Origin of the sequence: Pseudomonas sp. BE134 (assembly GCF_031456105.1) — a bacterium.
Taxonomy (GTDB): Bacteria; Pseudomonadota; Gammaproteobacteria; order Pseudomonadales; family Pseudomonadaceae; genus Aquipseudomonas.
The window spans coordinates 1-105,113 of the sequence record NZ_JAVDUA010000026.1; the positions used below are offsets into that span (position 1 = coordinate 1).

The following is a 105,113-nucleotide window of genomic DNA, read 5'->3' on the forward strand; positions in this document are numbered from 1 at the left end:
ACCCTCATGCAGTTGCGCTTCGCTTCATTCGCTGTGGCCAGCTCAAGAGAGGACTTTCACCTCTAGGATGGCGCCCATGCTGGGCGCACAAGTGACCCGCTGTAAGAGCGGAACCATAAGTGGCATAACCGCAGAAACGGATATGTATCCGATCAAAGACCAGGCAACTTTTGCGCAAAAGCGATACGGAGTGCGATAACCGCCCAATAAAAAATGCCCCAATCTCTCGATCGGGGCATTCGTTTTAACGCGACTTATATATAAGCCTTAGTGCGAAACCGCCCCACTCGCCCCCAAACCAGTCTGCGAACGAACAAACTGAGGGAAGAACAGCGCGCGCTCGTTGGCGCCAGCGGTCGACTTGTCAGTGATCGAGAAGAACCAGATACCGACAAAGGCAATCGCCATCGAGAACAGCGCCGGGTATTCATACGGGAAGATCGCCTTCTCGTGATGCAGGATCTGCACCCAAATGGTTGGACCAAGAATCATCAAGCCAACAGCACTGATCAGCCCCAACCAGCCGCCGATCATCGCACCGCGGGTGGTCAGCTTCTTCCAGTACATGGAAAGCAGCAGCACCGGGAAGTTGCAACTTGCCGCGATGGAGAACGCCAGGCCTACCATGAACGCGATGTTCTGGCTTTCGAACAGAATGCCCAGGCCGATCGCCAGCACCGCCAAAGCGATGGTGGTGATTTTCGAGACGCGAATCTCGTCTTTCTCGTTAGCCTTGCCCTTCTTGATTACGCTGGCATACAGGTCATGAGACACCGCCGATGCACCGGCCAGGGTCAGACCGGCAACCACTGCCAGAATGGTCGCGAACGCTACCGCCGAGATGAAGCCGAGGAAAATACTGCCACCCACCGCGTTGGCCAGGTGCACCGCCGCCATGTTGTTACCGCCCAACAGCGCGCCAGCCGCATCTTTGAAAACCGGGTTGGTGCTGACCAGCAGGATCGCGCCGAAGCCGATAATAAAAGTCAGGATGTAGAAATAACCAATGAAGCCGGTTGCATACAGCACGCTCTTGCGAGCTTCTTTCGCGTCACTCACGGTGAAGAAGCGCATCAGGATATGCGGCAGGCCAGCGGTACCGAACATCAGTGCCAGGCCCAGAGAGAACGCAGAGATCGGATCTTTCACCAGACCGCCAGGGCTCATGATCGCCTCGGCTTTAGGGTGAACCTTGATCGCCTCGGAAAACAGCATGTTGAAGTCGAAGTTGACGTGTTTCATCACCATCAGCGCCATGAACGAAGCACCGGACAGCAACAGCACAGCCTTGATGATCTGCACCCAGGTGGTCGCCAGCATGCCGCCGAACAACACGTACATGCACATCAGGATACCGACCAGGATGACCGCGACGTGGTAGTCGAGGCCGAACAACAGCTGGATCAGCTTGCCGGCACCGACCATCTGCGCGATCAGGTAGAACGCCACCACCACCAGCGAGCCGCAAGCGGACAGCGAGCGGATCTGGGTTTGCCCGAGGCGGTAGGACGCCACGTCGGCAAAAGTGTATTTACCCAGGTTACGCAGGCGCTCGGCGATCAGGAACAGAATGATCGGCCAGCCCACCAGGAAGCCGATCGAGTAGATCAGGCCGTCGTAGCCGGACGTGAACACCAGGGCGGAAATCCCCAGGAAGGACGCCGCGGACATGTAGTCACCGGCAATTGCCAGTCCATTCTGGAAACCGGTGATGTTGCCGCCCGCCGCATAGTAGTCGGCGGCCGAGTTGTTTTTCTTGGAGGCCCAGTAAGTGATATACAAAGTCGCGCCGACGAACGCCACGAACATCAGGATCGCGGGAACGTTCAGCGGTTGTTTGGTCACGGCACCGGTCAAGGCGTCAGCCGCCCAGGCCCCCGGTGCGAATGCTGCAACGCTCAATAGAGCCATTAGACGCCGGATCATTGCTGAGCCTCCTTGAGAATCGCATTGTTCAGGTCGTCGAATTCGCCATTGGCGCGTCGTACGTAGATTGCCGTCAGGATAAAGGCCGAGAGAATCAGCCCGACACCAATCGGAATTCCCCAGGTAATCGAAGACTCAGGGCTGATTTTCGCCCCCAGCAATTTTGGCCCGTAAGCAATCAACAGGATGAATCCGGAGTAAAGCCCTAGCATGATCGCTGACAGTATCCAGGCGAATCGCTCCCTCTTACTGACCAGCTCCTTGAAGCGCGGGCTGTTTTGAATCGAGAGGTAAATGCTGTCGTTCATTGTTTTTATCCTCGCAGCACAGATTATTGTTGGAACGGTATCCACTCTATGCGGCTGGGAAACAGGTTCCAGACGACCTTAGTCTTAGAACGCCATGACAGAATCGCCATTTTCCAGCAGGCTCGCTCCCACCGAAAAAAGCAAAAGGCCCCTTGGCATTACTGCCAAGGGGCCTTTAGAGGTTCAGATTAGACGCTTCAGCTCAAATCATTTGGTCCAGTCGGCAACGCGCTCCGGGTGTTTGGCCACCCAATCTTTCGCTGCAGCTTCAGGCTTGGCGCCATCCTGAATCGCCAACATGACCTCGCCAATTTCGTCTTTCGACGCCCACTGGAAGTTTTTCAGGAACTTGGCCACTTCCGGCGCTTTGGTGGCGAGTTCTTTGCTGCCGATGTTATTGACCGTTTCAGCGGCGCCATAAACGCCTTTCGGATCGTCCAGGAAGCGCAGTTTCCACTTGGCAAACATCCAGTGCGGCACCCAACCGGTCACCGCGATGGATTCGTTTTTCTTCTCGGCACGGGTCAGCTCGGCAATCATGCCGGCGCCGGAACTGGCCTTGAGTTGATACCCGGTCAGGTCGTAATCCTTGATGGCCTGTTCGGACTTGATCATCACGCCTGAACCGGCGTCGATACCGACGATGCGGTTTTTGAAGCTGTCATCGGTTTTCAGATCGCCGATGGTTTTGGCCTTGACGTACTCCGGCACGATCAAACCGATTTTTGCATCTTTGAAGTTCGGACCGTAATCAACGACCTGGTCCTTGTTCTTGGTCCAGTAATCACCGTGTGTCACCGGCAGCCACGCCGATAACATGGCGTCGAGTTTGCCGGTGGCCACACCCTGCCACATGATCCCGGTGGCGACGGCTTGCAGCTTCACGTCATAACCCAGTTTCTGTTTGATCACTTCTGCCGCTACGTGAGTCGTCGCGACGCTGTCGGACCAACCGTCAACGTAACCGATGCTCAAGGTCTTGCTCTCGGCACTGGCCATGGTGGAGCCGATCGCAAGCACCAGAGCGGCACCTGCGCCTAAAAGTCGTCGCATCTTCATCGTTACTTCCCCGAAAGTGCTGCGCTCGACGGATGCCGAGTCGCGTCAACGTATAGTTATGGTGCACAGCGCCCCCATCACGCCCACCGCAAACCCTTTCGAACATCAGCGTGATTTATTCATGGGAGCACTGATGCGTCGATCATCAACCTCACGGCAACCGCGACCTGCTCTACCAGCGACCTCAAAGCACCGAGAAACGACATCAGAAAGCCATAGTTCGTGAGTAACGCAAACACCCCGACCGATCCGCTCGAACTTTGCATGTCAACGTTATGCAGGGCACCTGATCCGCGGCAAATGCAGGTAACATGCGCGGCTTTGCTCCCAGACGCCCCGACCATGCCCGCGACATCACGCTTTCCTTTTTTTGCTTATTTATTCGCCTGCCTGCTGGGGCTATTTGCCTTCGGTGGCTTTTGGTACGGCCTCGGTCAACCGGTGATTCTGCCGGACGTGGCCAGCGCAACGCACAAACTGCAATGCGCCTCCTACACCCCGTTCGACAAGGACCAATCACCGTTCGATCAGCCGTTCAAATTGCGCCCGGAGCGCATGGACGCCGACCTTGCACTGCTGGCCAAGAGCTTCGAATGCATCCGCACCTATTCCATGACCGGCCTGGAAGCCCTGCCTGATCTGGCACGCAAGCATGGTCTGAAACTGATGATTGGTGCCTGGGTCAACAGCAATCCGGTCGACACCGAGAAAGAGGTCGACCTGCTAATCGCCTCGGCGAACGCCAACGCCGACGTGGTGACCGCGGTCATCGTCGGCAACGAAACCCTGCTGCGCAAAGAGATCACCGGCGCACAACTGGCCCGGCTGATTAACAAGGTCAAAAGCCAGGTTAAACAACCTGTCACTTATGCCGACGTCTGGGAGTTCTGGCTCAAGCACCCGGAAATCGCCCCGGCAGTCGACTTCCTGACCATCCACTTGCTGCCGTACTGGGAAGATGATCCCTCGAACATCGATGCGGCCCTGCAACATGTGGCCGAAGTGCGTCAGGTGTTCGGCAACAAATTCGCCCCCAAGGACGTGATGATCGGGGAAACCGGCTGGCCCAGCGAAGGTCGTCAACGTGAGACCGCCCTGCCGAGCCGGGTCAATGAAGCCAAATTCATTCGCGGTTTTGTCGCCATGGCTGAACAGCAAGGCTGGCATTACAACCTGATTGAAGCTTTCGACCAGCCGTGGAAACGTGCCAGTGAAGGCGCGGTCGGCGGTTACTGGGGACTGTTCGACGCGGATCGTCAGGACAAGGGCGTACTGGCAGGCCCAGTGACCAATGTGCCGTACTGGTCGCAATGGCTCGCGGTGGGTGGCTTGATTTTCCTCGGCACACTGATCCTCGGTGGCCGCGTTCGCAGCACTCGCGCAGCGCTGGTACTGCCACTGCTCGGCGCGCTGGCGGCTTGCTCGATTGGCGCGTGGGGTGATCTGGCTCGCGTTACCACGCGGTTTGCGAGCGAATGGGTGTGGGTGGCGCTGCTGACGGCTTTGAATCTGTTGGTACTGGCTCATGCCGCACTGACATTGAGCGCTCGCACCGGTTGGCGTGAGCGGACATTCAACGCGCTGGAACGCCGGGCTGGCTGGCTGCTTGCGACGGCGGGGTTTGCTGCAGCGGTGATGATGCTGGAGCTGGTGTTCGATCCGCGTTATCGCAGTTTCCCGAGTGTGGCATTTATTCTGCCGGCACTGGTTTACCTGTGCCGCCCGGTCAGCGTGCCACGTCGGGAAATTGCATTGCTGAGCTTCATTATTGGCGCAGGCATTGCGCCGCAGCTGTACCGTGAAGGCTTGCAGAACCAGCAGGCCTGGGGTTGGGCGCTGGTGAGTGTGCTGATGGTATTGGCGTTGTGGCGCAGTTTGCGGGTTCGCAAAGCTTAATCTTGAGCGAAGCTTTTGGCCTCATCGCGGGCAAGCCCGCTCCCACAGGGATCGCCTGAATCCTGTGGGAGCGGGCTTGCCCGCGATGGCGATTTATCAGGCGCTACGAGACGCCCGGACCAGACGCAGTCCCGCAATCACCACCGCAAAAACAGCCAGCGTCGTGTTGTACAACGCCAACGCCGGAAACCCGAACACCAGCGCCAGCACCGCCAGCCACCAGCCTGTCTGGCCCGGCAGCACGAAGCCGAGCACCGCTGCCGCGATCGCTGCCCAACCCAACATATTGAAGTGAATCATCAAGCCCAGGTTCGAACGAACCGCACATTCCCAACGGCTCGCCTCGTCCACGCAAAGGCCCACCCACTGCGCATCCTCCATAAAGCCATAACGCGCGCCGTAACTGGCAGCCAGCCATAAAGGCAACAAAACGAGTAGTAAAACCACCGACAGACGACGGGACATGAAACACTCCAATAGGCGAAAACGGCGGCCAGCTTAATCCCCCGACTGCGGTATGCAAACGTAAGCAACAAAAACTGGTCACGAAATCGCTTCAAAGTGTATCGTCCAGCTACTATTACCGGAAACAAGCCTCTTTGGTGCCGATGCGTGGCACTTTGGCGCAGCCTCGATGGTCATAGCCTGCGAACTTCATTCGGCACCTTATTCTAAGGGATCTAGTCATGCTCCGTTCCTTGCGCTTCGCCGCCCTTTTTGGCGGCCTTATATTGAGTGCGTCCGCACTGGCGGTCGATGTAGACGCCGCCGGTTATGGCTACCCCTTGACCAACCCGTTCGAGGCGACCATCGCCACGACACCTCCTGACCTGCGTCCGGAATTGCCGCGCAACGAAGACATCGATCAGGAGGATCGCACCATCTCGCTGCGCCCGGAACGCGAGTTCGAACTGCCCGACAACTTCTGGGCTGTAAAGAAGCTCACCTACCGCATCGCGACGCAGGATAAAGCCGCACCGCTGATCTTTCTGATTGCCGGCACCGGCGCACGCTATGACAGCAGCCACAACGAATACCTGAAAAAGCTCTACTACCAGGCCGGCTACCATGTGGTGCAGCTGTCGTCGCCGACCAGCTTCGACTTCATGAGCGCCGCCTCGCGCTTCGCCACTCCGGGCGTCAGCAAGGAGGACGCCGAAGACCTGTATCGGGTGATGCAGGCCGTGCGGGCACAACATCCAAAACTGCCCATCACCGATTACTACTTGACCGGTTACAGCCTGGGCGCCCTGGACGCGGCGTTTGTCGCACACCTGGACGAGACACGCCGCAGCTTCAACTTCAAGAAAGTCTTGCTCCTCAACCCGCCGGTCAACCTGTACACCTCGATAACCAACCTGGACAAGCTGGTCCAGACCGAGGTCAAGGGCATTAATTCCAGCACTACGTTTTACGAAGTAGTGCTGAACAAACTGACCCGCTACTTCCAGGAGAAAGGCTACATCGACCTCAACGATGCCCTGCTCTATGACATCCAGCAGTCCAAGGAGCACCTGACCAACGAACAGATGGCCATGCTGATCGGCACGTCTTTCCGCTTTTCGTCGGCCGACATTGCCTTCACCTCGGATCTGATCAACCGTCGCGGCCTGATCACACCACCGAAATTCCCGATCACAGAAGGCACCAGCCTCACGCCGTTCCTCAGGCGTGCACTGCAGTGCGACTTCGACTGCTACATCACCGAACAGGTCATCCCCATGTGGCGTGCCCGCACCGACGGCGGCAGCCTGCTGCAACTGATCGACCAAGTGAGCCTCTACGCCCTCAAGGATTACCTGCACAACAGCCCGAAAATCTCGGTGATGCACAACGCCGACGACGTGATCCTTGGCCCTGGCGACCTCGGTTTCCTGCGCAAGACTTTCGGCAATCGCTTGACCGTTTATCCATACGGCGGCCATTGCGGCAACCTTAACTACCGCGTCAACAGCGACGCCATGCTGGAGTTCTTCCGTGGCTAAATACCTCCTGCTAATCGCCGCGTTACTCTGTGCAGGCGTCGCCAATGCCGACAACAGCAAAGCCAACGCGCCTGTTGTGGTCGACAGTGACGGCTTCAAGGAGCCGCTGAGCAAGCTCAAATTCAACCCAGGGCTGGATCAGCGCGAGTTCGAACGCTCAACGCTCAACGCACTTAACGTCTACGACCCACTGGAAGAGTGGAACCGTCGGGTTTATCACTTCAACTACCGCTTCGATCAATGGGTGTTCCTGCCCGTAGTCGACGGCTATCGCTATATCACGCCAAGCTTTTTGCGCACCGGCGTCAGCAACTTCTTCAACAACCTCGGTGATGTGCCGAACCTTGTGAACAGCCTGTTGCAGTTCAAAGGCAAGCGCTCGATGGAAACCACTGGGCGCCTGCTGCTCAACACCACCATCGGCATCGCCGGCCTGTGGGACCCGGCCACCGCCATGGGCCTAAAGCGTCAAAACGAAGACTTCGGTCAGACGCTCGGGTTCTACGGTGTACCGGGCGGCGCCTACTTCGTCCTGCCCATTATCGGGCCGTCCAACATCCGCGACACCGGCGGCCTGGCGGTGGACTTCACCGTAGAGTCGGCGATCAACTTCCTGAACGTGGCTGAAGTCAGCTCCAACCACCCTGAAGTCTGGATCCTGCGCGGTATCGACAAACGCAACCAGACCAACTTCCGTTATGGCCAGTTGAACTCCCCGTTCGAGTACGAGAAAGTGCGATTCGTGTACACCGAGGCACGCAAGTTGCAGATCGCCGAGTAAATCCGACGGCAACAAAAAAGGCCATTCGATGTGAGTCGAATGGCCTTTTTACATTCCCGCCACACCACATCCCCTGCGGGATAGTGTCAGGTTCTAGCCTTTCAGCGCTTTCCAGATTTTGCTGGCGACCAGCACACCCGCCAGCACCACTGCCCCCGCGACAATCCCCGCCACCCCGTTCAGCAACGTCGGCACAATAAACCCGGCACCGCTCGCCGCGGCACTGACGCTTTCGATCCAGTGATGAACCGCCGGCACGCCGTGAGTCAGGATCCCGCCACCGACCAGGAACATCGCTGCCGTACCAATCACCGACAGGCTTTTCATCAAGTACGGTGCCGCTCGCAAAATCATACCGCCGATGCTTTTGGCCAACGGGCGCGACTTTTGGCTCAACCACAAACCAAGGTCGTCGAGTTTGACGATGCCCGCCACCAGGCCATACACGCCGATGGTCATGATAATGGCAATGCCAGAGAGCACGATCACTTGCTGGGTCAGCGACGCATCCGCCACGATGCCGAGGGTGATGGCGATGATTTCTGCCGAGAGGATGAAGTCGGTCCGCACTGCGCCCTTGATCTTGTCCTGTTCGAAGGCCACCAGATCGACCGCTGGATCGGCCACCGCCTCAACCAGTTCCGCATGTTCGGCCTGGTCTTCAGCCTTGCTGTGCAGGAATTTGTGCGCGAGTTTTTCGAATCCTTCAAAGCACAGGTAAGCGCCGCCAACCATCAACAACGGCGTGACCAGCCATGGTATGAACGCGCTGATGGCCAATGCCGATGGCACCAGGATCAGTTTGTTGCGAAACGAGCCTTTGGCGACCGCCCAAACCACCGGGATTTCCCGATCGGCACGCACACCGCTGACCTGCTGGGCGTTGAGTGCCAGATCGTCGCCAAGCACACCGGCGGTCTTTTGGGCGGCCATTTTGGTCATCAAGGCGACATCGTCGAGTACCGCGGCGATGTCGTCGAGCAGCACCAGCAAACTGCTTCCTGCCATGAATCAGGTTTCCTTCTTGGATGAATGCCATGCAGCATAGCGCGACGGCACGCCACACGGGGCATTCTTGAGCGCCGCGCGAGCCCGGTGATACCATGCGCAACCGCCAGAACAGGCAAGGAACCCCTTGGTTTATGAGCACTATCCGCGAGCGCAACAAAGAACTGATCCTGCGTGCCGCCAGTGAGGAATTTGCCGACAAGGGCTTCGCTGCGACCAAAACCAGTGACATCGCGGCCAAGGCGGGGTTGCCCAAACCCAACGTCTACTACTACTTCAAATCCAAGGAAAACCTCTACCGCGAGGTCCTGGAAAGTATCATCGAGCCGATTCTGCAGGCCTCGACCCCGTTCAACGCAGACGGCGAGCCCAGCGAAGTGCTGAGCGGCTACATTCGCTCGAAAATCCGTATCTCCCGCGACTTGCCGTTCGCCTCGAAAGTGTTCGCCAGCGAAATCATGCACGGAGCTCCGCACTTGAGCCCTGACCTGGTCGAACAGCTCAACGGTCAGGCCAGACACAACATCGACTGCATCCAGACCTGGATCGACCGCGGCCAGATCGCCGCCATCGACCCCAACCACCTGATGTTCAGCATCTGGGCCGCGACCCAGACCTATGCCGACTTTGACTGGCAGATCACCGCTATTACCGGAAAAGCCAAGCTGGATGAGGCTGATTACGAGGCGGCGGCACAGACGATAATTCGGTTGGTGCTCAAGGGGTGTGAGCCGGACTGATACACCGCGGTGTATTTATCGCTAGCAGGCTAGCTCCCACAGGGATTGTGTACACCGCAGATCCATGTGGGAGCTAGCCTGCTAGCGATGAAGAGAACTCGATTTCAGCTCAAACCCAGATAGCATCCCACAGCGGATAGTCGCCTAGCTTTTCAACCAGGCCAGACCGCAATGGGTTGGCCACGACATATCGCGCCACCTTCACCAGATCTTCCTCTCGCCGCAGTGCCCGGTCATGAAAGCCTTTCTGCCAAAGTGTGACCTTGCGGCCGGTAAATTGATTTACCGTTTTGGTGCTCATTGATTTGGTTTTCTGCATGAGGTCAGCCAATGATCCCTGCTGCAGTTCAACCAACCAATGAAAATGATCGGGCATGACAACCCAGGCCAATGATTTGGCCGTACCTTGATTTTGAGCGCAGCGAAATTGATAAACCACCGCCCTACCCAAGGTGAAGTCTTTGAATATTGGTTTTCGGTCGTGTGTATTGGTGGTTAGCAGGTAAATCCGATTGGATTCGGTATAACGGCCGATGCGCAAGCGATTTGAGGCGGGTAGATCAGGCATTCCTTTGCCCTTGCATGATTAATTAATGAAGAAGGCTAGACCTGATTTCACCCAAGGGCGGGGCAGACATTTAGCTGGATGTGTCTGGTAGTCCGCCATCGCTAGCAGGCTAGCTCCCACACTGAATCTGTGGCGTACACAAATCCCCTGTGGGAGCCAGCCTGCTGGCGATGACGTTAGATCAATCCATACAAATTCAAGCAGCAACCCCAGCATCCGCCGTCAACCCCAGCGCCTCGATCGCATTGATCGCACATTGCTCATCCACATCCGATAGATCACCGCTAATCCCCACCGCCCCCAGCACGTTACCGCCCTGATCCCGAATCAGCACACCACCCGGTGCCGGCACTACGCTGCCCTGCCCCAGACTATTAAGGGCCGCAATAAAGGCCGGGCGTTGTTGCGCATCCAGCGCCAACAAGCGTGAGCCTTTGCCCAGCGCGATTGCGCCCCAGGCTTTGCCGATGGCGACCTGCGGGCGTAGCAGGCTGGCGCCGTCTTCGCGTTGCAGAGTGATCAGGTGCCCGCCGGCATCCAGTACCGCAATGGTCAATGGAGCCGCCGAGATTGCACGCCCTGCGCAAATGGCCTGATTGATCAGGTTGACTGCGACTTTCAAGGTTAAAGCGCTCATGGTGCCGTCCTCATTTTGTTTTTCGGAAAGCCGTTGGACTGCGCCGTTGTGCCGCAGACCGATGCAACAAATAGAACACAATGAGCTATTTTTTTGTATACAATAATTCTCGAAAAGCGCCACATGCGACGAAAAGCCACAGAAGATTGGGCTTCAGACGAATGAAACAAGCGCTTGAGAAAATGGATTGACCTGCGCCGTCCGCCGTGAATACACTCTGCGCAAAGCCACTTGTATACAATTACAAAACGTAAGAGGCACAAAACCATGAGCAAAATGAGAGCAATCGAAGCCGCCGTTCTGGTGATGCGCCGTGAAGGGGTTGATACCGCTTTTGGCATCCCAGGCGCCGCGATCAACCCGCTGTACTCCGCCTTGCAGAAGGTCGGTGGCATCGATCACGTCCTCGCTCGCCACGTTGAAGGCGCCTCGCACATGGCCGAGGGTTACACCCGCACCAAGGCCGGCAACATTGGCGTGTGCATCGGCACTTCCGGCCCTGCCGGTACGGACATGGTCACCGGGCTTTACAGCGCCTCGGCCGACTCGATCCCGATCCTCTGCATCACCGGCCAGGCACCGCGGGCCCGTATGCACAAGGAAGATTTCCAGGCCGTCGACATCACCGCCATCGTCAAGCCAGTGACCAAGTGGGCAACCACGGTCATGGAACCGGGCCAGGTGCCTTACGCGTTCCAGAAAGCCTTCTACGAAATGCGCTCCGGCCGTCCAGGCCCGGTGCTGATCGACCTGCCGTTCGACGTGCAGATGGCGGAAATCGAATTCGACATCGACGCTTACCAACCCCTGCCGCTGGCCAAGCCGACTGCGAACCGCGTGCAAATCGAGAAGGCCCTGGCCATGCTCGATCAGGCTGAGCGCCCATTGCTGGTGGCCGGTGGCGGCATCATCAACGCCGACGCCAGCGACCTGCTGGTCGAGTTCGCCGAGCTCACCGGCATTCCAGTCATTCCGACCCTGATGGGCTGGGGCACCATCCCGGACGATCACCCGTTGATGGTCGGCATGGTCGGTCTGCAAACCTCGCACCGCTACGGCAACGCGACGATGCTCAAATCCGACCTGGTGCTGGGCGTCGGTAACCGTTGGGCCAACCGCCACACCGGCTCGATCGATGTGTACACCGAAGGCCGCAAGTTCATTCACGTCGACATCGAACCGACCCAGATCGGCCGCGTGTTCAACCCGGACCTGGGCATCGTCTCCGACGCTGCCGCCGCATTGACCGTGTTCATCGAAGTCGCTCGCGAATGGCAAGCCGCCGGCAAGCTGAAAAACCGCAGCGCGTGGCTGCAAGACTGCCAGCAGCGCAAAGCCAGCCTGCACCGCAAGACACACTTCGACAACGTGCCGGTCAAGCCGCAGCGCGTCTATGAAGAGATGAACCAGGTGTTCGGCAAAGACACCTGCTACGTCAGCACCATCGGTCTGTCGCAGATTGCCGGCGCGCAGTTCCTGCACGTCTACAAGCCGCGTCACTGGATCAACTGCGGTCAGGCCGGCCCGCTGGGCTGGACCATTCCGGCGGCACTGGGCGTGGTCAAGGCCGATCCGACCCGCAAGGTCGTGGCGCTCTCGGGCGACTATGATTTCCAGTTCATGATCGAAGAATTGGCAGTGGGCGCGCAGTTCAAGCTGCCGTACATCCACGTTGTGGTAAACAATTCGTACCTGGGGCTGATTCGTCAGGCTCAGCGCGGTTTCGACATGGACTACTGCGTTCAACTGTCCTTCGATAACCTGAACGCTCCGGAACTCAACGGTTACGGTGTCGATCACGTCGCGGTGGCCGAAGGCCTCGGCTGCAAGGCACTGCGAGTGTTTGAACCGGCTCAGATCCAGCCTGCCCTGCGCAAGGCTCAAGAACTGATCGAAGAGTTCAAGGTACCGGTGATCGTCGAGATTATTCTGGAGCGCGTGACCAACATTTCCATGGGCACCGAGATCAACGCCATCAACGAATTCGAAGACCTGGCGCTGGTCGGCAACGACGCACCAACGGCGATTTCGATGCTTGATTAAAATGACCTGAAACCTGTAGCAGCTGCCGAGGCACGAGGCTGCGTTGCGTGTCCGCAGGACCGCCGTCGGGGGCCGCTTCGCAGCCCAACGCAGCCTCGTGCCTCGGCAGCTGCTACAGGGCACCTATTTTTACGGGAGACCACCATGCCGCGTTTCGCAGCCAACCTGTCCATGCTGTTCACTGAGCAGGATTTTCTTGCCCGTTTCGAAGCGGCCGCCAAGGCCGGTTTCAGTGGTGTCGAGTACCTGTTCCCCTATGACTTCAGCTCCGCCGAGATCAAGGCCAAGCTCGATGCCAATGGTCTGACTCAAGTGTTGTTCAACCTGCCGGCCGGTGACTGGGCCAAGGGCGAACGTGGTATCGCCTGTCTGCCGGATCGGGTTGAAGAGTTCCGCGCCGGTGTCGATCTGGCGATTGCTTACGCCAAAGTGCTGGGCAACACCCAGGTCAACTGCCTGGCGGGTATTCGTCCTCAGGGTATCGACGATGCCACCGTGGAAAACACCTTCGTCGCCAACCTCAAGTACGCGGCCGACAAGCTGCAAGCGGCGGGCATCAAGCTGGTGATGGAAGCGATCAACACCCGCGACATCCCGGGTTTCTACCTGAACAACACCGCACAAGCACTGTCGATTCGCGAACAGGTCGGCAGCGCCAATCTGTTCCTGCAATACGACATCTACCACATGCAAATCATGGAGGGCGACCTGGCCCGCACCATGGCCGCGCACCTGGGCGAGATCAACCACATCCAGTTGGCCGACAACCCGGGGCGCAACGAACCAGGCACCGGTGAAATCAACTACCGCTTCCTGTTCGAACACCTGGACCGCATCGGTTATCAGGGCTGGGTGGGTTGCGAATACAAGCCGCTGACCACCACTGAAGCAGGCCTGGGTTGGCTGAAAACCCATAACGCGATCTGACACAGATCCCTGTGGGAGCGAGCCTGCTCGCGAATGCGGTGGTTCAGTCAACACGGATATTGAATGTTCTACCGCATTCGCGAGCAGGCTCGCTCCCACATAGAAGCACTCCCCCTATTTGCTAGAAGCAGCAATAAAAACAAGAGGAATTAGTCATGGCTAAAATCGGATTTATCGGCACCGGCATCATGGGCCACCCAATGGCGTTGAACCTGCAGAAAGCCGGTCACAGCCTGTTCCTGTCGGCGCACCACGACGCCGCGCCTGCTGACCTGATTGCCGCTGGCGCCGTCGCCCTGGCGAACCCGAAAGAAGTCGCACAAGAAGCCGAATTCATCATCGTCATGGTGCCGGATACCCCACAGGTCGATGACGTATTGTTCCGCGCCGACGGCGTTGCAGCCGGTGTCGGCAAAGGCAAAATCGTCATCGACATGAGCTCGATCTCGCCCACCGCCACCAAAGCGTTCGCGGCCAAAATCAATGAAAAAGGCGCGCAATACCTCGACGCGCCGGTGTCTGGCGGTGAAGTCGGCGCCAAGGCCGCAAGCCTGAGCATCATGGTCGGCGGCGATGCCGATGCCTTCGAACGCGCTCTGCCGCTGTTCCAGGCCATGGGCAAGAACATCACCCTGGTGGGCGGTAACGGCGACGGTCAAACCGCGAAAGTGGCGAACCAGATCATCGTGGCGCTGAACATCCAGGCAGTGGCCGAAGCCCTGCTGTTCGCCTCGAAAAACGGCGCGGATCCGGCCAAGGTGCGTGAAGCGCTGATGGGTGGTTTCGCTTCCTCGAAGATCCTTGAAGTGCACGGCGAGCGCATGATCAAAGGCACCTTCGACCCAGGCTTCCGCATCAGCCTGCACCAGAAGGACCTGAACCTGGCCCTGCAAGGTGCCAAGGAACTGAACATCAATCTGCCGAATACCGCCAATACCCAGCAAGTGTTCAGCACCTGCGCGGCCATCGGTGGCAGCAACTGGGACCACTCGGCGCTGATCAAGGGCCTGGAGCACATGGCGAATTTCTCGATTCGCGATAAGTAAGCCCTGCACCAATCCACTGTGGGAGCCAGCCTGCTGGCGATGAAATCAACGCGGTGTGTCTGATAGACCTCAGCGCCTGAATCGCCAGCAGGCTGGCTCCCACAAGGACCCGAGTTGCTCCAACCCCAATAACAAGAATTCCGGGAGCCCGCCATGTCGGTCGATCCGCAACAATTCCTGCGCGAGCTGTTTGCCACAGCCATCGACGCTGCCCATCCGCAACAAGTCCTCGAAGCTCATTTGCCCAAAGATCGCAGCGGTCGGGTAATCGTCATCGGTGCCGGCAAAGCGGCCGCCGCCATGGCGCAAGTGGTCGAGCGTTGCTGGGAAGGTGAAGTCAGCGGTCTGGTGGTGACGCGTTACGGTCACGGCGCCCCGTGCGAAAAAATCGAAGTGGTCGAAGCGGCCCATCCGGTGCCGGACGCGGCAGGTCAGGCCGTCGCCAAGCGTGTCTTTGAACTGGTCAGCAACCTGACCGAAGACGACCGCGTGATCTTCCTGCTTTCGGGCGGCGGCTCCGCACTGCTGGCGCTGCCGGCGGCGGGCATCACCCTGGCCGACAAGCAATCGATCAACAAAGCCCTGCTCAAATCCGGCGCGACCATCGGCGAGATGAACTGCGTGCGCAAGCACCTCTCGGCGATCAAGGGCGGTCGCCTCGGCAAGGCCTGCTGGCCGGCCACTGTTTATACCTACGCGATTTCCGATGTGCCGGGTGACCTCGCCACGGTCATCGCTTCCGGCCCGACCGTGGCCGACCCCAGCACTTCGGCTGAAGCACTGGCGATCCTCAAGCGATACGGCATCGAGGTTCCGGTCTCGGTGCGCAACTGGCTGCAAAGCCCGGAATCGGAGACGGTCAAACCCGGCGATCCGAGCCTGGCGCGCAGTCACTTCCAGTTGATCGCCCGTCCACAGCAGTCGCTGGAAGCGGCCGCCGTGAAAGCGCGGCAGGCCGGTTTCAGCCCGCTGATCCTCGGCGATCTGGAAGGCGAATCCCGCGAAGTGGCCAAGGTCCACGCCGGCATCGCCCGGCAGGTCGTGCTGCACGGTCAGCCATTGGCGACGCCCTGCGTGATTCTCTCGGGCGGTGAAACCACCGTGACCGTGCGCGGCAATGGTCGTGGCGGGCGCAACGCCGAATTTCTGCTGAGCCTGACCGACAGCCTCAAAGGCCTGCCGGGCGTCTACGCCCTGGCCGGTGACACCGATGGCATCGACGGTTCCGAAGACAACGCCGGCGCGATCATGACCCCGGACAGCTACGCCCGTGCCGCTGCCCTCGGCTTGAGCGCCAGCGACGAACTCGACAACAACAATGGCTACGGCTATTTCGAGGCGCTGGACGCCCTGATCGTCACCGAACCGACCCGCACCAACGTCAACGACTTCCGCGCCATCCTGATTCTTGAGAGCCCTAAACATGACGCCTGACAAGAAGGTTAAAATCCTCGCCACCCTCGGCCCCGCCACCGAAGGCATCGACGACATCCGCGAACTGGTGAAGGCCGGGGTCAACATTTTCCGCTTGAACTTCAGCCACGGCGATCATGCCGACCATGCTCAGCGCTACCAGTGGATTCGTGAAGTCGAGCGCCAGCTGAATTATCCGTTGGGCATTCTGATGGACCTGCAAGGTCCGAAACTGCGGGTCGGCAAATTCGCTGAAGGCAAGGTGCAACTGCATCGCGGTCAAGCCCTGCGCCTGGACCTGGACCCGACGCCAGGCGATGAACGCCGGGTTAACCTGCCTCACCCTGAAATCATCGCGGCGCTGCAGCCTGGTATGGACCTGCTGCTGGACGACGGCAAGCTGCGGCTTCGCGTGGTGACCAAGTACTCCGACGCGATCGACACCACCGTGCTCAATGGCGGCGAATTGTCGGACCGTAAAGGTGTGAACGTGCCGCAAGCGGTGCTGGAGCTGAGCCCGCTGACCGCCAAGGATCGCCGTGATTTGAGCTTCGGTCTGGAGTTGGGTGTGGACTGGGTGGCGTTGTCGTTTGTGCAACGTCCGGAAGACGTTCGCGAAGCCCGCGAACTGATCGGCGACAAAGCGTTTTTGATGGCCAAGATCGAGAAGCCATCGGCGGTGATTCATCTGCGGGAAATCGCTGAGTTGAGCGACGCGATCATGGTCGCTCGCGGTGATCTGGGCGTAGAAGTGCCGGCCGAAAGCGTGCCGCAGATTCAGAAAAACATCATCGGCATCTGCCGTCAGCTCGGCAAACCGGTGGTGGTGGCCACGCAGATGCTGGAGTCGATGCGCTTCTCCCCGGCCCCGACCCGCGCCGAGGTCACCGACGTGGCCAACGCCGTGGCCGAAGGGGCGGATGCGGTGATGCTGTCGGCAGAAACCGCGTCCGGTGAATATCCGCTGGAAGCGGTGCAGATGATGAGCAAGATCATCCGCCAGGTGGAAAACGGCCCGGACTATCAGACGCAACTGGACGTGAGCCGACCAAAAGCCGAGGCGACGGTTTCCGACGCGATCAGCTGTGCGATTCGTCGTATCAGCAATGTGCTGCCAGTGGCCGTGCTGGTGAACTACAGCGAGTCCGGCACATCAAGTTTGCGTGCGGCGCGGGAGCGGCCGACGGTGCCGATTCTCAACCTGACCCCGAACCAGCAAACCGCTCGTCGTCTGACCGTCGCGTGGGGCGTGCACTCGGTGGTCAATGATCGCCTGCGGCAGGTGGACGAGGTGTGTTCGACGGCGCTGGAGATTGCCCAGGCCCAGGGCATGGCCAAGCGTGGCGACACCTTATTGATCACTGCGGGTGTGCCGTTTGGGCAGCCGGGGTCGACTAACTCCTTGCGCATCGAAACATTGATCTAGAGCGCCCATACCGACCTCATCGCCAGCAGGCTGGCTCCCACATTGGTTTTGTGTCGATCATGAAATCAAGACTGAACAGAGATTCAGTGTGGGAGCCAGCCTGCTGGCGATCAGCCGGGGTCGCGCTCGACCGACTCGCTCCCTTTGACTTCCAGACCTACCATGCCTGCCAATCACTTCAACACCCACTGCCCCGATTGGGCCACTGCCCTGCTCAACGGCTTCAGCCAGATCTTCCTCCAGCGCCATCCGCTGTTTGGTCTGCTGTGCCTGTTGGCCATTCTGTTTACCGCGCCGACGCTGCTCGGCGGGGCGCTGTTGGGTGGCGTCGCCGGATTGCTGACTGCGCAACGTCGCGGCTACGCCAAGGCCGATCGCCAGGCCGGGTTGTTCAGTTACAACGGGGTATTGCTCGGCTTGTTGCTGAGCCTGTATTTCCCGTGGTCCGCCGTGCTGCCGCTGGTGATCATTGCCTGCGGCGGCCTGAGCGCGATGCTCACTCAACAGTGGCTCAAGCGCGACCGGTTTAGCCAATACCTGCCCACCTACACCGCGCCGTTCGTGGGGATGAGCTGGTTGCTGCTGTGTTTCGCCACGCCCTCGACCCAGGCGCACTTGATCGAAATCAACACGCTGAACGTGCTCGCCGCACCACTCAAAGGTCTCGGCCAGGTGATGTTCCTCGGTCATCCGCTGGCCGGGGCGTTGATTGCCGCCGGTTTGCTGATCGCTGATCGTCGCGCCTTCTGCTGGGCGTTGCTGGCGTCTGTTGCAGGCTTGGGTTGGAGCCTGTTGCACCACGACTTCTATACCGGTCTGCTCGGCCTCGGTGGCTATAACGCCGTGCTCGCCGCCCTCGCCTTCAGCTCGCAGCGCCAGCAGTCATGGCTGCCACTGGTCGGCATTGCACTTGCGCTGCTGCTGACGCCGATGTTTGCTGCTATCGGCCTGCCCACCCTGACCGCTCCCTTCATTCTCGCCTGCTGGCTGATCCGTACGGCGGCTCAAGTACTCGGCAAAGCAACGGAGGCCCGTGCGCCTTGCGCTACTGGGGAGAATCAACCTAGGCTGCGTTGATCATTGGTTCAGGCGGCATCCATGGACAGCAGCAAAAACTGGCGTGAAGACCTTTACGTCATGATTTTCCAGAGCGACACCAAGGCGGGGCGGCGCTTCGACGGCACCCTGCTGCTGATCATTCTCGCCAGCATCATCATCGTGATGCTCGACAGCATCGATTCCATTCACCAGAACTACGCCGATGTGCTGGCGTATATCGAATGGGGGTTCACCTTCGTCTTCGCTGTTGAATACATCCTGCGGTTGTATTGCTCACCCAAGCCGTGGCGCTACGCGTTCAGCTTTTACGGGCTGGTGGATTTGCTGGCCATCGTGCCCGGAATCCTCGCGCTGTATTACGCCGATGCGCAGTACCTGCTGATCATCCGGATCATTCGGATGCTGCGGATTTTCCGCGTGCTCAAGCTCAGCCCGTACCTCAAGCAAGCCAACTACTTGATGTCGGCGTTACGCGGCAGCAAACAGAAAATCGTGGTGTTTCTGGTCAGCGTGAGCACGCTGGTCACGGTGTTCGGCACGCTGATGTACGTGATCGAGGGTCCGGAACACGGCTTCACCAGTATTCCCAAAGGCATCTATTGGGCGATTGTCACCCTGACCACCGTGGGTTTCGGCGACATCGTGCCGAAGACGCCGTTGGGTCAGGTTGTTTCGTCGCTGGTGATGATTACCGGTTACTCGATCATCGCCGTGCCCACCGGTATTTTCACCGCCGAACTGGCCAACGCCATGCGCGGCGAACAGTTGCAACATGACTGCCCGGTATGCAAGAAAAACAACCACGAACACGGTGCGGCGTTCTGTTCGCGCTGCGGTAATGCGCTATTTAAGAAAATAGAATAAGCAAAGAGCTTTTTAATCTTTAAAGGCCTATGCGCGCCCGGCTATAGTCGCTGGCAAATTGCCTCACTTTTGAATTAGAACAAGGACTGCGTAGTGAAAAAACTCTTTGGCGCCTCGCTTCTGGCCGCTGGCCTGACATTGACCAGCATGGCTCAGGCTGCACCGACCCTGCTCAACGTTTCCTACGACGTGATGCGCGACTTCTACAAGGACTACAACACGGCCTTCCAGAAACACTGGCAAGCCGAACACAACGAAAACATCACCCTGCAGATGTCCTTCGGCGGTTCGAGCAAGCAGGCGCGCTCGGTGATCGACGGCCTGCCGGCTGACGTCATCACCATGAACATGGCCACCGACATCAACGCCCTGGCGGACAACGGCAAACTGGTCCCGGAGAACTGGGTCACGCGCCTGCCGAACAACAGCGCGCCGTTTACGTCCGCCACTGTATTCATCGTCCGTAAAGGCAACCCGAAAGCCCTGAAAGACTGGCCTGACCTGCTCAAGGACGGCGTTCAGGTGATCGTGCCGAACCCGAAAACCTCGGGCAACGGCCGCTATACCTACCTGTCGGCCTGGGGTTATGTGCTGAAGAACGGCGGTGATGAAAACAAGGCCAAAGACTTTGTCGGCAAACTGTTCAAACAAGCCCCGGTGCTGGATACCGGCGGCCGTGCAGCCACCACCACATTCATGACCAACCAGATCGGCGACGTACTGGTGACCTTCGAAAACGAAGCGGAAATGATTGCCCGCGAGTTTGGTCGCGACCAGTTTGAAGTGATCTACCCAAGCGTTTCCGCCGAAGCCGAGCCGCCAGTGTCTGTGGTCGATAAAGTCGTCGACAAGAAAGGTACTCGCGCGGCAGCCGAGGAATACCTGAAGTACTTGTGGTCGCCGGAAGGTCAGGAGATCGCAGCGGCGAACTATCTGCGTCCACGTGACCCAGCGGTGTTGGCCAAGTACACCGATCGATTCCCGAAAGTGGATTTTCTGTCGGTAGAGAAGACCTTCGGTGACTGGCGCACCGTGCAGAAGACCCACTTCAATGATGGCGGGATCTTTGATCAGATTTACAGCGGTCAGTAATCACTGAGCTGAACGAAAAAGGCGACCTGAGCAGGTCGCCTTTTTTGTGGCCGAATACAAAACTCATATTCGCCGTAGATCCCCCGTGGGAGCGAGCCTGCTCGCGAAAGCGGTGTATCAGTCCCAACAATATTGAATGTGCTGCCGCTTTCGCGAGCAGGCTCGCTCCCACAGGGATTTTGACTTGCCCTCACATCGGCGGCGTCACGCCGTCCTTGCCCGCCGAGATCGATTGCGCGGCCAGCGTCCCGTCGGCACTCTGCGTCACAAACGTCACGATCTTCACCCCCACCTTCAGCAAGCTGCGATCCCCCGGCATCAAGTTCACAATCGGCACATCCTCCGGCACCAGAATCTTCTGCTGCCCGCTCTTGTAGTTAACCGTTAACACGCGGCCATTGCTGACCACCAGATCGCCGACGCTGCCATTGGTCATGGTACTGCCCTTGACCAGATCAAACGGCCGATGCCCGTCGCCGCTGCCGGCCAATTCGGGTGGAAAAACGTGGACTTCCAGCGCCTTGAGGGTGCCATCTTCCTGAGGAACGGCGGCCGTGCCGATGTAGCTGCCAGGTTTGATGTCTTCAATATTGGCCAGTGTGACGGCGCGGATCCTGGTGTCGTTGGTCAGGTTGATGACTACGTTTTCGCCGCTGCTGGCGTGGACGTTCAACACCTCAGGGCTGACCCCGGTGATTTCGCCGCGAACACCTATACGCATGCCCGGCGCATCGGCGGCCTGGGCCAGGCCTGCGGTAAACACGGCGATCAGTGACAGGGTTGAAGCGCCGCGAATCAGGTGACGGAACATCGTATTCATGGCAGTACCTTCCGGTAATGAAACGTGAAGAGAGAACATAAGCACGCTATCGAACTGGATGTAAGTGAATGTATCATCCGGGCTGTACGTCCCGACGCAAGGCATGCGTCACAACCCGCGTCACTCATTCCGCAATGGAATGATTACTATCACTTCAATCCCTCTTCCGCCGTTTGGGCGTGCCGCTTAGCCTTCGCGCATTCCCTTTTGTTCAGCGAGTCCCGTTATGAACCCAGCGAACCAAGTGCCCCACGGCGCCACGACAATGACCAAAGGCATGGTGCTGCTTTTCGCCTTCTGCTGCGGTGCCATCGTGGCCAATATTTACTACGCCCAGCCGATCATCGGCCTGATCGCGCCGGACATCGGCCTGACCAGCACCATGGCCAGCCTGATCGTTTCGCTGACGCAGATTGGCTATGCGCTGGGGCTGTTCTTCCTCGTGCCACTGGGTGATTTACTGGAGAACCGCCGGCTGATGATCATCACCACCGTGGTGGCGATTGCGAGTTTGCTGGGTGCTGCGTTCACCGATCAGCCCAACGTGTTTCTGCTGATCTCGTTGCTGGTGGGCTTCAGCTCGGTGTCGGTGCAGATCCTGATTCCACTGGCCGCGCATCTTGCACCGGAAGAATCTCGTGGTCGCGTGGTCGGCGGGATCATGGGCGGTTTACTGCTGGGCATTTTGTTGGCTCGGCCGGTGTCCAGCGTGGTGGCTGACCACTTTGGCTGGCGCGCGATGTTTGTGATTGCGGCGGTGTTGATGGCCGCGATCAGCATCGTGCTCGCGCAGACCATTCCCAAGCGCCAGCCTGATCACAGTGCATCGTACGGCCAGTTGCTGGGGTCGCTGTGGACGTTGTTGCGCCAACAACCGGTGTTACGTCAGCGTGCGTTTTACCAGGGTTGCATGTTCGCCACATTCAGCCTGTTCTGGACCGCCGTGCCGTTGGAACTCGCACGCAATCATGGCCTGTCGCAAACCCAGATCGCGATCTTCGCCCTGGTCGGTGCCATCGGTGCCATCGCAGCCCCCATCGCCGGGCGACTGGCCGATGCGGGCCACACCCGCGTCGCATCATTGCTGGCCCTACTGTTTGCCAGCCTGAGTTTTTTGCCGGCCTTCATCCATCCGCTCTACAGCGTCATCGGCCTTGCCGTCACCGGCGTGTTGCTCGACTTCTGTGTGCAGATGAACATGGTTCTCGGCCAACGCGCGGTCTACGCCCTCGATGCCAAAAGCCGCAGTCGCCTCAATGCGCTGTACATGACCAGCATCTTCATCGGCGGCGCGTTCGGTTCGTCGGTGGCCAGTGCGGTTTATGAGCACGGTGGCTGGTTGTGGATCGTGATCGTCGGCAGTGCGTTTCCGCTGTTGGCGTTGCTGCGGTTTTTGAGTGTGTCGCAGAAGCCTTCGTTGGCGACGGCTTAAGCAGTCTGAAGTCTTGCGGCAAGCTCTACAGTCGAGCTTGCCCGCAAGGAATGCACCTCATATCACTCAGTGTCGAACCAGTTTTTCCATCGCAGCATCTGCCAGAAAGGAAGAACGGCTTTTCACATTGTGCTCACGCACATATCGATCAATGCGCTGAATCACATAGCCAGGAAGTGTCACGTTGACCTTCTCGGTTTTGCCCATGTACGGCGAAATGTCCAGCTCGAGCATTCCCCAGCCCATATCGGCGTAATCCGGATTCCCACGGTGAGCAGCCGCAGATGTAGGCATGGGAATCGACTCCCCGTCAGCCGCCATCTCCTGAAGCATGATGTGAGCAATCTCGACCGCCGCATTGTAGGCATCTTCAAACGTATCCCCGGCCGTTACGGCGCCTGGAATATCGGGGATCTGAATACCGATGGCGGTGTTCTCGTCGCCCCACTCGATACAGATTGGATATTGCATTATGGATCTCCTGCATAACGGGCTCCCGGGTAATACAGCCCGGCTCGCCTCCTGATACTTTTGACCGTCCCGACCGGTAAATCCTTTTTCGGATGAGGGACGGGAATGGTGTACGGGTTGTAGGGGTGCTTGAAGATGTGATGACTTCCGGTAATCCGATCCAATATCCATCCCGCCTCTTCCAACTCTTTGATCAATAGCCTGCTCTGCACCAATAGCCTCCTTGCTCAGGCCCAAATAAAAGTAACCCTAGAGTTATATTTACTCAAGCACAAAAACCCGAATCGCGACGCTCGGTTGTTTTACAGGGTGTGATTGCGGGCCACGGCATTCCCCCAGGAATGACTACTTTCACTGCGCGTCATTCGTTACGCCGAGGTCAACCCGGATTACACTCAGCGTCCTGAGCCTGAAGCGATGCTGGATGCGATTCGCGGCAAACCGATCAAATGTCGCCTGACCCGCGGCATGTTTTTCAAGGAGTGTGAAATGACACGTCGTACCTTTCTCATCACTGGCGCCAGCAAAGGCATTGGTCGCTCGGTGGCCGAGCACCTGGATCGTGCCGGGCATCGAGTCGTCGGGATTGCCCGAACGCCTGACCTGACGTTCCCCGGCATTTTGTTTCCGCTGGATTTGAGTGACAGAGCGCTGACTCAGGAAGTCTTGGCGGACTTGGCCAGGACGTACGAATTTGATGGATTGGTGAACAACGTCGGTGTGGTACGCCCGCAGGTGCTGGGTGAAATTGATCTGGATACGTTCGACGATGTGATGCGGGTCAATCTCCATTCGGCGTTGCAGGCCACTCAGGCGCTACTGCCAAACATGCGCGCCAAGGGTTGGGGTCGGGTGGTGAACATTTCGAGTCTGACCGTACTCGGGATCACCCAACGCACCGCGTATGCGGCGGCCAAAGCAGCGTTGATCAGCTTTACGCGTTCCTGGGCGCTGGAACTGGCACAAACCGGTGTGACGGTGAACGCGGTTGCGCCGGGGCCGACTGAAACTGAATTGTTCCGCGCCAACAACCCGCCGGGTAGCGAAGGTGAAGCGCGGTATCTGGCGGGCGTGCCGATGGGGCGTCTGGGACAGCCGCAAGAGATCGCGGCGGCGATTGCGTTTCTGTTGTCCGAGCAGAGCGGGTTTATTACCGGGCAGACTTTGTTTGTCGACGGCGGCTCCTCAATAGGGAAAGCCGCGTTCTAACCAACAACATCAATCCTTGTGGGAGCGAGCTTGCTCGCGATGAGGGCGGCACATTCAACATTGATGTGACTGGCTGTCCGCTGTCGCGAGCAAGCTCGCTTCCACAGTAGATCTCCAGTGATTTCAGTACTGCACAAGGACTTCAGATGGACCGTTTGGCCGCAATGGAAACCTTCGTCTACGTCGTGGAAACCGGCTCATTTTCCGCCGCCGCCAAGCGCCTGAATATTGGCCAGCCTGCCGTGTCGAAAGCCATTGCACAGCTGGAAGCACGGCTTGGCGTGCGACTGCTGTTGCGCTCGACCCGAGGCCTGACGCCGACCGAGGCCGGCCTGGCCTTTTTCGAACGCGCCAAGCATGCCATTGAAGAAGCCGACGAGGCCGACAACGCCGCGCGCGGTGCCGCCAGCGGGCTCACCGGCAACCTGCGGATCTGCGCCGCCGTAACCTTCGGCCGACTGCACATCGTGCCGCACCTCGGGCCTTTCCTTGATAAAAACCCGGGCCTCAACATCGACCTGATGCTCGACGACCGCAACATCAATCTGGTCGAAGAAGGCATCGACATCGCCCTGCGCATGGGCGCCTTGAATGACTCCGGTCTCACCGCCCGCAAAATCGCTGGATGCCGACGCGTTGTGCTGGGTACGCCGGCCTACTTCGAAAAACACGGCGAACCCACCTGCCCGGTTGACCTGAGCAAACATCAGGCGGTGGTCTACGCCCTGGGCGGCGGCGCCAACTGGCAATTTCGCAACGAGTCCGAAGAGCAGGCCGTGATCATCAGCGGCCGAATTCGCGTCAGTGCCGCCGAAGGCTTGCGTGAAGCAGTCCTCGCCCACCTGGGGCTGACCATGGCCTCCGAATGGATGTTTGCCCCGGAACTGGCCAGTGGTGCTGTCAGGGAAGTGATGACGGGTTGGACACTGCCGAACCAGGATTTGTGGGCAGTGTTTCCTACCGGAAGAAAGGCCAGCGCGAAGGCTCGGGCGTTTGTGGAGTATGTGCAGGGGTTGCTGACAAACGAGACCTGAAACCCACACGTTTCGTTTATTGCGATTTTCGATTAATTCGAATAGCCTGCCAGCTTCGATTATTCAGAATATTGGAAACCGCCATGTCACCTGTCATCCACCCTGCAATCACCTTGCCTATGGAGCGCGAAGTTAAAGCTGCCATCGAGGGTCAGCGCGCCTTGGCGGCCTATCTGGCAATTCAATTCGAAACCCAGCACATCCAGATTTTTGATGAGCGTAACGAAGCTCACACCGTCGAGCTGCCCACCTCGGCACTCCGGTTGCTGGTCGATATCCTGGCTGAGCTCGCGGCGGGTAATGCCGTCAAAGTGGTTCCGGTTCACGCCGAACTCACCACCCAGGAAGCGGCCGACCTGCTCAACGTCTCACGTCCGCACCTGATCAAACTGCTCGAATCCGGCGACTTGTCCTACCACAAAACCGGCAAGCACCGACGTGTGCGATTTGCCGATTTGATGGACTATAAAAACCGGCGCGACACTGCCAGCGAGCAAGCAATGACGCTTCTCGCGGAGCAGGCACAAGCGTTAAGGACAGGATACGAGTGAGGCATTCCACTTTCACCGCTGTATATGACGCCTGTGTTTTGTACCCCGCTCCCTTGAGAGATTTTCTGATGTGGCTTGCGCTCTCAGGTCATTTCAGAGCGAAGTGGTCTGCAGAGATACACTATGAATGGAAACGCAATCTGCTCAAAAACCGTCCAGACCTGAGCGCTGAACAACTGGATCGCACTTCAGATCTGATGAATCTGGCATTACCCGACGCTAGCGTAACGGGTTACGAGGAACTGATCGAAGGACTGACATTGCCTGATATTGACGATCGACATGTGTTGGCGGCCGCCATTTGTTGCAACGCCAGCGTCATCGTCACGTTCAATCAAAAAGACTTTCCTCGCTGCGCGTTGTTCCCTTTCGGTATTGAGGCGCAGCATCCTGACGAGTTCGTCAGCAACCTTTTCGACCTGGATTCCGCCGCAGTAGTTGGGGCAGCACAGCGACAAAGGAAGCAGCTGAAGATGCCGCCACTGGATGTCGGCACCTATCTGGATCTTCTGTGTCGTCAGGGGCTAATCAAATCAGTCAAGGCGCTGTTGCCCTACAAGGCAATTCTGTGACTCGATTTCAAACAGACCAAACAACAAAACGGCGATCCTGAGATCGCCGTTTCCATTTACTGCCCGAACTGCCGCCCCAAACCACCCGGGACTCCGTGAATATCCGTGTCTTCCCACGGCCCATCCGGGCTGATCGAGCGGCTCCAGCCGTTGTTCCAGCGGTAGTAGGTGCGCTGGCGGTAGAAGGTGTTGGTCTGATCCTCCAGCACATAGACGCCGAGCTTGGCATCCCAATGGCTGTTGCCACCCGGTGGCGGTGCGAAGCTGGCGGAGGTGCGAGGCATCGGTTTGGCGGGCTTGGCCGGGATAGACGGTTTGCCTGGCGCAGGTGTTGGCGACGGTGTAGGTCTTGGCTGCGACGGCGGAATCGGCTGCGGCGACTCGCGCTCCGGCGGCTGGACCGCACATGCGCTTAACCCCAAAACCAGACTGAGCAGGGTGATACGGGCAATAGCGGTCATGGGGCGTTTTCCTGTTATTTATCCGGGCTGTCGATGGTCAGTGTCTGCGGCGCGGTAGTGCTGCTGGCCAGGGGCTGGCTGCGACCGATCCATTCACCGGCAGTCGGTTGGCCGGCACGGGAGATGCGCGCAACCAGTTGGACTTCAGGAAAGTTCGACAGTTTCAACTGCGGCATCATGGCGTCGGCATCACCCAGTTCGACGGTCACCGGCAAGTCAGCCACGGTCAGGCGTTTGGCCGCCAGTGGTGCGGGTGGGCCTGACGTGGCGCGGGCGAAGATAAATACGCTGTCGCCCGGCTGGACCTTGGCTTTGAGCGCTGGCGCCAGGTCTACGGTGACTTTCAGCAACGCTGCGTGTTTGGCGGCGGGCGCCTGGGCAACCTTGCCACCGCCGGCTTCGAGTTTCTCGGTGGCCTTGGCGATACCGCCTTCCAGTGCGCCACGGGAGCTGTCCTCGGGCGGCAGTTGCGCCAGCAGGCGGTTCCAATAGTCAATGGCGTCCTGATAACGCTGGCTTTCAAACGCCGCGATGCCGAGCAGGCCCAGACTGGTGACTTCTTTCGGATCGGCTTTCAAAGCCTCGTCGGTCAATGCCTGAATTTTGTCCGACCATTTTTTGCCATCAGCGAAGTATTGGGCCTGAGCCCACTGGCCGAGCAGTTCCGGTTCACGACCGGCCACGTTCACCGTGCGCTCGAAGATCTTCGCTGCGTCGCCGGGACGGTCCTGAGCCATGTACGTGCGACCGAGGAAATACAGGCCTTCAGCCGAATCCGGCTGGGCGGCGACGGCGCGCTCCAGACGACGAGTCATCTCTTCCATCGACTGTGGCGCCTGGGCGAATTCGCGGGTCAGTTCGACTTTGTCGCTGGCGCCGAAATGCAGGTACAGGCCAAGGCCGAGCACCGGAACCAGTACCGCCGCCAGCAATGGCAACGGCTTGCCCAGGCGAGCCACTCGGGGTGCCGCAACGCCTTCGGTGTCGGCGAGCAGCTCACGGGCCGCTTCGGCACGGCCGGTGTCCATTTGCGCGGCATCGAGCACGCCCTCTTCCTGCTGAGTTTGCAACTCAGCCACGCGCTCCTGATACAACACGACGTTCAGGGCGGTACGATCCTCTTCACGTTGAGCGCGGCGACCACGCAGAACCGGGATCAACAGAAAACTCAGGGCAACCAGAAGTAGCAGACCTGCAGCGAGCCAGAAATCAATCATTCTTGGTTTTTATCCAACAGGTGGTCGAGGCGCTCACGCTCCTCGGCAGAAAGCGCGTCCGGGGTTGCAGCGCGTTGTACGCGACGACGGCGGACGATCACGGCGATGATCACAAAACCGCCCAGCAACAGGCCGGCGGGGCCGAACCAGAGCAGTGCCGTCTTGGCGTTGAGTGCCGGTTTGTAGCGGACGAAATCACCGTAGCGGTCGACCATGAAGTCGATGATCTGCTGATTGTCCTTGCCCTCGCCGAGCATGCGGAAGATTTCTTTGCGCAGGTCGGCGGCGATCGGCGCGTTGGAGTCGGCGATGTCCTGATTCTGGCACTTGGGGCAACGCAGTTCTTTGGTCAGCTCGCGAAAACGCTCGCGATCACCTTCTTTGGCGAACTCGTAGGTATCAATGGCGGCGTGCGCCATGCCGGCCATGCTCAAGCCCAATACCACAGCCGCTATCCAGCGCTTCATGGCTTGGCCTCATCGACCAGCGCCTGATACTTGGCGGCCAGTTTTTCGCGCCAGACCTGCTCGTCGATCACGCCGACAAACTTGTCGCGGATGACACCTTTGGCATCGATGAAGAAGGTTTCCGGCGCGCCGTACACGCCGAGGTTCAGGCCAAGGGAGCCCGCATCGTCACGGATGTCCAGCTGGTACGGGTTGTGAAACTCCTCCAGCCACTTCAAGGCATCAGCGTTGACGTCCTTGTAGTTGATGCCGTAGATCACCACGCCCTGCTGGGCGAGTTTGTTCAGCACCGGGTGCTCGACCCGGCAGGAAATGCACCAGGTGCCCCAGACATTGACCAGCGCTGGTTTACCCACAATATCAGCCTTGGTCAGGGTCTTGTCGCCCTGCACGTTCGGCAGGGAAAACTCGGGGAACGGCTTGTTGATCATCGCCGAAGGCAACTCGGCCGGGTCGAGGTACAGACCGCGATAAAGGAAAACAGCCACTACCAGAAAAATCGCCAGTGGCAACAGCATCAACCAACGTCTCATGCAGCGGCTCCCGTCATGCCCAGTGCTTCACGCACGCGGCTTTTCACCTTGACCCGATAACGTCGATCCAGCGCCGCCAGCAACCCGCCAAAGCCGGTCAGCAGGCCGCCGAACCAGATCCAGCGCACGAACGGTTTGACGTGAACGCGCACGGCCCAGGCGCCATCACCCAGCGGTTCGCCGAGGGCGACGTAGAGATCGCGGGTGAAACCGGCGTCGATCCCGGCTTCGGTCATCACCGAGTTCTGCACGGTGTAGAGGCGTTTTTCCGGGTGCAGTACGCTGACTTCCTTGCCGCCCTTGATCACCCGGACGGTGCCCTTGTCGGAGGTGAAGTTCGGGCCTTCGAAGTGCTTGGCGCCTTCAAAAACAAACTGATAACCGCCCAGATCCATGGACTCGCCTGGAGCCAGGCGCAGGTCTCGCTCGGCACTGTTCTGGCTCGACAGCACGACACCGAGGGCGCACACGGCGATGCCGAGGTGAGCGATCTGCATGCCCCAATAGCTGCGAGTCAGGGTTGGCAAGCCTTTGATCAGGCCCTTGTGGCGAGTCTTGTCGACAATGTCACGCACACCGGCCAACAACACCCAGGCCGCAAGCATGAAGGTCGCGATGACTGCCCAGTTGAAATCGCCATAAGCGACACCGGCAATCACAGCCAATGCAGCGCTGCCCAGCAACACCGGGGTGAGCATGCTCATCAGCCATTTGACCGGGGTGTCCCTCCAGCGCACCAGCATGCCGACCGCCATCACCACCATCAGCAACGCCATCAACGGTATGAACAACGCGTTGAAGTACGGTGGGCCGACCGACAGCTTGGCGCCAGTCATCGCATCCAGAATCAGCGGGTACAAGGTACCCAGCAGGATCATCGAAGCCGCCACCACCAGCACCAGGTTGTTCCCCAGCAGCAGGGTTTCCCGGGACCAGAGGTTGAAACTCACCTGGCTCTTGACCACCGGTGCGCGCAGGGCGAACAGCGTCAGCGAGCCACCGACTACAAACAGCAGGAAGATCAGGATGAACACACCGCGTTCAGGGTCGGACGCAAACGCGTGAACCGAGGTCAGTACGCCGGAACGCACGAGGAACGTACCGAGCAAGCTCAACGAGAACGCGGCAATGGCCAGCAACACTGTCCAGCTCTTGAACACGCCACGTTTTTCCGTGACCGCCAACGAGTGAATCAGCGCAGTGCCCACCAGCCACGGCATGAAGGAAGCGTTTTCGACCGGGTCCCAGAACCACCAGCCACCCCAGCCAAGCTCGTAGTACGCCCACCACGAGCCGAGGGTGATGCCGATACCAAGGAACGCCCAGGCGACGATGGTCCACGGACGCGACCAGCGCGCCCACGCCGCATCAAGGCGACCGCCCATCAGTGCCGCGATGGCGAAGGCGAAGGCTACCGAGAAGCCGACGTAGCCCATGTACAGCATCGGCGGGTGAACGATCAGGCCGATATCTTGCAGCAATGGATTGAGGTCAGCGCCATCGGTGGGCATTTGCGGCAGGATGCGCTTGAACGGGTTGGACGTGAGGATCAGGAACAGCAGGAAACCGGTGCTGATCATGCCCATCACAGCCAGGACCCGCGCCAGCATGACTTGTGGCAACTGTCGGGAGAACACCGATACCGCGAAGGTCCAGCCACCCAGAATCAATGCCCACAACAGCAACGATCCTTCGTGCGCGCCCCACACCGCGCTGAATTTGTAGTACCACGGCAAGGCACTGTTGGAGTTGCTGGCGACGTAGGCGACCGAGAAGTCGTCGGTCATGAACGCGTACGTCAGGCAACCGAAGGCAAACACCAGAAAAGCACACTGCCCCCACGCGGCCGGCTGGGCCAGGCTCATCCACAAGCGGTCACCGCGCCAGGCACCCAGCAGCGGCACCACGGCCTGAACCAGCGCGAAACACAGCGCCAGGATCATGGCCAGGTGGCCCAGTTCAGGGATAAAGATTCCAGATGTCATCGGTTAGCCCTCTTTGGCGGGAGTGGGTGCCGACTGGCCGCTGTCTTTCAGGGCCTTGGTCACTTCCGGCGGCATGTACTTTTCATCGTGCTTGGCCAGCACCTCGTCAGCCACTACCACGCCGTCGGCGTTGAGTTTCCCCAGGGCGACAATGCCCTGCCCTTCGCGGAACAGGTCCGGAAGAATGCCGCGATAGGTAATGGTCACGGATTTATTGAAGTCGGTAACGATGAATTTCACGTCCAGCGAGTCGCCGGAACGTTGCAGCGAATCTTTCTCGACCATACCGCCCGCACGGATGCGCGTGTCTAGCGGCGCTTCGCCGTTGGCGATCTGGGTCGGGGTATAAAACAGATTGATGTTCTGCTGCAGGGCGCTCAGGGCCAGGCCGACGGCAGAGCCGACACCGACCAGAATCGCGAGAATGATGATAAGACGCTTTTTGCGCAGCGGATTCACTTGCCGTTCTCCCGGCGCAAACGACGCGCCTCTTGTTGCAGATACCGCTTGCGGGCCAGGAGCGGCGCCGCCACGTTGAGGGCCAGCACCGTCAGGCAGATGCCATAGGCTGACCAGACATACAGGGCGTGATGGCCCATGGCGAGGAAGTCGCCGAATGAAGCAAAACTCATCGAGCGGCCTCCAGACTGTTCTGTACTTCGGCCTTGACCCAGCTGGCGCGCGCTTCGCGCTTGAGCACTTCAAGGCGCATGCGCAGCAACAGGACCGCGCCGAAGAAACAGTAGAAGCCCAGCACCGTCAGCAACAGAGGCAGCCACATCTCGGCCGGCATCGCCGGTTTTTCGGTGAGGGTGAAGGTCGCGCCCTGGTGCAGGGTGTTCCACCACTCCACCGAGTATTTGATGATCGGAATGTTGATTACACCGACAATCGCCAGCACAGCGCAGGCCTTGGCGGCGCTGTCACGATTGCTGATGGCGTTGCCCAGCGCAATAAGACCGAAGTACAGAAACAGCAGAATCAGCATGGACGTTAGTCGCGCATCCCAGACCCACCACGAACCCCAGGTCGGTTTGCCCCAGATCGCGCCGGTGACCAGCGCCACGGCGGTCATCCAGGCACCGATGGGCGCCGCGCATTGCAGGGCGACGTCGGCCAGTTTCATCTTCCAGACCAGCCCGACAATGCCGCACACGGCCAGCATCACATAGCAGGACTGCGCCAGCATCGCGGCGGGAACATGGATATAGATGATGCGAAAGCTGTTGCCTTGCTGGTAGTCGGGCGGCGCGAAGGCCAGGCCCCAAACGACACCCACGCCGATCAGCAGCAACGCCGCGACGCTCAGCCAGGGCAGCAGTTTGCCACTGATACCGTAAAACCATTTGGGCGAGCCGAGCTTGTGAAACCACGTCCAGTTCATACTGTTTCCATCACGGTTGCCCTTCGCTGTGAAGAGCTGGGTCTTTACTGGTTAAATTTTAACCAGACCTCATTATTCGCCGACGCTGATCTTCAGGCCAGCGGCTATTGCAAACGGTGTCAGGGTTATCGCCAGGGCGGTCAGGCTACCAAGCCACAAGAGATAACCAGTCGCCGGCATACCCTGCAAGGCTGCCTGCAAGGCGCCACTGCCGAGAATCAACACCGGGATGTACAGCGGCAGAATCAACAGTGCAAGCAACAGGCCACCGCGTTTCAATCCCACCGTCAGGGCTGCGCCCACCGCACCGAGCAGGCTCAGCACCGGTGTACCCAGCAATAAAGAAAGCAGCAACACCGGCAGACAAGCGGCAGGCAGACCGAGCATCAATGCCAGCAGTGGTGCGAGCAAAACCAGTGCCAGGCCAGAGAAGGCCCAGTGTGCCAGTACCTTGGCCAAAACCAGAAGAGGCAGAGGGTGCGACGAAAGGACCCACTGTTCAAGGGAGCCATCTTCGAAATCACTGCGGAAAAGCCCGTCCAGCGAGAGCAAAACCGATAAAAGTGCCGCGACCCAGACCAGTCCCGGAGACAAGGTTTGCAACAATTGAGCCTCGGGGCCCACCGCCAATGGAAACAGCGCCACCACGATGGCGAAGAATACCAGCGGATTGGCCAGTTCCGCAGGACGGCGGAACAGCAAGCGTGCCTCACGGGCGACCAACAGGCCGAAAACACTCATACGGCCCAATTCCCCAGATCAATGTCGCGATAGCCGGCCGGCATCCGGGTCAGCGTGTGGTGCGTGGTCAACACGACCATGCCGCCCTGCTCGCAGTGGGCGGCCAAGTGTTCTTCGAGCTGTGCCACGCCTTGTTTGTCGAGCGCGGTGAACGGTTCGTCGAGAATCCACAGCGACGGGCTGTCCAGGTACAGCCGCGCCAGCGCCACACGACGATGCTGGCCGGCAGACAGCGTGTGGCAGGGAACATCCTCGAAACCGCGCAACCCCACAGCCGCCAATGCCTGCCAGATGGCTTCATGGGACGCCGGTTGATGCAGGGCGCAGAGCCAGCTGAGGTTTTCCTCGGGGGTCAGCAGTTCCTTGATGCCGGCGGCATGACCAATCCACAGCAGATTGCGCGCCAATTCGTAACGTTGTTCATGCAGTGGCTGGCCGTTGAGCAGCACTTGACCGGCGGTCGGCTGCATCAGGCCACACAACAGGCGCAACAGGCTGGTTTTGCCACTGCCATTGGGGCCGCTGATTTGTACCATTTCGCCACTGGCCAGTCTCAAATCGAGATTTTCGAAGAGCAGCCGAAGGTCTCGCTCACAAGCGAGGGCAACGGTTTGCAGGACAGGGCTGGTCAAGGGATCACGGGCCTTTTGCGGTTCAAGTCGGCGGCGAAGCAGCCGCTAAAGAGATGCAGCATAGATGCATTGGCGGCTTGTTCTAGAGAGCTGCGTCAAACAATTGCAATGTTTTCGCGACTCCCCGAAAGACGGGCGGCATTATACATGCCATGCCCTACTCTAAAGAGTGCAATTTCCTCAGGTTGTGACCGCGTATGACAGGCGAAATGAACATCCTCCCATTGCCGCAAACCACGCTCGCGCCTTCGCGGCCGTTGGTGGTCAATGGCGAGCCGCTGAAGTTGCTGACGCCAATGGAAGGTTTGATCGCTGTCGGGCAGACCGCCAAGGCTGAAGTGCTGTCGCTCAAGCAGATGGATGAGACCTTTCAACTGTTGCTCAAAGTCACCCTCGAGAGCGGTCGCCAGACCACGGTCCAGGCCATCAGCACTCAACCGCTGCCCCAAGGCACCAGCCTGGCGATTACTCAACCGTCGGCGAGCAATCTGTCCATCATCGTGCAACAGGCCATCGCCACAAGCGTCGCCACCCTCACCCGCATCGACACGGCGCAGCTACCGGTAGGCACCTTGCTGCAAGGCAAAGTACTGACCTCGCAGGTGCTGCCACAGATGCCGGGACAGCCGACAGTTTTCCGCTCGATGGTGAGTTTGCTGAATACGGCACTGAGCGGCAGCACGCTGAGCATCGACAGCCCCACACCGCTGCGTATCGGCACCTTGTTGAGCGCAATGGTGCAAGACACCCAGACACTGAAATTCGTCCCGCTCAGCAACCGCCAGGAACAGTTGGCGGTGACGCAACAACTGGTCAGCCAGCAAAGCCGTCAGGGTTCCCTGGATGGTTTGATCCAAGCCCTGCAAAATCTGCCACCACCGCCGTCGTCAGACCTGACCTCCAGCGATCTGCGCGCGGCCGTCGAAAAACTGCTCACTGGCCTGCCGGATGTTCAGCAACTGAGCACGCCAAAGGGCCTGGCTCAAGCACTGGCCAACAGTGGCCTGTTCCTCGAAGCGAAACTGCTGGCCGCACCGAATCCGACACTGGCCCCCGATATGAAGGGCGATTTGCTCAAGCTGATCGCACAGCTGACACCGGGGCTGCCGGCCAACACCAACCTCAATGCACTCATCGCCGCCAACACGCTGATGCAGGCAATGCCGAGTTTCGTGCGCAGCGCCCTCGGCATGCTCGGCCAGGTCAGCGCCAAACCGCTGCCCACCAGTTTCCCGCTGCCCGAGCGCCGCCTGCAAAGCCAGGACGGCGAAGGTGATCTGGAGCACTTGCTGCGTTTGGCTGCGGCGGCGGTTTCGCGCCTGCAAAGCCATCAGCTATCAAGCCTTGAACAGACCGGCGTCACGGACGACGGTCGCCTGCTCAGCACCTGGCAGCTGGAAATCCCGATGCGCAACCTGCAGGACATTGTGCCGTTGCAGGTCAAGTTCCAGCGCGAAGAAGCCCCCGAGAAAGAACAACCGCATGAACGTCGCGACGAACGTGAGCCGAAACAGCCACTGTGGCGCGTCGACCTGGCGTTCGACATGGAACCGCTAGGCCCGATGCAGATTCAGGCGCAACTGATCAAGGGCAGCCTCTCCAGCCAGCTGTGGGCCGAACGCCCGTACACCGCGAGCCTGATTGAAAGTAATCTGGCTGCACTGCGCGAACGGCTGCTGGCATCGGGCCTGAACGTCGGCGATCTGGATTGCCATCTCGGGAAACCGCCACAAGGCCCACAAACCCGTCTCGAACAACGCTGGGTCGACGAAACCGCATGAATAACTCCAACGCCCCACGCCAGGCCATCGCCCTCAAATACGACGGCACCCACGCCCCTACCCTCACGGCCAAAGGTGACGAAGCACTGGCCGAAGCCATTCTGAAGATTGCCCGCGATTATGAAGTGCCCATCTACGAAAACGCCGAGCTGGTGAAGCTGCTGGCGCGGATGGAATTGGGGGAGAGTATTCCCGAGGCGTTGTACCGCACGATTGCCGAGATTATTGCGTTTGCGTGGAATTTGAAGGGCAAGTTTCCGGCGGGGCATGAGTCGGAGGGGGTAATGGCTGAGAAGGACATTACCGAACGCGGGGATGATTACTGAGGTTTCGAGGACGCCATCGCGAGCAGGCTCGCACACAGGGTTCGGTGGCGTTCGCACATCTTGTGTTCGACCACGATACCTGTGGGAGCGAGCCTGCTCGCGATAACAAACCCAGCCAAATCGCAAAAATCAGTTCTTAGGCAATTTGTCCGCCAGCGCCACCGTCGTCTCGCCCTCAGTTTTGAAAAAACGCAAAAGCCTGAGGCTGCGACCGACAATCAAGCCATTGATCAGGCCGGCCCCCAATGCTGACCATGCCACCGCCGACACTGCCTCAGCCATTTCCGGATGCATGGCCGTCTGGTATCCGTTGTAATAACGCCAGACAAAGAAACACCAATACACCATCAATACTTTGATAGTGCCGCCCAAAAGTAGGCGGTCCCCATCGCGTTCTACGCTTTGGTAGGAGTAAAAGCGCAACGCCAGAATCCAGCCTGCCAGTAGTCCCAGCGCATACATCGAGAGCGGGATCGCAGTTCCTTGGGAGAACTTCAGCGAGATCAGGGAAATGGCAACAAATATGGCCGGAGTGATCTGCAACGACCTCTTCGACTCATGACCCTTGAAACACGCACTTACGCCGTAGTAAGTCAGGATAAAAAAGACTGCATAAACCCATAGCGGTGTACCACGCAGTATGTCGAGCATAGGCCTCCTTGGCACTGCAATGTCTGAAACAGGCGTCGTTAATCAGCGGTGTTCACGTTATCGAGGGTGGCTGGTAATCACAAGTCGGCGCAATCCGAAAAAAATACAAGGTAGAGAAGGATTTCTCCGAAAGCGGGGATGATAACCGAGATTTCGAGGACGCCATCGCGAGCAGGCTCGCTCCGACATGGGATCTTTGGCGCACACGAAATGTGTGTTCACTGAAGATCAACTGTGGGAGCGAGCCTGCTCGCGATTAGCTATCTCAGTTCTTGTGAAGCTTACGCATCAACTCAGCCTCAGCCTGCGTCAACCCGCAGGACTGCGTCAGTTCATCAACAGTCGCGCCCATCCCCACCAGTCGCGCCGCCTGGGCGAACGACAGACTCGATGGGTCGCGCTGTTCCAGCTGAGCAAGTTTGTCCGGCAACGGGCTGACCACCGCGCGCAGTTCGTGCAGGTCTTCACCCATGAGCACGTTGCCACTCTGGTAGTTTTCCACGCGTTTGGCCAGGTCTTTGATGCGCTGATCCCGTAGCGCATCGCCCTGAGCCTGTTGTGCGGCGATCAGTCGTTGACCGCGTATGTACGCCAGAAACATCGCCAGCGTGCCTGCCCAGAAGAGGAACAGGACAATGACCGCAACCTCAAGAATCAATCAGATGTTCTCCAGGTCCGACCATTCTTCTTCGCTCATCATCTTGTCCAGCTCGACGAGGATCAGCAGTTCGTTGTTCTTGTTGCACACGCCTTGAATGAACTTGGCGGATTCTTCGTTACCGACGTTTGGCGCGGTTTCGATTTCCGACTGACGCAGGTAAACCACTTCAGCCACGCTGTCGACCATGATCCCGACCACCTGTTTGTCGGCTTCGATGATGACGATACGGGTGTTGTCGCTGATCTCGGCGTTCATCAGGCCAAAGCGCTGACGGGTGTCGATCACGGTGACTACATTACCGCGCAGGTTGATGATGCCCAGGACGTAGCTCGGAGCACCCGGGACCGGGGCGATTTCGGTGTAGCGCAGGACTTCCTGAACGCGCATCACGTTGATGCCGTAGGTTTCGTTATCCAGCTTGAAGGTTACCCATTGCAGGATCGGATCTTCGGAACCCTTTGCAGCCGTCGCCTTATCATTCATACCCTGACCCCTCAAAAAACCGCCCTGGCGGTGTGTGTCCTGTGCGTCGGCAATCACTGCCGTCGCGTGTTTTTATGTTGGTGTGTGAGCCGGCTTTTTAATACTGCTCAGGTGCTTTGCGCCGCCACTGGCAATCAGCTCGGCCAGTGCGGAAACGTCAAGCAACGCACACATGTGTTCAATCACGGTCCCTGCCAGCCATGGCCGCTGACCACGGTGACTGCGCCATTTGATTTCGTTGGGGTCCAGGCGCAATGAGCGGCTGACCTGATGCACCGCCAGCCCCCATTCGTAACCCTGAACCGAAATGACGTATTGCAAGCCCTGGCGGAAGTCATCGCGGTAGCGGTCGGGCATGACCCAACGCGCGGTATCCAGTACCTTCAAATTGCCGGCCTGGCTTGGCAGGATCCCGAGGAACCACTCCGGCTGACCGAACAGCGGCGTCAACTCGTGACCGGCCAAGGAATAAATTGACCCCAGGCACACCAATGGCACCGCCAGTGTCAGCCCGGCGACGTCGAACAACAGGCATTCGAAGGGCTCAGCGGCCCACGAAGGACGACCATCGGGCTGTACCGGAGGCGGTGTATTGCTCGGTGGCAGGTGAACGTCGACGACCGACGGCACCAACGTTTTGAGCAGCGGTGCGATGGCCGATACCGGCGCGAGGACCGGTGCCGGTGCCTCCATGACCGGCGCTGGCACTGTGGCCACGGGGACAATCACAGGGGCTATCACCGGCGCTTTAACCACAGGCGCTGCAACCACCGCCACGGGGCGCGCATCGCGAGCCTGTTCTTCGAGCACCGCCAACTGAAATTCGTCCAGGATACTTTCAGGCTCGCTCACTTCGACCCGAGCTTCGATGAACGGCGCCAGTTCCTCGGTCGCGTCCTGCAACAAGCTGTCCAGGTAAGTCTGCAGCGCCAGTTGCGGGCGAGAGGTGATCTTCACTGGCCGATTCATTCAGGCGCTCCGCAAGCAAGGTTCATCTCAAGCCACCTGCGCAACGGATTGCTGCGCCAGCAAATGCTTGAGCAGCGCGCGGTAAGCGAGAACGCCACGGCTCTTGCCGTCGAACTGCGAGGGCGTAAGCCCGGCCCGGCTTGCGTCACGCAAACGGGTGTCGATCGGGATGTAGCCTTGCCAGATTTCTTCCGGGTACTTGTCGCGCAACACCCGCAAGGTTCCGAGGGAGGCCTGGGTGCGGCGGTCGAACAAGGTCGGGATGATGGTGAACGGCAGCGCCTGCTTGCGTGAGCGGTTGATCATTGCCAGGGTGTTGACCATGCGTTCCAGGCCTTTGACGGCCAGGTGCTCGGTCTGCACCGGGATCACCAACTGCTGGCTCGCCGCCAAGGCATTGACCATCAGTACGCCGAGCAACGGCGGGCTGTCGATCACGGCGTAATCGAAGTCTTGCCACAACTGCGCCAGGCTCTTGGCAATGACGAGGCCCAACCCACTCTGCCCCGGCGACTGGCGCTCAAGCGTGGCCAGCGCAGTGCTGGAGGGCAACAGCGAAATGCTTTCGTGACTGGTGGACAACAACAGCTGCCCGGGCAGACCTTGCGGCACGCCGCCCTTGTGCAGGAACAAATCGTAGCTACTGTGTTCCAGGCTGTCGGGGTCGTAGCCGAAGTAGCTGGTCATGGAGCCGTGCGGATCGAGATCGACCACGACCACGCGCTTGCCCGCCTCGGCCAACAAACCGGCTAAAGCGATAGAGGAAGTGGTTTTACCAACACCACCCTTTTGATTGGCAACTGCCCAGACTCTCATTCGAAGGTTCCGCCCGGTCGAACGTGTCGACCGAGAAATAGCTCAACGTGTTAATGCGGGTGACGGAGAATTGACGGCGCTCTCTCGTCCCGGCGACTTGACCGGGGTTGGTGCAGTTTGTGTGCCAGCACGCTTCAACGCGGCATCCGGTTGCGCATGAGCGGTACCGGTGCCGGTCAGGCTGCGGCGTACATCGAGATTGCGCGAAACCACCAGCACCACACGACGGTTGCGTGCGCGGCCTTCAGCGGTGGCGTTGTTGGCTACCGGCTGGAATTCGCCGTAACCCACGGAGGCCAGACGCCCGGGGTTTACGCCCTGCATCGCCAGCATGCGCACGATGCTCGCCGAACGGGCCGAGGACAGTTCCCAGTTGGTCGGGTACTGCGCGGTGCGGATCGGTTGATCGTCGGTAAAACCTTCGACGTGAATCGGGTTGTCGAACGGTTTCAGAATCCCGGCAACCTTGGCGATGATGTTGAACGCGATGTCACTGGGCATGGCATCGCCACTGCCAAACAACAGGCTGGAATTGAGCTCGATCTCGACCCACAACTCGTTGCCACGCACGGTCATCTGGTTGGAGCTGATCAGGTCACCAAAGGCCGCGCTGATGTCATCGGCGATGCTTTTCAGCGGGTCGCTGGAACCGGCAACACCGGCATCGACCTGCTCACTGTCCTTCACCAAAGGCTTGGCCGGTGTCACCGTCACCGGTCGCTCTTCGCCGATCGGGATCGGCTTCAGGGAGCGATCCGCGTCGGTGAAGACTCCGATCAACGCTTGCGAGATGACTTTGTACTTGCCTTCGTTGATCGACGAGATCGAGTACATGACGACGAAGAACGCGAACAGCAACGTAATGAAGTCGGCATAGGAAACGAGCCAGCGTTCATGGTTCACATGTTCTTCAGGTTGCCTGCGACGAGCCATGGTCCATTTCCCCCATCAATCCATGAAGCCCTGAAGCTTCAACTCAATGGAGCGAGGGTTTTCACCTTCGGCGATCGACAGAATCCCTTCCAGCAACATTTCGCGATAGCGCGACTGGCGCAAGGCGACGGACTTGAGCTTGGCGGCAATCGGCAGCAACACCAGGTTGGCACTGGCCACACCATAGATGGTGGCGACGAAGGCGACGGCAATACCACTACCCAATTGGGTCGGATCGGCCAGGTTGCCCATGACATGGATCAGGCCCATCACCGCGCCGATGATGCCGATGGTCGGCGCGTAGCCGCCCATGCTTTCGAAGACTTTGGCGGCTTCGATGTCGCGGCTTTCCTGAGTGTAGAAATCCACTTCCAGGATGCTGCGAATCGCTTCCGGCTCGGCACCGTCAACCAGCAATTGCAGGCCTTTTCGCGAGTAGCTATCGGGTTCGGCATCGGCCACCCCTTCCAGGCCGAGCAAACCTTCCTTGCGGGCGGTCAGGCTCCAGTTCACCACGCGATCAATGCCACCGGCCAGATCAACGCGAGGCGGAAACAGAATCCAGCCAAGGATTTGCATGGCGCGTTTGAAGGCGCTCATCGGCGATTGCAGCAAGGCTGCGCCGATGGTGCCGCCGAGTACGATCAGGGCTGCCGGGCCGTTGGCCAGCGCGCCGAGATGCCCGCCTTCAAGGTAGTTGCCGCCAATGATGGCGACGAACGCCATGATGATGCCGATAAGGCTTAAAACATCCATCAGATACACGCCTCGACCAAGTGCTTGCCAATATCTTCCAGCCCGTAGATCGCATCCGCGAGCTCGGCTTTGACGATGGCCATCGGCATGCCGTAGATCACGCAGCTGGCTTCATCCTGAGCCCAGATCGCGCTGCCGCTCTGCTTGAGCAGGCGAGCGCCTTCGCGACCGTCGGCGCCCATACCAGTCAGCACCACCGCCAGAACTTTGTCGCCGTAGGACTTGGCGGCCGAGCCGAAGGTGATGTCCACGCTCGGTTTGTAATTCAGACGTTCGTCGCCCGGCAGGATTTTCACCGCGCCACGGCCATCGATCATCATTTGCTTGCCACCCGGGGCCAGCAACGCCAGGCCAGGACGCAGGATGTCGCCATCCTCGGCTTCCTTGACGCTGATGCGGCAGAGCTTGTCCAGGCGTTCGGCGAAGGCTTTGGTGAACGCTGCCGGCATGTGCTGGACCAACACCAGCGGCGCCGGGAAGTTCGCCGGCAACTGGGTCAGAACCCGCTGCAGCGCAACCGGACCGCCGGTGGACGTGCCGATGGCAACCAGTTTGTAGGCTTTGCGTTTCGGAGCCGGCGACGACGGCGCAGGCGCATGCGAACGAGCCGGTATCGGTACCGGCGCTGGACGCGGCGGTGCGCTGCTGGCGTAACTGCTGACGCTTGCAGAAACAGGCACAGGTGCGGGCATCGGCGCTGACACAGCGGCCGGGGCCGGTGCGCTGTAGGTGTTGGCGCGACGGTTACTGCGCGAAATGCTGAGAATCTTCTCGCACAGCAGTTGCTTGACCTTCTCCGGATTGCGGGAGATGTCTTCGAAATTCTTCGGCAGGAAATCGACGGCACCGGCGTCCAGCGCATCGAGGGTGACCCGGGCGCCTTCGTGGGTCAGCGAGGAGAACATCAACACGGGCGTCGGGCAGCGCTGCATGATGTGTCGAACAGCCGTGATGCCATCCATCATGGGCATCTCGTAGTCCATGGTGATCACGTCCGGCTTGAGGGCCAGGGCCTGATCGATCGCCTCTTTTCCGTTGGTCGCCGTACCGACGACCTGAATATTCGAATCCGCTGAAAGAATTTCCGAGACGCGGCGGCGGAAAAACCCCGAATCGTCCACCACCAGGACTTTGACTGCCATAAACACTCCATTAGACGGAGCGAGGCTCAGTCGCCCCGCTCCACCAGAATCAAATACGCCGCGTGGCGTAACGCTTGAGCATGCTCGGTACATCGAGAATCAGCGCGATGCGGCCGTCACCGGTGATGGTGGCGCCTGACATGCCTGGCGTTCCCTGGAGCATTTTGCCCAATGGCTTGATGACCACTTCTTCCTGGCCCACCAACTGATCGACGACAAAGCCGATCCGCTGGGTGCCCACCGAAAGGATCACCACATGGCCTTCGCGCTGCTCTTCGTGAGCGGCGGAGCTGACCAGCCAGCGCTTGAGGTAAAACAGTGGCAGCGCCTTGTCGCGCACGATCACCACTTCCTGGCCGTCCACCACGTTGGTGGTCGACAGGTCGAGGTGGAAGATCTCGTTGACGTTCACCAGCGGGAACGCAAATGCCTGGTTGCCGAGCATGACCATCAGCGTCGGCATGATCGCCAGGGTCAACGGGACCTTGATGACGATCTTCGAGCCCTGGCCCTTGGTCGAGTAGATGTTGATGGAACCATTGAGCTGGGAAATCTTGGTTTTCACCACGTCCATGCCCACGCCACGACCCGACACGTCGGAGATCTCGGTTTTGGTCGAGAACCCTGGCGCGAAGATCAGGTTGTAGCACTCAGTGTCGCTCAAGCGATCCGCTGCATCCTTGTCCATCACTCCACGCTTTACCGCGATGGAACGCAGGACCTGCGGGTCCATGCCTTTGCCGTCATCGGAGATCGACAGCAGGATGTGGTCGCCTTCCTGTTCCGCAGCAAGAATTACCTTGCCGCCACGGGACTTGCCCGAGGCTTCACGTTCTTCCGGCGACTCGATGCCGTGGTCGACAGCATTGCGCACCAAGTGGACCAGAGGGTCGGCCAGGGCCTCGACGAGGTTCTTGTCGAGGTCGGTTTCTTCGCCGACCAGTTCCAGGTTGATTTCTTTCTTGAGCTGACGAGCCAGGTCGCGAACCAGACGCGGGAAGCGCCCGAACACTTTCTTGATCGGTTGCATCCGGGTCTTCATGACCGCGGTTTGCAGGTCAGCCGTCACCACATCAAGGTTCGACACAGCCTTCGACATGGCCTCGTCAGCACTGTTGGCGCCCAGGCGAACCAGGCGGTTACGCACCAGCACCAACTCACCGACCATGTTCATGATTTCGTCCAGACGCGCGGTATCGACCCGCACCGTGGTCTCGGCTTCGCTGGCCGGTTTTTCCGCTGGCGGCGCGGCCGGAGCACGGGCCGGGGCCGGTGCGGCGGCGGCCACCGGTTTCGGTGTTTCGGCTTTGGGCTCAGGCGTCTTGGCAACCGGTGCCGGTGCGACCGCCTTGGCGACTGGCGCCGCGACGAAAGAGGCGGCAGAACCGGTCGCTACTTCGCTGAACTTGCCTTTGCCATGCAATTCGTCGAGCAGCGCTTCGAACTCGTGATCGGAGATCAGATCGCCGCCCGCTGCAGCTGCAGTCGGCGCAGCCGGTACCGATACCGAAGCAATGGCCGACTCCAGCGCATCCACCGCAAAGTTGCCTTTGCCGTGCAACTGGTCGAGCAGTGCTTCAAATTCGTCATCGGTAATGTCGCTACTGTCGCCTGCTGCTTTCGGGGCAACGGGCGCGGCGGGTGCGGCGGTCACGGCATCGACAGCGAACTGGCCTTTACCGTGCAGTTGATCGAGCAGTGACTCGAACTCGGCGTCGGTGATTTCGTCGCTGGCCGCGGCATCGTTGACCGGCGTGGGTGTAGCAACCGGAGCTTCGGCCTGAGCCTTGACAGCGTTCAGCGAGTCCAGCAGTTGTTCGAATTCGTTATCGGTGATGTCGTCCGATTCAGTTTCAGCAGCAGGTGCTTGCGCCGCTTCAGCAACGGGTGCCTGTTCATCGGCCGATTGCGGCTCGGCCAGACGGGCCAGTGCCGCGAGCAATTCAGGTGTTGCAGCCGTGATAGGGCTGCGCTCGCGGACTTCGCTGAACATGCTGTTCACCGCGTCCAGCGCTTCCAGGACCACGTCCATCAGTTCCGAATCCACGCGTCGCTCACCCTTGCGCAGGATGTCGAACACGTTCTCGGCGATGTGGCAGCACTCCACCAGCTCGTTGAGCTGGAGGAAGCCGGCGCCCCCTTTTACAGTGTGAAAACCGCGAAAAATTGCATTGAGCAAGTCCGCATCATCCGGTCGGCTTTCAAGCTCGACCAGCTGTTCGGACAGTTGCTCCAGAATCTCGCCGGCCTCAACCAGAAAATCCTGAAGGATCTCTTCATCGGCGCCGAAGCTCATTAAGGGGGTGCTCCTGAGGTCTAAAAACCTAAAAAACCTAAAATGCTAAAACTCTAAAATCCTAGGCTGGATAACAAATCGTCCACATCGTCCTGACCGGACACAACATCTTCTCTTTTATCGGCATGAATCTGCGGACCTTCACCCTGAGAGAGATGTTTTTGCGGATCTTTTTCAGCCAGCATCGATTCACGGTCATGTTCGATACCCGCAAAGCGATCTACCTGGCTGGCCATGAGTACGAGCTTGAGCAAGTTGCTTTCAACTTCGGTGACCAATTGAGTCACGCGCTTGATGACCTGACCGGTGAGGTCCTGGTAATCCTGAGCGAGCAGGATGTCGTTGAGGTTGCTCGACACCGTGCGGTTGTCTTCGGTGCTGCGAGTCAGGAAACCGTCGACCCGACGGGCCAGCTCACGGAACTCTTGCGCCCCGACTTCGCGACGCATGAACCGGCTCCAGTCCGTGCTCAACGCCTGGGCTTCTGCGCTCAAGCTGTTGACCAGCGGCGTGGCGCTCTCCACCAGATCCATGGTGCGGTTGGCCGCAGCCTCGGTCAGCTTGACCACATACCCCAGGCGCTCAGTGGCGTCCGTGATCTGTGAAACTTCCTCGGCTTGCGGCATGTCAGGGTCAATCTGGAAATTGACGATCGCGCTGTGCAGCTCGCGAGTGAGCTTGCCCACTTCCTGGTACAGGCCGCGGTCACGGGTCTGATTGAGCTCATGGATCAATTGCACAGCGTCGCCGAACCGGCCCTTTTCAAGGCTCTCGACCAGTTCCACTGCGTGTTTTTTCAGGGTCGATTCAAAATCGCCCATTGAAGATTCTTTATGCTCCATAGCTCCCCCGTGGCGCAGTGGATCAACCGATGCGTTCGAAAATCTTCTCGATTTTTTCTTTCAACGCCTGGGCCGTGAAGGGTTTGACGACATAGCCGTTTACACCGGCCTGGGCCGCTTCGATGATCTGCTCGCGCTTGGCTTCAGCAGTCACCATCAGCACCGGCAAGTGCTTGAGCTTTTCATCGGCGCGCACGTGGCGCAGCAAATCGATACCGGTCATGCCAGGCATGTTCCAGTCCGTTACCAGAAAGTCGATGCTTCCGCTGTTGAGAACCGGAATGGCAGTAGTGCCATCGTCGGCTTCGACCGTGTTGGTGAACCCAAGGTCACGCAACAGGTTTTTTATGATCCGCCGCATCGTTGAGAAGTCATCAACGATGAGGATTTTCATGTTCTTGTCCAATTCGACCTCCAAGCAGTCTTAAACGCGCCCAGCACCTGGACACGCCATTTCATTCAAACCGGCAATGCATTCGATGACTGTCTGGAGCACAACAGATCGCGACCAGTGCCGTTCAAAACCGCACCAGACTCGTTCGCAGTGTCCCCCACACTGCCTTCAGCGCGCTCGCCACTCCCCCAAACGCCCCCGCAAACGGGCCGCGCACTGGCTGTGTAACTGGCTGACCCGCGATTCGCTGACCCCCAGGACCTCACCGATTTCCTTGAGATTCAACTCTTCGTCGTAGTACAGCGCCAACACCAGTCGCTCACGCTCCGGCAAATTGGCAATCGCGTCCGCCAGCGCCGCCTGGAAGCGTTCATCTTCCAGATCGCGTGACGGCTCGAGATGAGCACTCGCGCCATCCTCGTGCAGCCCTTCGTGTTCGCCGTCCTGCAACAGATCGTCGAAACTGAATAAGCGGCTACCGAGGGTGTCGTTCAAAATCCCGTAATAATCGTCGAGACTCAATTGGAGTTCGGCCGCAACCTCGTGATCTTTAGCGTCACGACCGGTTTTAGCTTCAATAGAGCGAATTGCGTCACTGACCATGCGGGTATTTCGGTGGACCGAACGCGGAGCCCAGTCCCCCTTGCGCACTTCATCAAGCATGGCGCCGCGGATTCGTATGCCCGCGTACGTCTCGAAACTCGCGCCCTTGCTGGCGTCGTATTTGGTCGACACTTCCAGCAGGCCGATCATCCCGGCCTGGATCAGGTCTTCAACCTGAACACTGGCTGGCAGACGGGCCAGCAAGTGGTAAGCAATGCGTTTGACCAGTGGCGCGTAACGCTCGATCAGCTCGTACTGCGCGTCACGTGCCGAGTTCTTGTAGAGGTTGTAGCCACTGGCTGTCATAGAACGGGACCCGCGGTCTGCTGCACCAGCCGCTCGACGAAAAACTCCAGGTGCCCGCGCGGGTTGGCAGGCAATGGCCAGGTATCGACCTTCTGCGCGATGGCCTTGAAGGCCAGGGCGCACTTGGAACGCGGGAAGGCTTCGTAAACAGCGCGTTGCTTCTGCACGGCCTTGCGCACGCTTTCGTCGTAAGGCACCGCGCCGACGTACTGCAGAGCGACGTCGAGGAAGCGATCAGTGACCTTGGTCAACTTGGCGAACAGGTTACGACCCTCTTGCGGGCTCTGGGCCATGTTGGCCAGGACGCGGAAGCGGTTCATGCCGTAATCGCGGTTAAGCAACTTGATCAGCGCGTAAGCGTCGGTGATGGAGGTCGGCTCGTCGCAGACCACCAGCAAGACTTCTTGCGCTGCACGAACAAAGCTGACGACCGAGTCGCCAATACCCGCAGCCGTGTCGATCACCAGGACGTCGAGGTTGTCACCGATGTCGCTGAAGGCCTGGATCAGGCCGGCGTGTTGAGCCGGGCTCAGGTGAACCATGCTCTGTGTGCCGGAGGCCGCCGGAATGATTCGAACACCGCCCGGCCCCTGCAACAGAACGTCGCGCAGCTCGCAGCGGCCTTCAATCACGTCGGCCAGGGTACGTTTGGGTGTCAGTCCCAGCAGGACGTCGACATTCGCCAGGCCCAGGTCAGCGTCCAACAGCATGACGCGACGGCCGAGCTCGGCCAGGGCCAGTGACAAATTCACTGACACGTTAGTCTTGCCGACGCCACCTTTGCCGCCGGTCACCGCAATCACCTGTACGGGATGCATGCTGCCCATGTTATTTCTTTACCTTGTCTTGCATAGACGGAGGCCACATTACTGGCTGCGCGTTCGCTAAAGGAACAATGCATGGCAGGCCATCGATGTAGGTACAAAAACTGTTCATTACTACCTTAGCCGACCTGCTTGGTCGGGCTGTGGTAAATATCAGCGAACATATCAGCCATGGCTTCTTCGCTGGGTTCTTCCTGCATTTGTACGCTAACGGCGCGGCTGACCAACTGATGACGTCGCGGCAGATGCAAATCATCCGGAATCCGCGGGCCGTCGGTCAGATAAGCCACCGGCAACTCATGACTGATCGCCAGGCTTAACACCTCGCCCAGACTTGCCGTTTCATCCAGTTTAGTCAGGATGCAGCCAGCGAGCCCACAACGCTTGTAGCTATGATAAGCGGCTGTTAGAACCTGTTTCTGGCTAGTGGTTGCCAACACCAGATAATTTTTTGATTTGATGCCACGTCCGGCCAGGCTTTCGAGTTGCATACGCAGTGCCGGATCGCTGGCCTGAAGGCCCGCGGTATCAATCAACACCACGCGTTTGCGCAGCAGCGGTTCCAGCGCCTGTACCAATGACTGCCCCGGATCGACATGGGTCACCGACACATTGAGAATCCGCCCGAGCGTCCTGAGCTGCTCCTGGGCGCCAATGCGAAAGCTGTCCATGCTCACCAGCGCGATATTCTGTGCACCGTACTTGAGTACGTAACGGGCGGCGAGCTTGGCCAGGGTGGTGGTCTTGCCCATACCGGCAGGACCGACCATGGCAATCACACCGCCCTCTTCCAGTGGCTCGACTTCCGGTGTGGCGATCATCCGCGCCAAATGCGCCAGCAACATGCGCCACGCCTGACGGGGTTCATCAATGTCAGGAATCATAGCCAACAAATCGCGGGACAACGGGCCGGACAGGCCGATGCGTTGCAGGCGACGCCAAAGGTTAGCCTGGGCCGGACGGCTGCCTTGCAGCTGATTCCAGGCCAGCGAGCCGAGTTGCACTTCCATCAGTTCGCGCAGGCTGTTGAGCTCAAAACGCATCGAGTCGAACGCACGTGGGTCAACACCGCCGGCGGCAGGTGCCGGGGCGGGTGCCGCGCGACGCGGTTCGGCGTAGGTCGGTTCGATCAGCGGCTCGGCGGCCGTCAATGGCAGGCCGGCGAACAACTGGCGATTGGTGGTCTTGTCGCCTTCGGTTTCGCCGTCGCCACGCAGGCTCAATTCGGCCTGGGCCGTGACGATGCGCGACTGGGTCTTGCGCAGCTCATCCTCGAGTTCCATGTTCGGAACACGCGGGGCCAGCGCCGACAATTTGTAATCCAGCGCAGCCGTCAACTCGACACCACCGGCAATCCGGCGATTGCCAATAATGGCGGCATCGGCGCCCAGCTCATCACGAACCAGTTTCATGGCCTGACGCATATCGGCGGCGAAAAAACGCTTAACTTGCATAAACCACTACCTCAGCCGTTGGGCCCTACTGTCGCAACGATGGTCACTTGCTTGTTGTCAGGAATTTCCTGGTAAGCCAACACATGCAAGCCCGGGACTGCCAGTCGGCCAAATCGCGACAACATCGCGCGAACCGGGCCGGCCACCAGCAGAATCACCGGTTGACCTTGCATTTCTTGACGCTGCGCGGCATCGATCAACGAGCGCTGCAGTTTTTCAGCCATGCTTGGCTCCAGCAGAACACCCTCTTCCGAGCCTTGTCCTGCCTTCTGCAGACTATTGAGCAATATCTGTTCCAACCTTGGTTCCAGAGTGATCACGGGTAGCTCAGAGTCAGTGCCTACAATGCTTTGGACGATTGCGCGGGATACGCCGACACGCACAGCGGCCACCAGAGCGGCAGTATCTTGACTCTTGGCGGCGTTGTTGGCGATCGCCTCGGCGATGCTGCGAATATCTCGCACGGGCACCTGTTCGGCCAGCAGCGCCTGCAACACCTTAAGCAACTGCGACAGCGAAACCACGCCCGGAACCAACTCCTCAGCCAGCTTGGGCGAGCTTTTGGCCAGCAATTGCATGAGTTGCTGGACTTCTTCGTGACCGATCAGTTCGCTGCAGTGTTTGTACAGAATCTGGTTCAAGTGAGTGGCCACGACCGTACTGGCATCGACCACGGTGTAACCGAGCGATTGCGCCTGGGCGCGCTGACTGATTTCGATCCAGACCGCCTCTAACCCAAAAGCCGGATCTTTGGCGGTTATGCCATTAAGCGTGCCGTAGACCTGCCCCGGGTTGATCGCCAGTTCGCGCTCCGGATAAATCTCCGCCTCAGCCAGAATCACCCCCATCAGGGTCAGGCGATAGGCACTGGGTGCCAGGTCGAGGTTGTCACGAATATGCACCGTCGGCATCAGAAAGCCCAGGTCCTGGGACAGCTTCTTGCGCACGCCCTTGATCCGCGCCAACAGTTGCCCACCCTGATTGCGGTCCACCAGTGGAATCAGGCGATAGCCGACTTCCAGGCCAATCATGTCGATTGGCGTGACGTCATCCCAGCCCAGCTCCTTGGTCTCCATGGCGCGGGCCGGCGAAGGCAGCAGTTCCTGCTGTCGCTTGACCTCTTGCAGGGCCTGGACCTTGACCACGTTCTGCTTCTTCCAGAACAGGTAAGCACCACAGGCAGCGACCGCCGCCATGCTCAGGAAGGAGAAGTGCGGCATGCCCGGCACCAGGCCCATCACTGCCATCAAACCCGCTGCGACGGCGAGCGCTTTTGGCGAGGCGAACATCTGGCGGTTGATTTGCTTGCCCATGTCTTCCGAACCGGAAGCACGGGTCACCATGATCGCCGCCGCAGTGGACAACAGCAGTGATGGCAATTGCGCCACCAAACCGTCACCGATGGTCAGCAACGCGTAAACCTTGCCGGCGTCGGCGAAGCTCATATTGTGCTGGAAGATACCGACCGCCATGCCGCCGATCAGGTTGATAAACAGAATCAGCAGGCCGGCAATGGCGTCGCCGCGCACGAATTTGCTGGCACCGTCCATGGAGCCGTAGAACTCGGCTTCCTGGGCCACTTCCATCCGGCGCAACTTGGCCTGGTTCTGATCGATCAGGCCGGCGTTCAAATCGGCGTCGATTGCCATTTGCTTGCCGGGCATCGCATCGAGGGTGAATCGCGCGCTCACCTCGGAAATCCGCCCGGCACCCTTGGTCACCACGACGAAGTTGATGATCATCAAAATCGCGAAGACCACGATACCGACCACGTAGTTACCGCCGATCACCACCTCACCGAAGGCCTGGATCACCTTACCGGCGGCGGCATGACCATCCTGACCGTGGAGCATCACCACCCGTGTGGAAGCCACGTTCAGCGCCAGTCGCAACAGCGTCGCCACCAGCAGGATGGTCGGGAACACCGCAAAATCCAGTGGCCGCAACGCGTAGACGCAGACCAGCAGCACGACAATGGACAGCGCAATGTTGAACGTGAAGAACACGTCCAGCAGGAACGGCGGCACTGGCAGCATCATCATGGCCAGCATGACCAGCAGCAACAACGGCACACCCAGGTTGCCCCGACTCAAGTCGGCAACGTTTGTGCGGGCATTGTTGAGTAACTGAGAGCGATCCACCGGTTTTCCCCGTTCCTTTAAAGCAAACTTTTGACGCCTGAAGCAGGCGCAGGGCGGCTATTGCAAGAAGCCTTCCAACTTTTGCCAAGGCGTTAAATAGAGGGGGCGATTGGGGTTTTGTTGTAGCAGCTGCCGAGGGACGATTCGATTGATTAGCCCGCGGTCAGAATCTGTTTGTCAGTGATTGGACCAAAACTCAATGTTTTGCCATTGATGTAGCGTGCGCCCTTAAGCACTGTGACACCGTCGACGTCCACAGCCTCTTCATGCGTATACATCAGCGTCACGATAGAAACGGGGGTTACTATTTCGGTTCCTTCTTGATTTGTACTAACAGGGTCAGCGCCCAATGAAAGGGGATGATTCCAAGATCTTTGATCCCGATCTGCCGCTCAGGATCTTCCCACCGAAAATCCTGCCGGGCGGTAATAAACATCAGGTCTCCCTCTATTTTGAATTGCGGCCTGTGATATCGCCTTTCCATCACTGCGCTGATCCAGTCATCCATGTATGAATCCGGCCCCGTAAAGAGCTCGAAGAGCGTTGCGTTGTTGATGATTTTTCCGGCAGCACCATAAAACGGACTGTAGGTATGGTGATACGCCAACCCTCCCAATTCGGGTCGAATTGCGTTAGTCCGCTCTTGCAAATAACCCGGAATGTAGATGTTTGCCATCTGCACAAAATGGGTGAAATCCAGCATCAATTTAAAAGTAACGGTGTAACCGATTGCCCGATCACGTGGATATTGTTCCAACGTGCCCGAGACAAATTTCAGTAAGCGCTCCATGAAGCCCACATTCCAAGTCGAAATCTGATGCTCGAAGCTGTGCTCCCCAACTCTTTCTGGAGCCAGCACCTCATGATGCGACCCAATGCAAAAGTCGAAAAAGTGTACCTCTACCCCAAGCCCGTGGACTTCCGAAAGTCCATCGATGGCCTGGCTGCGCTGGTCGAGCTGGATATTAAAGTCGCGGTGTTCGACCCCGTGCTTTTTGTTTTTCTGAATCGCCACCGTAATCGAGTGAAAATCCTCTACTGGGAGCGCAACGGCTTTTGCCTTTGGCTCAAACGCCTGGAGTCAGAGCGCTTCAAAACATCACCCGACGCCACCGAGGAAGCCATCGTGTTAAGCGTTCAGGAACTGAATTGGTTGCTCGACGGTTTTGATCTGTGGCGCAACCGCCCGCATCAAGTTCTGACTCCAAGATTCGTCGTCTGACGGGTATAATCCGGGCATGAATTTAATGCCCGAAGACCTTCCTGATGACCCAGCCTTGCTCAAGCAAATGTTGCTTGAGGCATTCAGTCGTCAGCAGGTAACGGCGGAGGCTTATCAGACTCATATCGTCGACCTGAAAGAACAGATCAAGCTTTTGCGCGACCGTTTATTCGGTCGCAAGTGCGAACAAACCGTTGAACCCAATACGCCGCAACTGGCGCTGTTCAACGAACCTGAAAGCGAGCCGATGACTCTGGTCGGCGACGTCGACGAAGAGGTTGTCGCTCCGACTCCACGTCGTGGTAAGCGTAAGCCTCTGTCGGCTAATCTGCCGCGTATCGAAGTCATCCACGAACTGCCTGAACACGAACTGACGTGTGCCTGCTGTTGCCGCAAGCATGTGGTGAGTGAAGAAACCAGCGAGCAGCTGGATATCGTGCCGATGCAAATCCGGGTCATAAAACATATCCGCAAGGTCTACGGTTGCCGCGGCTGTGAAAGGGCTCCGGTCACCGCTGACAAACCTGCGCAGTTGATTGAAAAGAGCATGGCCAGCCCAAGCGTTTTGGCCATGTTGTTAACGACCAAATATGTAGATGGCTTACCGCTGCACCGTTTCGAAACAGTATTGAGCCGACATGGCATTGATATCCCAAGGCAAACACTGGCTCGCTGGGTGATCCAGTGCGGCGAACATCTGCAACCGCTGTTGAATCTGATGCGTGACCGATTACTGGAAAGTCCGGTCATCCACTGCGATGAAACTCGCGTCCAGGTGCTTAAAGAACCGGATCGCGACCCGACCAGCCAATCCTGGATGTGGGTACAGGCCAGTGGGCCACCGGATCGAAAAGTCGTGCTGTTCGACTACACCTCCAGCCGTGCGCAGGAAGTACCGCTGCGGCTGCTGGAAAGTTATCGCGGCTACGTAATGACTGATGATTACGCGGGTTATAACGCACTGGCGTTGCAACCGGGTGTTGAGCGGCTGGCATGCATGGCCCATGCGCGCCGCAAGTTCGTCGACGCGCAGAAAGTGCAGCCCAAGGGAAAGACCGGGCGTGCCGATATCGCGCTGACGATGATCAACAAGCTGTACGGCATCGAGCGTGAACTGAAAGACGGCAGCGACGAGCAGCGGTTTATCGGGCGTCAGGAAAAGAGCTTGCCGATCCTGGGTCAACTGAAAAGCTGGCTGGATAAAACCCAGTCTCAGGTGACGCCGCAGAGTGTGCTGGGCAAGGCGGTTAATTATCTGGCGAGCAACTGGAGCCGGCTGGAGCGTTATGTGGAGGCTGGTTTTTTACCGATCGACAATAACGCTGCCGAGAGAGCGATAAAGCCTTTTGTGATAGGACGAAAAGCCTGGTTGTTCAGTGATACGCCGAAGGGCGCCACCGCCAGTGCGCAGATGTATAGCTTGGTCGAGACCGCCAAGGTCAACGGCCAGGAGCCCTATACGTGGCTGCGCCACGTACTGGAAAAACTGCCATATGCGCAGTCGGTAGCCGACTACGAAGCGTTGCTGCCGTGGAACTGCGCACCGGAAATGCCACGGTAAACGAGGCGGTAGGTGTGGTTCATGGATCGGATACAAATTTCACCTCCATGCCTTGCAGCTTTTTAAACGGTTGCGCTTCCATGATTGCAGCCTCCAAGACCTGACACAGGCATAGATCCCCGACGCTCGCGCCGAATGAACAGAGCTGCTACTGAAGGGACATTGCCGGGAGAATTACCAGGGCAAGGACAGCACTTGAGAGCGCCGATTGTCTACTGTCAGAACTAACAGGTGGTGCAGAGGCTTTGCCGGACGAGGTAATAAAAGTGCGAGACCGCTGGTCGCAACTGTCAGATCTGACAGTAGTCGGCGCAGCACGTTAGAGGCCAGATAAAGCGGCTCTTTAAACCGGGCAATCTGCCGAACTGGAGAATCCTCATGCTCTCAACTTCTACCACACTAGATCCCGCAAACCCGAAAGTACTCGAAGCCTATGGTGCCGCCGGCGATCGACTCGACTTTGATAGCGTTTACCACGCCGAGTACATTACCGCTCAAGTCCCTCATTACACCGGTATGGCTCGGGGTCACACAGTTCGCATGACCTGGGAAAACCCTCGGCATGTCTATCATTCAGAGGTGGTGACCGTCGGTACGCCGGGGGTTATCAATATCCGTATTCCACGCATTGACGTCATTGATGCCATAGGCCATACGGTCAAGGTTTATTTCACCGTGCGCACCGCACCAGACACTCCACTGATTTATTCCAAATATCTGCTGTTGCGTATCGATCCCCAAGCGTTCGATCTAATTGCACCGACCCTGTCGAGCGATCAAAAAACCGTCAGTGTCAGCTATATGGGTATGGTGACCGGCTACACCGTTCGCATACGCGCCACCGGCAAAACCACATGGGACAGTGACGAGCGCGACGTGCAGACGGGCGTTACTCCGATCTTTACACTCCCCGCTTATTGGATTGCAGAGAATAAGAACATCGATATCCGGATCAATTACAGCGTTTACAAATCGGGCAGCGGTCAGAACTTGATGTTTTCGAAAGTATTGAGGCTGAGAATGGGGGGGAGCGCACCGATTCTGTCCGAAAACTTTGATGACAAGCCAACACAACTTATTACACAAGGTCAGCGAATCGAATTTCCCAGCATGACAATCACATTTCTCTCTGGTACCGGAAGAATGGGAATCGTGGCACTTTCCGCGACACCAGTGTATTACCCGGTTTTACCTGGAAAACGTGCCGGACACCTGCTGAACATCTGCTATCAAGATCAAGGAGTGCAACGCTGCAGGCTTGATCTTAAATCAACCTACTCCAAGATCAGTTTTTGGCACACATGGGTAGATACCTCGCCCATAACAGCGTTTTATTACAACGCAGCCAATCAATTATTGGGGCAGAGTCAGTTTAGTCAATCTTGGCACGACGCTCATTTGCTCGAGTTTGCAGCGACGGGAATTACTCGAATTGAAATTCAAACCAGTGCGTCCGACTGGATTGGACTGGACCACTTTTTGTTCACGCCTTAACAGACACTCACTCCCCGAGCGCCCCAGCACAGTCAAATAACGATAATCAGGAGTCGCGACGCAAATCCGGCGGAATCGGCAGGTCATCCTTGAGTGGTTCAGGCGGTTTGCCTTTGCCCGCGCGGTGCTGGCGGACCTGGTAGACGTAGGCCAATACCTGAGCGACCGCCAGATACAGCCCGCCAGGAATTTCCTGTTCCAGCTCAGTGGAGTAATAGATCGAACGCGCCAGCGCTGGCGATTCGAGCAGCAACACGTCGTTGGCCACGGCGATTTCCCGGATTTTCAAGGCCAGAAAGTCATTACCCTTGGCCAGCAGCACCGGCGCGCTACCTTTGTCGGGGTCGTACTTGAGCGCGACGGCGTAGTGCGTCGGGTTGGTGATGACCACGTCGGCCTCGGGGATTGCCGCCATCATCCGCCGTTGCGACATCTCGCGCTGCAACTGGCGAATTCGCTGTTTGACCTCTGGCCGCCCTTCCTGATCCTTATGCTCGTCGCGCACTTCCTGCTTGGTCATCAACAGTTTCTTGTGGCTCTCCCACAGCTGCACCGGCACGTCGACAGCGGCGATGATCATGAGCCCGCAGGCCATCCACAAAGCGCTCCAGCCGACGACTTGCAGGCTGTGAATGATCGCCATTTCCAATGGCTCGTGCGCGATGCGCAACAGGTCATCGATGTCAGCAGACAACACCGCCAGTGCCACGAACAACACGATCAGAAACTTTGCCAGAGCCTTGAGCAGTTCGACAAGGGCCTTGGTCGAGAACATTCGTTTGAGCCCCGCACCGGGGTTCATGCGACTGAATTTCGGCGCCATCGAGCCCGCTGCGAACAGCCAGCCACCGAGGGAAATCGGACCGATCAACGCGGCCAGCAGCAAGGTGATCATCACCGGCTGAATCGCCACCAGCGCAATCTGCCCCGAATGCAGCAGGAAACTGCCCATATTGCGCTGATCCATAATCACTTCCCGCGAGAGCGTGAAGTTCATGCGCATGAGCTCCATCATCTCCTGCGCCAGGGCACCGCCGAAAATCAGCAAGGCGCCAGCACCCGCGAGCATGATCGCCAGGGTGTTGAGCTCCTTGGAGCGCGCAATCTCACCCTTGTCCCGGGAGTCTTTTTTGCGTTTCTCCGTGGGGTCTTCTGTTTTGTCCTGACCGCTTTCGCTCTCAGCCATGACTCAGCGCGCCCGTGCCAGTTCGCGTAAAAACTGCAAGGCCTCGGTGGCCAGCGGTTGATACTGATTGATGATGTCCGCCAGCCCGACCCAGACGATGAACAGCCCGAGCACCAACGTCATCGGGAAACCGATAGAGAAAATGTTCAGTTGCGGCGCCGCCCGGGTCATCACGCCAAACGCAATGTTGACCACCAGCAGCGCTGTGATTGCGGGCAGCACCAACAATAACGCGGCACCCAGCACCCAACCGAGCTTGCCGGCCAGCTCCCAGAAATGATTGACCAGCAAACCACTACCGACCGGTATTGTCGTGAAGCTTTCGGTCAGCACTTCGAAGACCACCAAGTGGCCATTCATGGACAGGAACAACAGCGTCACGAGCATGGTGAAGAACTGCCCGATCACCGCCACGGACACGCCGTTGGTGGGGTCGACCATCGAAGCGAAGCCCATGCCCATCTGAATGGAGACGATCTGCCCGGCGATCACGAAGGCCTGAAAGAACAACTGTAAGGAAAAACCCAGCAACGCGCCAATCAGGATCTGCTCGGCAATCAGCAGCAGCCCGCTCAAGTCCAGCGCATTGACCGGCGGCATCGGCGGCAGACCCGGCGCAATCACCACGGTGATCGCCAGCGCAAAATACAAGCGCACACGCGTGGGCACCAGGGACGTTCCGAACACTGGCATGACCATCAACAACGAGCCGATACGAAACAGCGGCAACATGAACGTCGCCACCCAGGTACTGATTTGGAGATCGGTCAGCTGAAGCAACGACGGCATGGTTTAGCCGATGACCTGAGGAATACTGCCGTACAGCTGCAGGATGTATTCCATGAAGGTCTGCACCAGCCACGGGCCGGCGACAATCAGCGTCACCAACATGACGAGCAAGCGCGGCAGGAAGCTCAGGGTCTGTTCGTTGATCTGCGTGGCGGCCTGGAACATCGCCACCAACAGGCCGACCAGCAGGCTGGGAATCACCAGCACGGCGACCATCATGGTGGTCAGCCACAGCGCTTCGCGGAAGATGTCTACCGCCACTTCCGGCGTCATGGTGATACACCGCCAAAGCTGCTCGCCAAGGTACCGATGATCAACGCCCAGCCATCCACCAGCACGAACAGCATGATCTTGAACGGCAGGGAAATGATCAGTGGCGAGAGCATCATCATCCCCATCGCCATCAGCACACTGGCGACGACCAGGTCGATGATCAGGAACGGAATGAAGATCATGAAGCCGATCTGAAACGCGGTTTTAAGCTCGGAGGTGACAAACGCCGGCACCAGAATGGTCAGCGGCGCCTGATCCGGCGAGGCGATATCGGTACGCTTGGACAGGCGCATGAACAGCTCAAGATCGCTGCTGCGTGTTTGTGCCAGCATGAAGTCCTTGATCGGCACCTGAGCCTTGGCCACGGCATCTTGAGCGGTGAGTTTTTCCGCCAGATACGGTTGCAACGCGTCCTGATTCACTCGGTCAAACACCGGCGCCATGATGAAAAGCGTCAGAAACAGCGCCATACCCGTGAGGATCTGGTTCGATGGCGTCTGCTGCAAACCCAGGGCCTGACGCAAAATCGAGAAGACAATGATGATCCGAGTGAAGCTGGTCATCAGCATGACAAACGCCGGGATGAAGCTCAGCGCGGTCATGATCAGCAGGATTTGCAGGCTGACCGAATATTCCTGAGCACCATCGGCATTGGTGCCCAGGGTGATCGCCGGGATCGACAACGGATCGGCGGCGAACGCCAGCGGCGCGGCCAGCATCAGGGCCAGCGTCAAGACGATGCGTAACGCACCCATTACTTTTTATCCTTCTGATCCTTGCCGAGCATCTCCAATAGACGCTGGGCAAACTCCGGAGTCGCTTTTTCACTTGCGCCCGGCACCTGCACCGGCTCCTTGAGCACGTGCAGCGCAGTGATGGTGCCAGGACTGAGGCCGAGCAGGATCTGCTCGTTGCCGACTTGCACCAGCATCAAACGGTCGCGAGGCCCCAGCGCACGGGAACCGATCAGTTCGATCACCTGCCCTTTGCCGGCCGGCCCGGCCTGCTGGACCCGGCGCAACATCCACGCGAGGAAGAAGATCAACCCCAGCACCAGCAGCAAGCCCAACACCAATTGCGTCAATTGCCCTGCCACCCCACTGCTGACCGCCGGCGCGGCGACCGCAGCAGCGGTCGCTATCGGCTCGGCAGCCAGCACGCTGAACGGCATCGCCAGCACAAACCCCAGAACCTTTTTCACTTAGCGCAGCTTCTTGATGCGTTCGCTCGGGCTGATCACGTCGGTCAGGCGGATGCCGAACTTCTCGTTGACCACAACCACTTCGCCGTGAGCGATCAGCGTGCCGTTGACCAGTACGTCCAGCGGCTCACCGGCCAGACGATCCAGCTCGATCACCGAACCCTGGTTGAGTTGCAGCAGGTTACGGATGTTGATGTCAGTGCTGCCCACTTCCATGGAAATCGATACCGGGATATCGAGGATCACGTCCAGGTTCGGACCTTCCAGGCTGACCGGATCGTTGCTCTTCGCCACGCCGCCAAACTCTTCCATCGGCAGACGGTTGGACGACGAGCCAGCGCTATCGGCCGCCAGCAAGGCGTCGATATCGTCCTGACCGGCGTCTCCGGTTTCTTCCAGGGCCGCAGCCCATTCATCAGCCAGCGCCTGGTCGTCCTGGGCGTTCATATCGTCGTTCATCATTTGTCCTCGGCGGGCAAAAATTCAGTGAGTAGCAGTCTGTTGAAACAAAGGGGTTTGAGCGCTGGTCAACGGCGCTCGATCGGCTCGATCACCTGCAACGCGAGGTTGCCTTTGTGCGAGCCCATCTTGACCTTGAAGGCAGGCACGCCATTGGCGCGCATGATCATTTCTTCCGGCATCTCGACCGGGATAATGTCCCCGGGCTGCATGTGCAGGATGTCGCGCAAGCGCAACTGGCGACGGGCAACCGTGGCACCGATCGGCACGTCGACATCCAGCACGTCCTGACGCAGGGCGTTGACCCAGCGCTCGTCCTGGTCGTCGAGGTCCGACTGGAAACCGGCGTCGAGCATTTCACGCACAGGCTCGATCATCGAGTACGGCATGGTCACGTGCAGGTCGCCGCCACCGCCATCGAGCTCGATGTGGAACGTGGACACCACAACGGCTTCGCTCGGGCCGACGATGTTGGCCATCGCCGGGTTCACTTCCGAGTTGATGTACTCGAAGTTCACTTCCATGATCGCCTGCCAGGCTTCCTTCAAATCGATGAAGGCCTGCTCCAGCACCATGCGCACCACGCGCAGTTCGGTGGGGGTGAATTCACGCCCCTCGATCTTGGCGTGACGGCCGTCGCCGCCGAAGAAGTTGTCCACCAGCTTGAACACCAGCTTGGCGTCGAGGATGAACAGCGCGGTACCGCGCAATGGCTTGATCTTCACCAGATTGAGGCTGGTCGGTACGTACAGCGAGTGCACGTACTCGCCAAACTTCATCACCTGCACACCACCGACGGCAACGTCCGCCGAGCGACGCAGCATGTTGAACATGCTGATGCGGGTGTAACGGGCGAAACGCTCGTTGATCATTTCCAGGGTCGGCATGCGTCCGCGGACGATGCGATCCTGGCTGGTCAGGTCGTAGCTTTTGACGCTGCCGGGTTCAGCAACGTTATCGGTCTGTACCAGACCATCGTCGACGCCATGCAACAGCGCATCGATCTCATCCTGGGACAGCAGGTCCTGCACGGCCATGTCGTGTTCCTACTGCAGTACGAAATTAGTGAAAAGCAACTGTTCGATCACCACTTTGCCGAGCTCTTTCTGCGCCACTTCCTGAACGCTGGCCGTGGCCTTCTGACGCAACATCTCCTGGCCAACCGGCGTGGCCAGGGCGGTGAAATCCTGGCCGGAAAACAGCATGACCAGGTTGTTGCGGATCACCGGCATGTGCACTTTGAGCGCCTCCAGTTCGGCCTGATCGCGACCCTGCATGGTGATACTCACCTGCATGTAGCGCTGACGGCCATTCTGGTTGTAGTTGGCGACGAAGGCCGGTGCCATCGGCTCAAAAATCGCGGGCTGCTTGCCGACCACTGCGGTTTCCGCAGCGGCAGGTTTGCTCTGGGCGTTGTGCATGAAGAACCAGGTCGCCCCCACGGACATGCCGATCGCCAGCAGCAAGGCCACCACGATCAAAATGATCAGCTTGATCTTGCCTTTGGTTGCGGGCTCTTTTACTGCTGCTTCGCTCTTCGCCATGCCAATAATCCGTCACTATTCGGGTTTTCACAGTCGCACGGCAAGGCAAGAGCAAGTGTTATGCCAGAAGTATCGGGAGGGCGCTGGGCGGGGGTTTCAGGGAGACCACAAAAACAAATGTGGGAGCGAGCCTGCTCGCGATAGCGGTGTAACAGTCAACGAAAATGTTGAATGTTACTGCCTCATCGCGAGCAGGCTCGCTCCCACAGGGGATAGCGTTTTTATCAGGCGTAGTAATCGACGGCGCTGGAGCCGATCACGCTGGTGGTGTCGACGGCGGCTTCAGTCACAGCAGTCGCGAGGTCTTCTTCCATCGAGTCGACGCGACCACCAGCGGCATTGGAGCGACCGCCCTGCCCCTGCTGAGCTTGATCCTGCCCCTGACCTTGCCAGCCACGAGACTGATCGGACACGTTGACGTCTACCTGCCCCATGCCCTGCTGCGTGAACATGTCACGCAAGCGATGCATTTGACTGTCCAGCGCTTCGCGAACGCTTGGATGGGCGCTTATGAAGGTGACTTGGGTCTGCTGGTCCGGAACCATGTTCACCCGAATATCGAGGCGACCCAGCTCGGCCGGTTGCAACTGAATATCGGCCGCCTTGAGGTTGGCGCTGGAGAGGTACATGACGCGGTTGACCACCTCTTCGGTCCAGCCACTCTGATGCATGGCAATCGGCTGATTCACCGGCAACGTGTTAGCCGTTTTAGGGGTGGCCGCTTGAGTCAATGCCGCCAGACGGTTGGCGAAGTCATCGACACGGGTATCACTGCTGGCGCTTTTCAGGTCTTTAAGGCCGTCATCGATCAGACCACTGAACGCTTTCTCGCCGCCTTGGCTGGTGCTGTCTTTATCGGTTTGCAGATCAACCATGCCCGCCATGCCGGCGGCAAAGCTCTGCGTCAAGGTCGGTTCACTGTCAGCCGGGGCCGGGGCTTGGGCTTGGGCTTGGGCTTGGGCTTGGGCTTGGGCTTGGGCTTGGGTCGGAGTTGCTATGGGCCGGGCCTGGCTGGAAGCGGAAATGTGACCACTTTGCTCCATGGCCAGACGCACGGCTGGCAGTGCGTCGAGTGGATCGGCTTCAGGATCGAAGTCGCTGACGATGGTTGCGGCGGCTTGCGCAGGAGTGGCAGCCACAGGCGCCGCGACCGACACCGTGACCTGCGGTTGCACAGTGTCAACAACGGGCACGGCGTGCTCGACAGGAACCGTGACCAATGGCTGCACGACCGCCATCAAGGCAGGATCAAGGGACGGATCGATTGGGGGGGTGTCGACCACCGGCGTCTCGCTGGCAACCGGTGCGACATTGCCGGTGAGCGCATCCTCGACCGGCGCCGGTTTTTCGGCGGGCAAGGAATTGCCGCTATCGGCAACCAAAAGCTCCAGGACGGCAGCGGTATCGCTGTTGACGTCGGAATTTGCCGTGCCTTGCGCCGCGGTATCAGTCGCCGGCGTGGCGGATTTATCCGCGTCCACAGCAGGTTTGCCCTGAGACTGATTGGCATAAACCTCAGCAAAGCTGGAGGCTTTATCCCCGGGCTCAGCAGCCACCGCCGGGGTATTGGCGGACGTGGCGACGGTCTTGGCCGCCGGGCTGGCCTGAGAAATTGAATTGGGGGTAACGGGCATTAAACGGTCTCCGCTGCACTGGGATCGTAGGTACAGTTGAGCGAGTTAAATGCAAGGGACGGGCCAGCATGACCAACCGGCGCTAAAAGCGCCAAGTGGTCGGATTATTCGGAGAGAGAGCGCTGTCTTTCCGCCTCATAAAGCGGTCGGACGATGGCAAATTCACCGTCGATTTCTCCCAATAGTTTATCAATGCCGGCGAGGCTTTTTTGCCTGGCGCGCTGTTCAAGCTCATGGCACAACTCAGCCAGGCGAACGGCGCCCATATTACTGCTACTGCCCTTGAAACTATGGGCTGTATTCATCAGCAGCAAGGCATTATCAGCCGTTCGCAGCGTCAGCAAACGCTCTTCGGAATCACGAAGAAATACATCCAGCAGCTCTGGATACTCATCCTCCATCACTTCCTGCAACGCGATCAGCACGCTTGGGTCCAGATGTGTGTCAACCACTTGCTCACTCCTTGATCAAGAATGCGTGAATTATGCCAGAGCCTCCCAGAAAAACTCCACGCACGCACTGCGCCCATTGTCAGACCAGCTCGCATTACGGCTCAACTGGCGGATAAGGCTGATGCCACGGCCCGACAGGCGGGCACCATCAAGCGGCCGATCCTGTACCCGAGCCACGTCAAACCCCTTGCCACTGTCTTCAACCCGAACAGTCAGGCAACCGCCCTTGCCTTCTGGCGTGACCTGCAAATGCACTCGCACATAACCGTCCTGCAGTGCATCCAGGCGCTCATTGCGCTGAAGATAATAGCGCGCAAAACCCGATGCATCGCGCTTGAGGCTTGAATCCAGACCCAGCACGCCGTGCTCCAGCGCATTGGAATACAGCTCGGCGAGCACACTGTAGAGCGCGCCGCTCTGAGCCCGCAACCCGTGAACCTCAAGCAGCAACTGCAACAGGTAGGGCAGCGGATTGAAACGTTTGAGGGTCGCGGCGCGGAACTCAAAACTCGCTGACCAGTCCAGCGGACAGGACTGGCCGCTGTCGGAGTACACCAACGCAGGAGGACACAGTTGCGCCGCCTCCAGCAGTCTGATCTCGACCATGCTCACGTCATCGCGGGCTTCGCCGCCAAAATCCCGCAGAGCCTGTTCGATTTCTTCGAAGAGTGCGTCAGGCTGACGGTTGGCCGCAAACACCTGCCGCAACCGCTCAACGCCAAACAATTGCTCGTGACCATCGCAGGTATCGATCACCCCGTCGGACAGCAGGAACACTCGATCCCCAACGGCCATCGGGAACACTTCGGTGCGGTCATCGAAGGTCTGCGAGCTCAGAACGCCCAGCGGCAAGTGACGCGCTGTCAGCGGCTTGCGCTCACCTGTAGCGATGCTGTGCAAATAGCCGTCCGGCATTCCGCCATTCCAGACCTCCACCGAGCGTCGCTGAAAGCTCAGACACAGCAAGGTGGCGCAGCAAAACATGTCGACCGGCAAGATGCGCTTGAGCTTGGCGTTCATCTCCCGCAGGGTTTCCGCCAGGCCGTAGCCCTTGGCCGTCATGCCGTAGAAGACTTCGGCCAGTGGCATGGCCCCCACGGCCGCTGGTAACCCATGGCCGGTGAAATCCCCCAACAGCACATGCATATCGCCAGCCGGGGTGAAAGCGGCCAACAACAGATCACCATTGAACAGCGCATAAGGCGATTGCAGGTAGCGAATATTCGGCGCACTCAGGCAGCCGGAATGCGCGACCTTGTCGAACACGGCCTTGGCCACCCGCTGCTCATTGAGCAAATACTCGTGATGCCTGGCGATCAGGTCACGCTGCTGCAGCACAGTGCTTTGCAAGCGGCGCAAGCGATCCATCGCCTTGATCTTGGCCGCCAGAATTACCGGGTTGTAGGGCTTCGCCAGAAAGTCGTCACCGCCAGCCTCCAGGCACCGGGCCAGCGCTTCGCTTTCACTGAGCGAGGTCAGGAAGATGATCGGCACCAGGGTTTCCCCGGCCAGCAGCTTGATCTGTCGCGCAGCCTCGAAACCGTCCATCACCGGCATCATGGCGTCCATCAACACCAGGTGCGGTCGTTGCTGGCGAAAGGTTTCGACCGCCTCGGCACCATCGGCGGCGGTCAGCACTTCATGGCCCTGGCGGCGGACGATGCGCGACAGCAGCATGCGATCGGCCGCACTGTCTTCGGCGATGAGTATGGTCAGGGGTTCGAGTGACTGCATGCCCGTCAACTGATGTCGAACAGCTTGTCGAAATTGGAAATGGCGAGGATCTTCGTCACGTCCGAACTGCTGTTGATCAAACGAATATCGGACCGGTCTCCGCCTGCGTGATCCCGCAGCAGGAGCAACATGCCGAGTGCCGAGCTATCGAGGTAGGTCGCGTCTTTCAAGTCGACCACCACCGAGTTTGGCATTTTTCCGTCGGTGCACTCGTAAGACTCACGAAACTCCTGATGTTTAGTGAAATCGAATCGTCCTTTGACCGCGATCGTAAGTTGTTTCCCATCCCGGGATAGTTCTGCTGTGACTGTCATTAAACGGCTTCCTTGTCATGGGCTAACGTGCTGCACAAGGTTTAGCACTAGGGAGAAAGGGGAGCAAGGCGCAACGATTGTTCAATACGGATCATGTCTGGGCAAGCGCTGCGACAATTCATCCAGCAATTTCTGTTCGCGCTTGTCTTCCAGCTGCTGTGCCTCATCCCGGTAACGCTGTACCAGTTTTCGCAAACCTTCGACACGGGCGAACGCTTGTTGCCAGGTGTCGCGCGCTTTGTTCAGGTTGTTCTGGTGCCAGTTCAGGCTCTGTCGCTGCTGATCGATGGCAGTGCCCAATTGCGCCAGAAAACCCTGATACCCCAGCAACCACTGACCGGAAACGCCACTGCTACCGCGCACGATCCATTGTTCCTGGTATTCGAGGCGGAAGGCTTCAAGGTCGGCGAGCTTGCTTTCTGCCACACGCACCTGCCCCTGAAAATGCCCGAGGCGAAGGACGGCGGTTTTCTCGGCCTTTTCGGCCATTTCCACCACCGGCGCCAGGCGCGCGGCTCGACTTACAGCCATGGCGGGTTAACCGCCCGCTGCCGGGGCAAAAATGGACGCGAGATGGTTAACGCTGGCGCCCATGCCGATGTTGTCGTTCAAACCCTGACGCAGGTAAGTGACCATGGCTGGCTGGAGGGAAATCGCGGTGTCGGTTTCACGATCGCCACCCGGCACATAAGCACCGACACTGATCAAGTCGCGACTCTGCTGATAGCGTGACCAGTACTGTTTGAACATTTGCGCGCGGGTCATGTGTTCTGGGCTGACCACCGATGGCATGACTCGGCTGATGGACGCTTCGATATCGATGGCCGGGTAATGCCCCTCTTCAGCCAATCGGCGGGACAACACGATGTGACCGTCGAGTACGCCGCGCGCGGCATCGGCAATCGGGTCCTGCTGATCGTCGCCTTCGGACAACACGGTGTAGAACGCCGTGATCGAACCACCGCCCTTCTCGGCGTTACCGGCCCGCTCCACCAGCTTTGGCAGCTTGGCAAATACCGACGGCGGGTAACCTTTAGTGGCGGGCTGTTCGCCAATGGCCAGGGCGATTTCCCGCTGGGCCTGGGCAAAACGGGTCAGGGAATCCATGAGCAGCAGGACGTTTTTGCCCTTGTCGCGGAAATACTCGGCAATGCGCGTGCAGTACATCGCCGCACGCAGACGCATCAGCGGCGCATCGTCCGCCGGCGAGGCCACGACGACGGAACGCTTGAGCCCTTCTTCACCGAGGATGTGCTCGATGAATTCTTTGACTTCGCGACCCCGTTCACCGATCAGCCCGACGACGATAATGTCGGCCTCTGTGAATCGAGTCATCATGCCCAGCAGCACCGATTTACCCACACCAGTACCGGCGAACAGCCCGAGCCGCTGGCCGCGACCGACCGTCAACAAACCGTTGATGGTACGAATGCCCACGTCCAGCGGTTCGCTGATCGGTTCGCGCTTGAGCGGGTTAATGGTGGGGCCGTCCATCGGCACCCAGTCTTCGGCTTTCATCCCGCCTTTGCCGTCCAGCGCACGGCCGGCGCCATCAAGCACCCGCCCCAACATGCTCATGCCCATTGGCAAGCGGCCGGTATCGGCCAACGGAACCACACGGGCACCCGGTGCAATGCCGGCCACGCTGCCGACGGGCATCAGGAAGACTTTGCTGCCGGAGAAGCCCATGACCTCGGCTTCAACCTGCACCGGATGATAGCTGTCGTCGTTGATGACCATGCAGCGGCTGCCCATGGCAGCGCGCAGGCCTTCGGCTTCGAGGGTCAGGCCGACCATGCGCAGCAAGCGGCCTTCCAGGATCGGCGCACCGGCCAGTTCCGTAGCCTCGGCGTAACCGCTCAGGCGCTTGGCGAAGCTGGTGCGATCAAGACGCATCGGAGTTGTCCAGATCCGGCTCGACAGCAGGCTTTTCGTCGACAGGCACCTCCAGGCTCAAATCCGGTGCAGACGGGTGCAACGCCTGATCGTGCAACTGATCGAGCAGCTTGGCCATGACCTGGGCGACGCGGGTTTCGACGGTGGCGTCGATGCGACTGTGTTCCGTTTCAACCCGGCAACCACCGGGCAACAACGATTCGTCTTCGACGATGCGCCAGGTTTCTTCATGGCGTTCACGCAGCGCTTTGACTTGTTCGAAGTCCTGCGGATTGATGTACAAGCGCACATTGCCTGCACCCAACGGCAGGAGCTTGAGTGCTTCACGCATGACGTGTTCAATCTGCGTGGAGTCGATGGCCAGTTCGCGCTGAATCACTTGTTTGGTGATGTGCTGCACGAGGTCGACCATGGACTTTTCAATGAAGGTGTCCTGCTCGGCGATAGGCTCGAACAGGTTGACCATCAACTGCTCAAGACCGGCAATCTTCGGTGTCAGCGCCGCTTCGGCTTCCTGACGAACCTTGAGCGTGGTGCTGTGAAAACCTTCTTTCTCGCCCACTGCAAAGCCTTCGTTGTAGGCCTCCTGGCGAATCGCTTCGAGCTCTTCAAGGGTCAGTGGCTGGACTTCGTCCAGCGGCACTTCTTCCATTTCCGGCGGCTCGGGCTCAGGTTCTGGCTCGGGCTCCGGGACAAACGGATCGAAACTGGGCAGCGCCCAGACGTCGAAAGCGGCAACCTGCTTGCCACGAATCAGGTCGGTCTGGGACTCATCATGTTTAGACGACATAGTGACCTTAGATCATCTCTTCGCCGCCCTTCCCGCCGAGAACGATTTCTCCGGCTTCGGCCATACGGCGGGCAATGGTGAGGATTTCTTTCTGCGCGGTTTCCACGTCGCTGACGCGCACCGGGCCCTTGGCCTCGAGGTCGTCGCGCAACAATTCGGCCGCCCGTTTGGACATGTTCTTGAAGATCTTTTCCTTGACGCCTTCGTCCGAACCCTTGAGGGCCAGCACCAGCACATCGGAGGACACTTCGCGCAGCAACGCCTGAATCCCGCGGTCGTCGACATCGGACAGGTTGTTGAACACGAACATGAGGTCTTCGATCTGACCGGACAGGTCTTCGTCGACTTCGCGGATCGAGTCCATCAGCTGACCTTCGATCGAGCTGTCGAGGAAGTTCATGATGTCGGCCGCGCGCTTGATGCCACCCAGGGTGGTGCGCGAGGCATTCGAGTTGCCGGAGAACTGCTTCTCGAGAATCTGATTGAGCTCTTTAAGGGCCGCTGGCTGGACGGTGTTCAGCGAGGACACTCGCAGAATGATGTCCAGTCGTACCTTGTGGTCGAAGTTACCGAGCACTTCACCGGCTTGATCCGGGTCGAGGTACGCCACCACGATCGCCTGGATCTGTGGGTGCTCGTAACGGATCACGTCGGCAACGGCGCGCGGCTCCATCCATTTCAGGCTGTCAAGGCCACTGGTGTTGCCCCCCAGCAGGATGCGGTCGATCAGGCCGTTGGCCTTGTCTTCGCCCAAGGCCTGGGTGAGCATTTTGCGCACGTAGTCGTCGGAGCCGACGCCCAGACTGGTCTGGTCGCCGACGATGTCGACGAACTCGCTCATCACCTGCTCGACTTGCTCGCGGTGCACGTTGCCCATCTGGGCCATCGCGACACCCACGCGCTGGACCTCTTTAGGCCCCATGTGACGCAATACCTGGGCAGCATCGGTCGAACCGAGGGACAGCAGCAGAATCGCGGCTTTGTCGACCTTGGACAGTTTGGCGGCAACGGCTCGGTCATCACTCATCTGCGTTAATCCACTCTTTCACGACCTGGGCCACACGACCCGGGTCTTCTGCCACCAGACTCTTGATTGCATTCAACTGTGCGTCATAGCCTTCGCTCGGGCTTGGCAGCAGGATGCTTTGCGGGCCGCCGAGGCTGACGCGATCGTTGGCCAGTTCGCCGTCCAGGCCGCCCATGCCACCCAACTCGGCATCGCTGCCGACCAGCTGTTTCTCTTTGCCGCCACCGGTGATGTTGTTGAGTACCGGACGCAGCACGCCGAACACCAACACCAGGATGAACAAGACGCCCAGCAATTGCTTGACGATGTCCCAGAACCACGGCTGCGAGTAGAACGGAATATCGGCAATCACTTCACCGCGTTCCGCGGAGAACGGCATGTTGATCACACTGACGCTGTCGCCACGGCTGGCATCGAAACCGACCGCGTCCTGTACCAGGCGTGTGAACCGTGCCAATTCATCGGCGGTCCACGGTGCGCGGGTGGTTTCACCGTTGGCCGCGTTAACTTTGACCTGATCGTCCACCACCACCGACACTGACAGGCGATTCAACCGGCCCTGTTGTTGCTTGGTGTGGCTGATGGAGCGGTCGAGTTCGAAGTTCTTGGTGGATTGTTGACGCTTGTCTGCCGGGTACGGCGCCAGCATTGGCTGACCGGTGGCGGGGTCCATGATTTGCTGGCCGTTGGCATCGATCAACGGCTGGCCCGGTTGCACCATGCCGGCCGAGGCGGTCGTGCCGCCAGTGGTTTGCGGTGCAGAGGCTGGCGACGGCGGCTGGTTGCTCAGGGCACCCGGCACACCTTGCGGGCCGTTGCTGGCGGTGCGTTGTTCGTTGACCGACTGCTCGCTGCGCAACGCCGGTTGATCCGGGTTGAACTGCTCGGAGGTCGACTCGACAGCGCTGAAATCGACGTCGGCAGACACTTCGGCTTTATAGCGATCGTTACCCAGCACCGGTTGCAGAATGTTATGCACGCGCTGGGTGAGCATGGTTTCCATGCGGCGGCTGTAATCGAATTGCTTGCCGGCCATGGTCAGTTCGGAGTTTTCCGCCTGATCCGACAGCAGGTTGCCCTTCTGGTCGACGACGGTGATCTGCGATTTGCTCAGCTCAGGAACACTGGTCGCGACCAGGTTGATGATCGCCACCACTTGACCCGGCTCCAGCGAACGACCGGAATACAGTTCAACCAGAACCGAAGCGCTTGGCTTGCGTTCATCACGCACGAACACCGAACTTTTCGGAATCGCCAGGTGCACGCGGGCGCCCTTGACGTTGTTCAGGCTGGAAATGGTACGTGCCAGTTCGCCTTCGAGGCCGCGACGATAACGGGTCGCTTCCATGAACTGGCTGGTCCCGAGGCCCTGGTCCTTGTCGAGGATTTCAAAACCGATGTTGCCGTCGCTGGGAGTGACACCAGCCGCCGCGAGTTTCAATCGCGCACGGGACAAATCATCGGCCTTGACCAGCAAGGCGCCAGAGTTCGGTTCGACGGTATAAGGAATATCGGCGGAGGCCAGGGTATCCATGACCTGTTTGGCGTCCATACCGGCAAGGCTGCCGTACAGAGGCCGGTAGTCCGGCTGCTGAGACCACAGCACCACGGCAAAGCCAATCGCCACGCTTGCAGCCAGGCCGACCAACAGGCCTACCTGACGCAACATGGTCATCTCGGAGAGGTTTTCCAGGAAGGACAACCCGAACAGCGGCGGTTTGCCGTCAATTGGAGTGACCTTGGCCGGAACGTTATCGGCGACTGCTTCTGCCATGACTCAATTCGTCCTTAAACCGGCATCTGCATGATGTCTTGGTAAGCCTGAACCAGCTTGTTGCGCACTTGCGTCAACGCCTGGAAAGAGACACTGGCCTTCTGCGAGGAGATCATGACGTCCGTCAGGTCGACGCCGCTCTTGCCGATCTCGAAAGCACTGGCCAACTGAGTGGATGCCTGCTGAGTGTCGTTCACTTTATTGACGGCTTGACCGAGCATGTCGGAAAAGCTGCTGCCACCCAGTTCAGGGACTGCGGCAGTCGATTTAGGCGCAGACATGGCATCCATTTGCATGGAGCGCATATCCAGCATCAACCGATTAAATTCAATACCTTGGCTCATGATCTACTCTCGTTGGCGACCCGCAATTTTTTGACACTCACTCGGCGGGTAGTGAGGTGTTAGCAACAAGGGTGCCAGCTCCGTGATGGCTCTGAACAAAAGGCATTTGGAATCATCGCAAAACACTTGTGGGAGCGAGCCTGCTTTCAGGTGGCAAACAAATACGCTTCCACATCCATTCCGGCGTCACGCATCTGCGCCAGCTTGTAGCGCAACGTGCGCGGGCTGATACCCAGTCGCTCGGCAGCCTCCTTGCGACGACCACGCTCGGATCGCAAGGTATCGATAATCATCTGGAATTCGCGGCGCCGCAGGTCATCACCCAAAGCGCCAGCCGATTGCGCGTCAACTTCCACTGCTCGTACCGGCGCAGCTACCGATGCCGGAAGCGGCGCACAGGCAACCGGCCCGGACAGGCAAAAATCCCGGGGCTGGATCACCCCTCCCTGCTGCAGGATCAAGGCCCGCTGAATGGCATTGTCCAGCTCACGCACATTGCCCGGCCATGGGTAACCGATCAGGCACGCCCTCGCCTCGGGCGACAGTCGTGCCTGCGCATGCTTCATTTTATTGACGTGTTTGGCCAACAGTCGCTCGGCCAGCGGCAGGATGTCGGCAGTGCGCTCGCGCAGTGGACACCAGGCCAGCGGAAACACCGACAACCGATAGTAAAGGTCTTCACGAAAACGCCCCGCCGCCACTTCGCCGGCCAGATCGCGATTGGTGGTGGCCACGACCCGAATGTCCAGCGTGATCGTTTTACGGGCGCCCACCCGCTCGACTTCACGCTCCTGCAAAACGCGCAGCAACTTGGCCTGAAGGCCGAGGGGCATTTCGGAAATTTCGTCGAGCAGAATCGTGCCGCCGTCGGCTTGTTCAAACTTGCCGGCCTGCGCCGAAATGGCGCCCGTGAACGAGCCTTTTTCGTGACCGAACAACGTGGCTTCAAGCATGTTGTCGGGGATCGCTGCGCAGTTGATCGCAATAAAGGGCTGATTGGCGCGATGGGAATGTTGGTGAATGTAGCGCGCCAATACTTCCTTGCCGGTACCGGACTCGCCCGAGATCAATACCGTGGAATCACTGCGCGCCACCCTGGCGGCCAAGTCCAGCAACCGCGCGCTGGCCGGTTCGACCGCAACAGGTCCATCGCCTTCGACCGTACCGAGATTGCCCAACGCGTGACGCGCCACCAAATCAAGCAATGCCTTGGGCTCGAATGGCTTGACCAGATAATCCGCCGCCCCCTGGCGCATCGCATCGACCGCCCGCTCGACGGCACCATGGGCCGTCATCAGCAATACCGGCAATTGCGGTTGACGCGCGCGCAGCACTCCGAGCAACTGGTGCCCGTCCATGCCCGGCATATTGACGTCACTGATCACCAGACTGAACGCCTCGACTGCTACCGCCGCCAACGCATCTTCTGCCGAACCGACCGCCTTGAAATCGTGCCCCGCCAGCATCAGCGTATCGGCCAATGCTTCTCGCAGCGCACGGTCATCCTCGACCAGTAAAACCTTGATGGCCATGCCTTTCATTCCGCTTCCTGGGCACTGGGCTTTTCAGCCGAAAAAAGCGGCAGAGTCACCTGTGCACACGTGCCGCGACCTGGTCGCGAGCGCAGCTGCAATTCTCCCTGATGCGCACGCGCCACCGCCTTGACCACGGTCAGACCCAGGCCGGTTCCTGTGGTCTTGGTGGTGAAAAACGGCTCACCCAGACGCGCCAGCACATGGCTGTCGATGCCACTGCCGCTGTCGCTGACGCACACGCGCAGGGTGTTTTCACGGGTGTAAAAGTGAACCTTCAACCGGACATCGCCGGCACTCGCCTGAATCGCATTCTCGACCAGATTGAGGATCGCCCCGATCAGCGTGTCGCGATTACACAGCAACTCGCCAGCGTGACTGTCGCACTGCCAACGGACGGGCAGCTCTTGAACATGCGTCAGTGCCGCCGCCTGCAGTGATTGCATCAGCTGTTTGGGCGTGAGGCGGTCGGTCAGCGGCAGCTCGCCGCGCGCGAACACCAGCATGTCGCGAACCTGATGCTCCAGCTCATGCAAACGCTCTTTCAGGCGACCGGCAAAACGCTGCTGCGTCGCGACCGGCAGCTCTTGCTCAGTCAAGTGACTGGCGTAAAGCAAAGCGGCCGACAATGGCGTACGAATTTGATGAGCCAGCGAGGCAACCATTCGGCCGAGGGAAGACAAGCGCTCGTGACGGGCCAGTTGATCTTGCAGGTGACGGGTTTCAGTCAGGTCGGTCAGCAGCACCAACTGCCCCGGCTCAGCGTCCAGCGAACGAGTGGCGATCGACAGACGCCGCCCGTCCTTGAGTGAGACTTCGTGGCCGTCGTCTTTGCGAGGCGCAAAGCAACGGGCGATCACCTGGCGCCAGAGCTCGCCTTCGAGCGGCAGACCGAGCAATTCACACGCCGCCGGGTTGGCTTCGCGCACAATGCCTTGGGCATCAATAACGATGACGCCGCCGGGCAATAGATCCAGGAGATTTTGCAGACGGTTGGCCAGGCGCTCTTTTTCCGCCAGCTCTTGCATGCGCTGAGCACTGACTACCGCCAACTCGCCCTTGAGCTCAGTGACCCGGGCTTCAAGCAGGCTGTAGGAGTCGGTCAATTGACTCGACATCTGATTGAACAGCGCAAACGCCTGCTCAAGGCCAAGCCGGCTTGCCTGCTCTACGGACGACGGCTGTCCCGAAGCGTCAGGGACAGGAGACAACTGGGCGGCTTGGGGCATTGTGCTCTCTCGCTTGGCTGACCGTCAGTTAAACGGAACGTTGCGAGGACTTAGCAATACCCGTGCCTAAAAAAAACCGCCCAAAAATGAAGGACTTGAAAAACAGGCGTCAATCATCTGCCTGTTCATCACCGTCGCGACGGCTCATGCCGTATTTGCGCATTTTTTCCACCAGCGTGGTGCGACGAATCCGCAGGCGTTCAGCAGCGCGCGCCACAATGCCATTGGCATCATCGAGCGCCTGCTGAATCAGGCCCTGCTCCAGACCACCAAGGTAGTCCTTCAGATCCAGGCCTTCCGGGGGCAGCATGGCAGTGGTGGTGAAGTCCGTGGAATGACCATTGATGGCCACCCGCTCTTCAAGATCACTGCGCAGGCTGTCGACCAACTGCTCATCTTCGTCATCGACGTAGCGGAATTTCTTCGGTAACTCGACCACACCGATCACCCCGTACGGGTGCATGATCGCCATGCGCTCCACCAGGTTGGCGAGTTCGCGAACGTTGCCCGGCCAACCGTGACGGCACAGCGACATGATCGCGGCGGAGTTGAAACGAATCGAACCGCGTTTCTCATGCTCCATGCGCGAGATCAACTCGTTCATCAGCAACGGGATGTCTTCGACACGTTCACGCAGGGGTGCCATCTCGATCGGGAACACGTTCAGGCGGTAATACAAGTCTTCGCGGAACGTGCCGATCTCGATCATGCTTTCGAGATTCTTGTGGGTCGCGGCAATGATGCGCACGTCGACGCTTTGGGTCTTGTTGCTGCCCACGCGCTCGAAGGTGCGTTCCTGAAGGACACGCAGCAACTTGACCTGCATCGGCAGCGGCATGTCACCGATTTCATCAAGAAACAGGGTGCCGCCGTTGGCCAGCTCGAAACGCCCGGCACGGCTGGTGATCGCCCCGGTGAAGGCGCCCTTCTCGTGGCCGAACAATTCGCTTTCCAGCAACTCGGCCGGGATCGCCCCGCAGTTGACCGGAACGAACGGCGCGTCACGACGCTTGGAGTGATAGTGCAAGTTGCGCGCAACCACTTCCTTGCCAGTGCCGGACTCGCCCAGGATCAGCACGCTGGCGTCAGTGTCGGCCACCTGCTGCATCATTTGACGGACGTGTTGAATCGCCCGGCTGGTGCCGACGAGGCTGCGGAACAGATTGGGCTCACGGTGGCGACCGCGCTCGCGGGCCTGGTCGTACATCTCGCGATAAACCTGGGCACGGTGCAGGGAGTCGAGCAACTTGCTGTAGCTGGGCGGCATTTCGAGAGTCGACAGCACTCGACGACGCTGGTCTTCAGGCAAGTCAACGGAAGAATTATCGCCCATCAACAAAACCGGAAGGAACTCATCCCAGGTAGCGAGTGTCTTTAACAAGCCCGTAAGTGCGCCAGGAGCATTGACCGTCCCGATGAGGACACAGATCACTTCACGACTTAATGACAAAGAGCCGACAGCCTGCTGCCAGTCATGGCTACCACAGGGTAAATTTTCTTCACCGAGAAAATTTAAAATCACCGCCAAATCGCGGCGGCGGACGCTATCGTCATCAATCAGCAGAATTTTGGTTTCACGCCACATGCAATAGCAACTTCCCTAGTCAACTCAATGCCCAAAAATGATGGGGCAAGCTAGACGCTTGCAGGCACTTTGTGCCCGCAGAGTCCTGAAATCTGGAACCAGCCACTAGTTAAGTCAAAAAACCGTGCACAGTCAAATTTATGGCGCACTATCATTGGATTAACTGAGGATTAATTAACCAAACAGATGGTAAACCTTTGCCGCGCTCTTCGCATGATTGATCTGAGCCATTTCTTCGACTATCGCCTGACGCTCACCCATCGTCGCGGCCAGTAACTCCTTATAGACGGCTAGCAACCCTTCCAGATTAGTCCGCAACGCTTCTTCGTCGACAGGCGCCTCGCCCAGCACCTCGTCAACGCACTCACGACAGGCTACATCCAGTTCGCCGATGGCGTCCCAGTTACGTGCAGCCAGGGCGTCGACCAAGGCTTCACGGGTTTCTTCAATTCGCCGCAGTGCTTGACTCATGACGTCATCCTCAGACCCGCAGGCCTATTGATTGGCAATTGCATCCCAACCGCTTTTCAGGGTTTCAAGCAAACCGGATACTTCGTCGATGATCGCCGCATCGTTATTGCGATTGGCTTCCATCAGACGCGTCATCATGTAGGCGTACAAATTGTCGAGCTGCTGCAGCGAAGCCGGATCGTCGGTCTTTTCCGGGTTCAAGCCATCGCGCAAGCCAATGATGATGTCCACGGCCTTGCCCAGCATCAACCCCTTGAGTGCGACGTCGCCACGCTCCATGGCACCCTTGCCCTGCGCCATGCGGTCCAGTCCGCCCTCCATCAGCATCTGCACCAGGCGATGAGGGTTGGCTTCAGAGATCTGAGCATGGGAATTGACCTTCTGATATTGGCGAAGGGCTCTCATGGGATTCATGTTTCTACCTCGTGACGGACAACACATTTGAAAGGGATTGCTCTGATCTTTATGTCGACTGAGCGGCAGATAACTTTAACCCAGACCCGCCACCAAAGAAAAAACCCAGACACTGTCATTACAGACAGCCTGGGTTTTTTTATGCCTGATCCGGATCAGTCGTCTTTCGAATTATTCAGCGCATTGAGCGTACTCATGATGCTGTCGCTTTGGGCGCGCAACTGAGCCACTAGAGTGTCCATCGCCGAGTACTTGGCGCTCAGGCTCGCTTGCAGGCCGGTCATGCGTGCATCAAGGGTATCCTGCTGCTTCTTCAGGGCGTTCAGACTATTGCTCAAGCTCGCCGTACGCGCTGCAAATACCCCGGTGGTTTTCTGCGCAAAGCTGTCGGTCGCGGTCTTCATGCGTGCAAGCAAACCTGTATCGCCCGAAAAGATCCCGTTGATATCGGCGGCATTGGTGAGCGCCGCCGCACCAAACACTTTGTCGTTGACCGAGAGCAATCCTGCTTTCTGGTCGGTCTCGACTCCGAACTGAGCGAGGGACTTCATCTGACCGGTGCCACCCGTGGCGTTCAACTCGCTACGTACCGAGGACACCAACGAACGCAAAGAGGCATCGCCCGTGAGCGCCCCCGACGTCATAGAACCATCGGCATTGGTAGTGACCTGTGTCTCGGTACTGACAGCCTTGATCAGCGCATTGTATGTATCGATAAAACCCTTGACCGCCGACTTCAGCGTCGATGTGTCGGTTGACACGGTGATAGTGGAGGGTGTCGCCGCACCACCGCCGGACGGAACCGGAGACACACCCGTCAGCTTGACGGTTATCCCGCTCACTGCGTCAGCAATGGTATTGGTCGTGGATACCATCGCCACGCCATCGAGTGTGTACTTGGCATTCTGTGGCGTAGCAAGGACCGAAGTGCCGGTTTCCAGACCGGAGTTGCCCGACAGAATCAAGTCTGAACCGACACCGGTGGTACTGGACGTCAGCACCATGCGAGAGCCATTGGCGTCGGTCAGGATGTTGGCGCTCAAGCCCTTGTTCGCGTACTGGGAGTTGATTGAATCGCGAACCTGCTGCAACGTCGCGCCGGCAGGAATACTGACGTCGAAGGTGTTGCTGCCCTGCTTGATGCTCAGCGTGGACGGCACCGAACCGGCGTTGACCACCGAAGAAGCGCCACCGTCGAAGACTTTGGTGGAGATTTTCGAGGCCGTTGCCAACTGGGTGACCAGCAGCGAGAAACTGCCCGCCGCCGCACCGGCACCCGTGGTCACAGTGGCGACTTTTTCGTCGGACGAAGACACGCTCAACCCACTGAAGCTGGAGGCGGTTTTCATGTTGTCCATCGCGCCACGGAAGGCATCCAGCGCCGCCTGGATTTTACCGATAGACGACAGCGAGGTGGTTGCTTTCAGCGTTTGGTTATTGATCTGAGTCTGCTTTGGGGCTCTTTCGGAATCCACCAAAGACTTCACAATCGCCTGGGTATCGATGTTCGAACCAATACCACTAACCGATGTACCCGCCATCCTCTCTCTCCTTATCCAGTGGCTGCCGCTTTCTTGACCGGGAACGTCTTAAACGGTAACAACAACAAAATTAATGCCAATTCAGACTTTGTCGTTAAACAACAAATTACTGGCGTCCGACAGGCTTTGTGCCAGTTTAAGTGCCGCTTCCGAGGGGATCTGACGAATCACCAGACCCGTTTCGGTGGCGATGACCTTGACCACAACCCGACCGGAGGAATCATCAATGGAAAAATCCAGATTGCGCTGGGCAGCCTGGACGAATTCCTGAATATCAGTCACGGCTTTTTCCAGGTCGTCGCGCTTGGGCTCGGAGCCCGACGATGCGACGGCTTCAGCCTTGGGCTGATCCTGTTTGCCGCTGACAGTCGGCGTTGCGCCCTGTCGGGCAACGGCGGGATAAGTCAGGTTCAACTTGACGCTCATGTCCATGTTAAATCTCCTCGTCGCTCAAAAGACAAAAGGGCACGTAAACGCGCCCTTCCGTCATTCACCCACTACTGGAATTAACCCAGCAGTTTCAGTACAGACGCTGGCAGCTGGTTGGCCTGGGACAGGATCGCAGTGGACGCCTGTTGCAGGGTTTGCTGTTTGGTCAGCTGAGCAGTTTCTGCTGCGAAGTCAACGTCCTGGATCACGCCACGAGCAGCAGTGGAGTTGTCCGAGATGCTGCGCAGGTTCGCTACGGTGCTGTCGAAACGGTTTTGTACCGCACCGAGGTCAGCACGCTGGGAGTCGATGTTGGCGATTGCCTGGGAGATCACGTCAATAGCGTTTTGTGCGTTGGCGGCAGTGGTCACGTCAGTGTTGTTGACGGTGATTTTGGTCGAAGCAGCATTTGTACCAGCTGCTACAAACAAACCTGTAACACCAGCACCGCTCATCGAGTAGCCGTTGGTGGAGTTCAACGATACAGCACCAGTCACCTGGATGGGACCAGCGGCAGCAGCAACAGCAGCACCGTAGTTACCAGCGCCGTCTTTAGCAGCAATTTTGATACCAGCGATTGCACTAGCGTCACCACCGTTCAGGACGATGTTTTCACCGGTGTCGGATTTGACTTCAAGGTTGTTGGTAGTGGCGTTGTAGTTAACGCTGATGCCCAACTTGGCAGAGTTAGACTTCAGTTGTTCAGCCAGGCCCGCGGTGTCAGTTACACCAACCATGCTGACTGCGGCGCCGCTGCCTACTTTGATAGTGAAGTTAGCACTGCCTGGAATAGCGGCCAGAATAGCTGCAGTGTTTACAGTGAACTTGGCTTCGGTGCTGGCAGTAGCCGCCAGACCACCGATAGCGCCGTTCAGTTGTGCAGCAGTTGTTTTTGCAGACTGACCAGTAACAGTGGTGATGCTAGCAGATTGGCCGCCACCGGTAACAGTAATCGCACCACCGGTCACACCGGCCGCGGTTGGTGCGATGGCAACGGTCTTCAGCTGCTGGGAACCGATGTTGCTAGCCGATGCGTCACCCAGAGTCATGTTGATGGTCTGGTTAGCGTTCGCACCAACCTGGAAGGCGGTAGTACCGAAAGAGCCGTCCAGCAGGTTACGACCACCGAAGGTGGTGGTGGTAGCGATACGGGTCAGTTCAGCAGTCAGTGCGGAGTATTCAGCGTTGTTCGACTTACGGTCTTCAGCGCTTGGCGAGCCGTTCGCGGAAGACAGAGCCAGGGTACGCATTTTCTGCAGGATGTTGGTAGATTCCTGCATCGCGCCTTCAGCTGTTTGCGCGATGGAGATACCGTCACCGGCGTTCTTGATGGCAGTGCCCAGGCCGTTGATCTGGCTGGTCAGACGGTTGGAGATTTGCAGGCCGGCAGCGTCATCTTTAGCGCTGTTGATACGCAGGCCGGAGGACAGGCGCTGCATGGAAGTCTGCAGGTTACCGGAAGCTTTGTTCAGGTTGTTCTGAACGCTCAAGGAAGCAAGGTTGGTATTTACGGTTAAAGCCATGACGAATTCCTCGTTGGTTGGATACTGCGGCTTCCGGCCCTGGCAACCGCCGGGTGTGGCCTAGAGAACCTACGTAATAGTTATCGTCGTGGAGAGAGTTTGCTTGAGCAGTTTTTTGCAAATTTTTAGTGGCAGCTTGCCAGCCCTTGATTTTCAAGGCACCAGAGCCAAAAAAGCGGCGCCATAAAAACGCAAAACGCCCGACAACTCAGGTTGCCGGGCGTTTTTTTACGTCGATGGTTGAACAGGTCAGCCGCGATAGAGAATCGCCGAGCCCCACGACAAACCGACACCGAAGCCGCTGATGGCCACACGAGTCCACTTGGAATCGAACACATGGTTCTGCAACAGCAGCGGGATGCTCGACGACACCGTGTTACCGGTTTCGAGCATGTCCTTGACGAACTTCTCCGGCTCACCTTCTTCGAAGCGGCGTGCCACGGCATCGACGATGGCCGCACTGCCCTGGTGAATGCAGAAGGCATCGATGTCAGCCGCCTGCAAATTGGACTCCTCCAGCAGCTCATGCAAATGCGCCGGGACTTTCAACAAAGCAAAGTTGAACACTTGGCGACCATTCATGAAGAACACACCGTCGGAAACCTTCAGGTGCGGTGCGCCAGAACCATCAGTGCCGAACTTTGACTTGCCGAGTTGCCAGACCGCGTTTTCACCCATCCAGGTGGCGGTAGCGGCATCGCCGAACAGCATCGTGGTGTTGCGATCTTCCGGGTCGACGATCTTCGAATAAGGATCGGCGGTGATCAACAGGCCGTTTTTCAGCCCTGCCGCTTCCATGAAGCCTTTGATTGCATAAATGCCGTAAACGTAGCCGGAGCAGCCCAGGGAAATATCAAACGCAGCGACATGGGTCGGTAAGCCCAGTTTGTCCTGAACGATTGCAGCGGTGTGCGGCAACCCCTCTTCATCGCCGTTCTGGGTGACGACGATCAAGCAATCGATGGCTTCACGTTTTAATTCGGGGCTGGCGGCGAACAGCGCATTGGCTGCTTCGACACACAGGTCGGAGGTTTCCTGATCGGCACCCATGCGCGGCAAAAACGCAGAACCGATTTTGCCAAGGATGAAGGATTCGTCCTTGTCGAACTTTGCACCCTGGGCGTAATTATCAATCCCGGCTGCCGGCACGTAACTCGCTATATTTTTTATGCCAATCATTATGGCTTCCCAATAATAAACAGCTGAACATCGCCGCTCGCTGAATCGAGGGCGTCTACAGTCAGGGCCTGGCCCCCCAAAGGAGGCATCGTAGGGGTTCAAGCAAACACCTTGAACAACCCGCCACCGTCACCGCCCGCAGACAGGATACAGTGAAGATGCGCGTTTTGACTGACGGGTCACTCAGAGAGCACTGGTTTATTTGATTTGGTGGTCCAGATCCCGCCCCGCCCTGCTCCGCTTCACCTCAAAAAAAGCAAAAAAAAAGCCAGCCCCTATGACAGGGACTGGCTGCGAGCGGTCAAGACCGACTCAGAGCTTGTTGAACAGGCTCAACTGGGAAACTCTGGCGAACGCCAACTGCGCGGCCTGCAGCATGGTTTGCTGCAAGGTCAGGCGGGTCAGCACTTCCGCCGGGGCGGCGTTCTTGATCGAGTTGCCTGTCGATTCGTTGATCAGGTTGGTGCTGGTGTTCTGCTCAGTCTGCATATCCATCATATTGCCCCGGGCACCGATCGCACCACGAGCCAGGTCAATCTGGTTCTTGCCGTTATTCAGGTTGGCAATGGACGACGCTATCGTGTCTTCCAGATAACGCTGTGCGGTCGGGTTACCCTGCGTTGGCGACTCGAGCGCCGAGCGCAACTGGCTAATGGTGTCGAGCACGTTCTGGGTCTGATGCGTGTTGACCGCGATATCAAACTGATCACCCGCATTGAGCACACCCGCAGGGGTGCCACCAGTGAGAGTGAAGTCAACACCGGCCGCTGTTGCCACGCCTGCCAGCACGGTCCCGTTGGCTACCGGCGTACTGCTGCTGGTCAACGGACGGGCGTAGAGATCAAAGGTGCCAGGGCCGGTGAACTTCATGACCGCCCCGCCTTCAGGGAAGAAACTGTTGTAATCAGCAGCGTTGCTCACCGCTGCCTTGCTCATGACAACCGTCGAGACGTTGCTCTGGGCACGGTTGTTGACGAAACTGTCCGGCTTGGCCGTCAACTCGAAACTGTGCGTGGCGATGAAGCCATCGATGTTGCTGGCGTTATCGCCAGCCTGAGGGGTGATGTTCAGCTTGAACGTCACACCACGGAAATTGATGTCGGAACCGTCCTTGGAGTTCGGGTCGAACACGCCACCCTGACTCGATTCAGCAGTCCTGTCGTTACCTGCGGCGTCCGTGATCACATACTGGGTGCTGCTGGTGAACTGCAGCTTGTAAGGCTCGCCGCCGCGGAAATTTGCATCAAAGGCCGGACCGGAGTTCACCAGACCTGGCGACAGCTTCACGCGCCCATCATCCACGGGTGGCGTGAGCATGGTAGTCGAACTGCGGGCAGCGTTGATCGCCTGCTGGAAAACATCCCAACCGGTATCGTTCAGGCCCAGCGACATCGAATCGCCAATCTTCAACTCCAGTTGAGTCTGGTCACCCTGATAGCTGTAGGTGCCGTCGCTGTTGTGCACAAACGGCTGAGTGTTGTTGCTGGCGCCGGAGAAGATGAACTTGCCGTTGGCGTCCTTGCTGTTCATCAAACTGAGTAATTGCGCTTCGGACTGTTTGAGTTCTGCGGCAATGGATTTACGGTCATCGTCGTTCAACGAACCGCCACCGGCACGTACCGCCAACTCACTGACTTTTTGCAGTACGTTGTTGATGCTGTCCAGCACGCTTTCTTCTTGCGCTTGAGCGGTGTTCAACGCGTTGATGTTGCTGGTGTACTGACCCAGCATCGCTTTTTGCTGTTCAAGCTGCAGTAACCGGGCCGCACCGACAGGATCATCCGCTGCCGTTTCAAGCTTGAGGCCGCTGCTGGCTTGCTCGGCTGTCTTCATCACGTTATTGAGGTTGCGAGAGTAGTTGGCAGCCGTCGTCGCGTAATACTGTGCGGTAGAAATTCGCATGTTCTACGGCTCCTTAAAGGGCATTGATCAGGGTGCTGAAAATTTCCTGCGCAGTCTTGATGATCTGCGAAGAGGCCGTGTAGTACTGCTGATACTTGGTCAGGTTACCGGCCTCTTCATCGAGATCGACCCCCGACAGCGAGTCACGGGCGTTGCGCGCCTCGCTCAAAATGGTGTCAGTGGCCGTACCATCCATTTGAGCCTGCTTGGTCTGGGAGCCGACGTTCGACACCAGACCACCATAAGCATCGGTAAAACTTACACCCGGGTTGGTGGCCGTGGCACCGACCGTTGCCTTGGCTTGCAGACCGAGCAACGCTTGAGCGTTGCGGTTGTCGGTACTGCCGGCTGAGGTCATGGAAATGTTGAAACTGTCACCCGAAGCAGGGCTACCGCTGACGGTCATCCCCACACTGAAGGTTTTGGCATTGCCACCGGCATCGGTGTAAGGCACCGCAATATTCAAGTCGTTATTCTGGCCTGGCACGATGCTGCCGGTGCCGATGCTGGCGCCTTTGGCGTCGAACACTTCATAAGCTGTGGCGCTGGTCATGAGCATGCGAACCGGCATTGATGCCTTGACCGCAGTCTGTACTTCAAGACGCTGGGCCGGATCGTAGATATCCAGTGCAGTGTTCAGTTTCGGCTGGCTGACAGCACCGGTGCCGTCGTTGCCCGAGGCCTTGGTGGACGTCAGCGGAGCGGCCGTGGCCAAAGTTTTGGCGTCGGTCATGACCGTGGCCATGTCTGCGGCGGCACTGCGGGTCGGGGTGATCTTGAAGCTATCGCCGGCAGCGACCGTGCCGGCGTTGATGCTCAGGCTGAAGCCATCAATGACCGGATCAGCGGCAGGCGGTGTGGCGAAGGCGAAGTTGCCCATGTTCGTGTTATCGGACAGGCGATGCACGTTGTAACCCGTGGCAGTGATGCTCACCTGATAATCACTGGCGTGCAGCTTGCTGGTGTCCTTGATGGTGACGTTCAGGTTGCCAGATGCAGAATCGTTGTCCGCGCTGGCAATGCTGCGCTGACTGATGGCCGCCGCGCTGTTGATGTTGTTGAACAACGCCGCGCCGAAGTTGCCGTTCTGATCCAGGCCCTGCCCCAACTGCTGATTGACTTGATCGGCCACGACCAAGGCGATGCGCCCCAGGTTATTGACCGCCGGCGTCAGCACTTCATTGCGATAACGCACCAGCCCGCCTATCTCGCCACCGCTCAACACGTTGGTGATGTCGATCGACGAACCGTGGCGTTCCATGATGATCGAGGAACGGGTCGGGTCGGATGGGTCGACGCCCACACGCAACTTGTTGACGGTATCGCCGACGACCAGCGGCTGGCCGCTGCCCAGGTAAATATCCAACTGGCCTTTGGTCTGGGTGACCTGCGTGCCGACCAGTTCGTTGATTTGACGAATGGCTTCGTTGCGCTGGTCCAGCAAGTCGTTGGGTGTGCCACCCGAACCACTGACTTCACTGATTTTCTTGTTGTAGGTCGCGACGGTCGACGCCAGCTTGTTGACCTGTTCGGCCATCGTGCCCAACTGATCGTTGATATAGGAGGTCTGCTGAGTTACCTGCTGGGACAGGCTATTGAAGCGGCTGCTCAAGCCTTGGGCATTGGTCAACAGGGCCTGACGCGCAGCGTTGTCGTTGGAGTTGGCGGACAGCGTCTGCAACGACGAAAAGAACGATTGCAGCGTTTTGGTAATACCGGTGCCACTGTCAGACAGCAACTTGTCCAATTGAGTGGCTTGCCCCAGATAAGCTTGCGCGTCACCGTTGAGCGAGGTGGTGGTCTGCAGCTGCGAATCGAGGTAGCTGTTGTACACCCGACGCACATCGGCCAAGGTCGTGCCGGTGCCAATGAACACATTGCCATACTGAATAGAGCCTTTGCTGCTCTGCACAATTTGTTGGCGCGAGTACCCGGCGGTATCGACGTTGGAAATGTTGTTACCGGTAGTCACCAATGAAGCGTGGCCAGCAGCCAGACCCGACATCCCGATATTGAGCAAACTCATGGTTCAGACCTTATGCCTTGTGCCTATAAAGGCGTAGTGGAAGCGCCCGCCGCAGCGTAGTTTTGGTAACTCGTCATCTGCTTGGCTATCTGCGAGATCTTGCTTGCGTAATCCGGGTCGGTTGCATACCCGGCTTTCTGCAACTCGCGTACAAACTGTTCTGGTTTATCGGCAGACTTCACGACATCTTGATAGCGATTATTGGTTTGCAGCAAAGTCACCAGGTCATGGAAGCTGTCTTTGTAGGAGTCATAGGAACGGAACTCGGCCGTCTCCTTGACCATCTCGCCATTCCTGAATTCGCTGGTGATGGCCCGCGCCGAATCACCCTTCCAGCTGCTGCCGGCCTTGATGCCGAACAGGTTGTGGCTACTGCTGCCATCCTGGGTACGCATGACCGATTTACCCCAACCGGTTTCCAGGGCAGCCTGGGCCACCAGGTAACGCGGATCGACGCCAATGCGCTCGGCCGCTTCCTTGGCCATCGGCAGCATGGTGTTGACGAATTCGTCGGCGGAACTGAAGGCTTTCTTCGGCGGCGCCAGGGGAATCTGCGCCATGGCACGGCCGTAAATTTGCAGGCGTCCACTCGACCGGGTGTCTGTTTGCGAGGCCAGCCAATCCCCATTGAACAGCGGGCCGGCACCGGTCGCGAGCGCCGGTGTCGCGGCGTCTCGCCCAGGCAACAAGGGTTTGTTGACGGTCGCTGCGGTCGTGGCCGAAGGCACCAGGCCGGCAAGCAAGCGATCCGCCAGTTTCGGCGGCAAGGCCAGGCGACGCTGATTGATCAGCTCCATGTCATTGCGATGCGAGGCTTCACCAGTCGGCGCTTTCACCGAACGCGATGCCCACAACGGACGCTGACCATTGAGCCGTGACAGCGGACCGTCGGTGGCCACAGTGCCTGCCGCGATCGGCGTCGACACCGCCGCTTTCGCCGCTTCCTGCTTGGCGGCAGACAGGGCCGCCGCCTCACCCGGCGCCAGCGGTTTGTTCTTCGACATCTGGCGCATCAGCACGTCCGCCAGGCCAATACCACCGCCTTCGCGAGACATGGAGACGGCCAACTGCTGGTCGTACATTTCCTGGTATTGCTTGGCCGCCGGGGTGTTGAGCGGGTTGTCCTGGCCCAGCGCTTCGGTGGCCGAACGCATGGACTTGAGCATTTCCCCGAGGAACAGCGATTCGAACTCCTGCGCCACCTTGCGCATGTTGCCGTCACTGTCCTTGTCGCCCACCTTGAGTTGGTTCAAGCGATTCAAGTCCGAATAGGAACCGGAGTCGCTGCTGCTGACCAGACCGCTCTTGCGCATATCCATGACGGCCGCCCTTAGATCACGATCAGGTCGGCTTGCAATGCGCCAGCCTGTTTCAATGCTTCGAGGATCGCCATCAAGTCACCCGGCGCCGCGCCGACCTGGTTCACCGCACGGACGATTTCGTCGAGGGTGGTGCCCGGGCCGAACTTGAACATAGGCTTGGCTTCCTGCTCCGCGTTAACCCGCGAGCGCGGCACAACGGCGGTCTGACCGTTGGAAAAAGCGCCAGGCTGGCTGACAATCGGGTCTTCGGTGATGGTCACGGTCAGGCTGCCGTGAGTCACGGCGGCTGGCGAAACCTTGACGTTCTGGCCGATCACGATGGTGCCGGTGCGCGAGTTGATGATGACTTTCGCCACCGCCTGACCCGGATCGACTTCAAGGTTTTCCAGGATCGACAGGTAGTCGACGCGCTGGCTTGGATCAAGGGGTGCGCTGACGCGAATCGAACCACCATCAATGGCCTGGGCGACGCCAGGGCCGAGCAAGTTGTTGATCTTGTCGACGATGCGCTTGGCGGTGGTGAAGTCCGACCGGTTGAGGTTCAGCGTCAGGCTATTGCCCTGGTTGAAACCACTTGGCACCGAACGCTCGACCGACGCACCACCGGGGATACGACCCGCCGACGGAACGTTGACGGTAATCTTCGAACCGTCACGCCCTTCGGCATCAAAACCGCCCACCACCAGGTTGCCCTGAGCGACAGCGTAGACGTTGCCGTCGATACCTTTGAGCGGCGTCAGCAACAAGGTGCCGCCGCGCAGACTCTTGGAGTTACCGATGGAGGAGACGGTGATATCGACCTGCTGCCCCGGCTTGGCAAACGCCGGCAGTTCCGCACTGATCGATACCGCTGCAACGTTCTTCAACTGAACGTTACCCGAGTTCGGCGGCACCTTGATGCCGAACTGCGAGAGCATGTTGTTGAAGGTCTGCAGGGTGAAAGGCGTCTGCGTCGTCTGGTCACCGGTACCGTTAAGCCCGACCACCAGGCCGTAGCCGATCAATTGGTTGGAGCGCACGCCAGAAATACTGGCGATATCCTTCAGCCGCTCGGCCTGCGCGTTGAACGCGGCAGTCAGCATCAAGGCGGCCACCATGAGGTGTTTAAGATTCAAACTGGCCACCTAGAAAGGGAACAGCGGGCTGAGGAAGAAACGGTCGAACCAGCCTGGCTGACTCGCATCGGCAAACGCGCCGGTGCCCGAGTAGGTGATGCGTGCATCGGCGATACGGGTCGACGGAACAGTGTTGTCGGTGGAGATGTCATCGGCGCGCACCAGCCCGGCAATCCGCACCAGCTCATCGCCGGTGTTGAGGGTCATCCACTTCTCGCCACGGACCGCGATAATACCGTTGGGCAATACATCCGCGACGGTAACGGTGATCGAGCCGACGAGGGTATTGCCCTGGGCCGCCTTGCTGTCGCCTTTAGTCGCGCGGTCGCCTTCATAGGCGGCGTCCAGGCTCAGGTCACCACTGCCGAACGGATTGTTGGTGCTGGGGGTGGTGCCAAACAGCGAGGACAGGCCGATGCTGGCCTTGCTGTTCTTGTCAATTTGCGAGTTGGCGTTTTTGCTGGCCTGGGTCTTCTCGTTCAGGGTAATGGTGATGATGTCACCCACCCGGAACGCCTTGCGGTCGGTGTACAGGTTCTGTTCAAAACCGGCCTGATAAATCGAGCCATTGTTCGCGGCAGCCGGCAACGGCGTGCGCGGCAACACCGGCGCGTAATAAGGGTCATTGGGCTTGGGCGTCGTGGGGACGCAGCCCGCGAGCACAACAGCCCCACTCAGTGCCAGAACAGATACAAAGCGATTCATGACCCTACCTCACGGTGTTGCAGGCGACCTAAGGGCCGCCTCATAGACTTGATTACAGATTCTGCGTTACGAACGAGAGCATCTGGTCGGCGGTGGAGATCACCTTGGAGTTCATCTCGTAAGCGCGCTGAGTGGTGATCATGTTGACCATCTCTTCAACGGTGCTGACGTTGGAGGTTTCCAGGGTGTTCTGCAGCGTGGTGCCGAAGCCGTTCAGGCCCGGTGTACCGACTTGCGGTGCGCCGCTGGCAGCGGTTTCCAGGAACAGGTTGTTACCCACGGCTTGCAGACCGGCCGGGTTGATGAAGTCAGCAGTCTGCAGGTTGCCGATCACCTGGCTGGCCGGGTTGCCCGGAACGGTGATGGACACAGTGCCGTCGCGACCGACCGTGAAGGTCTGGGCGTCGTTGGGAATAACGATGGCTGGTTCCAGAGCGAAGCCACTGGCGTTGACGACCTGACCGTTGGAGTCTAGGTGGAACGTACCGTCACGGGTGTAAGACGTGGTGCCGTCCGGCTGCAGAATCTGGAAGAAACCGCGACCGTCGACAGCCAGGTCAAGCGGCTGCTCGGTGGTTTGCAGGCTGCCGGCGGTGAAGTTTTTCTGGGTGCCGACAATGCGCACACCGGTACCCACTTGCAGACCCGAAGGCAGTTCGCTGTCCTGGGTCGACTGGGCGCCTGGCTGGCGCTTGATCTGATAGAGCAAGTCCTGGAACTCGGCGCGGTCACGTTTGAAACCCGTGGTCGAGACGTTGGCCAGGTTGTTGGAAATGGTGGTCAGGTTAGTGTCCTGGGCGGACAGACCTGTTTTGGCAACCCATAGAGCCGGAAGCATTCGATTCTCCTCGTGCGCCTGTTTTACGGCGCGACGTTCTGGTAATTAGCTGATCTGCAAGACCCGAGCCATGGCCTGGTCATCGTCTTTGGCGGTGTTCATCATCTTGATGTGCAGCTCGAATTGCTTGGCCAGCGCCAGCACCGAGGTCATTTCTTCCACGGCGTTGACGTTGCTCGACTCCAGGAACCCGGACACCAGTTTGACGCCGGAGTCGGCTTGCGCCGGCTTTCCGTCCTTGGTGTGGATCGAACCATCCAGGCCTTTGGTCATGTTCTTCAGGTCAGGGTTGACCAGCTTGATGCGGTCGACTTCAGCCATCACGCGCGGGCCTTCGCCCATCGCACGGATGCTGATGGTGCCATCCTCACCCACTTCGATTTGCTGCTCGGGCGGCACGGCGATGGGTCCGCCATTGCCCATGACCGGCATACCGTTGCCGGCACGCAGCACGCCCAGGGCGTCCACGTTCAGGCTGCCGGTGCGCACGTAGGTTTCTTGACCCGCCGGGTTCTGCACGGCGATCCAGCCGTTGCCTTGCACGGCGACATCGAGGTCGCGACCGGTTTCAACCAGCGAACCAGGGGAGAAGTCGGTGGCCGGGCGCTCGGTCATGGCAAACGCACGCGCCGGAAAGCTGTCACCAAACACAGGCATCGAACGGGCCTGTTCCAGGTCCTTTTGAAAACCGTTGGTGGAGATGTTTGCCAGGTTGTTGGCATGAGCCTTCTGCGCCAGTGCATTCTGGCTGGCGCCGGTCATTGCCACATAAAGGTACTTGTCCACACTCTTTCCTCTGCATGCCGGACGTTTGCCGCCCACCGCTGTACTGTTGAGCGATAAGCAAATTGCAGACCAACTTGCGCGCAGAGGTTTAAAGCCCTTTAAACACTGGACTTGAGGGTAATCGCAGAGGAATGACGGAATGCGTCAAAGTCGAAAAACCGGCGCGATTATGCCGCTTGACGGCAACAGGGTGGAAGAGCGTGCCGGATCCGCTACCAGCCTTTGACCCCGCTCATGTCAGGCAACTTGTGGGCGATGCCCTTATGACAGTCGATACAGGTCGCCTGACCGCTGGCCAGTGCCGTGGAGTGCATATTGGCGGCGCGTTTGCCCTGGCGAGTAAAGTCCATGAATTCAAAGTTATGGCAATTGCGGCATTCTCGGGAGTCGTTTGCCTTGAGCCGCCCCCACTCGTGCTCGGCCAGTTCACGCCGCATACCGAGAAATTTTTCCCGGGTATCGATCGTTCCGAACACCTTTCCCCACACTTCTTTGGACGCCTGCATCTTGCGGGCAATCTTGTGCGTCCACTCATGCGGAACGTGACAGTCCGGACAGGTGGCTCGTACGCCAGAGCGATTGGTGTAGTGAATGGTTTCCTGCAATTCGACAAAAACGTTGTCGCGCATTTCATGGCAGGAAATGCAGAACTTCTCGGTATTGGTGGCTTCCAGCGCAGTGTTGAAACCACCCCAGAAAATCACTCCGGCGATGAACCCGCCGAGCGTCAGAAAGCCCAGGCTGTAATGCACGCTGGGGCGACGCAGAATGCCCCAATAGTCTTTGAGCAGCGCACGCAAGGATTTCATGGCCTCTCCTTAAGGTTTCTGCTGGCCGTTGATTTCGTCTTGCAGCACCTGGTCAATGTTCTTGAAGTTGTTGCCCACCAGAGGCTTTACGTCTTTCTGTGGCACGTGACACTGAGTACAGAAATACCGACGCGGCGAAACAGCGGCCAGCGCCTGACCATCACGGTCCATGTAGTGGGTGATACTGATCATCGGCGCCTGAGTGCGGGCACTATTGGCACGGCTGTGACAGGACAGGCACTTGTTGCTGTTCTTGTCGATCGGATACCCCCGAATACTGTGGGGGATGGTGGGCGGCTGGTCAGGATAGTTACGCTCGCGCTTGAGGTCCTTGTTCTCGTCATCAGCCATCAGCGGTGCCGCAAACTCTTGAGTCAGGGTCCCTCCGGGTCGCCGGCCATCCGGTGCCGGAGCATCCAGCGGGTAATCAGGCTGCGCTGCGAATGCCGCTGGCATCCACAGCAACAGAGCCGCAAGTAAAGACAGCGAATGACTCTTCATCTGAGCGCTCCTTATGCCGTCTTGATCAACTCAATCCTGATCGCACATTTTTTATAATCAGTCTGCTTGGAGATGGGGTCCGTCGCATCGAGCGTGACCTTGTTGATCAGCTTGTTGGCATCGAAGAACGGTACGAACACCAGGCCTTGGGGTGGCTTGTTGCGCCCTCGGGTTTCAATGCGCGCACGCATCTCACCGCGTCGACTGATCAGCTTCACTTCGCTGCCTCGACGGGCATTCAAGGCTTTGGCATCGGCCGGGTGCATGTAGACCAACGCGTCGGGGACAGCCTTATGAAGTTCCTCGACACGCTGGGTCATGGATCCGGTGTGCCAGTGCTCAAGCACTCGTCCGGTGCTCAACCAGAATGGAAACTCCGCGTCGGGGGATTCCGCAGGGGGCTCGTAGGGCAGCGCGAAGATAATCGCCTTCTTGTCGGGATAGCCATAGAACTGCACACCACTGCCCTTCTCCACGTAGGGGTCATAGCCTTCCCGGAAACGCCAACGGGTTTCCTTGCCTTCGACCACGGGCCATCGCAACCCTCGTTCGGTGTGATAGAGATCAAACGGGGCGAGGTCATGACCGTGGCCACGGCCGAATTGGGCATATTCTTCGAACAGCCCTTTTTGCAGGTAAAAACCAAAATCCTCGGCCTCGTCGTTTTTATAGCCCGCCGCCATCTGATCAAGCGGGAACTGATCGACCTGACCGTTCTTGAACAACACCTCGTACAGGGTTTTGCCCTTGTACTGCGGTGAGGCAGACAATATTTCCTCGGACCAGACCTCGTCCGTTTTAAAGCGCTTGGAAAACTCCACCAGTTGCCAGAGATCGGACTTGGCGTCACCCGGCGCCGAAACCAATTGATGCCAGAACTGCGTACGTCGTTCCGCGTTGCCGTAAGCGCCCTCTTTTTCGACCCACATCGCCGTGGGCAGAATCAGATCGGCTGCCTGGGCCGAGACGGTGGGATACACATCCGAGACAATCACAAAGTTCTCGGGATTACGCCAACCGGGCAACACTTCCTGCATGATGTTGGGCCCGGCCTGCATGTTGTTGCTGGCCATCGTCCAATACACATTGAGCACGCCGTCCTTGAGCATCCGGCTCTGCTGCACGGCATGGAACCCGACTTTTTCATTGATAGTGCCCGGCGGCAATTTCCAGATTTTCTCCGCCGTGGCGCGATGCTTTGGATTGGTGACCACCAGATCAGCGGGCAGCCGATGGGAGAACGTCCCCACTTCCCGCGCCGTACCACAGGCCGAAGGCTGGCCTGTCAGAGAGAATGGGCTGTTACCCGGCTCGCTGATTTTTCCGGTCAGCAGGTGAATGTTGTAAATCAGGTTATTGGCCCAGACGCCCCGCGTGTGCTGGTTAAAGCCCATGGTCCAGAAGGAGACCACCTTGCGCTTCGGGTCGGCATACAGTTCGGCCAAAGCCTTGAGTTGCTCTGCCGGTACGCCGGTTTCCTTGGCGGTGCGCTCAAGGGTGTAAGGTTTTACGAAAGCCGCGAATTGCTCAAAGTCGATGTCACTCCAGGTGTTCGCCTTGGCCGCATTCTGGGCCTTCATCTCCAGTGGGTTATCGGCACGCAGGCCGTAGCCGATGTCATCCGTACCTTTGGCAAATTTGGTGTGCTTGCTGACAAAGTCCTTGTTGACCGAGCCACTTTCAATGATGTGGTTGGCAATGTAATTGAGGATAAACAGGTCCGTCTGTGGCTTGAACACCATGGGGATGTCAGCCAACTCAAAACTGCGATGCTCGAAGGTCGACAGTACGGCCACCTTGACGTTGGGCTGACTCAATCGCCGATCCGCCACCCGGCTCCAAAGTATCGGGTGCATCTCCGCCATGTTTGAGCCCCACAGCACGAACGCATCGGTGACTTCAATATCGTCATAACACCCCATCGGTTCATCCATACCGAACGTGCGCATAAAGCCCATGACCGCCGAGGCCATGCAGTGACGCGCATTGGGGTCAATGTTGTTGGAGCGAAAACCCGCCTTCATCAACTTGTTGGCCGCGTACCCTTCCCAGACGGTCCACTGACCTGATCCGAACATGGCGATGGACTCGGCCCCCTTGTTTTTTATCGCCTCCTTGAACTTCAACTCCATCACATCAAACGCTTGATCCCAGGACACCGGTTGAAACTCGCCTTGCTTGTCATACTGCCCGTTGGTCATGCGCAACAGCGGCTGGGTCAGGCGATCAACGCCGTACATGATTTTCGACAGGAAGTAGCCTTTGACGCAGTTCAGTCCGCGATTGACCTCGGCTTTCACATCACCATGAGTGGCGACCACCCGATTGTCCTTGGTCGCCACCATGACGCTGCACCCGGTTCCGCAAAAACGGCAAGGCGCTTTATTCCAGTCCAGGGCCACCCGGTCTTCTTCGGTGATCAGGTTGCTGGCAGAGGTAAACACCGGGAGCCCCGCCGCCGCTGCGGCGATCCCGGCTGCCTGGGCTTTGACAAACTCGCGTCGAGTCATAGGCATGTGCTTTCTCCCGTCACATCGAGAATCTCGTGATAAACGAGGGCGGCATTGAGCACACCCGGCAAGCCATTGATCTCGCTGATGCGCCGGGAAATCTCACTTTCGTCTTCCATCTCCAGCACCACAACCAGCTTGCCGGCGGGACTTTCCTGGTGCAGTTCAACGCCTTCGAGCAACCGCAAGTTGGCTTTCACCGCCTCGAACAATTCAGGGTGGGCCAGCACCACCAGACTGGCAATATGCAGCGTCTTTTCCATGACCCGTACTCCCCGTCTTTTTGCTAAAGATGGACAACGATCAGTGAAGTGAACCAGGAGGGCCGAGCAACATTTGCAGAAACCAGACAAAGAAACCGTAACCACCCACTATCGCCACCGACAGCAGTGGGAAGAGAACGACAATCAGGAAAAAGAACAGACGGGTTTCTTTGCGCGCTTGCTGGGTAGTGTCATCCGCTGATGGCATGGTTATCGCTCCTGCCAAACTTTGAGCTTCAGCCTAGATGGCTTGCTTGGCGAAATCCATGATTCAGATCAACGGCGGGGTGGTAGCGCTTCAATTAACATTTCGAAGCGCCGGAGAATGATTAACAACAACTTACCATTCTTGTTTATCAGATCAGTTAACGCTCAAGTTTTGCCAATTTCATAGTCACGCAACTTGTTGGCAATAGTGGTGTGAGAGACCCCCAAGCGCTTACCCAGCAACCGACTGCTGGAATGCTCGGAATACAACCGCTCCAACACCGCTTTCTCGAAACGCCCGACAATTTCGTCCAGCCCACCCTCCAGCGAAAAATCGCCAAGCGGCTGACGCACACCGTAATCCGGCAGACGAATATGTTCGGCCTTGACCGTCCCGCCCTCACACAATGAAACCGCCTGGAACAACACGTTTTCCAATTGCCGGACATTGCCCGGCCAGTTGTAATGACTCAGCCGCTCCATCGCCGCCGGCGCCAGTTTCGGCAGTGGGCAACCGATCTGCCGGCTGGCCTGGTCGAGGAAGTGCTCCACCAACGGCGTCAAACCGTCGAGGCATTCACGCAGTGGCGGAATATGCAGCGAAAGGACGTTCAAGCGGTGATACAGATCCTGGCGAAATTCGCCCAGCGCACACAGTTCCGACAAATCTACCTGGGTTGCGCAGATCACCCGCACATCCAGATACACCTCTTCATCGCTGCCTACGCGACGGAAGCAACCGTCCTGCAGAAAGCGCAGCAATTTCACCTGCAAGCGCGGGCTCATTTCCCCTACGCCATCGAGAAACAGCGTACCGCCCGCAGTCAGCTCCAACAGACCCAGCTTGCCTTCGGCGCGCGCGCCTTCGAAGGCGCCGGGGCCGTAACCGAACAACTCGGTCTCAGCCATCGACTCCGGCAAGCCGGCGCAGTTGAGTGCCATTAATGGAGATTGCCCGCGCGGGCTGGCCAAGTGACAAGCGCGCGCCAGCAACTCTTTACCGGTGCCGGTTTCACCTTCTATCAACAGCGGTGCATCCAATGGCGCCATGCGCCGTGCTTCGCGCACCACTGCCGCCATCACTTTCGAGCTTTGGAAAATGCTGTCGAACCCGCGCAGCTCCTGCTTGCGCACGTTGTAGATGCGCTCACCCACCCGGTCGGCGCGATGCAGCGTCAGAACCGCGCCGGCCATGGCTTCGCTGTCGTCATGCTCCGATTGCAACGGCGCGATGTCGGCCAGAAACACGTCGCCCTTGACCTTGACCCGCAGCCCATTGATGCGCGACTTGTTAGCCCGCACCAGCTCCGGCAAATCAAAATCCTCGGCGTACCGCGACAGCGGAATCCCCGGCACTTCATCCACACGCACCCCGAGCAACTGCGCCGCCGCCCGGTTGGCCGCGACAATGGAGCCGCCCATGTCGATCGACAACACCGGAAACTCCAGGGCGCCGAGCAAGGCATTGAGCTCCATATGCCGACGTTCGCTGGGCATCAGCCCTACGCGTTTGACGCCGAACACCCCGGCGATCGATTCGAATTTCGGACGCAGCGCCTGGAACTGAATGTTGATCAGGTTTGGACAATGCAGGTAGATCGCATTGCCATGCTCACCGCCGACCTCGCCCCGGGCGACGTTGATCCCGTATTCCACCAGCAAGTTGAGAATGTCGCGCAGGATACCGATGCGGTTCTGGCAGTGGACTTTAATACGCATATAAAGGCCCGAAGAAATGGGGAATCGAGGCCCCGCGCAAGAAATTTTCTGCGCTGACGCCAAAGTAGTCGTCAAGATTATGTGACACCTGAGCGCCTTTTCAAACCGGCAAATCTCAATAGCTGCGCGATCGCCGCGATTCCGTAACGAATACTTTACGAAAAATGGCGACTTTTCCTACGCAAACCACCCAGCACCTGCTGTAACGACGCACCTCTTGGGGTATTTCTAGGTCCATAGCAGCACATAACAAGAACGAATCCCCTAGCAGGAGAGCAGCATGAAGCAGACGCAATACGTGGCTCGCGAGCCCGATGCGCAAGGTTTTATCGACTACCCCGCTGAAGAACACGCGGTGTGGAACACGCTGATCACTCGTCAACTGAAAGTGATCGAAGGTCGTGCGTGCCAGGAATACCTGGACGGTATCGAAAAACTCGGTCTGCCCCACGACCGCATTCCGCAACTCGGTGAAATCAACAAAGTCCTCGGTGAAACCACCGGCTGGCAAGTGGCCCGAGTTCCGGCGCTGATCCCCTTCCAGACTTTTTTCGAATTGCTGGCCAGCAAGCAGTTTCCGGTGGCGACGTTTATTCGTACCCGCGAAGAGCTGGATTACCTGCAAGAGCCGGACATTTTCCACGAGATTTTTGGCCACTGTCCGCTGCTGACCAACCCCTGGTTTGCCGAGTTCACCCATACCTACGGCAAACTTGGCCTGCAAGCGACCAAGGAAGAACGCGTGTACCTGGCGCGCCTGTACTGGATGACCATCGAGTTCGGCCTGGTCGATACCGCTGAAGGTCTGCGCATTTACGGCGGCGGCATTCTTTCTTCGCCAAAAGAAACCGTTTACTGCCTGTCCAACGAGCCTGAACATCAGGCGTTCGATCCGCTGGAATGCATGCGCACGCCGTATCGCATCGACATCCTGCAACCGCTGTACTTTGTCTTGCCGAACCTCAAGCGTCTGTTTGATGTAGCCCATGAAGACATCATGAGCATGGTCAAACAAGGCATGCAGCTAGGCTTGCACACCCCGAAATTTCCGCCGAAGGCAAAGGCTGCGTGATCCGCTGCTTTTAGAATCAAGTGAGCCTGTCAGGAACCGACGCTTTGGTTTAGCGTGGTGACACTGACGGCCGATTTCCAATAATTCGATTTCAGGAATTCATCATGTCCACATTGAACCAAGCCCACTGCGAAGCCTGCCAGGCCGGTGCCCCTCAGGTCAGCGACGAAGAGTTGCCGGTACTGATCAAGCAGATCCCTGACTGGAACATCGAAGTCCGCGACGGCGTCATGCAGCTGGAAAAACAGTTCCTGTTCAAAAACTTCAAACACGCACTGGCGTTCACCAACGCCGTCGGTGAAATCTCCGAGGCTGAAGGTCACCACCCTGGCCTGCTGACCGAATGGGGCAAAGTCACCGTCACCTGGTGGAGCCACTCCATCAAAGGCCTGCACCGCAACGACTTCATCATGGCCGCGCGCACTGACGAAGTGGCCAAGGACGCCGAGGGCCGCAAATAATGCATTTCGACGCCATCGGTCGAGTCCCCGGCGATCCGATTCTCGGTTTGATGGAAGCCTATGCGCAGGACCCAAACCCGCGCAAATTCGACCTCGGTGTGGGTGTCTACAAAGACGCCCAGGGCCTGACGCCGATTCCGCAGTCGGTGAAACTTGCCGAGCAGCGTCTGGTGGATCGTCAAACCACCAAGACCTACATCGGTGGTCACGGCGAGCCGGCGTTCGGCAAAGCCATCAGTGAACTGGTGCTCGGCGCGGACTCCGCGCTGATCGCCGGGCAACTCGCCGGGGCGACCCAGACGCCGGGCGGCACCGGTGCGTTGCGTTTGAGCGCCGATTTCATCGCCCAATGCCTGCCGGGCCGTGGCGTGTGGTTGAGCAACCCGACTTGGCCGATCCACGAAACCATTTTCGCGGCGGCCGGGGTCAAGGTCAGTCACTACCCGTACGTGGGGAGCGACAATCGCCTCGACGTCGACGCCATGCTTGCGGTGCTGAATGAAGCACCGAAGGGCGACGTGGTGTTGCTGCACGCCTGCTGCCACAACCCGACCGGTTTCGATCTGTCCCATGATGACTGGCACCGCGTGCTGGACGTCGTGCGCAGTCGCGATCTGTTGCCGCTGATCGACTTCGCCTACCAGGGTTTCGGCGATGGTCTGGAGCAGGATGCGTGGTCGACCCGCTTGTTCGCGGACGCGTTACCGGAAGTACTGATCACCAGTTCCTGCTCGAAGAACTTCGGTTTGTACCGCGACCGCACCGGCGCGCTAATTGTCTGTGCGAAAAACGCTGACAAGCTGGTGGACATCCGCAGCCAACTGGCCAACATTGCCCGCAATCTGTGGTCGACGCCGCCGGATCACGGTGCCGCCGTGGTGGCGACCATTCTTGGCGATCCAGAGCTGAAAAGCCTATGGGCCGACGAAGTGGAAGCCATGCGTTTGCGTATCGCTCAATTGCGTAGCGGCCTGGTCGAAGCGTTGGAACCGTTTGGTTTGCGTGAGCGCTTTGCGCACATTGGTGTGCAGCGCGGGATGTTCTCGTACACCGGCTTGACGGCTGAGCAGGTTAAACAGCTGCGTGATCATCACAGCGTTTACATGGTCAACTCCGGCCGGGCCAACGTGGCGGGGATTGATGCAACGCGTCTGGATCTGCTGGCCGAGGCAATTGCCAACGTCTGCAAGTAACGCTCCCTGTAGCAGCTGCCGAGCCTGCGAGGCTGCGTTCGGCTGCAAAGCAGTCGTAAACCCGGTGAATGCGGTCTCCTTGAGAGACCGCAGTGTCTGAATTCACGACTGCTTCGCAGCCGAACGCAGCCTCGCAGGCTCGGCAGCTGCTACCCAATCGCGGTTCTTCCCTCCCTGCGGCCATTGGTCGCAGAAATCCCAGATAAAAGTCTGCTTGTCATTTTTACTGCTGTATCCTGCCCAGGCTTTGTACAAGCGCGGATCTACCAGATCTATCAACAGACTTTGCGAGGAGCGCGAACCATGCACGAGATCCCTAATCTCCCCTTCCCAAGCCTGCACGAAACTGAGCAGACAACCACGCAACAAGCCGGCGCCCAACAGCCCGAACCGAAAGACGCCACTGAACGCCGCCAGGCCGACAGCGACGACTGAAACACCTGCAATGCCAGACCGTGTGGAAAGCGCTAACATGCGCTTTCCACACCGCCTGAACCTTGAGCTACACGCCATGACCGACGAATTCAATGAAAGCCAGGCCAGCGTCCTGATCGGCACCGCCGAGAAGATGATCGAGATCTGGAATCGCCTCTCCCCAGAAAAACAAGCAGCCTTGCTCGCCCGTTTCGGCACTGAAGAAAATGCCCTGGCCGCCCTGGTCACGACGCAACTGGTTGCCCCCGCCAAACCCTGATCCCTGTCGCCCGGCAAATAGTTTTACTTTTTCCACGACCCGCAGCCGCTCGCGCCGCTATCATAAGCAGCCTATCTATCCTGCTTTCCCGTGGACCTTTACCCATGTCTGAAAACCAGCGCCCCCTGGCGGTCACGCTGCAAGTCGTTTCCATCGTCCTGTTTACCTTCATCGGCTACCTGAATATCGGCATTCCCCTGGCCGTATTGCCCGGCTACGTCCACAGCGACCTCGGTTTCGGCGCGGTCATCGCCGGGCTGGTGATCAGTGTGCAATACCTGGCCACCCTGCTCAGCCGCCCTTATGCCGGCAAAATCATCGACAACAAGGGCAGCAAACTGGCGGTGATGTACGGCCTGGCCGGTTGCGGCTTGAGCGGTGTGTTCATGCTGATTTCCGCCTGGACTCAGAGCCTGCCGACACTGAGCCTGATCAGCCTGCTGATCGGCCGCCTGGTGCTCGGCAGCGCCGAAAGTCTGGTCGGCTCGGGATCGATTGGCTGGGGCATCGGCCGGGTGGGTGCGGCAAACACCGCCAAGGTGATTTCCTGGAACGGCATCGCCAGCTATGGCGCACTGGCCATCGGCGCGCCATTGGGCGTGTTGCTGGTACATCAGTTAGGTTTGTGGAGCATGGGCGTGAGCATTGTGCTGTTGGCCGTTCTCGGGCTGGCACTGGCCTGGCCAAAAACCGCTGCGCCGATCGTGGTCGGTGAGCGCTTGCCGTTCATGCATGTGCTGGGGCGGGTACTGCCCCACGGGTGTGGATTGGCGCTGGGCTCCATCGGTTTTGGCACCATCGCCACCTTCATCACCTTGTATTACGCCACGCAACACTGGGACAACGCGGTGTTGTGCCTGAGCTTGTTCGGCGCCAGTTTCATCGGTGCGCGCCTGCTGTTTGGCAACCTGATCAATCGCCTCGGCGGTTTTCGCGTGGCTATTGCCTGTCTGTCCGTGGAAACCCTGGGGTTGCTGCTGCTGTGGCTGGCGCCGGATGCCCATTGGGCACTGGCCGGTGCGGCGCTGAGCGGTTTCGGTTTTTCGCTGGTGTTTCCGGCGCTGGGCGTGGAGGCGGTCAACCTGGTACCCGCCTCCAGCCGTGGTGCGGCCGTCGGGGCTTATTCGCTGTTCATTGATTTGTCGCTGGGGATTACCGGGCCACTGGCGGGGGCCATTGCGGCCGGGTTTGGTTTTGCTTCGATCTTTTTGTTCGCCGCGATTGCCGCGCTGAGCGGTTTGGCATTGAGCGTTTACTTGTACCGGCAAGCGCCAAGGTATCGAGAGGAAAGAGACGCGCGCTAGAAATCCACCTTGCCGCGCCCGGCCTTGATGCTGCCGCGCTTGGTCTTCGATTCGAGTCGACGTTTTTTTGAACCCAGCGTCGGCTTGGTCGGGCGGCGCTTCTTTTCAATCTTGGTCGCGCTGAGGATCAACTCGGTCAACCGCTCCAGCGCATCCGCTCGATTGGCCTCCTGCGTGCGGTACTGCTGGGCCTTGATGATCAACACACCTTCGCTGGTGATGCGACTGTCGCGCAGCGCCAGCAGCCGCTCCTTGTAGAACTCGGGCAAGGACGAGGCCGGAATATCGAAGCGCAAGTGCACGGCACTGGACACCTTGTTGACGTTCTGCCCGCCGGCGCCCTGGGCGCGTATGGCCGTCAACTCGATCTCGGCATCCGGCAGATGCACGTTGTTGGAAATCACCAGCATGGAAAAGCGTCCGGGTTCAGGGTGGTAAGGATACCGCGAATGCCCGTTGGACAGCAGGTGATCACGGCTGCCCGCGGATCAACAGCCACAGTCATGCTTATGCATGGCCACGCAACCTCGGAATGTAAAAGCGTAAACCAAAAAAAACGAGAGTCACGTAGGTTACCGAATAAGCAATGTACAGATACTTTCCTTCTAGGGGTACTATTTCAGTTATACACCAAACTACTACGCCAGCCGGCAAGCCACAGCAGCCTAGAACCAGACAAGTCACAGACAAATGGTATCGAATATTCTCAAGCGTCATAAACTTTAACATCCTCTTGAATCGTACTCTCCGACTGAAAAAGCCAATCACAACAGAAAGCTTTTAATCCAGTTGCGAAACCGCTGTTCAAATAACGGAGCAGCCACCGTTTCATCCACCCGCCGAGCTTTCTTTAAGCATTGCATCCATAGTCAGAAAATCAACCAAGGCTTCGAAAGCCAATGCCAACTTACCCGTTTGCCGAAAAGCCTGTTCATAATTCATAGGATCACGTTTGAACAGTTCGAACGTGCCAGTTCGTTGTACCGGCCTGAAGAACCCATACCCAGACAAAAATAAATCCATAGAATAATAAGAAATATTACCCCAGCCATCATTTTTAAATGCTGTTTGATAGATATATCTGACAGGTCCAATCGTAGCCGATGCTTCAGGGCCTTTATAAATATTCCCTAAACCCTCATAGATATTATTAGTGCCGTGCGCAATCAATAATGCTCCCGGGATCACGCCAATTGCTGCGGGGGCTGCTGTTGCCGCAACACCGGATCTAACCTGCATAATACCCGCCACAACCCCAATGCCGTTCTGAAGGTAAAAACGAGCCTGCGACGACAACTCCTCGTACTCCGCCGTGATTTCCTGAACCCCTTGCCACGCACTGATGAGCCCCTCATCAACCGCCTGAATCACCTCATTGGCATAAGATGAAATCATTGAACCGAAGCGAAGCCGCATAACTCCATCAGAAAAATGCGCCATGCCAATGCTGCATCCAACCGCCACCAAGTCAGAAGCCGCTTTACTCACATCATGAATATCACAGGATTCTTCATTCATCCTCATTCCCCCAAGTACTGTAAGCACTTGTCGCACCAGGAACATGCGCCCAGGCAATCTCTCTGTAACGAATGGACACCAGCTCTTGCGGCTCTGCATCGTTCATACGAATAGCGTGGGGAACTTGCTGACTGATATGCGCAATACGCGCACCGGTGAGATGTATTGAATAATATCGCTCTTGCCCCCCAGCCGAGGCGGTGCGGTAAAGATTAATAATGCACTCGACCTCTTCCCGCTCATGCAGTGCACTGGCCAACAGTGGCGATGACTTATCGATAGCCTTGGTTATCATGATTGGCCTGTGCTGGCCGCGGCCACCTGCAATGCTGCCATCATTACCGGTGACCATATCGTGCGAGTAAGCCAGCACCATGATTTCGTCCTGATGCGCGAACTGGCACTTGTTACCAAGTGAGCTTTGGCCTGAACAGCCGGCAGAAATAAGCCCTTGTCGCTTACCGGTAATACTCATGTAGCTGTGACTGGCCATTAGCACTAATCCTTGATGTATTCAAAGCGGCAGACTATGGCAAAAAAAGCATTAGGCAGGGTGTAGGCAGCTTCTGAATTAACTAGCATCAGCCAACCTTTTGGAAATTTCAGAAATCACTGTAGTAAACGATGAATGCTTATGTAGGAACGGGATTACAGCGCAATCTAAAGTTAACGCAACAAGAACAAAAAACCCGGCACATTGGCCGGGTTTGTTGTTTCTGCGCTTTGCGCTTACTTCGCGCTGGAGCCTGCTGCGTGCAACGCGTGCTGCGCACTGCGCTTGTTCTTGATGCCGTAGCAGACCCACATGAACACGACCCACACCGGAATCGCGTACACCGAGACCTGGATCCCCGGAATCAGCAGCATCACGCCCAGGATGAACACGACGAACGCCAGGCAGACATAGTTCCCGTACGGGTACCACAGCGCCTTGAACAGCGGCGTTTGTTTGGTCTTGTTCATGTGTTGGCGGAACTTGAAGTGCGAGAAGCTGATCATCGCCCAGTTGATCACCAGGGTTGCAACCACCAGCGACATCAGCAGTTCCAGCGCGTTTTGCGGGATCAGGTAGTTCAACAGCACCGCGATCAGCGTTACCGCCGCCGAGGCGAGGATCGAACGCACCGGTACGCCACGCTTGTCGATTTTCGACAACGCCTTCGGCGCATCGCCCTGCTCGGCCATGCCCAGCAGCATGCGGCTGTTGCAGTAGGTGCCGCTGTTGTACACCGACAATGCTGCGGTCAATACCACGAAGTTGAGGATGTGCGCGGCGGTGTTGCTGCCGAGCATCGAGAACACTTGCACGAACGGGCTGCCGCTGTAGGAATCCCCCGAGGCGTTCAGGGTCGCCAGCAAGCTGTCCCATGGCGTCAGCGACAGCAGAATGACCAGCGCGCCGATGTAGAAAATCAGGATCCGGTAGATCACCTGGTTGATGGCTTTCGGGATCACGGTTTTCGGCTTGTCGGCTTCAGCAGCGGTGAAACCGAGCATTTCCAGGCCGCCGAAGGAGAACATGATGATCGCCATGGCCATCACCAGACCGCTGACGCCATTGGGGAAGAAACCACCGTGGGACCACAGGTTGCTGACCGCCGCTTGCGGGCCGCCATTACCGCTGACCAACAGGTAGCTGCCCAGGGCAATCATGCCCACGATGGCAACCACCTTGATGATCGCAAACCAGAACTCGGCCTCGCCAAAGACTTTGACGTTGGCCAGGTTGATCAGATTGATCAGCACGAAGAACCCGGCGGCCGAGACCCAGGTCGGGATGTCCGGCGCCCAGTAGTGGATGTATTTGCCGACCGCGGTCAGCTCCGACATGCCCACCAGGATGTACAGGATCCAGCAGTTCCAGCCCGACAGGAAGCCGGCAAAACCGCCCCAGTATTTGTGCGCGAAGTGGCTGAAGGAACCGGCGACGGGCTCTTCAACGATCATTTCGCCGAGCTGGCGCATGATCATGAACGCAATGAAGCCGCAGATGGCGTAGCCGAGGATCATCGACGGGCCGGCGGATTTCAGTACCCCGGCCGAGCCAAGGAACAAGCCGGTACCGATCGCGCCACCGAGGGCAATCAATTGAATGTGGCGATTTTTCAGGCCGCGCTTGAGCTCGCCTGACTGCGAGGTTTGTCCACTCATGAAAAGGGTCTCACGTTCTGCGTATTTACAACGTTCATGCGTCACCTGTTTGTTTTTATCTGTGACGAAATCGAACCCGACACGCTTGTGGCGCGGCGGAGTGAACAAGGCGGATAGCCTTGAGGTTTGCGCTGGTGCGCAGGAGGTCACAGTTAAAACGCGGCGCATTGTACACCTGTAACCCCCTGCTGCCAGACCCGCTGGATCAGCGTGTCGTTTGCCGGGATTGCCTGTGTCCACCCCGAGCGTCTCGGGCGGCTGCAAAAATGAAGTCAGACCTTTGTGGGTCAGTGACGGGAGCAATCGAAAAATCGCCCCTCGATAGGAGATGGGGATGAGTCACGGCGTACATTGCGCCTCCTTCTTGTTATGCACCTGCACGACAGGCATGTGGCGCATCTGACCCTGCCCGCGCCGCTGAAACAAGCAGTCCAGAGCCTTGGGAGAGCGGCACGCAGATTGATTTCGGCAGATTTTTCTTACACCCCTTCCGTGAACGTCAACTCAAAGCGTTCCAGGCGACATTTCGTCAGGTTTTCTTTACATGCCGTAACGAATATTTTCCTGACCGGATTCGTCAGTCAGACGACTGCACATATACGACGGTGTCACTACTGGCGCCTTCGCGAGCAGGCTCGCTCCCACATTGGAATGCGATCAACTAATGAAATGGCTACCCCCGCTGCCCCCTGTGATCGCCCACTAAGCTTTCACAGGGGGCCTACCGGAGACCGTTGCCATGAACAAAGTAGCTA

108 protein-coding genes are annotated in these 105,113 nt (G+C 58.4%); 28 read left to right on the forward strand and 80 right to left on the reverse strand.

Annotation, left to right across the window (positions count from 1 at the left end; all coding sequences use genetic code 11):
- Window positions 1-267 precede the first annotated feature (267 nt).
- The 3 genes from J2Y56_RS20485 to J2Y56_RS20495 all read right to left on the reverse strand — a co-directional run bounded on the left by J2Y56_RS20485 (window position 268) and on the right by J2Y56_RS20495 (window position 3,293).
- Window positions 268-1,926 (reverse strand): cation acetate symporter, encoded by a 1,659-nt coding sequence (locus J2Y56_RS20485; RefSeq protein ID WP_007944342.1) that lies wholly within the window; start codon window positions 1,924-1,926, stop codon window positions 268-270.
- Window positions 1,923-2,234, reverse strand: a complete 312-nt coding sequence (locus tag J2Y56_RS20490) for a DUF485 domain-containing protein (protein WP_007944343.1) — start codon at window positions 2,232-2,234, stop codon at window positions 1,923-1,925. Before J2Y56_RS20490 ends, J2Y56_RS20485 begins: the two co-directional genes overlap by 4 nt.
- A 207-nt stretch (window positions 2,235-2,441) precedes the next feature.
- Complete coding sequence (locus J2Y56_RS20495; protein WP_007944344.1) at window positions 2,442-3,293, reverse strand: glycine betaine ABC transporter substrate-binding protein; 852 nt, start codon at window positions 3,291-3,293, stop codon at window positions 2,442-2,444.
- Between the two features lie 300 nt (window positions 3,294-3,593).
- On the opposite strand from J2Y56_RS20495, the gene J2Y56_RS20500 reads away from it, so the two are divergent.
- Window positions 3,594-5,189 (forward strand): beta (1-6) glucans synthase, encoded by a 1,596-nt coding sequence (locus J2Y56_RS20500; RefSeq protein ID WP_310337289.1) that lies wholly within the window; start codon window positions 3,594-3,596, stop codon window positions 5,187-5,189.
- Window positions 5,190-5,285: 96 nt separating this feature from the next.
- Here J2Y56_RS20500 and J2Y56_RS20505 read toward each other — a convergent pair whose 3' ends face one another.
- Window positions 5,286-5,654, reverse strand: a complete 369-nt coding sequence (locus J2Y56_RS20505) for a hypothetical protein (protein WP_007946718.1) — start codon at window positions 5,652-5,654, stop codon at window positions 5,286-5,288.
- 221 nt (window positions 5,655-5,875) lie between these two features.
- Between J2Y56_RS20505 and J2Y56_RS20510 the strand changes: the two genes are divergently transcribed.
- Window positions 5,876-7,174: a serine/threonine protein kinase gene (locus J2Y56_RS20510; RefSeq protein ID WP_310352281.1), complete on the forward strand. Its 1,299-nt coding sequence runs from the start codon at window positions 5,876-5,878 to the stop codon at window positions 7,172-7,174.
- On the forward strand, window positions 7,167-7,955 hold the full coding sequence (locus J2Y56_RS20515; protein ID WP_007946722.1) for a VacJ family lipoprotein: 789 nt from the start codon (window positions 7,167-7,169) through the stop codon (window positions 7,953-7,955). Before J2Y56_RS20510 ends, J2Y56_RS20515 begins: the two co-directional genes overlap by 8 nt.
- A 93-nt stretch (window positions 7,956-8,048) precedes the next feature.
- Here the strand turns inward: J2Y56_RS20515 and J2Y56_RS20520 are convergent, their stop codons facing one another.
- The gene (locus J2Y56_RS20520; protein WP_310352284.1) at window positions 8,049-8,963 is read right to left on the reverse strand and encodes a DUF808 domain-containing protein; all 915 of its coding nucleotides are present in this window, start codon (window positions 8,961-8,963) and stop codon (window positions 8,049-8,051) included.
- Window positions 8,964-9,097: 134 nt separating this feature from the next.
- Between J2Y56_RS20520 and J2Y56_RS20525 the strand changes: the two genes are divergently transcribed.
- Window positions 9,098-9,703, forward strand: coding sequence for a TetR/AcrR family transcriptional regulator (locus tag J2Y56_RS20525; protein WP_007946724.1), 606 nt, complete (start codon window positions 9,098-9,100; stop codon window positions 9,701-9,703).
- A 109-nt stretch (window positions 9,704-9,812) separates the two neighbouring features.
- Here the strand turns inward: J2Y56_RS20525 and J2Y56_RS20530 are convergent, their stop codons facing one another.
- The gene (locus tag J2Y56_RS20530) at window positions 9,813-10,271 is read right to left on the reverse strand and encodes an REP-associated tyrosine transposase (protein WP_310352287.1); all 459 of its coding nucleotides are present in this window, start codon (window positions 10,269-10,271) and stop codon (window positions 9,813-9,815) included.
- Between the two features lie 196 nt (window positions 10,272-10,467).
- On the reverse strand, window positions 10,468-10,908 hold the full coding sequence (locus tag J2Y56_RS20535) for a heme-binding protein (protein WP_007946726.1): 441 nt from the start codon (window positions 10,906-10,908) through the stop codon (window positions 10,468-10,470).
- Window positions 10,909-11,175: 267 nt separating this feature from the next.
- Here J2Y56_RS20535 and gcl point away from each other — a divergent pair, with 267 nt between their 5' ends.
- From gcl to J2Y56_RS20575, 8 genes are all read left to right on the forward strand, one after another.
- A complete protein-coding gene (gene gcl / locus J2Y56_RS20540; RefSeq protein WP_007946727.1) occupies window positions 11,176-12,951 on the forward strand; it encodes a glyoxylate carboligase in 1,776 nt (591 codons plus the stop codon).
- Window positions 12,952-13,095: 144 nt separating this feature from the next.
- Window positions 13,096-13,878, forward strand: coding sequence for a hydroxypyruvate isomerase (gene hyi, locus J2Y56_RS20545; RefSeq protein ID WP_007946728.1), 783 nt, complete (start codon window positions 13,096-13,098; stop codon window positions 13,876-13,878).
- A gap of 155 nt (window positions 13,879-14,033) precedes the next feature.
- A complete protein-coding gene (locus J2Y56_RS20550) occupies window positions 14,034-14,924 on the forward strand; it encodes a 2-hydroxy-3-oxopropionate reductase (RefSeq protein WP_007946729.1) in 891 nt (296 codons plus the stop codon).
- Between the two features lie 153 nt (window positions 14,925-15,077).
- Window positions 15,078-16,358 (forward strand): glycerate kinase, encoded by a 1,281-nt coding sequence (locus J2Y56_RS20555; RefSeq protein WP_310352291.1) that lies wholly within the window; start codon window positions 15,078-15,080, stop codon window positions 16,356-16,358.
- The gene (gene pyk / locus J2Y56_RS20560) at window positions 16,348-17,763 is read left to right on the forward strand and encodes a pyruvate kinase (RefSeq protein ID WP_007946731.1); all 1,416 of its coding nucleotides are present in this window, start codon (window positions 16,348-16,350) and stop codon (window positions 17,761-17,763) included. The genes J2Y56_RS20555 and pyk overlap by 11 nt, the downstream gene beginning before the upstream one ends.
- Before the next feature lie 162 nt (window positions 17,764-17,925).
- On the forward strand, window positions 17,926-18,840 hold the full coding sequence (locus tag J2Y56_RS20565; RefSeq protein WP_310352300.1) for an urea transporter: 915 nt from the start codon (window positions 17,926-17,928) through the stop codon (window positions 18,838-18,840).
- A 21-nt stretch (window positions 18,841-18,861) separates the two neighbouring features.
- Window positions 18,862-19,686, forward strand: coding sequence for an ion transporter (locus tag J2Y56_RS20570; RefSeq protein WP_310352302.1), 825 nt, complete (start codon window positions 18,862-18,864; stop codon window positions 19,684-19,686).
- 93 nt (window positions 19,687-19,779) lie between these two features.
- Window positions 19,780-20,778, forward strand: coding sequence for a sulfate ABC transporter substrate-binding protein (locus J2Y56_RS20575; protein ID WP_310352304.1), 999 nt, complete (start codon window positions 19,780-19,782; stop codon window positions 20,776-20,778).
- Window positions 20,779-20,968: 190 nt separating this feature from the next.
- On the opposite strand, the gene J2Y56_RS20580 is transcribed toward J2Y56_RS20575, so the two are convergent.
- The gene (locus J2Y56_RS20580) at window positions 20,969-21,598 is read right to left on the reverse strand and encodes a hypothetical protein (RefSeq protein WP_310352306.1); all 630 of its coding nucleotides are present in this window, start codon (window positions 21,596-21,598) and stop codon (window positions 20,969-20,971) included.
- 226 nt (window positions 21,599-21,824) lie between these two features.
- Here J2Y56_RS20580 and J2Y56_RS20585 point away from each other — a divergent pair, with 226 nt between their 5' ends.
- Window positions 21,825-23,030: an MFS transporter gene (locus J2Y56_RS20585; RefSeq protein ID WP_310352309.1), complete on the forward strand. Its 1,206-nt coding sequence runs from the start codon at window positions 21,825-21,827 to the stop codon at window positions 23,028-23,030.
- 66 nt (window positions 23,031-23,096) lie between these two features.
- Here J2Y56_RS20585 and J2Y56_RS20590 read toward each other — a convergent pair whose 3' ends face one another.
- Complete coding sequence (locus J2Y56_RS20590) at window positions 23,097-23,501, reverse strand: type II toxin-antitoxin system HicB family antitoxin (RefSeq protein ID WP_007946739.1); 405 nt, start codon at window positions 23,499-23,501, stop codon at window positions 23,097-23,099.
- Window positions 23,501-23,713 (reverse strand): type II toxin-antitoxin system HicA family toxin, encoded by a 213-nt coding sequence (locus J2Y56_RS20595; protein ID WP_007946740.1) that lies wholly within the window; start codon window positions 23,711-23,713, stop codon window positions 23,501-23,503. The genes J2Y56_RS20590 and J2Y56_RS20595 overlap by 1 nt, the downstream gene beginning before the upstream one ends.
- Before the next feature lie 277 nt (window positions 23,714-23,990).
- On the opposite strand from J2Y56_RS20595, the gene J2Y56_RS20600 reads away from it, so the two are divergent.
- From J2Y56_RS20600 to J2Y56_RS20615, 4 genes are all read left to right on the forward strand, one after another.
- Window positions 23,991-24,710, forward strand: a complete 720-nt coding sequence (locus J2Y56_RS20600) for an SDR family oxidoreductase (protein ID WP_310352312.1) — start codon at window positions 23,991-23,993, stop codon at window positions 24,708-24,710.
- A 146-nt stretch (window positions 24,711-24,856) separates the two neighbouring features.
- Window positions 24,857-25,744, forward strand: a complete 888-nt coding sequence (locus tag J2Y56_RS20605) for a LysR family transcriptional regulator (RefSeq protein ID WP_310352314.1) — start codon at window positions 24,857-24,859, stop codon at window positions 25,742-25,744.
- A gap of 83 nt (window positions 25,745-25,827) precedes the next feature.
- On the forward strand, window positions 25,828-26,295 hold the full coding sequence (locus J2Y56_RS20610; protein WP_310352316.1) for a helix-turn-helix domain-containing protein: 468 nt from the start codon (window positions 25,828-25,830) through the stop codon (window positions 26,293-26,295).
- Window positions 26,292-26,867, forward strand: a complete 576-nt coding sequence (locus J2Y56_RS20615; RefSeq protein ID WP_310352318.1) for a PIN domain-containing protein — start codon at window positions 26,292-26,294, stop codon at window positions 26,865-26,867. Before J2Y56_RS20610 ends, J2Y56_RS20615 begins: the two co-directional genes overlap by 4 nt.
- 56 nt (window positions 26,868-26,923) lie before the next feature.
- Here the strand turns inward: J2Y56_RS20615 and J2Y56_RS20620 are convergent, their stop codons facing one another.
- The 10 genes from J2Y56_RS20620 to ccmA all read right to left on the reverse strand — a co-directional run bounded on the left by J2Y56_RS20620 (window position 26,924) and on the right by ccmA (window position 34,287).
- Window positions 26,924-27,328: a hypothetical protein gene (locus J2Y56_RS20620; RefSeq protein WP_007946745.1), complete on the reverse strand. Its 405-nt coding sequence runs from the start codon at window positions 27,326-27,328 to the stop codon at window positions 26,924-26,926.
- Window positions 27,329-27,342: 14 nt separating this feature from the next.
- Window positions 27,343-28,545: a c-type cytochrome biogenesis protein CcmI gene (gene ccmI, locus J2Y56_RS20625; protein WP_310352319.1), complete on the reverse strand. Its 1,203-nt coding sequence runs from the start codon at window positions 28,543-28,545 to the stop codon at window positions 27,343-27,345.
- Window positions 28,542-29,012: a cytochrome c-type biogenesis protein gene (locus J2Y56_RS20630; RefSeq protein WP_150781074.1), complete on the reverse strand. Its 471-nt coding sequence runs from the start codon at window positions 29,010-29,012 to the stop codon at window positions 28,542-28,544. The genes ccmI and J2Y56_RS20630 overlap by 4 nt, the downstream gene beginning before the upstream one ends.
- Window positions 29,009-29,545 (reverse strand): DsbE family thiol:disulfide interchange protein, encoded by a 537-nt coding sequence (locus J2Y56_RS20635; protein ID WP_007946751.1) that lies wholly within the window; start codon window positions 29,543-29,545, stop codon window positions 29,009-29,011. The genes J2Y56_RS20630 and J2Y56_RS20635 overlap by 4 nt, the downstream gene beginning before the upstream one ends.
- On the reverse strand, window positions 29,542-31,530 hold the full coding sequence (locus tag J2Y56_RS20640) for a heme lyase CcmF/NrfE family subunit (protein WP_310352326.1): 1,989 nt from the start codon (window positions 31,528-31,530) through the stop codon (window positions 29,542-29,544). Before J2Y56_RS20640 ends, J2Y56_RS20635 begins: the two co-directional genes overlap by 4 nt.
- 3 nt (window positions 31,531-31,533) lie before the next feature.
- Window positions 31,534-31,989: a cytochrome c maturation protein CcmE gene (gene ccmE, locus J2Y56_RS20645; RefSeq protein WP_007946754.1), complete on the reverse strand. Its 456-nt coding sequence runs from the start codon at window positions 31,987-31,989 to the stop codon at window positions 31,534-31,536.
- A complete protein-coding gene (ccmD, locus tag J2Y56_RS20650; protein WP_007946755.1) occupies window positions 31,986-32,162 on the reverse strand; it encodes a heme exporter protein CcmD in 177 nt (58 codons plus the stop codon). The genes ccmE and ccmD overlap by 4 nt, the downstream gene beginning before the upstream one ends.
- Window positions 32,159-32,914, reverse strand: a complete 756-nt coding sequence (locus J2Y56_RS20655) for a heme ABC transporter permease (RefSeq protein ID WP_007946756.1) — start codon at window positions 32,912-32,914, stop codon at window positions 32,159-32,161. Before J2Y56_RS20655 ends, ccmD begins: the two co-directional genes overlap by 4 nt.
- 72 nt (window positions 32,915-32,986) lie before the next feature.
- Entirely contained in the window at window positions 32,987-33,655 is a 669-nt protein-coding gene (gene ccmB, locus J2Y56_RS20660) for a heme exporter protein CcmB (RefSeq protein WP_007946758.1), read from the reverse strand.
- Window positions 33,652-34,287 (reverse strand): cytochrome c biogenesis heme-transporting ATPase CcmA, encoded by a 636-nt coding sequence (gene ccmA / locus J2Y56_RS20665; protein WP_007946759.1) that lies wholly within the window; start codon window positions 34,285-34,287, stop codon window positions 33,652-33,654. Before ccmA ends, ccmB begins: the two co-directional genes overlap by 4 nt.
- 197 nt (window positions 34,288-34,484) lie before the next feature.
- Between ccmA and J2Y56_RS20670 the strand changes: the two genes are divergently transcribed.
- Window positions 34,485-36,068 carry a flagellar hook-length control protein FliK gene (locus tag J2Y56_RS20670; RefSeq protein ID WP_310352329.1) on the forward strand — a complete coding sequence of 528 codons (1,584 nt, stop codon included), beginning with the start codon at window positions 34,485-34,487 and terminating at the stop codon, window positions 36,066-36,068.
- Window positions 36,065-36,394, forward strand: coding sequence for an EscU/YscU/HrcU family type III secretion system export apparatus switch protein (locus J2Y56_RS20675; RefSeq protein WP_310352331.1), 330 nt, complete (start codon window positions 36,065-36,067; stop codon window positions 36,392-36,394). Before J2Y56_RS20670 ends, J2Y56_RS20675 begins: the two co-directional genes overlap by 4 nt.
- Before the next feature lie 129 nt (window positions 36,395-36,523).
- Here J2Y56_RS20675 and J2Y56_RS20680 read toward each other — a convergent pair whose 3' ends face one another.
- The 16 genes from J2Y56_RS20680 to J2Y56_RS20755 form a co-directional block, all read right to left on the reverse strand.
- A complete protein-coding gene (locus tag J2Y56_RS20680; protein WP_310352334.1) occupies window positions 36,524-37,045 on the reverse strand; it encodes a hypothetical protein in 522 nt (173 codons plus the stop codon).
- A gap of 265 nt (window positions 37,046-37,310) precedes the next feature.
- Window positions 37,311-37,703: a DUF2802 domain-containing protein gene (locus J2Y56_RS20685; protein ID WP_007946763.1), complete on the reverse strand. Its 393-nt coding sequence runs from the start codon at window positions 37,701-37,703 to the stop codon at window positions 37,311-37,313.
- Window positions 37,704-38,189, reverse strand: a complete 486-nt coding sequence (locus J2Y56_RS20690; protein ID WP_007946765.1) for a chemotaxis protein CheW — start codon at window positions 38,187-38,189, stop codon at window positions 37,704-37,706.
- A gap of 72 nt (window positions 38,190-38,261) precedes the next feature.
- Entirely contained in the window at window positions 38,262-39,158 is an 897-nt protein-coding gene (locus J2Y56_RS20695) for a CheW domain-containing protein (protein ID WP_007946766.1), read from the reverse strand.
- Between the two features lie 27 nt (window positions 39,159-39,185).
- Entirely contained in the window at window positions 39,186-39,974 is a 789-nt protein-coding gene (locus tag J2Y56_RS20700; RefSeq protein ID WP_007946767.1) for a ParA family protein, read from the reverse strand.
- A gap of 42 nt (window positions 39,975-40,016) precedes the next feature.
- Window positions 40,017-40,907, reverse strand: a complete 891-nt coding sequence (gene motD, locus J2Y56_RS20705) for a flagellar motor protein MotD (RefSeq protein WP_007946768.1) — start codon at window positions 40,905-40,907, stop codon at window positions 40,017-40,019.
- Between the two features lie 15 nt (window positions 40,908-40,922).
- Entirely contained in the window at window positions 40,923-41,663 is a 741-nt protein-coding gene (locus J2Y56_RS20710) for a flagellar motor protein (protein WP_007946769.1), read from the reverse strand.
- Window positions 41,663-42,805 (reverse strand): chemotaxis response regulator protein-glutamate methylesterase, encoded by a 1,143-nt coding sequence (locus tag J2Y56_RS20715; RefSeq protein ID WP_310337318.1) that lies wholly within the window; start codon window positions 42,803-42,805, stop codon window positions 41,663-41,665. The genes J2Y56_RS20710 and J2Y56_RS20715 overlap by 1 nt, the downstream gene beginning before the upstream one ends.
- Before the next feature lie 49 nt (window positions 42,806-42,854).
- Window positions 42,855-45,101 carry a chemotaxis protein CheA gene (locus J2Y56_RS20720; protein ID WP_007946771.1) on the reverse strand — a complete coding sequence of 749 codons (2,247 nt, stop codon included), beginning with the start codon at window positions 45,099-45,101 and terminating at the stop codon, window positions 42,855-42,857.
- A 53-nt stretch (window positions 45,102-45,154) separates the two neighbouring features.
- Entirely contained in the window at window positions 45,155-45,943 is a 789-nt protein-coding gene (locus tag J2Y56_RS20725) for a protein phosphatase CheZ (protein WP_310352339.1), read from the reverse strand.
- Window positions 45,944-45,965: 22 nt separating this feature from the next.
- Entirely contained in the window at window positions 45,966-46,337 is a 372-nt protein-coding gene (locus J2Y56_RS20730; protein ID WP_003183998.1) for a chemotaxis response regulator CheY, read from the reverse strand.
- 168 nt (window positions 46,338-46,505) lie between these two features.
- Window positions 46,506-47,246, reverse strand: coding sequence for an RNA polymerase sigma factor FliA (gene fliA / locus J2Y56_RS20735; protein ID WP_095080132.1), 741 nt, complete (start codon window positions 47,244-47,246; stop codon window positions 46,506-46,508).
- Window positions 47,243-48,073 carry a flagellar synthesis regulator FleN gene (gene fleN / locus J2Y56_RS20740; protein WP_007946776.1) on the reverse strand — a complete coding sequence of 277 codons (831 nt, stop codon included), beginning with the start codon at window positions 48,071-48,073 and terminating at the stop codon, window positions 47,243-47,245. The genes fliA and fleN overlap by 4 nt, the downstream gene beginning before the upstream one ends.
- A 116-nt stretch (window positions 48,074-48,189) precedes the next feature.
- Window positions 48,190-49,524 (reverse strand): flagellar biosynthesis protein FlhF, encoded by a 1,335-nt coding sequence (flhF, locus tag J2Y56_RS20745; protein ID WP_007946777.1) that lies wholly within the window; start codon window positions 49,522-49,524, stop codon window positions 48,190-48,192.
- An 11-nt stretch (window positions 49,525-49,535) separates the two neighbouring features.
- Window positions 49,536-51,665 (reverse strand): flagellar biosynthesis protein FlhA, encoded by a 2,130-nt coding sequence (gene flhA, locus J2Y56_RS20750; protein WP_310352343.1) that lies wholly within the window; start codon window positions 51,663-51,665, stop codon window positions 49,536-49,538.
- 304 nt (window positions 51,666-51,969) lie between these two features.
- A complete protein-coding gene (locus tag J2Y56_RS20755) occupies window positions 51,970-52,455 on the reverse strand; it encodes a hypothetical protein (protein WP_310352345.1) in 486 nt (161 codons plus the stop codon).
- Window positions 52,456-52,482: 27 nt separating this feature from the next.
- Here J2Y56_RS20755 and tnpB point away from each other — a divergent pair, with 27 nt between their 5' ends.
- The 3 genes from tnpB to J2Y56_RS20770 all read left to right on the forward strand — a co-directional run bounded on the left by tnpB (window position 52,483) and on the right by J2Y56_RS20770 (window position 55,942).
- Complete coding sequence (gene tnpB / locus J2Y56_RS20760) at window positions 52,483-52,887, forward strand: IS66 family insertion sequence element accessory protein TnpB (RefSeq protein WP_310352348.1); 405 nt, start codon at window positions 52,483-52,485, stop codon at window positions 52,885-52,887.
- A gap of 16 nt (window positions 52,888-52,903) precedes the next feature.
- Entirely contained in the window at window positions 52,904-54,448 is a 1,545-nt protein-coding gene (gene tnpC / locus J2Y56_RS20765) for an IS66 family transposase (protein ID WP_310352351.1), read from the forward strand.
- 378 nt (window positions 54,449-54,826) lie between these two features.
- Window positions 54,827-55,942, forward strand: a complete 1,116-nt coding sequence (locus J2Y56_RS20770; protein WP_310352355.1) for a hypothetical protein — start codon at window positions 54,827-54,829, stop codon at window positions 55,940-55,942.
- Window positions 55,943-55,988: 46 nt separating this feature from the next.
- On the opposite strand, the gene flhB is transcribed toward J2Y56_RS20770, so the two are convergent.
- The 40 genes from flhB to J2Y56_RS20970 all read right to left on the reverse strand — a co-directional run bounded on the left by flhB (window position 55,989) and on the right by J2Y56_RS20970 (window position 95,965).
- Window positions 55,989-57,128: a flagellar biosynthesis protein FlhB gene (gene flhB, locus J2Y56_RS20775; RefSeq protein ID WP_310352357.1), complete on the reverse strand. Its 1,140-nt coding sequence runs from the start codon at window positions 57,126-57,128 to the stop codon at window positions 55,989-55,991.
- 3 nt (window positions 57,129-57,131) lie between these two features.
- Entirely contained in the window at window positions 57,132-57,917 is a 786-nt protein-coding gene (gene fliR / locus J2Y56_RS20780) for a flagellar biosynthetic protein FliR (RefSeq protein ID WP_310352359.1), read from the reverse strand.
- Between the two features lie 3 nt (window positions 57,918-57,920).
- Window positions 57,921-58,190 (reverse strand): flagellar biosynthesis protein FliQ, encoded by a 270-nt coding sequence (gene fliQ / locus J2Y56_RS20785; RefSeq protein ID WP_007948918.1) that lies wholly within the window; start codon window positions 58,188-58,190, stop codon window positions 57,921-57,923.
- Window positions 58,187-58,945, reverse strand: coding sequence for a flagellar type III secretion system pore protein FliP (gene fliP / locus J2Y56_RS20790; protein WP_007948917.1), 759 nt, complete (start codon window positions 58,943-58,945; stop codon window positions 58,187-58,189). The genes fliQ and fliP overlap by 4 nt, the downstream gene beginning before the upstream one ends.
- Complete coding sequence (gene fliO / locus J2Y56_RS20795; RefSeq protein ID WP_310352363.1) at window positions 58,945-59,391, reverse strand: flagellar biosynthetic protein FliO; 447 nt, start codon at window positions 59,389-59,391, stop codon at window positions 58,945-58,947. Before fliO ends, fliP begins: the two co-directional genes overlap by 1 nt.
- Entirely contained in the window at window positions 59,392-59,850 is a 459-nt protein-coding gene (fliN, locus tag J2Y56_RS20800) for a flagellar motor switch protein FliN (protein WP_007948915.1), read from the reverse strand.
- Window positions 59,851-59,918: 68 nt separating this feature from the next.
- Entirely contained in the window at window positions 59,919-60,887 is a 969-nt protein-coding gene (fliM, locus tag J2Y56_RS20805; protein ID WP_007948914.1) for a flagellar motor switch protein FliM, read from the reverse strand.
- Window positions 60,888-60,896: 9 nt separating this feature from the next.
- A complete protein-coding gene (fliL, locus tag J2Y56_RS20810; protein WP_310352367.1) occupies window positions 60,897-61,394 on the reverse strand; it encodes a flagellar basal body-associated protein FliL in 498 nt (165 codons plus the stop codon).
- Between the two features lie 224 nt (window positions 61,395-61,618).
- Window positions 61,619-63,028 (reverse strand): flagellar hook-length control protein FliK, encoded by a 1,410-nt coding sequence (locus tag J2Y56_RS20815; protein ID WP_310352368.1) that lies wholly within the window; start codon window positions 63,026-63,028, stop codon window positions 61,619-61,621.
- Between the two features lie 104 nt (window positions 63,029-63,132).
- On the reverse strand, window positions 63,133-63,480 hold the full coding sequence (locus J2Y56_RS20820) for an Hpt domain-containing protein (RefSeq protein WP_007948909.1): 348 nt from the start codon (window positions 63,478-63,480) through the stop codon (window positions 63,133-63,135).
- Window positions 63,481-63,510: 30 nt separating this feature from the next.
- Window positions 63,511-65,214, reverse strand: coding sequence for a fused response regulator/phosphatase (locus J2Y56_RS20825; RefSeq protein ID WP_310352370.1), 1,704 nt, complete (start codon window positions 65,212-65,214; stop codon window positions 63,511-63,513).
- A 5-nt stretch (window positions 65,215-65,219) separates the two neighbouring features.
- Window positions 65,220-65,528 carry an STAS domain-containing protein gene (locus J2Y56_RS20830; RefSeq protein WP_310352373.1) on the reverse strand — a complete coding sequence of 103 codons (309 nt, stop codon included), beginning with the start codon at window positions 65,526-65,528 and terminating at the stop codon, window positions 65,220-65,222.
- A gap of 81 nt (window positions 65,529-65,609) precedes the next feature.
- A complete protein-coding gene (gene fliJ / locus J2Y56_RS20835) occupies window positions 65,610-66,059 on the reverse strand; it encodes a flagellar export protein FliJ (RefSeq protein ID WP_007948906.1) in 450 nt (149 codons plus the stop codon).
- A gap of 6 nt (window positions 66,060-66,065) precedes the next feature.
- Window positions 66,066-67,424: a flagellar protein export ATPase FliI gene (fliI, locus tag J2Y56_RS20840; protein WP_310352376.1), complete on the reverse strand. Its 1,359-nt coding sequence runs from the start codon at window positions 67,422-67,424 to the stop codon at window positions 66,066-66,068.
- A complete protein-coding gene (fliH, locus tag J2Y56_RS20845) occupies window positions 67,414-68,214 on the reverse strand; it encodes a flagellar assembly protein FliH (RefSeq protein WP_310352378.1) in 801 nt (266 codons plus the stop codon). Before fliH ends, fliI begins: the two co-directional genes overlap by 11 nt.
- 7 nt (window positions 68,215-68,221) lie before the next feature.
- A complete protein-coding gene (gene fliG / locus J2Y56_RS20850; RefSeq protein ID WP_310352381.1) occupies window positions 68,222-69,241 on the reverse strand; it encodes a flagellar motor switch protein FliG in 1,020 nt (339 codons plus the stop codon).
- On the reverse strand, window positions 69,234-71,015 hold the full coding sequence (fliF, locus tag J2Y56_RS20855) for a flagellar basal-body MS-ring/collar protein FliF (RefSeq protein WP_007948902.1): 1,782 nt from the start codon (window positions 71,013-71,015) through the stop codon (window positions 69,234-69,236). The genes fliG and fliF overlap by 8 nt, the downstream gene beginning before the upstream one ends.
- Before the next feature lie 14 nt (window positions 71,016-71,029).
- Entirely contained in the window at window positions 71,030-71,359 is a 330-nt protein-coding gene (gene fliE / locus J2Y56_RS20860; protein ID WP_007948901.1) for a flagellar hook-basal body complex protein FliE, read from the reverse strand.
- A 146-nt stretch (window positions 71,360-71,505) separates the two neighbouring features.
- A complete protein-coding gene (locus tag J2Y56_RS20865; RefSeq protein WP_310352432.1) occupies window positions 71,506-72,891 on the reverse strand; it encodes a sigma-54 dependent transcriptional regulator in 1,386 nt (461 codons plus the stop codon).
- 5 nt (window positions 72,892-72,896) lie between these two features.
- Complete coding sequence (locus J2Y56_RS20870) at window positions 72,897-74,120, reverse strand: sensor histidine kinase (protein ID WP_405046874.1); 1,224 nt, start codon at window positions 74,118-74,120, stop codon at window positions 72,897-72,899.
- Window positions 74,121-74,229: 109 nt separating this feature from the next.
- Entirely contained in the window at window positions 74,230-75,705 is a 1,476-nt protein-coding gene (locus J2Y56_RS20875) for a sigma-54 dependent transcriptional regulator (RefSeq protein WP_310352384.1), read from the reverse strand.
- A gap of 174 nt (window positions 75,706-75,879) precedes the next feature.
- Window positions 75,880-76,176: a flagellar protein FliT gene (fliT, locus tag J2Y56_RS20880; RefSeq protein ID WP_310352386.1), complete on the reverse strand. Its 297-nt coding sequence runs from the start codon at window positions 76,174-76,176 to the stop codon at window positions 75,880-75,882.
- A 24-nt stretch (window positions 76,177-76,200) separates the two neighbouring features.
- On the reverse strand, window positions 76,201-76,590 hold the full coding sequence (gene fliS / locus J2Y56_RS20885) for a flagellar export chaperone FliS (RefSeq protein ID WP_310352388.1): 390 nt from the start codon (window positions 76,588-76,590) through the stop codon (window positions 76,201-76,203).
- A 155-nt stretch (window positions 76,591-76,745) separates the two neighbouring features.
- Window positions 76,746-78,131, reverse strand: a complete 1,386-nt coding sequence (gene fliD, locus J2Y56_RS20890; RefSeq protein WP_310352390.1) for a flagellar filament capping protein FliD — start codon at window positions 78,129-78,131, stop codon at window positions 76,746-76,748.
- Between the two features lie 81 nt (window positions 78,132-78,212).
- A complete protein-coding gene (locus J2Y56_RS20895; protein ID WP_310352392.1) occupies window positions 78,213-78,563 on the reverse strand; it encodes a flagellar protein FlaG in 351 nt (116 codons plus the stop codon).
- A gap of 74 nt (window positions 78,564-78,637) precedes the next feature.
- Window positions 78,638-80,083, reverse strand: a complete 1,446-nt coding sequence (locus J2Y56_RS20900; protein WP_310352394.1) for a flagellin — start codon at window positions 80,081-80,083, stop codon at window positions 78,638-78,640.
- Between the two features lie 249 nt (window positions 80,084-80,332).
- Window positions 80,333-81,262: a ketoacyl-ACP synthase III gene (locus tag J2Y56_RS20905; protein ID WP_310352397.1), complete on the reverse strand. Its 930-nt coding sequence runs from the start codon at window positions 81,260-81,262 to the stop codon at window positions 80,333-80,335.
- Between the two features lie 312 nt (window positions 81,263-81,574).
- On the reverse strand, window positions 81,575-83,164 hold the full coding sequence (locus J2Y56_RS20910) for a flagellar hook-associated protein 3 (protein WP_310352399.1): 1,590 nt from the start codon (window positions 83,162-83,164) through the stop codon (window positions 81,575-81,577).
- Between the two features lie 13 nt (window positions 83,165-83,177).
- Entirely contained in the window at window positions 83,178-85,190 is a 2,013-nt protein-coding gene (gene flgK, locus J2Y56_RS20915) for a flagellar hook-associated protein FlgK (protein ID WP_310352400.1), read from the reverse strand.
- 23 nt (window positions 85,191-85,213) lie between these two features.
- The gene (gene flgJ / locus J2Y56_RS20920) at window positions 85,214-86,509 is read right to left on the reverse strand and encodes a flagellar assembly peptidoglycan hydrolase FlgJ (RefSeq protein WP_310352402.1); all 1,296 of its coding nucleotides are present in this window, start codon (window positions 86,507-86,509) and stop codon (window positions 85,214-85,216) included.
- Window positions 86,510-86,520: 11 nt separating this feature from the next.
- On the reverse strand, window positions 86,521-87,609 hold the full coding sequence (locus J2Y56_RS20925) for a flagellar basal body P-ring protein FlgI (RefSeq protein WP_033048738.1): 1,089 nt from the start codon (window positions 87,607-87,609) through the stop codon (window positions 86,521-86,523).
- A gap of 27 nt (window positions 87,610-87,636) precedes the next feature.
- Complete coding sequence (flgH, locus tag J2Y56_RS20930) at window positions 87,637-88,332, reverse strand: flagellar basal body L-ring protein FlgH (RefSeq protein WP_007943091.1); 696 nt, start codon at window positions 88,330-88,332, stop codon at window positions 87,637-87,639.
- Window positions 88,333-88,384: 52 nt separating this feature from the next.
- A complete protein-coding gene (gene flgG / locus J2Y56_RS20935; RefSeq protein ID WP_007943092.1) occupies window positions 88,385-89,170 on the reverse strand; it encodes a flagellar basal-body rod protein FlgG in 786 nt (261 codons plus the stop codon).
- 45 nt (window positions 89,171-89,215) lie between these two features.
- Entirely contained in the window at window positions 89,216-89,956 is a 741-nt protein-coding gene (locus J2Y56_RS20940) for a flagellar basal body rod protein FlgF (protein WP_007943093.1), read from the reverse strand.
- Between the two features lie 212 nt (window positions 89,957-90,168).
- On the reverse strand, window positions 90,169-90,765 hold the full coding sequence (locus tag J2Y56_RS20945; RefSeq protein ID WP_310352406.1) for a cytochrome c3 family protein: 597 nt from the start codon (window positions 90,763-90,765) through the stop codon (window positions 90,169-90,171).
- 9 nt (window positions 90,766-90,774) lie between these two features.
- Window positions 90,775-91,266, reverse strand: coding sequence for a nitrate reductase cytochrome c-type subunit (locus tag J2Y56_RS20950; protein WP_150781122.1), 492 nt, complete (start codon window positions 91,264-91,266; stop codon window positions 90,775-90,777).
- Window positions 91,267-91,277: 11 nt separating this feature from the next.
- Entirely contained in the window at window positions 91,278-93,782 is a 2,505-nt protein-coding gene (napA, locus tag J2Y56_RS20955; protein ID WP_310352408.1) for a nitrate reductase catalytic subunit NapA, read from the reverse strand.
- Window positions 93,773-94,039: a chaperone NapD gene (locus tag J2Y56_RS20960; RefSeq protein WP_007947575.1), complete on the reverse strand. Its 267-nt coding sequence runs from the start codon at window positions 94,037-94,039 to the stop codon at window positions 93,773-93,775. The genes napA and J2Y56_RS20960 overlap by 10 nt, the downstream gene beginning before the upstream one ends.
- Window positions 94,040-94,079: 40 nt before the next feature.
- Entirely contained in the window at window positions 94,080-94,247 is a 168-nt protein-coding gene (locus J2Y56_RS20965; protein ID WP_310352410.1) for a periplasmic nitrate reductase, NapE protein, read from the reverse strand.
- Window positions 94,248-94,411: 164 nt separating this feature from the next.
- Entirely contained in the window at window positions 94,412-95,965 is a 1,554-nt protein-coding gene (locus tag J2Y56_RS20970) for a sigma-54-dependent transcriptional regulator (RefSeq protein WP_310352413.1), read from the reverse strand.
- 280 nt (window positions 95,966-96,245) lie between these two features.
- Between J2Y56_RS20970 and phhA the strand changes: the two genes are divergently transcribed.
- From phhA to J2Y56_RS21000, 6 genes are all read left to right on the forward strand, one after another.
- Window positions 96,246-97,037, forward strand: coding sequence for a phenylalanine 4-monooxygenase (gene phhA, locus J2Y56_RS20975; protein ID WP_007947579.1), 792 nt, complete (start codon window positions 96,246-96,248; stop codon window positions 97,035-97,037).
- A 104-nt stretch (window positions 97,038-97,141) separates the two neighbouring features.
- Window positions 97,142-97,498 (forward strand): 4a-hydroxytetrahydrobiopterin dehydratase, encoded by a 357-nt coding sequence (locus J2Y56_RS20980; protein ID WP_007947580.1) that lies wholly within the window; start codon window positions 97,142-97,144, stop codon window positions 97,496-97,498.
- A complete protein-coding gene (locus tag J2Y56_RS20985) occupies window positions 97,498-98,691 on the forward strand; it encodes an amino acid aminotransferase (RefSeq protein WP_405046875.1) in 1,194 nt (397 codons plus the stop codon). Before J2Y56_RS20980 ends, J2Y56_RS20985 begins: the two co-directional genes overlap by 1 nt.
- 303 nt (window positions 98,692-98,994) lie before the next feature.
- Window positions 98,995-99,126 carry a hypothetical protein gene (locus tag J2Y56_RS20990; protein WP_263597852.1) on the forward strand — a complete coding sequence of 44 codons (132 nt, stop codon included), beginning with the start codon at window positions 98,995-98,997 and terminating at the stop codon, window positions 99,124-99,126.
- Between the two features lie 76 nt (window positions 99,127-99,202).
- Window positions 99,203-99,385 carry a hypothetical protein gene (locus J2Y56_RS20995; protein ID WP_310337416.1) on the forward strand — a complete coding sequence of 61 codons (183 nt, stop codon included), beginning with the start codon at window positions 99,203-99,205 and terminating at the stop codon, window positions 99,383-99,385.
- Between the two features lie 104 nt (window positions 99,386-99,489).
- Window positions 99,490-100,689 carry an MFS transporter gene (locus tag J2Y56_RS21000; RefSeq protein WP_310352419.1) on the forward strand — a complete coding sequence of 400 codons (1,200 nt, stop codon included), beginning with the start codon at window positions 99,490-99,492 and terminating at the stop codon, window positions 100,687-100,689.
- Here the strand turns inward: J2Y56_RS21000 and arfB are convergent.
- From arfB to J2Y56_RS21020, 4 genes are all read right to left on the reverse strand, one after another.
- Window positions 100,686-101,099 carry an alternative ribosome rescue aminoacyl-tRNA hydrolase ArfB gene (gene arfB, locus J2Y56_RS21005; RefSeq protein ID WP_310352425.1) on the reverse strand — a complete coding sequence of 138 codons (414 nt, stop codon included), beginning with the start codon at window positions 101,097-101,099 and terminating at the stop codon, window positions 100,686-100,688. The genes J2Y56_RS21000 and arfB overlap by 4 nt on opposite strands.
- Window positions 101,100-101,517: 418 nt before the next feature.
- On the reverse strand, window positions 101,518-102,207 hold the full coding sequence (locus J2Y56_RS21010; RefSeq protein WP_310352427.1) for a DUF4225 domain-containing protein: 690 nt from the start codon (window positions 102,205-102,207) through the stop codon (window positions 101,518-101,520).
- Complete coding sequence (locus tag J2Y56_RS21015; protein ID WP_310352429.1) at window positions 102,200-102,700, reverse strand: Hcp family type VI secretion system effector; 501 nt, start codon at window positions 102,698-102,700, stop codon at window positions 102,200-102,202. Before J2Y56_RS21015 ends, J2Y56_RS21010 begins: the two co-directional genes overlap by 8 nt.
- 236 nt (window positions 102,701-102,936) lie before the next feature.
- Window positions 102,937-104,358: an amino acid permease gene (locus tag J2Y56_RS21020; RefSeq protein ID WP_033049012.1), complete on the reverse strand. Its 1,422-nt coding sequence runs from the start codon at window positions 104,356-104,358 to the stop codon at window positions 102,937-102,939.
- Window positions 104,359-105,113 lie beyond the last annotated feature (755 nt).

Excerpts from the sequence above, each read along its gene's own strand:
- J2Y56_RS20875 (WP_310352384.1), bottom strand. The coding sequence starts at position 75,705 with ATGTGGCGTGAAACCAAAATTCTGCTGATTGATGACGATAGCGTCCGC.
- J2Y56_RS20565 (WP_310352300.1), top strand. The coding sequence starts at position 17,926 with ATGCCTGCCAATCACTTCAACACCCACTGCCCCGATTGGGCCACTGCC.
- J2Y56_RS20635 (WP_007946751.1), bottom strand. The coding sequence starts at position 29,545 with ATGAGACGTTGGTTGATGCTGTTGCCACTGGCGATTTTTCTGGTAGTG.
- fliG (WP_310352381.1), bottom strand. The coding sequence starts at position 69,241 with ATGAGTGATGACCGAGCCGTTGCCGCCAAACTGTCCAAGGTCGACAAA.
- J2Y56_RS20505 (WP_007946718.1), bottom strand. The coding sequence starts at position 5,654 with ATGTCCCGTCGTCTGTCGGTGGTTTTACTACTCGTTTTGTTGCCTTTA.
- ccmD (WP_007946755.1), bottom strand. The coding sequence starts at position 32,162 with ATGAGTTTTGCTTCATTCGGCGACTTCCTCGCCATGGGCCATCACGCC.
- J2Y56_RS20830 (WP_310352373.1), bottom strand. The coding sequence starts at position 65,528 with ATGACAGTCACAGCAGAACTATCCCGGGATGGGAAACAACTTACGATC.
- J2Y56_RS20865 (WP_310352432.1), bottom strand. The coding sequence starts at position 72,891 with ATGGCCATCAAGGTTTTACTGGTCGAGGATGACCGTGCGCTGCGAGAA.
- J2Y56_RS20995 (WP_310337416.1), top strand. The coding sequence starts at position 99,203 with ATGACCGACGAATTCAATGAAAGCCAGGCCAGCGTCCTGATCGGCACC.
- J2Y56_RS20610 (WP_310352316.1), top strand. The coding sequence starts at position 25,828 with ATGTCACCTGTCATCCACCCTGCAATCACCTTGCCTATGGAGCGCGAA.
- J2Y56_RS20945 (WP_310352406.1), bottom strand. The coding sequence starts at position 90,765 with ATGAAATCCTTGCGTGCGCTGCTCAAAGACTATTGGGGCATTCTGCGT.
- J2Y56_RS20895 (WP_310352392.1), bottom strand. The coding sequence starts at position 78,563 with ATGGACATGAGCGTCAAGTTGAACCTGACTTATCCCGCCGTTGCCCGA.
- J2Y56_RS20910 (WP_310352399.1), bottom strand. The coding sequence starts at position 83,164 with ATGCGAATTTCTACCGCACAGTATTACGCGACGACGGCTGCCAACTAC.
- J2Y56_RS20605 (WP_310352314.1), top strand. The coding sequence starts at position 24,857 with ATGGACCGTTTGGCCGCAATGGAAACCTTCGTCTACGTCGTGGAAACC.
- J2Y56_RS21010 (WP_310352427.1), bottom strand. The coding sequence starts at position 102,207 with ATGAATGAAGAATCCTGTGATATTCATGATGTGAGTAAAGCGGCTTCT.
- motD (WP_007946768.1), bottom strand. The coding sequence starts at position 40,907 with ATGGCTCGTCGCAGGCAACCTGAAGAACATGTGAACCATGAACGCTGG.
- pyk (WP_007946731.1), top strand. The coding sequence starts at position 16,348 with ATGACGCCTGACAAGAAGGTTAAAATCCTCGCCACCCTCGGCCCCGCC.
- J2Y56_RS20695 (WP_007946766.1), bottom strand. The coding sequence starts at position 39,158 with ATGAATCGGCCAGTGAAGATCACCTCTCGCCCGCAACTGGCGCTGCAG.
- fliR (WP_310352359.1), bottom strand. The coding sequence starts at position 57,917 with ATGCCGTCGTTGCTTCAGCTGACCGATCTCCAAATCAGTACCTGGGTG.
- J2Y56_RS20815 (WP_310352368.1), bottom strand. The coding sequence starts at position 63,028 with ATGCCCGTTACCCCCAATTCAATTTCTCAGGCCAGCCCGGCGGCCAAG.
- J2Y56_RS20770 (WP_310352355.1), top strand. The coding sequence starts at position 54,827 with ATGCTCTCAACTTCTACCACACTAGATCCCGCAAACCCGAAAGTACTC.
- J2Y56_RS20725 (WP_310352339.1), bottom strand. The coding sequence starts at position 45,943 with ATGGAGCATAAAGAATCTTCAATGGGCGATTTTGAATCGACCCTGAAA.
- J2Y56_RS20530 (WP_310352287.1), bottom strand. The coding sequence starts at position 10,271 with ATGCCTGATCTACCCGCCTCAAATCGCTTGCGCATCGGCCGTTATACC.
- J2Y56_RS20630 (WP_150781074.1), bottom strand. The coding sequence starts at position 29,012 with ATGAAGCGCTGGATAGCGGCTGTGGTATTGGGCTTGAGCATGGCCGGC.
- J2Y56_RS20525 (WP_007946724.1), top strand. The coding sequence starts at position 9,098 with ATGAGCACTATCCGCGAGCGCAACAAAGAACTGATCCTGCGTGCCGCC.
- fliN (WP_007948915.1), bottom strand. The coding sequence starts at position 59,850 with ATGAACGACGATATGAACGCCCAGGACGACCAGGCGCTGGCTGATGAA.
- J2Y56_RS20490 (WP_007944343.1), bottom strand. The coding sequence starts at position 2,234 with ATGAACGACAGCATTTACCTCTCGATTCAAAACAGCCCGCGCTTCAAG.
- fliA (WP_095080132.1), bottom strand. The coding sequence starts at position 47,246 with ATGACAGCCAGTGGCTACAACCTCTACAAGAACTCGGCACGTGACGCG.
- fliH (WP_310352378.1), bottom strand. The coding sequence starts at position 68,214 with ATGTCGTCTAAACATGATGAGTCCCAGACCGACCTGATTCGTGGCAAG.
- ccmB (WP_007946758.1), bottom strand. The coding sequence starts at position 33,655 with ATGAGTGTTTTCGGCCTGTTGGTCGCCCGTGAGGCACGCTTGCTGTTC.
- J2Y56_RS20500 (WP_310337289.1), top strand. The coding sequence starts at position 3,594 with ATGCAGGTAACATGCGCGGCTTTGCTCCCAGACGCCCCGACCATGCCC.
- J2Y56_RS20555 (WP_310352291.1), top strand. The coding sequence starts at position 15,078 with ATGTCGGTCGATCCGCAACAATTCCTGCGCGAGCTGTTTGCCACAGCC.
- J2Y56_RS20495 (WP_007944344.1), bottom strand. The coding sequence starts at position 3,293 with ATGAAGATGCGACGACTTTTAGGCGCAGGTGCCGCTCTGGTGCTTGCG.
- J2Y56_RS20520 (WP_310352284.1), bottom strand. The coding sequence starts at position 8,963 with ATGGCAGGAAGCAGTTTGCTGGTGCTGCTCGACGACATCGCCGCGGTA.
- tnpC (WP_310352351.1), top strand. The coding sequence starts at position 52,904 with ATGAATTTAATGCCCGAAGACCTTCCTGATGACCCAGCCTTGCTCAAG.
- J2Y56_RS20510 (WP_310352281.1), top strand. The coding sequence starts at position 5,876 with ATGCTCCGTTCCTTGCGCTTCGCCGCCCTTTTTGGCGGCCTTATATTG.
- J2Y56_RS20965 (WP_310352410.1), bottom strand. The coding sequence starts at position 94,247 with ATGCCATCAGCGGATGACACTACCCAGCAAGCGCGCAAAGAAACCCGT.
- fliP (WP_007948917.1), bottom strand. The coding sequence starts at position 58,945 with ATGGGTGCGTTACGCATCGTCTTGACGCTGGCCCTGATGCTGGCCGCG.
- fliE (WP_007948901.1), bottom strand. The coding sequence starts at position 71,359 with ATGAGCCAAGGTATTGAATTTAATCGGTTGATGCTGGATATGCGCTCC.
- J2Y56_RS21000 (WP_310352419.1), top strand. The coding sequence starts at position 99,490 with ATGTCTGAAAACCAGCGCCCCCTGGCGGTCACGCTGCAAGTCGTTTCC.
- flgK (WP_310352400.1), bottom strand. The coding sequence starts at position 85,190 with ATGAGTTTGCTCAATATCGGGATGTCGGGTCTGGCTGCTGGCCACGCT.
- J2Y56_RS20970 (WP_310352413.1), bottom strand. The coding sequence starts at position 95,965 with ATGCGTATTAAAGTCCACTGCCAGAACCGCATCGGTATCCTGCGCGAC.
- flgG (WP_007943092.1), bottom strand. The coding sequence starts at position 89,170 with ATGCTTCCGGCTCTATGGGTTGCCAAAACAGGTCTGTCCGCCCAGGAC.
- J2Y56_RS20570 (WP_310352302.1), top strand. The coding sequence starts at position 18,862 with ATGGACAGCAGCAAAAACTGGCGTGAAGACCTTTACGTCATGATTTTC.
- ccmI (WP_310352319.1), bottom strand. The coding sequence starts at position 28,545 with ATGATTGATTTCTGGCTCGCTGCAGGTCTGCTACTTCTGGTTGCCCTG.
- J2Y56_RS20620 (WP_007946745.1), bottom strand. The coding sequence starts at position 27,328 with ATGACCGCTATTGCCCGTATCACCCTGCTCAGTCTGGTTTTGGGGTTA.
- flgJ (WP_310352402.1), bottom strand. The coding sequence starts at position 86,509 with ATGGATATGCGCAAGAGCGGTCTGGTCAGCAGCAGCGACTCCGGTTCC.
- J2Y56_RS20870 (WP_405046874.1), bottom strand. The coding sequence starts at position 74,120 with ATGCCCCAAGCCGCCCAGTTGTCTCCTGTCCCTGACGCTTCGGGACAG.
- flgH (WP_007943091.1), bottom strand. The coding sequence starts at position 88,332 with ATGAATCGCTTTGTATCTGTTCTGGCACTGAGTGGGGCTGTTGTGCTC.
- J2Y56_RS20700 (WP_007946767.1), bottom strand. The coding sequence starts at position 39,974 with ATGAGAGTCTGGGCAGTTGCCAATCAAAAGGGTGGTGTTGGTAAAACC.
- J2Y56_RS20535 (WP_007946726.1), bottom strand. The coding sequence starts at position 10,908 with ATGAGCGCTTTAACCTTGAAAGTCGCAGTCAACCTGATCAATCAGGCC.
- phhA (WP_007947579.1), top strand. The coding sequence starts at position 96,246 with ATGAAGCAGACGCAATACGTGGCTCGCGAGCCCGATGCGCAAGGTTTT.
- J2Y56_RS20715 (WP_310337318.1), bottom strand. The coding sequence starts at position 42,805 with ATGGCAGTCAAAGTCCTGGTGGTGGACGATTCGGGGTTTTTCCGCCGC.
- J2Y56_RS21015 (WP_310352429.1), bottom strand. The coding sequence starts at position 102,700 with ATGGCCAGTCACAGCTACATGAGTATTACCGGTAAGCGACAAGGGCTT.
- flhB (WP_310352357.1), bottom strand. The coding sequence starts at position 57,128 with ATGGCTGAGAGCGAAAGCGGTCAGGACAAAACAGAAGACCCCACGGAG.
- J2Y56_RS20980 (WP_007947580.1), top strand. The coding sequence starts at position 97,142 with ATGTCCACATTGAACCAAGCCCACTGCGAAGCCTGCCAGGCCGGTGCC.
- J2Y56_RS20720 (WP_007946771.1), bottom strand. The coding sequence starts at position 45,101 with ATGAGCTTCGGCGCCGATGAAGAGATCCTTCAGGATTTTCTGGTTGAG.
- fliQ (WP_007948918.1), bottom strand. The coding sequence starts at position 58,190 with ATGACGCCGGAAGTGGCGGTAGACATCTTCCGCGAAGCGCTGTGGCTG.
- J2Y56_RS20710 (WP_007946769.1), bottom strand. The coding sequence starts at position 41,663 with ATGGATGTTTTAAGCCTTATCGGCATCATCATGGCGTTCGTCGCCATC.
- J2Y56_RS20825 (WP_310352370.1), bottom strand. The coding sequence starts at position 65,214 with ATGCAGTCACTCGAACCCCTGACCATACTCATCGCCGAAGACAGTGCG.
- fliJ (WP_007948906.1), bottom strand. The coding sequence starts at position 66,059 with ATGGCTGTAAGTCGAGCCGCGCGCCTGGCGCCGGTGGTGGAAATGGCC.
- J2Y56_RS20905 (WP_310352397.1), bottom strand. The coding sequence starts at position 81,262 with ATGATTGGCATAAAAAATATAGCGAGTTACGTGCCGGCAGCCGGGATT.
- fliL (WP_310352367.1), bottom strand. The coding sequence starts at position 61,394 with ATGGCGAAGAGCGAAGCAGCAGTAAAAGAGCCCGCAACCAAAGGCAAG.
- J2Y56_RS20960 (WP_007947575.1), bottom strand. The coding sequence starts at position 94,039 with ATGGAAAAGACGCTGCATATTGCCAGTCTGGTGGTGCTGGCCCACCCT.
- J2Y56_RS20690 (WP_007946765.1), bottom strand. The coding sequence starts at position 38,189 with ATGAATGATAAGGCGACGGCTGCAAAGGGTTCCGAAGATCCGATCCTG.
- J2Y56_RS20580 (WP_310352306.1), bottom strand. The coding sequence starts at position 21,598 with ATGAATACGATGTTCCGTCACCTGATTCGCGGCGCTTCAACCCTGTCA.
- J2Y56_RS20900 (WP_310352394.1), bottom strand. The coding sequence starts at position 80,083 with ATGGCTTTAACCGTAAATACCAACCTTGCTTCCTTGAGCGTTCAGAAC.
- J2Y56_RS20655 (WP_007946756.1), bottom strand. The coding sequence starts at position 32,914 with ATGAACTGGACGTGGTTTCACAAGCTCGGCTCGCCCAAATGGTTTTAC.
- J2Y56_RS20990 (WP_263597852.1), top strand. The coding sequence starts at position 98,995 with ATGCACGAGATCCCTAATCTCCCCTTCCCAAGCCTGCACGAAACTGAG.
- arfB (WP_310352425.1), bottom strand. The coding sequence starts at position 101,099 with ATGCTGGTGATTTCCAACAACGTGCATCTGCCGGATGCCGAGATCGAG.
- flhF (WP_007946777.1), bottom strand. The coding sequence starts at position 49,524 with ATGCAAGTTAAGCGTTTTTTCGCCGCCGATATGCGTCAGGCCATGAAA.
- fliM (WP_007948914.1), bottom strand. The coding sequence starts at position 60,887 with ATGGCCGTGCAGGACCTGCTGTCCCAGGATGAGATCGATGCGCTGTTG.
- J2Y56_RS20675 (WP_310352331.1), top strand. The coding sequence starts at position 36,065 with ATGAATAACTCCAACGCCCCACGCCAGGCCATCGCCCTCAAATACGAC.
- J2Y56_RS20755 (WP_310352345.1), bottom strand. The coding sequence starts at position 52,455 with ATGGAGCGCTTACTGAAATTTGTCTCGGGCACGTTGGAACAATATCCA.
- J2Y56_RS20730 (WP_003183998.1), bottom strand. The coding sequence starts at position 46,337 with ATGAAAATCCTCATCGTTGATGACTTCTCAACGATGCGGCGGATCATA.
- napA (WP_310352408.1), bottom strand. The coding sequence starts at position 93,782 with ATGCCTATGACTCGACGCGAGTTTGTCAAAGCCCAGGCAGCCGGGATC.
- J2Y56_RS20550 (WP_007946729.1), top strand. The coding sequence starts at position 14,034 with ATGGCTAAAATCGGATTTATCGGCACCGGCATCATGGGCCACCCAATG.
- fliI (WP_310352376.1), bottom strand. The coding sequence starts at position 67,424 with ATGCGTCTTGATCGCACCAGCTTCGCCAAGCGCCTGAGCGGTTACGCC.
- J2Y56_RS20925 (WP_033048738.1), bottom strand. The coding sequence starts at position 87,609 with ATGGTGGCCGCCTTGATGCTGACTGCCGCGTTCAACGCGCAGGCCGAG.
- J2Y56_RS20950 (WP_150781122.1), bottom strand. The coding sequence starts at position 91,266 with ATGAAGAGTCATTCGCTGTCTTTACTTGCGGCTCTGTTGCTGTGGATG.
- fliT (WP_310352386.1), bottom strand. The coding sequence starts at position 76,176 with ATGAGTCAAGCACTGCGGCGAATTGAAGAAACCCGTGAAGCCTTGGTC.
- J2Y56_RS20680 (WP_310352334.1), bottom strand. The coding sequence starts at position 37,045 with ATGCTCGACATACTGCGTGGTACACCGCTATGGGTTTATGCAGTCTTT.
- tnpB (WP_310352348.1), top strand. The coding sequence starts at position 52,483 with ATGCTCGAAGCTGTGCTCCCCAACTCTTTCTGGAGCCAGCACCTCATG.
- fleN (WP_007946776.1), bottom strand. The coding sequence starts at position 48,073 with ATGGGCAGCATGCATCCCGTACAGGTGATTGCGGTGACCGGCGGCAAA.
- fliF (WP_007948902.1), bottom strand. The coding sequence starts at position 71,015 with ATGGCAGAAGCAGTCGCCGATAACGTTCCGGCCAAGGTCACTCCAATT.
- J2Y56_RS20670 (WP_310352329.1), top strand. The coding sequence starts at position 34,485 with ATGACAGGCGAAATGAACATCCTCCCATTGCCGCAAACCACGCTCGCG.
- gcl (WP_007946727.1), top strand. The coding sequence starts at position 11,176 with ATGAGCAAAATGAGAGCAATCGAAGCCGCCGTTCTGGTGATGCGCCGT.
- J2Y56_RS20985 (WP_405046875.1), top strand. The coding sequence starts at position 97,498 with ATGCATTTCGACGCCATCGGTCGAGTCCCCGGCGATCCGATTCTCGGT.
- hyi (WP_007946728.1), top strand. The coding sequence starts at position 13,096 with ATGCCGCGTTTCGCAGCCAACCTGTCCATGCTGTTCACTGAGCAGGAT.
- J2Y56_RS20485 (WP_007944342.1), bottom strand. The coding sequence starts at position 1,926 with ATGATCCGGCGTCTAATGGCTCTATTGAGCGTTGCAGCATTCGCACCG.
- J2Y56_RS20585 (WP_310352309.1), top strand. The coding sequence starts at position 21,825 with ATGAACCCAGCGAACCAAGTGCCCCACGGCGCCACGACAATGACCAAA.
- fliS (WP_310352388.1), bottom strand. The coding sequence starts at position 76,590 with ATGAATCCCATGAGAGCCCTTCGCCAATATCAGAAGGTCAATTCCCAT.
- J2Y56_RS20590 (WP_007946739.1), bottom strand. The coding sequence starts at position 23,501 with ATGCAATATCCAATCTGTATCGAGTGGGGCGACGAGAACACCGCCATC.
- J2Y56_RS20600 (WP_310352312.1), top strand. The coding sequence starts at position 23,991 with ATGACACGTCGTACCTTTCTCATCACTGGCGCCAGCAAAGGCATTGGT.
- J2Y56_RS20640 (WP_310352326.1), bottom strand. The coding sequence starts at position 31,530 with ATGACATCTGGAATCTTTATCCCTGAACTGGGCCACCTGGCCATGATC.
- J2Y56_RS21020 (WP_033049012.1), bottom strand. The coding sequence starts at position 104,358 with ATGAGTGGACAAACCTCGCAGTCAGGCGAGCTCAAGCGCGGCCTGAAA.
- fliD (WP_310352390.1), bottom strand. The coding sequence starts at position 78,131 with ATGGCGGGTACATCGGTTAGTGGTATTGGTTCGAACATCGATACCCAG.